Source organism: Candidatus Methylomirabilota bacterium, assembly GCA_003104975.1.
Lineage (GTDB): Bacteria > Methylomirabilota > Methylomirabilia > Methylomirabilales > Methylomirabilaceae > Methylomirabilis.
The window spans coordinates 1-115,343 of record PQAM01000008.1 but is presented as its reverse complement, the minus strand read 5'-3'; the positions used below and the strand labels follow the sequence as shown (position 1 = coordinate 115,343).

The 115,343-nt window shown below is 59.7% G+C and carries 111 protein-coding genes and 2 pseudogenes (1 of these 113 running past the window's edge); 64 read left to right on the top strand and 49 right to left on the bottom strand.

Translation table 11 applies throughout. From position 1 onward, the window contains the following. From C3F12_04210 to C3F12_04165, 10 genes and pseudogenes are all read left to right on the top strand, one after another. On the top strand, nucleotides 1-405 hold the 3' portion of the coding sequence (locus C3F12_04210; protein ID PWB47191.1) for a hypothetical protein. It extends 354 nt beyond the left edge of the window; the window shows 405 of its 759 coding nt (coding positions 355-759); the start codon falls outside the window, past its left edge; the stop codon is at nucleotides 403-405. 131 nt (nucleotides 406-536) lie between these two features. Then, the gene (locus C3F12_04205) at nucleotides 537-1,967 is read left to right on the top strand and encodes a site-specific DNA-methyltransferase (protein PWB47190.1); all 1,431 of its coding nucleotides are present in this window, start codon (nucleotides 537-539) and stop codon (nucleotides 1,965-1,967) included. Nucleotides 1,968-1,989: 22 nt separating this feature from the next. Continuing rightward, nucleotides 1,990-2,427: a hypothetical protein gene (locus C3F12_04200; GenBank protein ID PWB47189.1), complete on the top strand. Its 438-nt coding sequence runs from the start codon at nucleotides 1,990-1,992 to the stop codon at nucleotides 2,425-2,427. Between the two features lie 126 nt (nucleotides 2,428-2,553). Further along, the gene (locus tag C3F12_04195) at nucleotides 2,554-2,952 is read left to right on the top strand and encodes a hypothetical protein (protein ID PWB47188.1); all 399 of its coding nucleotides are present in this window, start codon (nucleotides 2,554-2,556) and stop codon (nucleotides 2,950-2,952) included. Nucleotides 2,953-3,006: 54 nt separating this feature from the next. Next, nucleotides 3,007-3,264 carry a DUF2442 domain-containing protein gene (locus C3F12_04190; GenBank protein ID PWB47187.1) on the top strand — a complete coding sequence of 86 codons (258 nt, stop codon included), beginning with the start codon at nucleotides 3,007-3,009 and terminating at the stop codon, nucleotides 3,262-3,264. A gap of 182 nt (nucleotides 3,265-3,446) precedes the next feature. Further along, nucleotides 3,447-3,635: pseudogene (locus C3F12_04185) on the top strand (hypothetical protein). A gap of 9 nt (nucleotides 3,636-3,644) precedes the next feature. Beyond that, on the top strand, nucleotides 3,645-3,863 hold the full coding sequence (locus tag C3F12_04180; GenBank protein ID PWB47186.1) for a hypothetical protein: 219 nt from the start codon (nucleotides 3,645-3,647) through the stop codon (nucleotides 3,861-3,863). 219 nt (nucleotides 3,864-4,082) lie between these two features. Next, nucleotides 4,083-4,349, top strand: coding sequence for a hypothetical protein (locus C3F12_04175; GenBank protein PWB47185.1), 267 nt, complete (start codon nucleotides 4,083-4,085; stop codon nucleotides 4,347-4,349). After that, nucleotides 4,339-4,638, top strand: coding sequence for a CopG family transcriptional regulator (locus C3F12_04170; GenBank protein PWB47184.1), 300 nt, complete (start codon nucleotides 4,339-4,341; stop codon nucleotides 4,636-4,638). Before C3F12_04175 ends, C3F12_04170 begins: the two co-directional genes overlap by 11 nt. 233 nt (nucleotides 4,639-4,871) lie before the next feature. Further along, nucleotides 4,872-5,327 carry a DUF2127 domain-containing protein gene (locus C3F12_04165; protein PWB47183.1) on the top strand — a complete coding sequence of 152 codons (456 nt, stop codon included), beginning with the start codon at nucleotides 4,872-4,874 and terminating at the stop codon, nucleotides 5,325-5,327. 129 nt (nucleotides 5,328-5,456) lie between these two features. Here the strand turns inward: C3F12_04165 and C3F12_04160 are convergent, their stop codons facing one another. The 21 genes from C3F12_04160 to C3F12_04060 form a co-directional block, all read right to left on the bottom strand. Next, on the bottom strand, nucleotides 5,457-6,050 hold the full coding sequence (locus C3F12_04160) for a hypothetical protein (GenBank protein PWB47182.1): 594 nt from the start codon (nucleotides 6,048-6,050) through the stop codon (nucleotides 5,457-5,459). Beyond that, nucleotides 5,993-6,958, bottom strand: a complete 966-nt coding sequence (locus C3F12_04155; protein ID PWB47181.1) for a hypothetical protein — start codon at nucleotides 6,956-6,958, stop codon at nucleotides 5,993-5,995. The genes C3F12_04160 and C3F12_04155 overlap by 58 nt, the downstream gene beginning before the upstream one ends. After that, the gene (locus C3F12_04150) at nucleotides 6,948-8,078 is read right to left on the bottom strand and encodes a fatty acid desaturase (GenBank protein ID PWB47180.1); all 1,131 of its coding nucleotides are present in this window, start codon (nucleotides 8,076-8,078) and stop codon (nucleotides 6,948-6,950) included. Before C3F12_04150 ends, C3F12_04155 begins: the two co-directional genes overlap by 11 nt. Nucleotides 8,079-8,085: 7 nt before the next feature. Next, on the bottom strand, nucleotides 8,086-9,132 hold the full coding sequence (locus C3F12_04145; GenBank protein ID PWB47179.1) for a hypothetical protein: 1,047 nt from the start codon (nucleotides 9,130-9,132) through the stop codon (nucleotides 8,086-8,088). A gap of 33 nt (nucleotides 9,133-9,165) precedes the next feature. Beyond that, entirely contained in the window at nucleotides 9,166-10,377 is a 1,212-nt protein-coding gene (locus C3F12_04140; GenBank protein ID PWB47178.1) for a CDP-alcohol phosphatidyltransferase, read from the bottom strand. Nucleotides 10,378-10,556: 179 nt separating this feature from the next. Continuing rightward, the gene (locus C3F12_04135) at nucleotides 10,557-12,314 is read right to left on the bottom strand and encodes an ABC transporter ATP-binding protein (protein ID PWB47177.1); all 1,758 of its coding nucleotides are present in this window, start codon (nucleotides 12,312-12,314) and stop codon (nucleotides 10,557-10,559) included. A gap of 280 nt (nucleotides 12,315-12,594) precedes the next feature. Next, a complete protein-coding gene (locus tag C3F12_04130) occupies nucleotides 12,595-13,764 on the bottom strand; it encodes a hypothetical protein (protein ID PWB47176.1) in 1,170 nt (389 codons plus the stop codon). 9 nt (nucleotides 13,765-13,773) lie between these two features. After that, nucleotides 13,774-15,099: a glycosyl transferase gene (locus tag C3F12_04125; protein PWB47175.1), complete on the bottom strand. Its 1,326-nt coding sequence runs from the start codon at nucleotides 15,097-15,099 to the stop codon at nucleotides 13,774-13,776. A gap of 197 nt (nucleotides 15,100-15,296) precedes the next feature. After that, nucleotides 15,297-16,466 carry a hypothetical protein gene (locus C3F12_04120; protein PWB47174.1) on the bottom strand — a complete coding sequence of 390 codons (1,170 nt, stop codon included), beginning with the start codon at nucleotides 16,464-16,466 and terminating at the stop codon, nucleotides 15,297-15,299. Further along, complete coding sequence (locus tag C3F12_04115; protein ID PWB47173.1) at nucleotides 16,415-17,053, bottom strand: hypothetical protein; 639 nt, start codon at nucleotides 17,051-17,053, stop codon at nucleotides 16,415-16,417. Before C3F12_04115 ends, C3F12_04120 begins: the two co-directional genes overlap by 52 nt. A gap of 53 nt (nucleotides 17,054-17,106) precedes the next feature. Then, a complete protein-coding gene (locus C3F12_04110; protein ID PWB47172.1) occupies nucleotides 17,107-18,465 on the bottom strand; it encodes a hypothetical protein in 1,359 nt (452 codons plus the stop codon). Nucleotides 18,466-18,477: 12 nt separating this feature from the next. After that, nucleotides 18,478-20,310, bottom strand: a complete 1,833-nt coding sequence (locus tag C3F12_04105; GenBank protein PWB47585.1) for a 1-deoxy-D-xylulose-5-phosphate synthase — start codon at nucleotides 20,308-20,310, stop codon at nucleotides 18,478-18,480. Between the two features lie 89 nt (nucleotides 20,311-20,399). After that, complete coding sequence (locus C3F12_04100) at nucleotides 20,400-21,176, bottom strand: acylneuraminate cytidylyltransferase (protein ID PWB47171.1); 777 nt, start codon at nucleotides 21,174-21,176, stop codon at nucleotides 20,400-20,402. A gap of 8 nt (nucleotides 21,177-21,184) precedes the next feature. Beyond that, nucleotides 21,185-22,657 carry an aldehyde dehydrogenase gene (locus C3F12_04095; GenBank protein ID PWB47170.1) on the bottom strand — a complete coding sequence of 491 codons (1,473 nt, stop codon included), beginning with the start codon at nucleotides 22,655-22,657 and terminating at the stop codon, nucleotides 21,185-21,187. A 16-nt stretch (nucleotides 22,658-22,673) separates the two neighbouring features. After that, nucleotides 22,674-23,489, bottom strand: coding sequence for a short-chain dehydrogenase (locus tag C3F12_04090; protein PWB47584.1), 816 nt, complete (start codon nucleotides 23,487-23,489; stop codon nucleotides 22,674-22,676). Next, nucleotides 23,489-24,031, bottom strand: coding sequence for a 3-deoxy-D-manno-octulosonate 8-phosphate phosphatase (locus tag C3F12_04085; GenBank protein PWB47583.1), 543 nt, complete (start codon nucleotides 24,029-24,031; stop codon nucleotides 23,489-23,491). The genes C3F12_04090 and C3F12_04085 overlap by 1 nt, the downstream gene beginning before the upstream one ends. Before the next feature lie 56 nt (nucleotides 24,032-24,087). Then, on the bottom strand, nucleotides 24,088-25,149 hold the full coding sequence (locus C3F12_04080) for an N-acetylneuraminate synthase (protein ID PWB47169.1): 1,062 nt from the start codon (nucleotides 25,147-25,149) through the stop codon (nucleotides 24,088-24,090). Between the two features lie 180 nt (nucleotides 25,150-25,329). Continuing rightward, entirely contained in the window at nucleotides 25,330-26,520 is a 1,191-nt protein-coding gene (locus tag C3F12_04075; GenBank protein ID PWB47168.1) for an 8-amino-7-oxononanoate synthase, read from the bottom strand. Continuing rightward, nucleotides 26,517-26,768, bottom strand: coding sequence for an acyl carrier protein (locus tag C3F12_04070; GenBank protein ID PWB47167.1), 252 nt, complete (start codon nucleotides 26,766-26,768; stop codon nucleotides 26,517-26,519). Before C3F12_04070 ends, C3F12_04075 begins: the two co-directional genes overlap by 4 nt. A 129-nt stretch (nucleotides 26,769-26,897) precedes the next feature. After that, nucleotides 26,898-27,836, bottom strand: coding sequence for a hypothetical protein (locus tag C3F12_04065; GenBank protein ID PWB47166.1), 939 nt, complete (start codon nucleotides 27,834-27,836; stop codon nucleotides 26,898-26,900). Further along, complete coding sequence (locus C3F12_04060; protein ID PWB47165.1) at nucleotides 27,815-29,641, bottom strand: fatty acyl-AMP ligase; 1,827 nt, start codon at nucleotides 29,639-29,641, stop codon at nucleotides 27,815-27,817. The genes C3F12_04065 and C3F12_04060 overlap by 22 nt, the downstream gene beginning before the upstream one ends. Before the next feature lie 488 nt (nucleotides 29,642-30,129). On the opposite strand from C3F12_04060, the gene C3F12_04055 reads away from it, so the two are divergent. Together C3F12_04055 and C3F12_04050 are read left to right on the top strand one after the other, a co-directional pair. Beyond that, nucleotides 30,130-31,332 carry an N-acetyltransferase gene (locus C3F12_04055; protein ID PWB47164.1) on the top strand — a complete coding sequence of 401 codons (1,203 nt, stop codon included), beginning with the start codon at nucleotides 30,130-30,132 and terminating at the stop codon, nucleotides 31,330-31,332. Next, entirely contained in the window at nucleotides 31,329-32,129 is an 801-nt protein-coding gene (locus C3F12_04050; protein PWB47163.1) for a MobA-like NTP transferase domain containing protein, read from the top strand. The genes C3F12_04055 and C3F12_04050 overlap by 4 nt, the downstream gene beginning before the upstream one ends. A gap of 27 nt (nucleotides 32,130-32,156) precedes the next feature. Here C3F12_04050 and C3F12_04045 read toward each other — a convergent pair whose 3' ends face one another. Beyond that, a complete protein-coding gene (locus tag C3F12_04045) occupies nucleotides 32,157-32,864 on the bottom strand; it encodes a nucleotidyltransferase (GenBank protein ID PWB47582.1) in 708 nt (235 codons plus the stop codon). Between the two features lie 158 nt (nucleotides 32,865-33,022). Between C3F12_04045 and lptF the strand changes: the two genes are divergently transcribed. From lptF to C3F12_04010, 7 genes and pseudogenes are all read left to right on the top strand, one after another. After that, complete coding sequence (lptF, locus tag C3F12_04040; protein PWB47162.1) at nucleotides 33,023-34,087, top strand: LPS export ABC transporter permease LptF; 1,065 nt, start codon at nucleotides 33,023-33,025, stop codon at nucleotides 34,085-34,087. After that, nucleotides 33,979-35,151, top strand: coding sequence for an LPS export ABC transporter permease LptG (lptG, locus tag C3F12_04035; GenBank protein ID PWB47161.1), 1,173 nt, complete (start codon nucleotides 33,979-33,981; stop codon nucleotides 35,149-35,151). Before lptF ends, lptG begins: the two co-directional genes overlap by 109 nt. A 384-nt stretch (nucleotides 35,152-35,535) precedes the next feature. Next, entirely contained in the window at nucleotides 35,536-36,258 is a 723-nt protein-coding gene (locus C3F12_04030) for a hypothetical protein (GenBank protein PWB47160.1), read from the top strand. Beyond that, entirely contained in the window at nucleotides 36,259-36,888 is a 630-nt protein-coding gene (locus tag C3F12_04025; GenBank protein ID PWB47159.1) for a hypothetical protein, read from the top strand. It abuts the gene before it with no gap. Between the two features lie 346 nt (nucleotides 36,889-37,234). Next, a pseudogene (locus C3F12_04020) lies at nucleotides 37,235-37,351 on the top strand (toxin HicA). 20 nt (nucleotides 37,352-37,371) lie between these two features. Then, on the top strand, nucleotides 37,372-37,566 hold the full coding sequence (locus C3F12_04015) for a hypothetical protein (GenBank protein ID PWB47158.1): 195 nt from the start codon (nucleotides 37,372-37,374) through the stop codon (nucleotides 37,564-37,566). Beyond that, on the top strand, nucleotides 37,557-37,721 hold the full coding sequence (locus tag C3F12_04010) for a hypothetical protein (GenBank protein PWB47581.1): 165 nt from the start codon (nucleotides 37,557-37,559) through the stop codon (nucleotides 37,719-37,721). Before C3F12_04015 ends, C3F12_04010 begins: the two co-directional genes overlap by 10 nt. A gap of 232 nt (nucleotides 37,722-37,953) precedes the next feature. Here the strand turns inward: C3F12_04010 and C3F12_04005 are convergent, their stop codons facing one another. Further along, nucleotides 37,954-39,036, bottom strand: coding sequence for a metallophosphoesterase (locus tag C3F12_04005; GenBank protein PWB47157.1), 1,083 nt, complete (start codon nucleotides 39,034-39,036; stop codon nucleotides 37,954-37,956). Nucleotides 39,037-39,144: 108 nt separating this feature from the next. Here C3F12_04005 and C3F12_04000 point away from each other — a divergent pair, with 108 nt between their 5' ends. Then, nucleotides 39,145-40,467 carry a sodium:proton antiporter gene (locus C3F12_04000; GenBank protein ID PWB47156.1) on the top strand — a complete coding sequence of 441 codons (1,323 nt, stop codon included), beginning with the start codon at nucleotides 39,145-39,147 and terminating at the stop codon, nucleotides 40,465-40,467. A gap of 11 nt (nucleotides 40,468-40,478) precedes the next feature. Here the strand turns inward: C3F12_04000 and pal are convergent, their stop codons facing one another. Then, nucleotides 40,479-41,048: a peptidoglycan-associated lipoprotein Pal gene (gene pal / locus C3F12_03995; protein PWB47155.1), complete on the bottom strand. Its 570-nt coding sequence runs from the start codon at nucleotides 41,046-41,048 to the stop codon at nucleotides 40,479-40,481. A 433-nt stretch (nucleotides 41,049-41,481) separates the two neighbouring features. On the opposite strand from pal, the gene C3F12_03990 reads away from it, so the two are divergent. The 3 genes from C3F12_03990 to C3F12_03980 all read left to right on the top strand — a co-directional run bounded on the left by C3F12_03990 (nucleotide 41,482) and on the right by C3F12_03980 (nucleotide 45,884). After that, nucleotides 41,482-42,159, top strand: a complete 678-nt coding sequence (locus tag C3F12_03990; GenBank protein PWB47154.1) for a lipoprotein-releasing system ATP-binding protein LolD — start codon at nucleotides 41,482-41,484, stop codon at nucleotides 42,157-42,159. A gap of 1 nt (nucleotide 42,160) precedes the next feature. Next, a complete protein-coding gene (locus tag C3F12_03985) occupies nucleotides 42,161-44,725 on the top strand; it encodes a hypothetical protein (protein ID PWB47153.1) in 2,565 nt (854 codons plus the stop codon). A gap of 82 nt (nucleotides 44,726-44,807) precedes the next feature. After that, the gene (locus C3F12_03980) at nucleotides 44,808-45,884 is read left to right on the top strand and encodes a carotenoid 1,2-hydratase (protein ID PWB47580.1); all 1,077 of its coding nucleotides are present in this window, start codon (nucleotides 44,808-44,810) and stop codon (nucleotides 45,882-45,884) included. 166 nt (nucleotides 45,885-46,050) lie between these two features. Here the strand turns inward: C3F12_03980 and C3F12_03975 are convergent, their stop codons facing one another. From C3F12_03975 to C3F12_03920, 12 genes are all read right to left on the bottom strand, one after another. Next, a complete protein-coding gene (locus C3F12_03975) occupies nucleotides 46,051-46,413 on the bottom strand; it encodes a DUF86 domain-containing protein (protein ID PWB47152.1) in 363 nt (120 codons plus the stop codon). After that, on the bottom strand, nucleotides 46,403-46,705 hold the full coding sequence (locus tag C3F12_03970; protein PWB47151.1) for a DNA polymerase subunit beta: 303 nt from the start codon (nucleotides 46,703-46,705) through the stop codon (nucleotides 46,403-46,405). The genes C3F12_03975 and C3F12_03970 overlap by 11 nt, the downstream gene beginning before the upstream one ends. Nucleotides 46,706-46,742: 37 nt before the next feature. Continuing rightward, nucleotides 46,743-47,651, bottom strand: a complete 909-nt coding sequence (locus C3F12_03965) for a hypothetical protein (GenBank protein ID PWB47150.1) — start codon at nucleotides 47,649-47,651, stop codon at nucleotides 46,743-46,745. 71 nt (nucleotides 47,652-47,722) lie between these two features. Further along, entirely contained in the window at nucleotides 47,723-49,846 is a 2,124-nt protein-coding gene (locus C3F12_03960; GenBank protein ID PWB47149.1) for a restriction endonuclease subunit M, read from the bottom strand. Next, nucleotides 49,843-52,503, bottom strand: a complete 2,661-nt coding sequence (locus tag C3F12_03955; protein PWB47148.1) for a restriction endonuclease subunit R — start codon at nucleotides 52,501-52,503, stop codon at nucleotides 49,843-49,845. Before C3F12_03955 ends, C3F12_03960 begins: the two co-directional genes overlap by 4 nt. A 161-nt stretch (nucleotides 52,504-52,664) precedes the next feature. Next, on the bottom strand, nucleotides 52,665-53,573 hold the full coding sequence (locus tag C3F12_03950) for a bile acid:sodium symporter (GenBank protein ID PWB47579.1): 909 nt from the start codon (nucleotides 53,571-53,573) through the stop codon (nucleotides 52,665-52,667). Nucleotides 53,574-53,587: 14 nt separating this feature from the next. Then, a complete protein-coding gene (locus tag C3F12_03945) occupies nucleotides 53,588-54,418 on the bottom strand; it encodes a TIGR02757 family protein (GenBank protein PWB47147.1) in 831 nt (276 codons plus the stop codon). 9 nt (nucleotides 54,419-54,427) lie between these two features. After that, the gene (locus C3F12_03940; protein PWB47146.1) at nucleotides 54,428-54,958 is read right to left on the bottom strand and encodes a hypothetical protein; all 531 of its coding nucleotides are present in this window, start codon (nucleotides 54,956-54,958) and stop codon (nucleotides 54,428-54,430) included. Nucleotides 54,959-55,461: 503 nt separating this feature from the next. Next, the gene (locus tag C3F12_03935; GenBank protein PWB47145.1) at nucleotides 55,462-55,866 is read right to left on the bottom strand and encodes a hypothetical protein; all 405 of its coding nucleotides are present in this window, start codon (nucleotides 55,864-55,866) and stop codon (nucleotides 55,462-55,464) included. Between the two features lie 12 nt (nucleotides 55,867-55,878). Then, on the bottom strand, nucleotides 55,879-56,106 hold the full coding sequence (locus C3F12_03930; protein ID PWB47144.1) for a hypothetical protein: 228 nt from the start codon (nucleotides 56,104-56,106) through the stop codon (nucleotides 55,879-55,881). A 178-nt stretch (nucleotides 56,107-56,284) separates the two neighbouring features. After that, entirely contained in the window at nucleotides 56,285-57,088 is an 804-nt protein-coding gene (locus tag C3F12_03925) for a hypothetical protein (GenBank protein PWB47143.1), read from the bottom strand. Nucleotides 57,089-57,121: 33 nt separating this feature from the next. Continuing rightward, a complete protein-coding gene (locus tag C3F12_03920) occupies nucleotides 57,122-60,427 on the bottom strand; it encodes a hypothetical protein (GenBank protein PWB47142.1) in 3,306 nt (1,101 codons plus the stop codon). Between the two features lie 122 nt (nucleotides 60,428-60,549). Between C3F12_03920 and C3F12_03915 the strand changes: the two genes are divergently transcribed. The 3 genes from C3F12_03915 (at nucleotide 60,550) to C3F12_03905 (ending at nucleotide 61,916) form a co-directional block, all read left to right on the top strand. Next, on the top strand, nucleotides 60,550-61,344 hold the full coding sequence (locus C3F12_03915) for an alpha/beta hydrolase (protein ID PWB47141.1): 795 nt from the start codon (nucleotides 60,550-60,552) through the stop codon (nucleotides 61,342-61,344). 85 nt (nucleotides 61,345-61,429) lie between these two features. Continuing rightward, a complete protein-coding gene (locus C3F12_03910; protein PWB47140.1) occupies nucleotides 61,430-61,624 on the top strand; it encodes a hypothetical protein in 195 nt (64 codons plus the stop codon). Beyond that, nucleotides 61,590-61,916, top strand: coding sequence for a hypothetical protein (locus C3F12_03905; protein ID PWB47139.1), 327 nt, complete (start codon nucleotides 61,590-61,592; stop codon nucleotides 61,914-61,916). Before C3F12_03910 ends, C3F12_03905 begins: the two co-directional genes overlap by 35 nt. Before the next feature lie 455 nt (nucleotides 61,917-62,371). Here C3F12_03905 and C3F12_03900 read toward each other — a convergent pair whose 3' ends face one another. Continuing rightward, nucleotides 62,372-63,472, bottom strand: a complete 1,101-nt coding sequence (locus C3F12_03900; protein PWB47138.1) for a hypothetical protein — start codon at nucleotides 63,470-63,472, stop codon at nucleotides 62,372-62,374. 301 nt (nucleotides 63,473-63,773) lie between these two features. Here C3F12_03900 and C3F12_03895 point away from each other — a divergent pair, with 301 nt between their 5' ends. From C3F12_03895 to C3F12_03825, 15 genes are all read left to right on the top strand, one after another. Further along, nucleotides 63,774-65,450 (top strand): hypothetical protein, encoded by a 1,677-nt coding sequence (locus tag C3F12_03895; GenBank protein ID PWB47137.1) that lies wholly within the window; start codon nucleotides 63,774-63,776, stop codon nucleotides 65,448-65,450. Between the two features lie 321 nt (nucleotides 65,451-65,771). After that, a complete protein-coding gene (locus C3F12_03890; GenBank protein PWB47136.1) occupies nucleotides 65,772-66,065 on the top strand; it encodes a type II toxin-antitoxin system Phd/YefM family antitoxin in 294 nt (97 codons plus the stop codon). After that, nucleotides 66,065-66,469: a PIN domain nuclease gene (locus C3F12_03885; protein PWB47135.1), complete on the top strand. Its 405-nt coding sequence runs from the start codon at nucleotides 66,065-66,067 to the stop codon at nucleotides 66,467-66,469. Before C3F12_03890 ends, C3F12_03885 begins: the two co-directional genes overlap by 1 nt. Before the next feature lie 150 nt (nucleotides 66,470-66,619). Then, nucleotides 66,620-67,090: a transcriptional repressor gene (locus C3F12_03880; GenBank protein PWB47134.1), complete on the top strand. Its 471-nt coding sequence runs from the start codon at nucleotides 66,620-66,622 to the stop codon at nucleotides 67,088-67,090. Between the two features lie 43 nt (nucleotides 67,091-67,133). Further along, the gene (locus C3F12_03875) at nucleotides 67,134-67,832 is read left to right on the top strand and encodes a hypothetical protein (protein PWB47133.1); all 699 of its coding nucleotides are present in this window, start codon (nucleotides 67,134-67,136) and stop codon (nucleotides 67,830-67,832) included. Between the two features lie 65 nt (nucleotides 67,833-67,897). Further along, nucleotides 67,898-68,929 (top strand): hypothetical protein, encoded by a 1,032-nt coding sequence (locus C3F12_03870; GenBank protein PWB47132.1) that lies wholly within the window; start codon nucleotides 67,898-67,900, stop codon nucleotides 68,927-68,929. Between the two features lie 38 nt (nucleotides 68,930-68,967). Then, the gene (locus C3F12_03865; GenBank protein PWB47131.1) at nucleotides 68,968-70,611 is read left to right on the top strand and encodes an iron ABC transporter permease; all 1,644 of its coding nucleotides are present in this window, start codon (nucleotides 68,968-68,970) and stop codon (nucleotides 70,609-70,611) included. Between the two features lie 9 nt (nucleotides 70,612-70,620). Further along, nucleotides 70,621-71,793 carry an ABC transporter ATP-binding protein gene (locus C3F12_03860; GenBank protein ID PWB47130.1) on the top strand — a complete coding sequence of 391 codons (1,173 nt, stop codon included), beginning with the start codon at nucleotides 70,621-70,623 and terminating at the stop codon, nucleotides 71,791-71,793. Nucleotides 71,794-72,016: 223 nt separating this feature from the next. Then, nucleotides 72,017-72,526, top strand: coding sequence for a hypothetical protein (locus tag C3F12_03855; GenBank protein PWB47129.1), 510 nt, complete (start codon nucleotides 72,017-72,019; stop codon nucleotides 72,524-72,526). Nucleotides 72,527-72,794: 268 nt separating this feature from the next. After that, nucleotides 72,795-73,955: a copper oxidase gene (locus C3F12_03850; GenBank protein ID PWB47128.1), complete on the top strand. Its 1,161-nt coding sequence runs from the start codon at nucleotides 72,795-72,797 to the stop codon at nucleotides 73,953-73,955. 18 nt (nucleotides 73,956-73,973) lie between these two features. Beyond that, a complete protein-coding gene (locus C3F12_03845) occupies nucleotides 73,974-75,080 on the top strand; it encodes a hypothetical protein (GenBank protein ID PWB47127.1) in 1,107 nt (368 codons plus the stop codon). 105 nt (nucleotides 75,081-75,185) lie between these two features. Next, nucleotides 75,186-76,625, top strand: coding sequence for a hypothetical protein (locus C3F12_03840; protein PWB47126.1), 1,440 nt, complete (start codon nucleotides 75,186-75,188; stop codon nucleotides 76,623-76,625). A gap of 113 nt (nucleotides 76,626-76,738) precedes the next feature. Beyond that, nucleotides 76,739-77,284 carry an FMN-binding protein gene (locus tag C3F12_03835; GenBank protein ID PWB47125.1) on the top strand — a complete coding sequence of 182 codons (546 nt, stop codon included), beginning with the start codon at nucleotides 76,739-76,741 and terminating at the stop codon, nucleotides 77,282-77,284. Further along, the gene (locus C3F12_03830) at nucleotides 77,284-77,796 is read left to right on the top strand and encodes a hypothetical protein (GenBank protein ID PWB47124.1); all 513 of its coding nucleotides are present in this window, start codon (nucleotides 77,284-77,286) and stop codon (nucleotides 77,794-77,796) included. Before C3F12_03835 ends, C3F12_03830 begins: the two co-directional genes overlap by 1 nt. A 62-nt stretch (nucleotides 77,797-77,858) precedes the next feature. Then, complete coding sequence (locus tag C3F12_03825; GenBank protein ID PWB47123.1) at nucleotides 77,859-78,221, top strand: hypothetical protein; 363 nt, start codon at nucleotides 77,859-77,861, stop codon at nucleotides 78,219-78,221. A 30-nt stretch (nucleotides 78,222-78,251) separates the two neighbouring features. Here the strand turns inward: C3F12_03825 and C3F12_03820 are convergent, their stop codons facing one another. Beyond that, the gene (locus C3F12_03820; protein PWB47122.1) at nucleotides 78,252-78,794 is read right to left on the bottom strand and encodes a bacterioferritin; all 543 of its coding nucleotides are present in this window, start codon (nucleotides 78,792-78,794) and stop codon (nucleotides 78,252-78,254) included. 36 nt (nucleotides 78,795-78,830) lie between these two features. On the opposite strand from C3F12_03820, the gene C3F12_03815 reads away from it, so the two are divergent. The 7 genes from C3F12_03815 (at nucleotide 78,831) to C3F12_03785 (ending at nucleotide 86,535) form a co-directional block, all read left to right on the top strand. Then, complete coding sequence (locus tag C3F12_03815) at nucleotides 78,831-79,202, top strand: hypothetical protein (GenBank protein PWB47121.1); 372 nt, start codon at nucleotides 78,831-78,833, stop codon at nucleotides 79,200-79,202. Nucleotides 79,203-79,228: 26 nt separating this feature from the next. After that, nucleotides 79,229-79,831, top strand: coding sequence for a MotA/TolQ/ExbB proton channel family protein (locus tag C3F12_03810; GenBank protein PWB47120.1), 603 nt, complete (start codon nucleotides 79,229-79,231; stop codon nucleotides 79,829-79,831). Next, on the top strand, nucleotides 79,828-80,241 hold the full coding sequence (locus C3F12_03805) for a biopolymer transporter ExbD (GenBank protein PWB47119.1): 414 nt from the start codon (nucleotides 79,828-79,830) through the stop codon (nucleotides 80,239-80,241). The genes C3F12_03810 and C3F12_03805 overlap by 4 nt, the downstream gene beginning before the upstream one ends. Further along, a complete protein-coding gene (locus C3F12_03800; protein ID PWB47118.1) occupies nucleotides 80,238-81,218 on the top strand; it encodes a hypothetical protein in 981 nt (326 codons plus the stop codon). Before C3F12_03805 ends, C3F12_03800 begins: the two co-directional genes overlap by 4 nt. 53 nt (nucleotides 81,219-81,271) lie before the next feature. Continuing rightward, nucleotides 81,272-81,460, top strand: coding sequence for a hemin uptake protein HemP (locus C3F12_03795; GenBank protein ID PWB47578.1), 189 nt, complete (start codon nucleotides 81,272-81,274; stop codon nucleotides 81,458-81,460). A gap of 263 nt (nucleotides 81,461-81,723) precedes the next feature. Continuing rightward, nucleotides 81,724-84,816: a hypothetical protein gene (locus tag C3F12_03790; GenBank protein PWB47117.1), complete on the top strand. Its 3,093-nt coding sequence runs from the start codon at nucleotides 81,724-81,726 to the stop codon at nucleotides 84,814-84,816. Between the two features lie 36 nt (nucleotides 84,817-84,852). Beyond that, nucleotides 84,853-86,535, top strand: coding sequence for a hypothetical protein (locus C3F12_03785; protein PWB47116.1), 1,683 nt, complete (start codon nucleotides 84,853-84,855; stop codon nucleotides 86,533-86,535). A 193-nt stretch (nucleotides 86,536-86,728) separates the two neighbouring features. Here C3F12_03785 and C3F12_03780 read toward each other — a convergent pair whose 3' ends face one another. From C3F12_03780 to C3F12_03765, 4 genes are all read right to left on the bottom strand, one after another. After that, nucleotides 86,729-87,673, bottom strand: coding sequence for a cation transporter (locus tag C3F12_03780; GenBank protein ID PWB47115.1), 945 nt, complete (start codon nucleotides 87,671-87,673; stop codon nucleotides 86,729-86,731). Nucleotide 87,674: 1 nt separating this feature from the next. Next, on the bottom strand, nucleotides 87,675-88,571 hold the full coding sequence (locus C3F12_03775) for a hypothetical protein (GenBank protein PWB47114.1): 897 nt from the start codon (nucleotides 88,569-88,571) through the stop codon (nucleotides 87,675-87,677). Between the two features lie 164 nt (nucleotides 88,572-88,735). After that, nucleotides 88,736-89,401, bottom strand: coding sequence for a hypothetical protein (locus tag C3F12_03770; GenBank protein ID PWB47113.1), 666 nt, complete (start codon nucleotides 89,399-89,401; stop codon nucleotides 88,736-88,738). Beyond that, complete coding sequence (locus C3F12_03765; GenBank protein ID PWB47112.1) at nucleotides 89,329-92,304, bottom strand: hypothetical protein; 2,976 nt, start codon at nucleotides 92,302-92,304, stop codon at nucleotides 89,329-89,331. Before C3F12_03765 ends, C3F12_03770 begins: the two co-directional genes overlap by 73 nt. Nucleotides 92,305-92,480: 176 nt before the next feature. On the opposite strand from C3F12_03765, the gene C3F12_03760 reads away from it, so the two are divergent. The 3 genes from C3F12_03760 to C3F12_03750 all read left to right on the top strand — a co-directional run bounded on the left by C3F12_03760 (nucleotide 92,481) and on the right by C3F12_03750 (nucleotide 93,906). Further along, nucleotides 92,481-92,807, top strand: coding sequence for a hypothetical protein (locus C3F12_03760; GenBank protein PWB47111.1), 327 nt, complete (start codon nucleotides 92,481-92,483; stop codon nucleotides 92,805-92,807). A 356-nt stretch (nucleotides 92,808-93,163) separates the two neighbouring features. After that, nucleotides 93,164-93,526, top strand: a complete 363-nt coding sequence (locus tag C3F12_03755) for a hypothetical protein (protein PWB47110.1) — start codon at nucleotides 93,164-93,166, stop codon at nucleotides 93,524-93,526. A gap of 89 nt (nucleotides 93,527-93,615) precedes the next feature. Continuing rightward, complete coding sequence (locus tag C3F12_03750) at nucleotides 93,616-93,906, top strand: hypothetical protein (GenBank protein PWB47109.1); 291 nt, start codon at nucleotides 93,616-93,618, stop codon at nucleotides 93,904-93,906. 126 nt (nucleotides 93,907-94,032) lie between these two features. Here the strand turns inward: C3F12_03750 and C3F12_03745 are convergent, their stop codons facing one another. Beyond that, on the bottom strand, nucleotides 94,033-94,290 hold the full coding sequence (locus C3F12_03745) for a hypothetical protein (GenBank protein ID PWB47108.1): 258 nt from the start codon (nucleotides 94,288-94,290) through the stop codon (nucleotides 94,033-94,035). Next, entirely contained in the window at nucleotides 94,287-94,658 is a 372-nt protein-coding gene (locus C3F12_03740; protein PWB47107.1) for a hypothetical protein, read from the bottom strand. Before C3F12_03740 ends, C3F12_03745 begins: the two co-directional genes overlap by 4 nt. Nucleotides 94,659-95,383: 725 nt before the next feature. On the opposite strand from C3F12_03740, the gene treY reads away from it, so the two are divergent. From treY to C3F12_03710, 6 genes are all read left to right on the top strand, one after another. Continuing rightward, nucleotides 95,384-98,512, top strand: coding sequence for a malto-oligosyltrehalose synthase (treY, locus tag C3F12_03735; protein PWB47106.1), 3,129 nt, complete (start codon nucleotides 95,384-95,386; stop codon nucleotides 98,510-98,512). A gap of 83 nt (nucleotides 98,513-98,595) precedes the next feature. Then, a complete protein-coding gene (locus C3F12_03730; GenBank protein ID PWB47105.1) occupies nucleotides 98,596-101,022 on the top strand; it encodes a glycoside hydrolase in 2,427 nt (808 codons plus the stop codon). A 106-nt stretch (nucleotides 101,023-101,128) separates the two neighbouring features. After that, entirely contained in the window at nucleotides 101,129-103,348 is a 2,220-nt protein-coding gene (locus C3F12_03725) for a 1,4-alpha-glucan branching enzyme (protein ID PWB47104.1), read from the top strand. Nucleotides 103,349-103,427: 79 nt separating this feature from the next. Beyond that, nucleotides 103,428-105,575 carry a hypothetical protein gene (locus tag C3F12_03720; GenBank protein ID PWB47103.1) on the top strand — a complete coding sequence of 716 codons (2,148 nt, stop codon included), beginning with the start codon at nucleotides 103,428-103,430 and terminating at the stop codon, nucleotides 105,573-105,575. After that, the gene (locus C3F12_03715; GenBank protein PWB47102.1) at nucleotides 105,542-106,474 is read left to right on the top strand and encodes a mechanosensitive ion channel family protein; all 933 of its coding nucleotides are present in this window, start codon (nucleotides 105,542-105,544) and stop codon (nucleotides 106,472-106,474) included. Before C3F12_03720 ends, C3F12_03715 begins: the two co-directional genes overlap by 34 nt. Before the next feature lie 100 nt (nucleotides 106,475-106,574). Next, nucleotides 106,575-107,192: a hypothetical protein gene (locus tag C3F12_03710; protein PWB47101.1), complete on the top strand. Its 618-nt coding sequence runs from the start codon at nucleotides 106,575-106,577 to the stop codon at nucleotides 107,190-107,192. A 134-nt stretch (nucleotides 107,193-107,326) separates the two neighbouring features. Here the strand turns inward: C3F12_03710 and higA are convergent, their stop codons facing one another. Beyond that, complete coding sequence (gene higA / locus C3F12_03705) at nucleotides 107,327-107,614, bottom strand: addiction module antidote protein, HigA family (protein ID PWB47100.1); 288 nt, start codon at nucleotides 107,612-107,614, stop codon at nucleotides 107,327-107,329. 9 nt (nucleotides 107,615-107,623) lie between these two features. Beyond that, on the bottom strand, nucleotides 107,624-107,905 hold the full coding sequence (locus C3F12_03700) for a peptidase (GenBank protein PWB47099.1): 282 nt from the start codon (nucleotides 107,903-107,905) through the stop codon (nucleotides 107,624-107,626). A 138-nt stretch (nucleotides 107,906-108,043) separates the two neighbouring features. Between C3F12_03700 and C3F12_03695 the strand changes: the two genes are divergently transcribed. Next, the gene (locus C3F12_03695; GenBank protein PWB47098.1) at nucleotides 108,044-108,586 is read left to right on the top strand and encodes an ATP:cob(I)alamin adenosyltransferase; all 543 of its coding nucleotides are present in this window, start codon (nucleotides 108,044-108,046) and stop codon (nucleotides 108,584-108,586) included. A 16-nt stretch (nucleotides 108,587-108,602) separates the two neighbouring features. Then, entirely contained in the window at nucleotides 108,603-109,133 is a 531-nt protein-coding gene (gene def, locus C3F12_03690) for a peptide deformylase (protein PWB47097.1), read from the top strand. Here the strand turns inward: def and C3F12_03685 are convergent. Then, nucleotides 109,118-109,564: an 8-oxo-dGTP diphosphatase MutT gene (locus tag C3F12_03685; protein ID PWB47096.1), complete on the bottom strand. Its 447-nt coding sequence runs from the start codon at nucleotides 109,562-109,564 to the stop codon at nucleotides 109,118-109,120. The genes def and C3F12_03685 overlap by 16 nt on opposite strands. Next, a complete protein-coding gene (locus tag C3F12_03680) occupies nucleotides 109,513-110,229 on the bottom strand; it encodes an adenine glycosylase (protein ID PWB47095.1) in 717 nt (238 codons plus the stop codon). The genes C3F12_03685 and C3F12_03680 overlap by 52 nt, the downstream gene beginning before the upstream one ends. Before the next feature lie 435 nt (nucleotides 110,230-110,664). Between C3F12_03680 and C3F12_03675 the strand changes: the two genes are divergently transcribed. The 5 genes from C3F12_03675 to C3F12_03655 all read left to right on the top strand — a co-directional run bounded on the left by C3F12_03675 (nucleotide 110,665) and on the right by C3F12_03655 (nucleotide 114,833). After that, nucleotides 110,665-112,134: a metalloprotease TldD gene (locus tag C3F12_03675; GenBank protein PWB47094.1), complete on the top strand. Its 1,470-nt coding sequence runs from the start codon at nucleotides 110,665-110,667 to the stop codon at nucleotides 112,132-112,134. Beyond that, nucleotides 112,134-113,477: a peptidase gene (locus tag C3F12_03670; protein PWB47093.1), complete on the top strand. Its 1,344-nt coding sequence runs from the start codon at nucleotides 112,134-112,136 to the stop codon at nucleotides 113,475-113,477. Before C3F12_03675 ends, C3F12_03670 begins: the two co-directional genes overlap by 1 nt. A gap of 243 nt (nucleotides 113,478-113,720) precedes the next feature. Continuing rightward, complete coding sequence (locus tag C3F12_03665) at nucleotides 113,721-114,272, top strand: Uma2 family endonuclease (protein PWB47092.1); 552 nt, start codon at nucleotides 113,721-113,723, stop codon at nucleotides 114,270-114,272. A gap of 64 nt (nucleotides 114,273-114,336) precedes the next feature. Further along, a complete protein-coding gene (locus C3F12_03660; GenBank protein ID PWB47091.1) occupies nucleotides 114,337-114,600 on the top strand; it encodes a hypothetical protein in 264 nt (87 codons plus the stop codon). A gap of 32 nt (nucleotides 114,601-114,632) precedes the next feature. Next, nucleotides 114,633-114,833: a DUF2283 domain-containing protein gene (locus C3F12_03655; GenBank protein ID PWB47090.1), complete on the top strand. Its 201-nt coding sequence runs from the start codon at nucleotides 114,633-114,635 to the stop codon at nucleotides 114,831-114,833. Nucleotides 114,834-114,979: 146 nt separating this feature from the next. Here C3F12_03655 and C3F12_03650 read toward each other — a convergent pair. Further along, the coding region (locus tag C3F12_03650) for a hypothetical protein (GenBank protein ID PWB47089.1) at nucleotides 114,980-115,343 on the bottom strand (364 nt) is incomplete at its 5' end.

Here is a 115,343-nt window from a genome sequence, read left to right as displayed (position 1 = left end):
ATCGGCATCTCCACCTTCGAACCCACATGCGGTTGGCCCCCTCCACGTCCGGCTGTTGGCGACTTCGTCCACATCACCGGGTACCCCGCTTTCCAGCGCCGCCAACCAGGCCCGGCTGCCTATGATTTCCGAAGTCTGGGCTTCCGTCTCAGCGTCAAGAGTATCGGCGAGCACCACCTGGCCTGTCAATTTGAACGCGAGTACTGGATGGTCACTGATGGCTTTGCGATTCCTCCGGTAGGCGTTGACCTGGGCGGCATGAGCGGAGGCCCGGTACTGCTTGAGCGTCCTCTAGCCTACCCGCTCATCGGTTTGGTGGCTGAGCATACGCCTGCGTATGAGATCATGCGTGTCAGCACACTCGGCCATGCGCCGGAGACGTTCGAGGGGCGAGATACCGTCTAACGAGGTGAAGAGCTTGACGAAGCCGGCGTAAGCACCTGAGTTTCTTAGGCGATCGCGGTGTTGTGCTGCTTCGGGGTAACGGACGCATGATCGCAAGAGGTAACTCCCGTATGGTACGCACAAGGAAACGGGTGGACCGGAAGGCTCCGGTGTCTGCATACCGGCAGGTTATTCCGACCGAGGGCAGGCTCTCGGAAGGGGCCGCCTCCTATGGACGTCCTCATGCCGGTCGGCAGCTTGGTTTTGATTTTGTTGAGAACGTCAGAACCGGAAATGGTTTTCGCGATCCGGCGTTTTCGGACAATAAGACACAGCCGCTCCATCGCTGGGTTCCGTGGATTGCCGGGTTTTCTGCGCAATTCGTTCAGGATTGCTTCGAGACTTTTCTGAAGGATCGCAGGAGGCGCGCGACCTCGCGCGTCCTCGATCCATTTGCCGGTGTCGGAACGACGCTGGTCCAGTCGCTCTTGAGTGGATTCGACTGCCTCGGTTTCGAAATCAATCCCTATGCCGCCCTCGCTTGTAAGGCCAAGCTGAATTCACCCAAGCTTGATCTGGAGAAGTTGGAGGCATACTGTCTGGAGTACCAGAAACTGGCCGCCGAAGCCGCCCAGCCGGGTGGCGTACAGAGGCCAGCCGAGTTCGAGACGCGCATCCCGTTCTTCAGCCCCTCCGTTGAGGCGCAAGTTCTCGCATTCCTCAACTTCGCCGAAGAGATTCCGGACCCGGATATTGCTGACCTGTTTCGTGTGGCCTTCGGCTCCGTGATGGTAAGCTTCTCCAATTACACGTATGAGCCAAGTCTGGGCTCCCGGCCAGGGGCCGGGAAGCCGCTCATTGAGAAAGCGGACGTCCACTCCACGATTCTGCGTAAGCTCTTCGATATGGTGTCCGACATTCGATGGATCAAGCCGCGGGTGGAAGCTCTTCCGAGTGCAAAGGGGCAGGTCTACAACCTCGATTTCCTGGAAACAGAAGATCTGTTACCGGCGTGTTCCGTGGATTTAATGGTCACCTCTCCCCCATATATGAATAACTATCACTATGTCCGCAACACGCGCCCTCAACTCTTCTGGCTCTCCTTGGTAGCTTCTCCGAAAGAATTACGGCGACTGGAGGAAGCCAACTTCGGAAAGTACTGGCAGACGGTCCGTTCCGCAAAGCCGTTGGATTTGCAATTCGATCACCCCGAGTTAGCTCGCACGCTTGCCAGACTTCGTCAGACCCGTACGGACAAGGGGCCGTACGGTGGGCCTGGGTGGGCCAACTATGTGACGGCCTACTTCAACGACTGCGACCGCTTCTGTCGCGTATTGAAACGAGCTTTGGCGCGACGCGGTATAGGAGTAGTTGTGATAGGGAATTCAATCATCCAGGGACACGAGATCAAGACGGACCTCGTTCTTGCGGATATCGCCCGTCACAATGGGTTCGAGCTGATGGGGGTACAGCAGATCCGCACGAAGCGCGTCGGCGCCAGCATCACGACCTCCGCTGTGAGGCGAGGCGAACGAAACCAGGCAACCCTCTACGAAAGTGCCGTCATTGTGAGAAAGAGGTAATTCCGGATGGCCACGTTCTGTCATGTGTGATAACCATACCTTCCACTTCGACATTGATCAAGCTTATGAAGACCAGTTGGGCACCGCACTGGAGGCCAGTCCGGAACACCCGCTGTCTGCACCCGAAGCTGGTCGTCAACCGGGCGTCTACGTGCTTTTCCGACGTGGGCTGCCCGTCTACGTCGGTCAGGCTCGAGAACTTCGATCCCGTCTGAGAGACCATTTGAAAAAGGTAGAAAATCGTGCGGGAATCACGCCTGACGAAGTCACCTGCCGGTTTCTCGCAATTGTAAGGATGTGGGAAGTGGCGCGCGCCGAAGATGTCCTGATCCGGCGCTACAACCCGGAGTGGAACGGCATCCCTGGGTTCAGCATGCACGTTCCCGGAAGAGGGCGTCCGGGTATGCCGGGGTATGTCAATGAGTGGGACCGGCGATTTCCCCCGCGACGGCCACGATAGGAGCGGGACTGCATGATTTAAAACTATCGCTTGGCGAGGCGATCCAGTGTCGGACCTGAACGGAAGGATGGTTCAGACGCATCTTCTTGAATTTGAAAAAGAAGGTCGCTGGCCTACACTGTACCTATGAACACGATCGCGTTGTCAGATAATGAGCGGGCCGCACTTTCGGAGTTGAAGAGAGAGCTCGAGGAACGGTTCGAGCTTCTCGATTTTCGTATATTCGGCTCAAAGGCGCGTGGGGAGGCGGCACCCGATTCCGACATCGATGTGATGATCGAGATTGAGGAGTACAATCCGATATCGGAGTCTGAGATCGATGACATTGTGTTCAAGATCAATCTCGAACATGACTGCCTGATCTCCGTCGTCATTTTCGGCAGGCGGGAAATTGAAGAGGGGCCACTTGGAGAATCGCCGCTGTACCGCGTCATTGAACGGGAGGCAGGTGTCTCACTGATATTGACACAGAGGGGTCGACGAAAAGAAGCGGGAGCTGATCCGGTACCGGCTGAGGCGGGCTGAGGAAAGCCTGGAAGAAGCGGCATTCCTCCTGGCAGGAGGGAAAGATGGAAAGATATGGATAAAGCGCACGACATTCAGCACGTATCCTTCTCCGGAACCATCATGTACCTGCGAGTCGACGGGAAGGATTATCAGATCGATGTCGCTGGTGAGTCAGAACGCTTGCGCACCGCGACGCAGCAGCAGAGGGAACACTTCGAGATCTCCCCGGCTGGTTACGGCATTCACTGGCCGGATGTGGATGAAGACCTGTCCATTGACGGGCTCATCGGTGTGAGGCATACACCGCCGTTCGTTACGACCGAAATATAGAAGGTAGTCCTGCAGGCTGGCTCAAGGAACGAAACCCGTCTCAAGAACCGTGGCGATTGCGCCGGAACGTGCGGCGGAATCGAAGCTCTCACTCGCTTGCAGCGTTCACAAGCTCAAACGGTATGATGAGATACAATCTCGAAATCAAGTGGCCCGTCATGGTAGGATTATAGCGTGTCGCTGTGAAGGTCAAAGAGCTCATTGCCCTGCTTGAGGCTGACGGGTAGTTTCAAGTTCGAACGAAAGGCAGCCACAGGCACTTTCATCACTCGACTAAGCCTGGAACTGTGACGGTCTCGGGAAAACCGAGCGTGGACGTTCCTCCCGGTACGCTCCATCATGCACTGAAACAAGCGGGGCTCAAGAAGTAAGGAGTCGCCATGCGTTATCTTGTGGTTGTTGAAAAAGGCCCTACATCATTCGGAGCATATGTACCCGACCTACCGGGTTGTATTGCGGCTGGCGAATCGAAGGACGAAGTATTAGTCCTGATTCGGGAAGCAATCGAATTTCATCTGGAAGGCTTGAAGGCCGACGGACAGCCTATCCCGCAACCCTCTTCATCCAGCGAGCTTATCGAAGTCGAAGCCGCCGCATGACATTTCGTTCAAGTAGACTGCCCATTGCAGTCCGGCAGGCTGGGTTGAGGAACGACACCCGACCCAGTGATCCTGGCGGGATCGTCGGAAGTCGCGGCGGATCGGTGGGAGAAAGCGGATTGGCGGGACCCGCTTCACTCATCCCGGCCTGCAACTCTGTCAGTTGCCTCCGTAACGAAATCTCTTGACGTGTATGCATATCGTACATATAGTTAGACCGTGCGCTTCCAATTCGATCCGACAAAGGCCGCGAGCAATCTCAAGAAACACAGGGTGTCCTTTGCCGATGCGGAAGGCGTCTTCTACGATCCTCTCGCCATCCATCGATTGGATCCCGATTCGGCGGATGAAGAGCGATTCGTCGCAGTCGGTATGGGGAGTGCGGGACACGTATTGGTTGTTGTGTATACGCTTCGCGGCGAGGACATTCGGCTCATTTCGGCTCGCCGTGCTACGCGACGTGAGGTAACGAACTATGAGGGCTGAGTACGACTTTTCAAAGGGTAAGCGAGGCGCGCTGATCGCTCCGAAGGGTAAGACACGCATCACGATTTATATCGACAACACGGTGCTCGATGAGTTCCGCGCTCGCGCGGAGCGCGCGGGTACCGGATATCAAACCATGATGAACGAGGCGCTCAAGGCCTTCCTGGGAAAGCGCGAGTCTCCCGTGACGGAAGCCGTATTGCGCCAAGTGATCCGAGAAGAACTGCCGAGGGTCTCGCGGCTCGCTGTGCGCTCACCTGGGGGCGCCAAGCAACGGCGCGTCGGTTAGCTCGGTAAGCTGGGTTGAGGAACGACACTCGGCTTAATGATCGTGGCGGTATGTCAGATCTGGAGATCATATGCGCTTCAAACCCAGCGACTACCTGTTGATGTTCATTCCGTTCATTGCCTTGATCGCCCTTCTTGTTGCCGGATTTGTCTATGCGATATTCATGAAATAGCCCCCACGCGCGTGTATCCGGTCCGTCTATCCCATGGCGAGACCCTTTCCGAACTGGAATCATGCAATCGTCGGGTACCCTCCGCACTGTCGCCCTTCTTGAAGCCGCCAAGGGCCTGCTCGTCCTTGTGGCCGGCATCGGCGTACTGTCGTTCGTTCATCATGATGCGCAATGGGTCGCCGAGCGGCTGGTAGGGCACCTCCATCTCAATCCTGCCAGCCGGTATCCGCGTATTTTTCTTGAGTTCGCAGCTCAGGCTACAGATTCGCGATTGCGGACTCTGGCTGCTTTGGCTGCAGGATATGCGTCAGTACGATTTGTGGAGGCGTACGGTTTATGGCTGGAAAGGCGCTGGGCGGAGTGGTTTGCTGCCGTGAGCGGCGGCATCTATATCCCGTTTGAGATTTACGAACTGTTGTATGGCGAGAGCTGGCTGTCCTTCGCGGCACTGCTGGGCAATATTATTGTTGTTGGGCTGATGATTCAGGCGTTATCCCGCAGGCGTCCACCCGGGTAACCCTGGGGGCAATACATCACCTGATCCGGCAACAGGGGCGCGAGTACGAGACGCAAAACAGGGGAAGCCCATATAAGGGGCCCATGGAGGGACGGACGATTGTCGGCTCCTGATGCGATCAGCCTGTGATTACGGCCGGTTCGAGCCTTGTTGTCCCGATACGATCGAATAATTGAGTTGGATGTCGATGCGTGTGGGGCCGTGTGAAACCTGAAATGCCGCCTGCGCATGGCTGGGTGGGCCTACAAGAAGCGTGGGATTGTTCGAGAAGCCGGCGCCTTCGGCGGGTATCCCGATCCAGTTCCTGTCAAGTTTCTTATTCCCGTTTTCATCGTGGTAGACGCTGGCGGCATAGGTACCGGCCGAAACGGCAATGCAGAATGCCACGGTTCCGCGTTTTGCGGCGAAGTGTTGTTTAAAAATCCTTTTGCCCTTCACGAGGAAATCGTCGGGGTTATCGCCGTACAGGACGAACATGATATTCCCGCGATCGCTCCTGACACCATGCACCCGAACATCGATGGCGGTCGACGCGCCGCGGTCGCATGGACCTTCGGTCGCTTGAATCTGGGCCTGCGCGCCCCCGCTCCACGACAGTACCAGCAGGCAAACGAACCAGAAACCAACGAAGAAGGACTTCACGTCGTCTCTTTGCTGACGGGCTGCTACCGAAACGCCCCGCGCCGGTAGAGCCTGCCAAGAATTAGCGCCGTCGCGAACCATGGGTAGCGCTCGTAATACGGCGGCATCTCGATCCGTATGCCGGAATGCCGTTCGATCTTCCACAGGATGTAGTCCCTGCCGCTCTTAAAGGTGAGCAACCCTTTCAACAGGCGTAACACGTTCAGGAATTTTCCGTGTATTGTCCGAATTCGCCAGACGAGGCCGGCGATGAAACGGTCGGCGAAGGGTATGGCCGCATGATATCTGGTCGTCCGGTCCTCTTCGACCGGACGGACATCAAACGGCGTGCAGCCCATGGCGATGCGGGTGACCTGCTCGTAGTACTCGCGTGAGGCGTCAACCAGTCGCGCGACGGCGTCCGTCCGTTCAGGCCGCAGTTCGGTGCCATAGGTCAGGCGCAGTCCCCGCTGCCACAGTTCGCGGGCATCGAACGACGACGGCAGCATCGGCAGGACGCGGTCGACGAATGTGACGACGGCCCGGGCTAAGGCCGGATAGATCCGCCGTGCATCGTGTTCATGTCGAGCATATACGACCCCGGTGGGTTGGGCAAACCGTGCCCAGAGATAGGAATGGAAACAGCGTGGCGAGACACCGCGCTCGAGGTCTTCACGTGAGATGACGATGTACTTCGCTCGGAGTGAGCGGCCGCCGTGCGAGGTCTCCAGGTAAAACACCGTGGGCGGCAGGACCCTATGCAGCCACTGTTGCCAGACGGTCCCCGGAAGAGCTCGGTAGTCGTCGACCACGACACACAGATCGACAAGCCCCTCATCCGTCCGGTTGCGGAAGCAGGAACCGTAGGCGAGTACCGCAGACGCGACCCCCTCATAACGCTTGATCAGCGCGTCGGCCAAGGCCTGCGTACCAGGCGTGACGGGTCGCCTGCTCTCTTGCTCGATGATGGAGGTCAGTTGCCTCCACGCTTCTTGCGGTTTATCGCGCATAGGTCGCGGTTTCCGGGTGTCGCCACTCTTCCACCGGATTGTGTCCGGTCTTGCCTGCCATTTTTGCGCTTCGCAGCAGTTCGCGGAGCGCCGCGCACAAACCGGAGAAGATCCCCTTCTTGTACGGGGAATCGTCCGGAAGGGCTGTCATCAATCGGCGGTGGGCCTCACCCATGGAGTGATAGGGCATCAACGGAAACAGGTGATGCAGGGCATGATACCGTAAACCGATAGGAAACAGGAGCAGCGTCAACAAGGAACGACCCTCGATGGTCAGAGAATCCTCAATCTGCTCCACGTACGTCATATTGCCGCCCGTGTTCATGAACCGGTGCGCCGCCAGGGTCCGAACCCAGTTCAGCGCAATCGTACAGATCGACAGGCCATAAATCAATCCGACCGTTGTCCAGGCGACAACTCCGGTGAGTATCAGCCCAATGACGATCATCAACCACAGCAGGCAGGCCAGGTCCAGTATTGCCCACAACCCCAGGGGTTCCGTTGAAGGAATGACGCGCCGATAGTACGGGTTGATCGTATATGAGGACCAGGATTCCAGGACCCATCGACGAGAAGGCGGATACAGAAACGACAGCGGTACCAGGATCAGGAAGCGGAAGGCGGCCAGGAGCGGTACAGCCGGAATCTGCGCAAGATAGAGCAGCGTTTCCCGAATCGGTGACGAACCCAGCGGCAGATACTCTCCCTCGGCCGGGGTGCCGAACTTACGGGGATGATGATGGTCAAGGTGACTGCGGTACAGGAGTGAATGAAGGAGAAACGGTATGCCGAACATTAGATTCCAGACGATATGAAATCCTACCATGGAGGGCTCTTCTCTGTGGACCAGTTCATGGATGAAGATGCCGACCCTGAACAACGCCAGTCCGGACAACAGACCAGCGCCGATCTGCATCCATGAGAACGCCGGCGCCGTCAGATAGATCGCGGCGAAGCCGTAGCCGATAGACAGCGTAATGAGAAAGTCGGCCCAGTAGAGCAGCGGCTTTGGCGTGAACAGATCCTGAACCAGCTTCTTAATCTCCCGGCGTGAAAAATCCGGGGTCTCGTACAGAGCGGCGGCCGACGATCTCGATCCCCCCACGGTCGTCGAGGACACCCTTTTTTCAGACACGTACAAAGTCAACCTCCCCTCCGTAACTCACTGTTAACGAATGCGGTGGCCGGTTTATAAGAATTTGTCCGTCAAGCGTACAGGCCGTCTTTAATTGCAGGACGGCTTCATGGATGTTCCGGCTTGTGTACCCGGACTCGGGTATCAGGCGCCGACTGGGTCTCCCCGACAGTAATGCCGGCGTCGCGCGCAGAAGACCCTGCGGCTGATCGGCCACCGCCGTATATTTAAGCGGGCCGTCTTCCCGTCCCCAGTACGGGCGTATGCCGGGATTCAGGCGCGCCAAGGTGGTAATGAACAGCGCAAGGTAGTCGCGCGTTTCGTATGGTTTGTCATCCAACCGAACAGTGATTGGAGTCGGCTCGACGACGCGGCGTCGAAGTGCAAGGCCCAACAGATACCGGCCTACAGTGACGGCAGTTCCCACGGCGCCGCGCATCAGTCTCGATTTGGCCCGCCGACGGGTCACATGTCGAACTCGGGTGACTTGCGCAATGCCGGCCGCGCTGAAGAACATCCCGAACCGCGGCGTGCTATCCGTCCCGCCGTCTACCCGCAGGACCGCCCGACGGACAAGTTGTGCGGTCGGTCCCCTCCCCTCCGCCCAGGCGAGCAGGCGCTCCAGTGCCTGTATCGGCTTACCCTCCATGCCGACATCGCCGGCGGTCATATTGGTGGTCCCACCGGCAATGAGCGCCAGGGACGGCAGTACCGTAAAGGGCCCGTTGTGCAACAGGGCGGTTAATGCGGCCTGGACGGTTCCGTCCCCTCCACAAATACCCACGACATCCACGTTCTGCGCAGCCATGGCCGCAAGAGCGGCGGCCACGCTCGCCGGACCGACAACGTATTGGCAGACCGCCGTCTCGTACGGCTCCAGAACGCGAAGGAGGCCGTGCAGTCCGTCGCGATTCCTTCCGCTCTTTGGATTGATCAGGATACCGACCCGCCGCGTACGCCGAACCGGCAGCAACTGGCCGGCGCAAGACGCACGGTCGGCTTCACTCATCACACTGGTCGGTGTTGTGGTATACAACATCGCGTAGACGTTACCCCCCTCATTCTCCGCTTGTTATCGCGGAGTGGCAACCTGATTGGTGAAGAGCCGTACGGCAAGGGAATGACCGCTGCCGCGTTCGGTCGCCTCGGCCAACCAGGATTGCAACGGTCCGTGTGTGCGCGCATACACAGCGACGCCGAGGCGCATCAGCAGCACAAGCGAAGACAATATGGTCCATACGGTCACAGCCACCAAGCCAAGATCCGGCCTGCCCGCTACCAGGCTTGCGGTAAGAAGGATCATATTCGGGTTGCGCCGGGCTGTCACCAGTCTGAAATACGAGTCAATGGGACGCCAGCAAAAGATTACAAACCCGCCAAGGCACTTCCTGAAGACGCCCTCAACCAGACGCCCGATAATGTAACCAATAAAGATCGCCCAGATCGCCAGTCGCAGACTCAGCCACGGAATGCCCGGTGTGAAAGCGTCCAATCCAAGACCCCATAGCAGGTACCAGAAGGGCGGGTGGATCAGGTCCAGAAGGTGATCGAGTAAGTGCCCGAATCTGGTGCTGGTGACGGTCACACGGGCAAGCTTTCCGTCAACCGTATCAAGAAAGGTCATCAACCATCCGGCGGCAAGTCCCCACCCGCAGAGACCTTTCATGAACAGGACGGCGGCCGCCAAGACCAATATCAAACTGATCGTTGTGACATGGTTGGGCCTTAACCCGGCGGCGACGCATAGACGCACGGCGCTTTTGGCGGGAGACGGCCACAGCCATTTGGTCACCAGATCGGTTACGCTCTTGTAGGAACTCGCAAACAAACGTTCTTCCAACGTCCGTTTCGTGTCGGGCTTGATCGGTTTCGCAAAAGGGGGCTCCGATTTACGTAACCGCGGATCAAACGAGGACAACTGATCCCCCAACTTCTCAATCCGAACGGAGGAGGGCAGCGTGGTGACGCTCCGCTCCAGAGCCAGGACCGCCCGTGTCTGTATTGCCAGGTTGGCCGGTACGTGAGCGGCGATGATCGCGCGTGAGGTCCCAACCGGCACCTCAAGCATGATATTGGATGACTTAGTCATGGCCTGGAGTATGCGGCTATCCACGAGATAATCTCCGCGGACGATCAGTACAGAGTCATCCGGTTTAAGGAGAGACAGATCGTCCATCATCACGCTTACGCCGACCGGTTTCAATACCCGCCGGTAGCGCTCGCGAGATGAAAGCCCCCAGAGTGTGACTGGAGTCTCTCCGAGTATGTGAGCGTAAATCGCCATGACGTAAAACGAGTATACTTCCGAGGATACGGGACGCCGCCCCGCTCTTACCCCGACACCGGATGAGACGGTCGGAGGGCTTGGAAAAAACATATATTTATACTATGCGCAGGGTAGGCTCGTCAAGCTCGACCGTATCCTCCCAGAGGATAGATTGCCGCCCCGTTCATCTGGGTTCGTCATCTATTAGCTTTTGATCGTTCTGCCGGTTCGCTCAGGGCAAAAACCGGCTCATGACCGTTCGTCACCAATGACGCCTCGCCGTCGTGTATCCGATAGACCCTATCGCCGCTTCCCACTACGGTCGCCTCATGTGAGATGGCGACAATAGTGAGCCGACCTCGAAGGTCTCGCAACGTTCGGCAAATGATCGCGGTATTCTCCTGATCGAGTGCGCTGGTTACCTCATCGAGGATTAAGAGCTTAGGCCGATGAGCCAATGCGCGGGCGATCGCGATGCGTTGTCGCTGGCCTCCTGATAGTGCGGTGCCGCGCTCCCCGACCGACGCGTAGATCCCTGAGGACTGCGCTGCAACAAAGTCCCAGGCGCCGGCGGCGCGCAGTGCCGCCTCGGCATCGGCCTCGCTCAATTCGGGATCGCCGAGCGTCACATTCCGCAACACGGTATCGTGCAGGAGAAACGGCTCTTGCGGGACGTACCCGATCATTCGCCGCCACTGCCTCAGGTCAACCTGGTCCAAGGAAAGATCGTCGATCCAGGTGCGACCCTCCTGCGGACGCAACAGACCTGTGAGCAGATCGGCAACCGTCGTCTTTCCGGCCCCCGACGGACCGATAATCACGGTAAATGACCCCACTGGAACGGTCAGCGACGCATTCCGGAGTACGTATTTGTTTCCGTAACTGAAGGTGACCTTCTCCAGGCGCAGCGACCGTTCCAGGTGGGGGGGGAGGCCGCCCGGTTCTGTTTCGCGATCGCGGCTTGCACCGTCGATCGCGGCTTGCAGCGACCAGAAGGCGCTTTCCAGGGTCCGCGCCTTCTGATACTGCCGCTGCATTCTGGCCAGGAAGGTCAGCATGCGCGCGAGCAGGATCACCATCACCATCACGACATTGAGGGGCATCTTCCACTGACTCAGGGTGACGTATAATCCGACCACGACGACGATCGCCAGGGTCAGGTCTTGGGAAGAGCTGAGAAGCTCGGTGCTCAGCACCTCTCGCTGAAACGCCCGATTCAGCCGCTTGGTGCTGGACTGAAGTGACGGGCCGATCAGCTCTTCCCGAGCCATTGCCTTCAGCGGCTTGATCGATTGGAGGCTATCGGTAAGGCCGGCGACCAGTGATTTCAAGAGCTTGGTCTGACGTGTTCCCGCCCGATGCGCCTTCCGGACCAGGTAGCTGAGCCCGTAGAGGATCAGTACTCCGGGAATAAGAAATGCAAAGGTCGCCTGACGGGCCACGACGAGGGCCACACCTGCATATACAACGGCTTCAATGAGTAAGGTAATGGCCTTGGCACCCTCGAAATACGCCATAGACGCCCGCATCGCCTCGGTTCCTACGGCGTTGGCGAGGCTCCCGATCGGTTGACGTACGTAATACTCCCACCGGGCAGCCAACAGGGTTCGCAAGAGGGTGAGCCGTAGATCGGTGGCCACGTGCGTCACAGTGTAGCCCACTTGGGTCTTGGCCAAGAGAGCAAATGCTGCCTTGACCGATATACAGAGGACGATGAGGATCAGCAGTGTGCCGACGGTTGGTTTCAGTCCTACGGCTGAGAGCGCCTGCGTCAGCATCTGCTGCGCTCCGAACAGATGGGAACCGGCCGCGGGCTGGTTGTCGGTCGCCATGCTGAGCACGGGGAGCAGCATGAGGAGTCCGACCCCCTCCGCAATGCTGGCAAACAGGAGGCAGATCAGCGTGATCGTGCTCCGTCGGGGATATTTCCGAATGATGGTAATCAAGAACCGCATAGCAACACGTAGCTGTCAGACGTACACGCGACTGACGCACAAGCCCTCGGGGCCGGCTTTGCAGCGCCGTCGTCGCGAGCGTATCATCGCCGTACCACCCGTCCGACGGTTGTTCCGCACCGGCTACCTTACCCAAAGAAGTGAATCACAAATACTACATTATAGCGTAATATCGGCAATTCTTGGCAATAATCCGGGGGGATAGTCATGAATGTGAGTCGCCGCATCAGCCGTATGTTGACGAGGCGCTAATGTCTGCTATGGGTCCGCAGCGGGTCGGTCAGACGGCAGCGAGGGTCTTGTGGGTCTGTGAATCGGTCACCAAAAACCTGGCAATAGCATCGGCGCCGCGCTCGGCCGCGGTGCTTCCGGACTCGTCATGGAAAGTATAGGCGAACCCTGCCAGTTGTACCGGCAGAAATTGCGGATGGGTTTCTGAAGCGGCCGCCAGCGCCGGGCCAAGATCGCGGGGCACGTCATCGATCACCTGTCCGAAGCGCCAATGGGCGTAGTGCGGATTGTCCTGCCACGCGACCTTATGGGCGTTCAGAAAGATACAAGGTCTCGGTTCGAGGAGAAACTCGTAGATCTGGCTGCTCACGTCTCCCAGATAGATGTCGGCGGCGTGCGTATAGGTCATATCCGATAAGGCCGGGCTGTCCGTATCGATGAGGATATTCGGGACTCCTTTGTATCGGGGGAACAGTGAGGCGTGGTGGCGCCAGCGGCGCTCAAACAACACCGCGTGCGGCGCGAATATCAGGTTGTAGTGCGGATTGGCCACAAAGAAGTCGAGGACCGCATGTCCCATTCTGGTCCACGAGGAGAGAGGCTGGTAAAAGTGCGGATTGTAGACGACCGTCGGATTGGGATTATCGAACAACCGCCGCCGTCCGCGACCCCAGGCGCGAATCACCTCGAACTTCGGGTATCCGGTTACGGCGTAACGCCCCGCTTTCAGACACCCGATCGCGGTCAACCGGTCGACGTTTTTCTGTCCGGGCAACAGCACGAAATCGAACAGCGCGACCTCCTCATCTCGTGTCCCTTCGCGGTCGCCGGCGCCATGCCGCGTGTGGATGAGCGTCAGATCCTTTAGCCCGTACACCGTGTGCAGTCGCCGACAATGTCGTTCCGGCGATACCAAGGCATCCAGACTACGGAAGAAGCCAAGATTGTCTCTAAGGATGCGGGTCTTGCGGCCGAATACAAACAAGGACACAAGCGGATCGATCAGCCGATACCACCAGGCCGGATAGAGTCGGAGGAGCATGCAGCGATGCCCCGGATAAAGTGCGCCGATCGACCTGGCCATCTCAACCTCGACCTCGGTCGAGGTGACAATGATGACCTCGAATTCCGGGTGCCGGCGCGAGAGCTCAAAGGCGTAGGGCGCCGCGTGCGGCATCTGATGCGGCGAATAGTGATTGAAGAGGAAACCGATACGCATGTCGACACCTTACGAGCGAAGGGCGCCGACGGGCGCTGCGGGCTGCGAACGTACCGATGTGGCGTTCCCGGTCGGTGAGCCCCCGACCTTGGGTCTCGCCGCCCCTTCTACAGGTTCGTGAGACCGAGGGGTTTCGGTCACACCAAGCAGTACCTCGAGATACCGTTCCGCCGCGTGATCAACGCGGTAGTGGCCCGCTCGCGCTCGCAACCGCTCGCGATCAGGCGGGCTATCCAATACCGACTTAATAGCCGCCGCCAAGGCCGCGGCATCACCGACAGGCACAAGGGGTCCATACACACCACCCTCCAGAATCTCCGCCGGGCCGGCGGGACAATCCGTACTCACCACCGGACAGCCGCAGGCCATGGCCTCGATAAGCGCGTTCGGTAATCCCTCCCAGGCAGATGAGAGCGCGAACACAGCACTATGCGCCATATAAGGATACGGATTGTCCAACCAACCCGGCAACGCAAGGTCGGAGGCTATTCCAAGTTGTTCGGCGAGGGCGGCAAGCCGTGTACGGGCCTTCCCTTCACCAAGGATCATCAGTCGGACCGGGCGCCTCGCACGCACCTTCGCAAAGGCATGAAGCAGTGTAGGAAAGTCTTTCGCAGTAGTCAGGCGTCCGACGCCGAGCACTACAAGCGGCTGGCCGGTCCGGAACCAGGGATGGTCGAGGGGAACTCGCGCCTGCTGCTCAAGCTCAGGCGTCACGACCGGGTTCGGGATAACAACGATCCGCTCACGAGGGATCCCGACGACACGCGACAAATCGTGCGCGATACCCTCCGAATTGGCGATGAACCCATCGGCCCATGGATACAACAGCCTGGCCAATATCGGTAACAGCGGTCGCGGCCACCTTTTGGTGTTCCACGCCGAGCGCGACAGATGATTGCTGACTCGCAGCACAAGACGGGTATGCGTACGCGCCAGGCAGCGCGCCCATACTGCGGCACGATGAACATGGCTGGCGGCGGCAAGCAGAACATCGGGACACTCATGGCGCAGATACCGGATCAACGAGGACACACTGGCTACGACCTGAAGGCGGCGATTGCTGCGGACCAGCGGAAGGCGAAGCAGTCGGGAGTCGAGCGCCACCAGTCGTACATGAGGCGAGACTGCCCGCCTCAGTGAGCCTTCGGATTGGATGACCACGAGGTGGACAACATGGCCCCGTGCGGCAAACGCGTTCGCGAGGGTTACCGTCTGTCGCGGGGCGCCGCCGCCCCGCAGGCTGGCTACGAAGAGCGCGATGACGGCCTTCGTAAACGGCCGAGCACCCGATCCCAAGACCTCACAAGGTCGCTCACTGGCATATCCCGCCATGGCAACACCAACCACCGTGAACCTTATGGTATGACGCACCACGTACGCATAAAGAACGCCGCAAGCGCGCCCTGTCGATTCTATTGCTACTACTAATATGATGCCAGCGGCCTCTCTAGGTCAATCCTCTGAAATCACTACGATTTTTGGTGAGGGAACGGAGCGGGATGGTCAGAATGGGACGACGGTATGGCCGATTATTCGCACGCCAAGCTGCGGGCAAAGCGAAGCCATACCCGCGCCTTCTTGGCCTTCTGGGCCCGACTCGATCGGGCGTGCGCGTCGTAATCGTCAGGCGTTTGCCATGCCACATATGTCGCTAACTTGGCCAGAGCGGCGAGGCGGATCTGAGCGGAGGGCAGCAGGCCCGTGTGCTTGTCGGTAACGCAAGACAGCCAATGTTCGATGGATGAACGTAATTGGGGACACTGTTGGATCAGCTTGATGAGATCGGCGGCTACAGGCTGGGTGTTGCAGCGTTCCCAGTCGAGTACGAAAAGGGTACGATCCTGACCCACCAAGAGATTACTTTTCGCCAGGTCACCGTGGCCGAGCACAACTGGAACGGTCAATTCTCCGAAGGCGAGCCACGTTGCGACCTCTTCCCGGAATCGTTGTACACCTGGATCGTTCTCGTCAAGGAGGCCGGCCACGACCGTAAAGATCTGTTGCCGGTTATACAGATTTGCAGCGTGTTGCTGCTCTATGCCACTTCGGCTGTAATAGGCAAAGAGGGCCGGCAACAGTCGTTCTGAGACCAGCGGCCAGTCTGAAGAGAGACCGAAGGGACGGCCTGTGATGGCCTCTTCCAAAATATAGGGCGGCTGCGTTTCCAGATCCGCGTGGATGATGCGTGGAACTCGCACGCCGGGGGCCCCGCCGAACTGTTCCCTGGCGATATTCGCGCGCTGGAGGTCTTGGCCGTCCAAAGGGCCGAGCGCGATCCACAGGGTCTTGGGATCCTGACCGCCGTAGAAGGCACGCAGGCGTGAGCGGAGGAACACCGCAACGGCGGGGCTACGGGACTCGATCCGCGGTGCGCTGAGCCACAGCCGCAGGCCGGAGAGGGTACTCTGCAACGGAATGATCGGCACGTCGAGGTCGACGCCGGAAAACCGCCGGCCAAACAGTCGGAGACGGTTAAGGAGCAGATCCTCACTGATGAGCCAGTCTCCCGATTGCCGAAAGCGCCGAGGAGTCCTGGATGCGGGAAGAAAATGGTCGAGGCAACCCTCGACCGCCTCGAGTACCTGCATCGCTTGCCGACTCCCATAGGCTTCGAGGCGTTGTCCTCGAGGCAGGCGCGCAAACTCGATCACCCGCGCTCCGCTATGAAGAGGAGGCGAAACGGCTCCTTTCCGATGCATGGCGTCTCGCCAAGGTAGCGTACTGTGTAACCCGCTGGGGCCACCCGACGGAGGGCCGTGACGTTGGTGTTGATGATAGAGTTTCGGTCCAGGTCTATGATGTCCGGGGCGCTCTCCTTGTATTTGGACCGGATGCTCGCCGGTTCGAAGAAGAGCTTGCTACGGGTATGGGTCAGCAGCGTCCGTATCATCTCCCAGGACACCTCAAGACCAAACAGTCTGGCCCAGTAGTGGTGGACCGACAGGCACAGCGTCACGTCAAACTCAGGCAGTCGAGCGATCTCGCGTGGACCGAGATTCATGATCATGAACCCCAAACCCGGAACGTCTTGGTGGAGTGCGCGCGCCTTTTTGACGACTCCGGCGTCGGTATCGATGCCGAGGGCGATCAGTCCCGCCTCGGCCGCCTTGCGTGTGAACACCCCAACGTTACACCCCAGGTCCAGCAGCGTGCCGTCCCCAGCAGAGATTTCACCGGAGATCATGGCCCATCGGTTGTCCATGCCACCGCGCCTCTTCTCCTGATAGGGAGGGTTGCCGCGCCACACTCGCGCGACGGTCTTCTTTACTCGCTTGATGAGAGGCATCTACTCACCTTATCTCGGCTGCCTTCAAAGGCTGCCGCTCCAGAGGGCAGGATTCATGCCGTCCGAACCTCGAAGATATCCTCATGCCGACACCTGACCTCTACCCGACGCGGAACCCCGGTAATCCTCCGCAATCGCTCCGCCTGCTCCTGAAGGGTTGAGGCATCCAGGTGTGGGAAACGCTGCCGTCGATAGTCCGCACTGTAGCGAGGGTCGCCGGCCCGCATTTGCTTTCGCTTTTTGATGGCCCGCCGCTCGGCTGCTATCATGCCGGACAGGCGGGACGGAAGGCGGCTCAGGCCCACATGGGGTGAGCGGCCGGACAGTAGTGTAAGCAGTCTGGCAGATGCCAGATCGCCGTCGAACCCATAGATAGCACGGTTCACGAGACGTCGGCGGGCGCCACCGGGATCGCGATCGGGAGCAGGGTCCCGGATGGCCGAAATCACCTCGCCTTCCGTACGACACTGTGTTCCCAACTCGTTGGGAAGCCGAAACTCGTAGCCCCGATCCTCGACAGGAAGAAAGGACACAATACGTGTGCCGAGCAGAAAACCTTCTACGGCTGTGGTGCAGCCGCTTTGGATAAGACAGTCGCAAGCAATCAGCCACGGCACCACATTGCCCTTACCGCACACCGAGACATTTGAATACCCATCGAGGAGCTTTCGCCAGAGGTCGTGGTTTTCTGACGGGTGAGGTCTCAGGATGATGCGGCGGTCTGGAAACGCGTGCGCGATCGCCGGGATCAACGCCTGGTAGGCCTCGAATGTTGCCTGCTTGTACTCGAAGCGGCCCTTGACATATTCCGCCGGCATCCCAACTGCCCCGTACCCCGGCACCCATTGCCCGTGGTCCAGATAGAGAAGGTTCCAGGTGTTGAGATAGCAGTTGACGGCGTTGAAGTTGGTGTTGACAAGGATAAAATCGTCGTGCTCTTGCCGCAGTTCGTCCACCTGGTCCTGAAAGAGCTCACGCATCTCAGGCCGCAGGAGGTCTGCTCGCGGATTGCCGAGGACGTGGACGGTCTCACGACGGCACTCCGGATGGCCGTAAAGGAGGTTGCGGTTCTCCTCCCCCCACGCTATCAGCAGGTCCACGAAGTTGAGGGCACCCCGGCCCACGCGCCGGGCATAATAGATCTCCGGCGGGAAGGTGACGACCGCCTCTTCATCCCATGCGATGACATAGTGCCCGATCCGCCGCATAATCTCCAGCATTTTGACGTCTCGCTGGATGAACGATTTGGCGATATAGACGCTCGGGGGGAAACGGCCGATCCGTTCGTGTATAGACCATTTCGATCCGATCACGCTCGTCCAGCCTTCCTGGGCGGCAAGGACCGCGACGAGCAGCTTGGCGTCCAGCTCGCGGACCTGGTTCTCGACCGGAATGATCAGGAGAGGCGTCATCTGCCAGCCCCACTATCGATGATCACTGCTCTTCAATATCCTCGCGGCGAGTGATTCTCCATCCAACCCATGATGTCTTAGCACCTCTGACGGTGTTCCCCACGCCGGGTATCCCTCGACGGCGAACTTCTGGAAGTGCCGCCCGGACATCAGGCCGGAAGCCGCCAGTGTATTGAGAAGCGTGTCGCCTAATCCCCCCACCGGCGCATGATCTTCCAGTACATAAATCGCGTGGCTTGTACCAATGGTGGTCAGCAGCCAGTCAGGGTCGACGCGGTTGATCCACGGCATATTGACCACCTTCACATCACACTTGCTCTTGCGCAAGATTTCGGCTGCCGATAATGCCTCGTGAAGCATCACCGGTCCATATGTGAACAAGACGGCGTCGCTTCCACCGACCAAGGTCACACCGCATCCACGCTCCAGCGCATAGTCCGCGGGCAATTCGATAGCGCGCGGCGAGGGGCCAATGATGAGTCTCAATACGCAGCTCTCCTCTGCCTCTTCGACGCAATACCGAACGGCCATGCGTGTTTCAAGAGCATTACAGGGCTGGAGGATCGTAAGATCTGGAAGGGCCCCACAAAGAGAGATGTCCCTGACGCTCTGGTGTGACTGTCCGGGCCCGGCCGGGATCAACCCGGCGTAGTGACAGACGTAGATGATCTTGGTCTGCTCGCACGCGTTATTATAGATCTGCTCGTTGGCCCGCGCCGCCAAAAATGCCCCAAAGGTATTGACCACGGGCAGCAGTCCCTGGAGCGCCAGCCCCCCCGCCATCGAGACCATATCCTGCTCGGCAATCCCGTTCTCGATAAAACGTTCAGGGTATCTGCGCTCAAAGGTACGGATACGACAGTCGGCGGCCAGATCGGCATCCAACACCACAAGATCCTCTCGCTCAGCAGCAATGTCGAGTAGTGCCTCGCCAAAGGCGTCAGCCACATATTCGCGGGACACGGTGCTTGACGCCTTCTGATCGAGCGGGACTTCTTCCAGGATCAACGGTGCTTGGCCCGATCGAGCGAGGCGTTCCTCGATGCGCGCAATAATCTCCGCGTAGGCCTTCATGAACGACTGATCGTCAGGAGCGCCAGAGTGCCAGCAGTACAGGCCGCCGCCCGCCTTCAAGGCGGCCGGATGCTCCATAAACGAGACCCCTCGGCCCTTGATGGTATCGGCAATCAGTATCGTTGGCCTGTCGGTGATCGCCCTGAATTCCGCAAAGGCCTTTTCCAGTTGTATGAAGTCGTGTCCGTCGCAACGGGCCACGCACCACCCAAACGCCCCCAACTTGGTTTCCAGATCGCCCAAGTCGCAGATGTTGCGGACGGGTTTGTCGGACTGGACTTTATTGTGGTCAATAACCACACTGATATTCGCAATCCGTTGATGAGCCGCCGTTTGCAGCGCCTCGAAGATCTGTCCTTCCTGCAGCTCACCGTCGCCCGTCATCACGAAGATGTGTCCCTGATCGCCTCGCAGACGTTTGGCGAACGCCATACCTTTTGCCTTAGAGATCCCCATCCCCAGCGAACCGGTGTTGGCTTCGATCCCAGGCGTGCTGACATCGGGATGTCCGCACGTCCCCGCCAATCGCCTCAGGTTAAGGAACTGATCTTTCGGAAGAAGACCCAGAGAGTAGAGGACCGCGTACTGGCCAGGTACGTCATGGCCCTTCGAAGAGAAATAGATGTCGCGGTCGCGATGATCGAACCCGAACGCCACCGTATTCATCTCTTCGTAGTACAACCATACCACAATGTCCATCGCGCTGAGACTGGAACCGAGATGGCCGGATCCGGCACGCTTGACCGATGCCAAGGTGTTTGCTCGACACATGTCGGCAATCAGCGCCAGCCGGTCATATTGATTGATCGATGCGGCGCGAACACGTTGGAACTCCTCGAAGGGGATGAGCGTAATCTTGATCAACTGTGATCCTTTGCGATGTACGGGGCATGGGGTACGTGGGGCAGATTCGCCTGACCACTCTGCACCAGCTCTTCCGCAATCCGCCAATCAATTGGTCGATTCACATCAAAGCCCTCGTAGCCCTGCGTAAAGAACGGCATCACCACATGTCCCGCAATTATACGTTCCTCCAACACGACCCGCGTCCACGCGATCTCGAGACTGGCATTCTGGACATACACCTCCGGTAACGATTGATATTGGCTGCTGTGCCACGGCTGGTCCGGTGGAGTGAGGGGCAATAGAGGCATCATCCGTTTCCCCCGAACGACCCACATTTTGCCCGGATGATTCACGCACTTTTCCACCGCCCGGAGCGAATCCACTCCCTTCTCTTTGAGGAACTCCTGCCACGCCCGTCGGATAGTCTCAGGGTGACGAAACGGGCTAGTCGGCCGCAAGATACTGAAGCAGTCGAATACTCGACCATCATGCCGGAGCCGCTGTAGCGTATATTCTACCCATTCGATATCCGGCGAAAGCTCGCCGGCGTACTGGGATGGTCGCAGACACGGTGTTTCAGCACCATAGTACCGCGCAATGTCGGCGTACTGTTCGGAATCCGTTGAGACCACAACCGCCGAAAAGATCGTACTGTGCAGTGCGGCCGTAATCGTATAGGCGATCAAAGGGTGTCCGGCAAACGGTCTGATATTCTTATGCGGGACCCGCTGGGAACCGGCCCGCGCCGGGATCAGCGCGACGATACTGGGCGTTTTAATTGACGACGACATCGATTCGACTACAATTGATGAGGATCGATGTTGATGTAGACATCTTTCAGTTCCGAATAGACGTCCAGCGCCTCGGTGCCGGGCTCACGCGAGCCGTTGCCCGACTGCTTGAAACCGCCGAACGGCATGTGAGGCTCGCTCCCATAGGTGCCGGCATTCACAACGGCGACGCCCGCCTGCACCTTTTGCGTAAACTGGAGCGCCCGATGCAGGTTGCGGGTATGGATGCAGGCCGTCAGCCCGTATCGCGAATCGTTCGCCACGGCTAAGGCCTCGGCGAAGTCTGCCACACGATACAGGCAGGTAATCGGGCCGAATAGCTCGATGGTCGAGATATCGTCGCGGGTCCCCGCGTTCTCGATGATCGTGGGCGCCATATAGAAGCCGTCGCGATGCGCAGGATCGGTCAGCCTGTACCCTCCGGTGAGAATGACTGCACCCTTCTGACGTGCGGCGTCGACCGTACCGATCATGCGGTTGAGCTGCTTCTCAGTAATGACCGGCCCGAAATCGTCATCGTCGCCCGGCCCAATCTTCAGTTGCTTCGTCCGGTTCACGAGCATGTCACGAAACTGTTCGTAGACTGCGTCAAAGATGATGATCCGGCTTCCCGACGCGCAACGCTGTCCGGCATTACTGAAGGCCGAACGTAACGCCCAGACGACGGCGTTCTCCATATCGGCATCGTCGCAGACGACGAACGGGTTCTTCCCCCCCAGTTCAAGCGAGACCTTCGCCAGCCGCTCGCCCGCAACCCGCTGAATGGAGCGCCCGACCGCCGTCGAGCCGGTGAAACTGATGACGCCGACGTCCGGATGTGCCACCAGCGGCGCGCCCGCCTCTTCTCCATATCCCTGGATGATGTTGAGTATCCCGGGCGGCAGCCCCGCCTCGCATGCGATCCGGCCGATCATCCAGGCGGTCGCCGGTGCGTCTTCCGCGGCCTTCACCACGGCGGCATTGCCGCAGACCAGGGCCGGAAAGATCTTCCAGGCCAGGTTGGCGATCGGGGTATTGGCCGGAACGATCAGACCTGCGACACCGATCGGCTGGCGGATCGTCATGGCAAACCGGTCAGGTATCCCGCTGCTGGTTGTGCGACCGTACAGCCGCTGCCCCTCACTGGCATAAAATAACCCGAGCGCGATCGCCCCACCGGTTTCGGCAGAGGCATCCTTGTAAGACTTGCCGGTCTCACATGCAACGATCCGGGCCAGCTCGACCTGACGGGCCTGCATGCCAAGGACGATTTTATGCAGGAGCATGCCCCGCTGCACAGGGGGGGTATCCGCCCACGCCGGGTGAGCCCGCTTGGCGGCGTTGACGGCTTCATGCACATCCTCTGTCCGCGACCGCGCCGCACGACACGCCGACGTCCCGTTAGCGGGGTTGACCTTGTCAAACCACTGGGCCGAGGCGGCCGGGCGCTGCTGTCCATCGATCCAGTTCTGGACCTCCGGTGGGAACAGCCTTTCCGTCATCTGTATCTCCTCTTGCTCACCAGGCTGTCCACCCGCCGTCAATCACGACATTCGCCCCGGTCATATACGACGAGGCGTCGGAGAGCAGAAAGACAATCGCCCCGTTGTATTCGTCTTCGCGCGCCAGTCGCCCCAGTGGAACGCGCGCGGAATAGTTTGCAAGAAACCGATCATCCTGGTTGTTGAAGACCCCACCCAGGGTCAGTATGTTGACCCGTACATTGCGATCTGCCCAATAGGTCGCCAGGTAGCGAGTCAGGTTGAACAGCCCAGATTTGGAGGCGGAATAGGACACCGGCTTGAAGAACGGCGTTCCGCCCGCACGGCGATATTCATAGATACGCTGATCAGGAGAGACCATCCCATAAATGGAGCTGACGTTGACGACCGAACCACGACCGGCTGCGGCAATCTGTCCTCCTACAACCTGGCAGCAGAGGAAGGCCCCCTTCAGACCGACCTCGATGACCGTGTCCCACGAACTTTCCGGGTAGCCCTCAAACGGCCCGTTTTCCTCTACCGGTGCGTGAGGCGGAGAATCAAGCGCCGCATTATTGATCAGCGCATGAGGTATGCCCCATTTCGCGTTCACTCGACTCAGGCCGGCCTCAATCGAACATCGCGATGTGATATCGGCCCGTACAAACATCAGGTTCTCGTCGTCGGACCGATCCCCGAACCGTTCGGTGATCCACTGTGGCTCGGTCCGGATATCAAAGATGGCGACCTTGGCTCCACGGTCTGCCAGCGCCAGGCTGAACTGCCGACCCAACTGCCCGAGCCCACCGGTCACGATTGCAATCTTGTCCTTCACACTGAACGGGTCGTGCATCATTCAGGGATCACTCCCGTTACCGGGGCCGTCAGCACCCGTTCGAAGAGATCACAGATCTCGCGCACCGCCCCGTAACCGCCACGTACACTGGTCTGATACCGCGCGTAGGGGATTACATCCGGATGGGCATCCTGGACGACAATAGGCAGGACGACACGCGTAAGGCACGGTAGATCGTTGATATCGTTACCGACAAAGGCCACCTGTGTCAACGACAGCCCCATATCCAGAACGTTAGATTCCAGCACGGCGCGCTTATCGTGACATCCTTGCACGCAACGAATCCCCAGTTTTCGGCTACGCGCCGAAACAACCGGATTGGTCTCGGTAGAGATGATCAGCGTCGCCACCCCAAGCCGTTCGAGTTTCTGCAACCCGATGCCGTCGCCACGGAAGCATCGCACCGCCTCGCGGCCATCCTCGAAGACATAGACCGTGTTATCGGTGAACACGCCGTCGAAATCGAAGACGACCAAACGGATCGCACGGATCAGCTCCTCAAGCGATCGGGCCTCGCGCGCGGGAGTGCTGGCTCTCAGAGCTGAATGCGGCGGCACTGAGCTAGATCGGGCCTCGCGCGCGGGAGTGCTGTCCATTATCGTCCGGTATCGGCCACGTCCTCAAACAGGATATTCTCATCCGCATTCAGATGGCGCAGGAGCGATCTCCCGATGAGATGCTCGAGTTCATAGGGTGGCAGACCGTCATTGGGCGATTTGATGGCAAGGTCCTCGCGTGTCAGGACGTGGCCGGCCGGTAAGTCGCGAGTTGCCACGAGTTTCTTACCCATCTTGAACAACGGTTTCTCTTCACTGGGGATCGGCCGCTTGTTCCCGTCGCCTAATGCGGCGCGTACCCGGTGCAGGTCTCGTACCAGTTTCTGCAGGCCGATCGGCTCCAGCGAAAAGGCGTGATCCGTGCCCTTCCAGGCGCGATTCAGGGTAAAGTGCTTCTCGATCACCTGCGCGCCCAGCACATTCGCTATGAGGGCCATAGCGATGCCGTTTTGATGATCCGAGAGGCCGATGATGACGTCCGGGAATCGCTCGCGGTAGGTGAGAATGACGCGCAGGTTCATCTCCTCGGGCTCGACAGGGTAACTCGCCGTCGATTGCAGGAGGCACAGTTGAGGATTGATGGGCATGATTGTGTCGTACGCGCGCTGCACATCCGCAAGGGTGCCGCCGCCGGTGCTGACGATCATCGGCTTACCGATCCTGGCCACATGGGCGAGGAGCGGTGTATTCTTCAGATCCCCGGATGCGATCTTAAAGGCCGGCATATCCAGTTCCGCCAGAAGGTCGGCGCTCACAAAGTCAAATACCGTCGCAAACATCGTCACCCGCAGATCGTTCGCGTAGCGTTTCAGTTCGAAATACTCCTCCCGCCCGAACTCCAACGCCTCACGATGGGCTCCATACGTTGGGCCGAAGCTGTGCTCGGTATTGTACGGCATGTTGTAGATCGCCGACGTGTAGAGCGAACGATTGTCGCGCTTCTGTAGCTTGACCGCGTTCACACCGCACTGTTTGGCGACGCGAAACATCTCCTTGGCCTTTTCCAGGTCGCCCTGGTGGTTGTGGCCGATCTCGGCGATCACGTAGCAATCGCCGCCATCGTGGATACGATCAGGCCCGATAGTCAGGCTTCGCGCCATAACGCAATTCCTCTCACGATACCACACCGGCTCTTCAGGTTGTGGTGGAGATAGAAGCGGCCTACCACTCGCCCTTGACGTCGCTGATCTGATAAGTGGTGGGTTCAACCGACATGCGTAAACGCCCCTTAAGGTTTACGGAAGAGCCGCAGCGTTGTTTCGCGATGATTCCGAGCGGCGCTACGGGGTCAGCCCGGTCTTTACGGACGCAAAGGCCCGGCAGATGTGATCGATCTGGTCCGGCGTATGTGCCGCGCTGACGCTGCATCGCAGCAGGCTCCCGCCGTCCGGGGCTGCCGGCGGCAAGATCATGTTGACATAGACGCCCTGATCGAGGAGCCCGTTCCAAAAGGCGATCGTCTCTTCCTTCTGACCGAACCTGGCTGCAATGATCGGACTGGGTTCGGGACCCAGCCTGAGCCCTAATCCCTTTAACTCATCGTATAACCGCCGCGCATTGGCCCAGAGCCGTACGCGGAGCCTCGGCTCGGTTCGAAGCTTATGCAGTGCGGCTCGTGTGGAGGCGACAACCGAGGGGCAAGGTGATGCGGTGAAGATATACGGGCGGCTGACATACCGGATCAGATCGACCTCTGGGTGATTCGAGACGCAGAATCCGCCGGTCGCACCCAGGCTTTTACTAAATGTTCCGACGATAAAATCGACGCTTTCTTCGACACCGGCCTCCTCAGACAACCCTCGGCCGCGCCTTCCTAATACTCCGAGCGAATGAGCCTCGTCGACCAGCAGGTAGGCGCCGTACTCCCGTTTGGCGGCTGCAATCTCCACGAGCGTCGCTCGGTCGCCGAGCATACTGTACAAACCCTCTACAATGATCAGCGTGTTGGTGCTGCGTTCCTTTAAACGCATGAGGCGCTTATCAAGATCGGCCACATCGTTGTGACGGAATCGAATGACCTCTGCTCCGCTCATCCGGCATCCGTCATAGATGCTTGCATGGCAGTCGGCGTCGATCAGGATCACATCACCAGGGCCGGTGAGCGCCGCAATGACGCCCAAGTTCGCCAGATAGCCGGTTGAAAAGACGTTGCACCACCGACGTTCGAAAAATTCCGCCAACTCCTGCTCTAACGCGAGATGCCCGTTGAAGCTGCCGTTCGCCATTCTGGATCCGGTCGTACCTGTCCCCTGCTCCTGGACTGCCTGGACCGCCGCTGCTATGCACTCGGGATCGAAGGTCAAGCCGAGGTAGTTATTCGTTCCTACCAAGATCGTGGGGCGGCCGTTGACGACGGCTTCGGTCGGCGACAGAATCCGTTCGATCGTCACCCGAAAGGGGTCCTGGCTGAGTTGTGTCAACGCCTCACGGGCGTCGGCGAGTTGTCGGAACTTGTCCAGAAGGGGGGTCACGGATGATGCTCCGTCAGTTGTTCAATCTGTCGGGCAAAATCCCGGATAGTCCGCACATCCGGGATGACATTTAACGGGATAGAGATGTCGAATCGTTCCTCCACCTCGAGCAGAACCTCCATGACCTTCATCGAATCCAGATCCAGATCGGCGACGAGGTCTGTCTCATCGGAAAGGGTCTGCCCATCCTGCGCAAACGGTTTCAAGATCTCATAGAGTTGTGGCAGTATCGTGTCGTAGTGGGCCATGTGGGAACCGGAAAGTTTTCAGTTTCTAGTTTTTAGTGGTTAGTGATCAGTTCCAATTGTCTGTCGGTCGGGCGATGCGATTTCTCATCTATTTATGCTCGCAACTCAAAACTAGAAACTAAAAACTCATCATTCGGTACCCTGAAGGCCGAGCGTCAACCGCAGCCCCTCTTCCAGATGTACCCGTGGCGTCCAGTCGATCACCCGGCGGAACGGGGCGTTGTCGCAGACCCAGTTCGGGTGCCTGAGTTCCCGCACCTTGGCCGGGGTCAACATTGGAGCGTATCTTAACACGGAAGCCGCCGTCTTGTTAAGTCCGGCTATCAGGTTCAATAGCGATTCCGGAATCTCGAAACGAATGACCCATTTTCCTCTGAGCCGTTCGAAGGTTTCGATCACCTCATGCCATGAGTAACCCTGCGGGTGCCCATCATCCAACTCGAATGCGCGCCTCTCACAGACCTTGCCGTCAAGCCATCTCATTGCGGCCTCCGTCAGATCGTCGACATAGATCAGCGAGAATCTGGCATCTATGCGGCCCGGTATGGGGGCGATCCCGTGCAGCATCAGGCGCAGCAGCGGTAGTAGCTCGCGGTCTCCCGGACCGTAGACCGCCGGGGGACGAAGTGCGGTCCATTGGAGCCGATCTCCCGCTGTCGCGAGGGCGATCTCTCCCATCCGTTTACTGGCTGCATAGGGAGACAACGCGGGTTCGCGGGCGGCCAGAGATGAGATGAGCAGAAACCGGGGTATGGGGTGGCGGCTGGCGGCGATCGCGGCTAGTCGAGAGACCGCCTCGACGTTGACTGGGTAAAAGTCGGCCTCGGTCATTCCTCGGAGGACGCCTGCACAATGGATGACAACGTCCGAATCGCCGACCAGGCCCTCAAGACAATCGCGATCCTCAAGCGTTCCCTGCACCCATTCCAGCGAGAAGGCAGCCAGATGTCTCGACGGGGTTGGCGAACGACGGAGCGCGCGTACCCGCCATCCTTCTGTTATCAGTCTTCGAGCCAGGGCACTTCCGATGAATCCAGTGGCTCCCGTCAGCGCGACGACGCCGCGCATGAGTCCGCTTGCTGGTCAGGCTGCGTCGGTCGGAGGAGACTCAATCCGTTTCGACCGTGAAAGAGACCGGCCAGGTCGTTCCGACCCAAGAACTCTTCCCGGGTCTTTGAGCGGGATAGCTTGCCGGAGGATGTACGAGGGAGGGTGCGGGGCGGAACCAATTCGACGAAACAGTCGAGCGCGAAATATTCGCGGATCAATCCTTGTAGTCGGCGGATGATGTCGGCCTGTTTTGCGGTATCCGTCTCGCGACAGTGAAGGACCATCACGGCCAACTCAGTCCGATCGGGCGCCTCTACGGAGAATGCGCACGCGTCTCCCGGTCTGACCTCCGGCAACTCCTCGGCGAGGTGCTCCAGATCCTGGGGCCAGATGTTTCGACCGTGGACGATGATGACATCCTTCTTGCGACCGATAATGACCAGGCTTCCGTCCACGAGATACCCCAGATCGCCTGTGTCGAGCCACCCGTCCGAGGATAAGACCTTTCGGGTCTTTTCGGGATCGCCGAAGTAACCGGACGTGACGTTGGCGCCCCGAATGAAAATGACGCCGGCGTGACGATCCGGCAGGACCTGGCCCTGTTCGTCCCGCACCTCGACCTCGACGCCGGAGAGTGGGATGCCGCAATTGACAAATCGACTGCTGTTCGTCTTGTCGGCGCCGGACGCTGCCTCACACTCATTCAGGGGAGATGCGACGCCGAATCTGGCTAATAGGGTCTGATCTACCTGATCGACGGTGATGCCCTTCTCGATCGGCGCAAAAGTGACGGCGAGGGAGGCCTCTGCCATGCCGTAACAGGCCACAAATGCGCTCGGTCTGAAGCCGCTCGGCGCCAGCGCCTCCGCAAATTCCCGCAGGACACCTGGCCGAATAGTTTCAGCGCCTACTCCGGCGGCCCGCCACGCGCTCAGGTCGAACCTGCCGCCCTCATCCCGCCGCAGCCGCCTCACGCACATCTCGTACCCGAAGGACGGACTGAATGAGATGGTGGCCTTCGTCTGTGTCATCAATGACAGCCATAATCGTGGTCGCATCGCAAACGACTGCGTTTTCAAATAATCGACGGAGACCTGGCAGACCATCGGCGCCAATACGAAACCCACCAGCCCCATATCGTGATAAAAAGGGAGCCAGGACACGGCACGGTCGCCGGGGCGGATCTGCAGGCCCTGCCGCAGAATCCCTTCCAGATTCGCAAGCACCGCCGTTTGGGTAATCATCACCCCGCGAGGAAACCGTGTACTGCCGGAGGTGTATTGAAGATAGGCCATCTCGGAAGGACGCAAAGGCTCCAACTCGTCCGGTGCTTCCGGCAGGCAATCAAAGGTTTCCGGTGTACCGACGTGCGTCAACGCCAGCCCGTCGGCGGCCTCGCTCAGGAAAGGAAAGAATTCCGGCGGCGCCATGGCGACGGACGGACGGCAATTGGCCAGCAGTGCGCGGAGTTGGGTGACATATCGTTTACGACCGCTGATCAACAGCGATGCCGACAACGGCACAGGCACCAGACCGGCGTACTGACATGCAAAAAAGAAACGCGGAAAATCCGGACCGGTATCCGCCACGATGGCAACCCGAGCGCCGCGCTCGAGATGCAGGCTCATGAGGCGCCGCGCCAACGACCGCGCCTGCTCTCGAAGGTCTGCATACGGCAGTACCGCATACAATTCCCCGCGGTCTCCGTAAAAGTTAAATCCGGTCTCTCCTCCGGCTGCGTAATCCAGCGCCTCGGCCAGCGTCGAGAAACCTGTAATCCGAAGCGGCAGGGTATTCTCAGTCGGCGTCGGTCCTGTTGTCATCCCCCCCACACCCCCTGTACGCAAAACGACGTTACCTGGTAACCCTAACCCCTCAGTGCCGGTCAGGCTCTTTACGCACCGCTCAAAAAAGAGCAGAACGACTTCATGTCACCGTAACCACTGCGAGCGGTAAGACCACAACCCGAGCGGCGCACGTAACGCGACAAGCGGCAGATCGCTGCCGCTGTAAGTCTCCCGGATAGAGCCGGTCATCGAGATGTGTTACAGACCGTCGTTGCGATACCCCTACCCGCCGATGTGGCGTACAGCAGCACGGCCGGTCGTGCCGTCTACCGGAGCGCGCATAAGATGATGTTGAACGCCGTCAGTAAACGTGCATAATAGTAAAATTCAGCGTCAGCCGTGATATCGACCGTTATCACACCGAAAAGGCGGACGGTATTATATACAAGACCCAAGGGGTTTTGTGCAACAAAAAAACGAAGGGGAGGCGCCGATTTGCCAAACGGGAATAGATCGACCCCCGCATGGGTGACATAGTGTCCGGTCGGAACTCCACCACGCTGCCCGGGGACATACCGCCTGCTGTGCATACAACGTCCGAAGCCGTACGCATTGTACCGGTACACGGATCGCGCGACCTGCGCCGGTTCATTCAGCTCCCGTCGTCGTTCTATGCCGACGATCCGGTCTGGGTCCCTCCCTTACTGATGGAGCGACGGGAGCACTTTTCCAGGCGTAATCCATATTTCGCGCACGCACGCTGCTGTTTCTGGCTCGCCTTCCGGGGGGCCAGGTCGGTCGGGCGAATCAGCGCCCAGATTGACGAATTATATGAGGAGCGGTATCGGGATGCCACCGGATTTTTCGGGTTATTGGAAGCCGAGGATGAGGCGGAGACCTTTCACGCATTGTTGGGCACGGCGGAAACCTGGTTGCGTGACCAGGGGATGTCGCGTGTCCGGGGTCCGTTCAATCTCTCGATCAATCAGGAGTGCGGCCTGCTTGTGGAGGGGTACGATACGCCTCCAATGATCATGATGGGCCATGCCCGCCCCTACTATGCCGACCGAATTATTGCAGAGGGATACCATGGCTCGAAGGATCTGTTGGCCTATCGTATCGCCACCGATTTCGTTCCACCTGCGCTCATGAGGGCCGCCGTCAGGAAGGCCGCCGACTGTGTTCGGATCCGTCCGTTACGCAGATCGTCGATGAACGAGGAGTTGCGGATTCTCAAAGAGATCTTCGAGGATGCCTGGTCGGACAATTGGGGTTTCATTCCCTTCACAAAAGAGGAGTTTCGACATCTGGGGCACAGCTTGCGCCTGTTGGTTGAGGACGAGTGTGTGCAGATCGCGGATGTCGATGGGGTCCCGGCCGGGATGATCGTTGCGCTACCGAATCTGAATGAGGCGATCCGCGATCTGGACGGACGGTTGGTGCCGTTCGGCTGGCTGAAACTCTTGTGGCGACTGAAGGTGCAGCGTCCGACAACAGCCCGTGTCGCGCTGATGGGTGTGCGCAAATGTTTTCAAAGAAGCGCGCTGGGGACCGCGCTGGCCTTCATGCTCGTTGATGCCGTACGCGGCTACGGCATCAGGCGCGGCATCCGAGAGGTCGAACTCTCCTGGATCCTGGAGGACAATATGCCGATGCGAAATATGCTCGCCGTGATCGGGGGCGCACCCTATAAGCGCTACCGGATCTATGAAAAGGCATTGCGGTGAGTATCGGGCAGCCGTTCACGGCGATTGTGCTTGCCGGCGATCGTGCGCCCGACGACCCGGTCGCACGTATGGCGGAGGTCTCGTGCAAGGCGCTGGTTCCCGTCAACGGGATTCCCATGGTTCTTCGCGTGCTGGGTGCGCTGGCCGACGCGCAGGCGATCGACCGGCGCATTCTGTGCGGACCTGAGTGGCGCACCGTAGAGGCGAATGATGAGCTTCGCCGCCTGGTCGGGTCCGGTGCGATCGGATGGCACGAGGCCCACGCGACGCCCAGCGTCAGCGCGTACACCGTGATACGGTCGTTGCCCGAGGATGCTCCGATTCTGCTGGTGACGGCGGACCACGCCCTGCTTCATGCCCAGGTCATCGATTATTTTTGCGCGGCAGCGCGGGCGAGTCGGGCGGATGTTGTCGTCGGGCTGGCCGCCTACGATCTGGTGGCACACGCCTATCCGACCATGCGGCGCACCGTGCTCAGATTCCGAGACGGCGGGGTCTGCGGATGCAACCTGTACGCATTTTCAACCGCGCGAGGACGCGCGCTGATACAGTTCTGGAGTCACGTGGAGGGGCTGCGCAAGAGGCCGGTCCGACTCATCTCGATGCTGGGCTGGGTGACAGTCGTGCGGTTTCTCTGCGGCCGGTTGTCGCTTCGTCAGGCGCTCGCTCGACTCTCGCAGCGCCTGAACCTCTCGATCGACGTCATTATGCTCCCATTCCCTGAGGCGGCGCTGGACGTCGATACGGTCAGCGATTGGGAGCTGGCACAGGCAATCGCCGGGGCAAAAAAATCATAAATACGGCGGATGATCGAGGGCCGCCCTTTACAAGCCAACATGTCTTTGCGCATTTTCCAGGTCGGCAAGACAGTCTATCTCAGCCCACTTGAGACCCTCGATGGGACAGGTCCAGACCAGGCCCGCTTGCGCCATTTCATCGATGACCGAGAGATACCAGCGCCTCAAAGCATCAGGGTGTCGGAGCGCGCGATTAATCGCATCGGCGAAGAGACCCGGTCCATCTCCGCGAAACAGTGTCATGCCGATCGATTCTCCATGTGACTGTTCCGGCCTCAGGGTCTTTCCGACCCTGAGCAATTTGCGTCCTTCCACCATGACCTTCATATCGTCGGCATCGTACGCCGGTTTGCGGTCGACAACAAGCGTGACCGGCATGGGCGGGGTCTCCAGGAGCGATTGAAAAATGGCCGGTTCGAACAGCGTGTCCCCGTTCAGGAGGACAAAGTCCTCCGTCATCAGGTGACGAGCCAGCCAGCAACTGGCCAGATTGTCGCTGACGGCAAAAAAGGGATTGTACAGGGTCGTCACCTGATCCGATCTGAAATGGCCGGATATGACCTGCTCTACCTTGTCGGCGCCGAAACCGACCACCACCGTCACCTGATCGATGCCGCACTTCATCAGGTGGGCGATCTGCCGCTCAATCAGAGAGTGGCCCCCGATCTGGAGCAGGCATTTCGGAACCTCTACTGTCAGCGGGAGCAGGCGTCGTCCCTGCCCAGCGCTCAATATGATGGCCCTCATCCATATCCTCCTACGAACCTACGTACGGATACCCCTGTCATGGCATTGACCGTGATATCAACAAAGAGCGGACTTGTGCGATCCGGCGATAGTACGATACCATATCACACCTTGCAACGGATAGGTGCGACATTTCATGGAGCCCCATGTTGATACTCGATCGGTATCTGACCCGCGAGATCGCCAAGCCTCTTATCATTTTCTGTGGCGGGCTGTTATTGCTGTTTGCCAACTTCACCGCCGTCCGGTATATGAATCGGGTCGCCGACGGCCTCATGCCCTTCCAGAGCGTTCTGCCGCTGGTCCTGGTCAGGGCTGCCGTCGCGCTGGAGATCCTGCTGCCGGTCGCATTGCACCTGTCGGTTGTCGTCACGCTGGGACGTCTGTACACCGATTCCGAGATGACCGCGCTCTTTGGCTCCGGTGTCAGTCCGTCGCGGATCATAAGGATCGTGTTTGTGGGATCGCTCGTCATCGCGGCGATCGTGGCCCTGCTGTCCATCTATGTGCGGCCATGGGCCAACGACAACCGCTATCGTCTGGAGCGCGAGGCGGCTGCAGATGTCGATCTGAACGATATGCAACCGGGTCACTTCTACGAAAACTCCTCCGGCACGGTCTTGTTTTTTCAGCAGCGCGGCCAGAGCAGCGGTCGCATGCAGAAGGTCTTCATCCAATCCCGCACGGACGATCTGATTCGGCTCGTCTGGGCTGAAGAGGCCCATTACCCTGAACGGGTGGAGCCGGGCGCCGCTCGCGTATTGGTCTGTTCTGAGGCGGTGAGCTACGAGATCTCTCGGACTCGGGCTGCGGTCAGGCAGGCCACCTCCGATCAGTTAGTCCTCGAGTGGGAGAAGGCGCAGACCCTCTCGGAGGAGTACCGGAGAAAGGCCGCCCCGACCTGGCAGTTGGCCGGTTCAACTTCGGTTAAGGACATTGCGGAGTTTCAGTGGCGGCTTTCGACCCCGGTGGCCGCGCTGCTGATGGGATTGTTGGGCTTCCCCCTCAGCCATGCCAGGGCCCGTCAGGGTAAGTATGCTAAGTTGTTCGTATCGGTTGTGAGCTACGCTACCTTTTATAACTTGAATATGATGGGAAAGACATGGGTAGAAAAGGGGGTGGTGGGCCCCATTCCGGGCGTCTGGTGGGTCCATCTTCTCCTTGGGGTCGTGGTGGCAGTCCTGTTGTGGGGACGGATGCGGAATCCATGAGTACGATCGATCGCCATATCTGGTTCAGGGTCATCAGGGGGTATGCGTTGGTGATGGCCGTCCTCTTATCGATCTTCAGCCTCATAGCGTTCGTCAACGAGCTGGACTCGGTAGGTCGCGGTACCTACACCTTGGGCGAGGCGTTTCTGAATGTCGTCCTGACGATACCGAGCCGGATGATCGAGCTGGCGCCGGCGACCGCCGTGTTGGGGAGCATCATCGGCCTGGGCGAGCTGGCAAGCAGCCACGAACTGATCGCTATGCAGGCGTTGGGCACCTCGCCGACGCGCATCGGTGTATCGGTCACCGCGACCGGCATTCTCCTCATGGCTGTGGTAGTGGGGATCCAGGAATGGGTGGCGCCGTCCACGGATCAACTCGCCTACATGCGCCGTATTCGGGCGATTACGAAGCCGGACGCCCTCCATACCAGGCAGGGTTTCTGGTCGCGCGACGGGCGACAATTCATCCGGGTGCATAAGGTGCTCCCCGGCCGTATCCTTTCCGATGTCGAGATCTATGAATTCGACGAGCGCGACCGGTTACGCCTGATGACGTGGGCGGGGCAGGCCGACCCAGAGGATTCGGACCGGTGGGTACTCAGGGACGTGGTGCAACGAACGATGGGCGAGGAGGGGGTCGTATCGAAACAGTTGGCCACGCTTCCCTGGGCCGGATCGCTCACGCCGGCGCAGGTGGACATACTGGTCCTCCCTACCGATGTACTCTCGCGTTCGACCCTCAGTCAGTATATCACCTTCCTGAAAAAGACCGGTCAGGACGTGGCGCGTCTGGAGATCCGGCTCTGGCAGCAGCTTACAATGCCCCTGTCGACCCTGATGATGGTGCTGGTAGCGATCCCCTTTGTCCTCGGTCCCCTTCGGAAGGCGACAGCCGGCAAGCGGATTCTGCACGGATCGCTGATCGGCGCGACCTATCATCTGGGCAGCCATTTTGTGGCCCATCTCGGGGCCATCTGGCATCTCAATGCCCCGCTGACCGTCCTAAGCCCGCTGGCCGTGCTGGGCGTGATGACGGTGTGGGTGTATCGACGCGTCCACTGAGCCCGTCATCGAGCTTAGTAGCTTTAGCGGCGCTGACTTACTCTAACAAAACATTACCTTGTCGGCCCATGTTCCGCTATCCGAACGAGAGGACGTTCCAGGAATCGGGCAGGCGCTGAGTCTTCAGGCTGGCCGATAGACTGAGCGCCGGAGCGTCGTTGCTAGCGGCCAGCAGCGGAATCGCACCGATGGCCATAATGGGATCAGACTGATCGGCTTTTGCCGTGATAACTCGTGTTAAAATGCCATTGACAAGTCCAAGAAATAGCAGCAATATCTTGTATCTGTTGAGAATTATTGGGGTACGCTATCTAGATCAGCGTGATCGAATTTAAGCCAAGCTACTTTTAGAACACTCCGTCCTATCTATGGAGCCAGCGGAATATGGGCGCTGTTTTCGCAAAGCTGTTGCCCTGGCATAGGCGCGCTAACCGTCTCATTCACATTGGACTGTACTCCGGATTCCTATTCATTCTCTTTGGTTGCGCGTCTGGTGCGACTGTTCACGAACATCCTGAATTTAAGAAGCGTATCGCAGCGGCTAAAACCACAATGCTGGCTCCTCCCGATGTGGTGGTTATTCGTGGCCCCTCTGAAAGCACCGGTACACATTTGCCGGAAGAGGCGGCGAAGTACGCTAAAAATCTGAGTAATTTGGTCGCTGCAGAGCTGTCCCACCGTGGATTCGAAGTAAAGCTTGAACCAGCCCAGGACCCTGCTGACAATAATCTGAATGATAACTTGGTTCGTACAACATCAATCGAGGCTCCAGAAGTCGCAGGGCTGGCAAAAAAAGTCGGGGCGAGTTGTATCATCTTCGCTAAACTCCGCGTGCTTAAGCGTTCTACCGGGGATATCTTGGCCGAAGGCGGACGAGCTCTTCTGATCGGCATGTTGACCGCTGGCTTGTTCGTACCCTATAAGGAACCGAGCGGTTGGGCCACACTGCAAGTGGAGCTTAGAGACGGAGTGACTGGTGAAGTGCTCTGGGGTAACCTAACCCACGAGACTAGCCTCTTCAGCCTTATTGAACCGGATTTTCTGGACAATCTGAATAAGATGGTAGCTGATCTGTTTAAACCGTTTCCGTTACAGGAGAGGCAGTAAATGACTCGTGTAAGCGAGAATACCAAGCGGGTGCTTGTATGGCTCGTTGCAATGGTGTGTTCTAGTTGCGCGCTGCAGCCCGCGATCCGCCCTGTGACTGATCCGACAATGCGATTTAGTGGAACCGGATATTCGGCACTACCGCCACAAGGAAAAGACTGGTACATCGTACACCACAGTCAAGATGCGGTTACCTTCAGCAAGGTCTCTCCTGAAAAGATGGAAAAGTATCATACCTTCGGTGCCGGGGTTATCGTAACGCCGTGGACAGCGAAGAACATTCATTCTCCAACGGAATTCCCGAAGGCTGTCGAAAAACTCTTTCTTGCCAATTTAACCCGAGGCCGCTTTCGCCTCATTAGTTTTAGGGTGGCGCCTTTCGGTTCCGGGGGAAGCTACTGTTCCCAATATGACAGCGTTTACGAGGAACGAGACAATCCAAAGGCACCTGGAGTTACCCTTGAAATGACAAATCACGGCTTTGTCTGTCTTGACTCATCTTCCAAATTCATGATCGATGTCGCTTATAGTGAGAGAAGCCCAAAGGGGAGTCGATCGTTTCTCGATGATGCTCTGAAACAGGAAGTTGAGGGATTTCTAAGAGATGTGGTAGTTACGCCGCTGCATTAGGATACATGCCTTCAGGGGGCGACTCCATTAATCAAGGCCCACCGCCGTAGGTTCGGTTAAGGAACGAAGCGTGAATTAATTACCTTGGTGGAATCACTGAAAGCCGTGATCAGTCGGCGAGAGTAAGCAGGTAGCTGGGATTCGTGTCACTCATCACGGTCTGCTGCCCCGTTATGAAGACGTAAAGATGGCTAAGTACGACGCGCTGCTCTCTCGGATTCTGCGGGGCGGCTGACTGCGATGCTCTGTGGTGCGGTGATCGTTTCGGCGCTCATGCTATGTGCTCCTCCCCGCCCTCTACTCTAATTGAAAGGGGGCAGGTGTCTCACTTATATTGACACAGAGGGCGGCGGAAATCTTGAACCTACAAGCCAGAGGACGCTACGCGAAACCGTATCAGGTTCGACAGGTGCGCGGGATGCTGGTAAAGTATCGTCTGGCTGGAGGTGAGTATGCGAAGTAAGAAGTAAGTGGAAGTACGAGATCATCATCTACTGGAGCGATGAGGATGAGGCCTACGTTGCTGAAGTGCCGGAGTTGCCGGGCTGTGCCGCTGATGGTGCCACTTACAAACAGGCCTTAGCGAACGTTGAGGTTATCATTGGCGAATGGATTGAGACCGCCCAGGAGCTCGGACGCACGGTCCCGAAACCTAAGGGACGGTTGATATATGCCTAACTCAGCGGCTGCAAGCGACGTCAGAAGAACCATCAGCCTCCAACTATAGTCCTCCGGAGGTCGTCGCCTATTTCAGGTCTACAGGCGAGGGCTGGCAGGCACGTATGGACAGGGTCCTTCGTCAGTATGCAGCGCGGCGAACCAGGGCCGCGTGAGTCGGTCAAGGTTGGGCTGTCCCATTGAAGTTTGCATAAGTAATGCAATACGAACCACATACCTATCCGTTCAGCCTGAGCCTGTCGAAGGCCTATCCGTTCATGGTTCGACGAGCTCACCACGAACGGAACGGAGGCGTCAATACCGTGCATTACCTATACAAGGATCAATAAGCATCAGTCTGCGGCCCATCTCGGGGCCATCTGGCATCTCAATGCCCCGCTGACCGTCCTAAGCCCGCTGGCCGTGCTGGGCGTGATGACGGTGTGGGTGTATCGACGCGTCCACTGAGCCCGTCGTTGCGCCCGGCACCCGTATCATCCACTGATCCCCCGTCACGAAACAACGATCTTCTCTGGAGTAGCGGCGTACCGTTGCACAGACCTCCCATCCGGAGGAGGACGGACGCACCCCGTAGACGTAATAGGCCGCACGCCGCTTGGCCTTGACTCTACGCGAGGAGGCGGAAGGGGCGCCCACGACAGGGATAGCGCCCGACCCGTTGGGCAGGTACCGCACGGACGAACGATGGGCATGTCCGTGCAACACCATCTCCGCGCCGTACCGGGCAAGCAGCCCCCTCAACGCGGCCCCGTCGGTGAGTCGTTTCCGCCAGCCGATCATGGCAGACAGAGGAGGATGGTGGATGAGGAGCATTCTGAACAGGCCCTGCCGGTGGGTCTGTTCGAGGACGTCGCCGAGTCTGTCTATCTGGGCGACCCCCAGACTTCCTGTCGCGAAAAAGGGGGCGGATGGACGTGCGGAGGTCGCGCCGATCAGTACGACCGGTCCTCGCTTACGTACACTGGGAAAGAGCGAACCGCCCGGCCCCTGTCGCGCATCGGTCTGCAGGCCGGGATCGGAGGCCATGTAGGGCGCCCACAGGGCGAGGGTATCCTGCCACGGGGTCCTGACGTAGGCGTCGTGGTTGCCCGGGACTACGGTGACATCGGTCGGTGAGCCAAGCATCTGCAGCCATTGTCCGGCTTGTCGACATTCACTGGGGAGGCCGAGATGGGTCAGGTCGCCCGTAATCACAATATGATCCGGCGCCAGCCCGCTCAGATCGTCGCAGAGGGCGGCCACGATCTCGGGTACGTACTCGTGACGGCGCTTCAGTCGCCAGGACAGATAACCCAGCGCACGCTTGTTAAGGAGATCGCGAATCTCGACGTCGACCGGTGACGTGAGATGGAGATCGGAGAGGTGGGCGACCGTGAAGACCTCGTTGTCCTGCTGAGACTGCTCAAACACCATACAAAAAGTATACCATAAGACCATCGCAGGGCGCAGCGGAAGCGCGTTGACTTTCACGCCAACTCTGGTATGGTGTCACCCGACCCGTCACAGCGATCGTGACGGCACCGGTACGCACAGCCATGCAGGGTTTCGCCATGACCGCGGCAGGAGGGTGGAACGCCATTGCATCATCAGTTTGGACTGGTCTGGGTAGCCCCATTCGCCCTGTTACTCCTGGCCATTGCGATCCTGCCGCTGCTGGTTCCCCACTGGTGGGAATCCAACCGCAATAAGGGGATCATCAGCGCCCTCTTCGCGTTCCCCGTCGTCGTGTACATCTTCTGGCTGGATCGTTCACGCCTCATCGAAACGGGGATTGAGTACGCAGCATTTATGGCTTTGCTGTTGGCCCTGTTTATCATCGCCGGCGGCATCTATCTGCGGGGGTCACTGCCCGGAACACCCGTGACCAACACCCTCGTTCTGGCGATGGGGGCGATCTTCTCAAATATTATCGGGACGACGGGCGCTTCGATGCTGCTGATTCGTCCGCTCATTCACGCGAACGAGCGGCGCCGGCATCAGGTCCATGTCGTCATCTTCTTCATTTTCATCGTCTCGAATATCGGCGGGATGCTGACCCCCCTCGGCGATCCGCCGCTCTTTCTCGGCTTTCTCCGAGGGGTGCCGTTCGAGTGGACGATCCGACTGCTGCCGCACTGGCTCACCATGATCACAACGCTGCTCGTGATCTTCTACGCATGGGATCGATGTCGATTTCGATCCGAGCGCACGACACGCGATGCGGCGACAAGGGCGGGGGTTGAGATAGGGAATAGGCTCCGTATTGAAGGGGGGGTGAACATCATACTCTTGCTGGGTGTGCTCACGGTCGCCTTTGTTATCGGGGGATTCGGCGCCCAGGTCGGTCTTCAGTCCGAGCATGCGCGCAAGGGGGGGCAGATAGTGGGAATGGGTATCCTTGCAGGCCTGTCCATGCTGCTGACACGCCGGGATACGCGCGCCGCCAACGGCTTTACCCTGTCCCCCATTGTGGAGGTGACCGTCATCTTCGCCGGGATCTTCGCGACGATGATCCCGGCGCTGGCGATTCTGGAATCACGCGGAGCCGAACTTGGGCTCACGCAGCCATGGCAGTTCTTTTGGGTAACGGGACTCCTGTCGAGCTTTCTCGATAACGCGCCGACCTATCTGACCTTTGCGTCGATGGCCAGCGGCCTGATGGGGACAGAATCGGCCCATCTTGACCGGCTTCTGCAGGCCGTTACCGATGACATGCGCGGCGAGACGCTCCTGACGGCGATCTCGGTCGGCGCCGTATCGATGGGGGCCAATACCTATATCGGCAACGGCCCGAACTTTATGGTCAAGGCGATCGCGGAGGAGGCCGGGGTGAAGATGCCCTCGTTCTTCGGGTACATCAAATACACCGTCGGCATCCTCCTGCCTCTCTTTCTCCTGGCGACCCTTGTCTTCTTCCGCTGATCGCGTTACCGCTATTCGTTGACGACAAAATGCGCCCGCCGGTTCCATTTCCACGCCGACTCATCGTGACCCGGAGCGAACGGGCGTTCTTTCCCGAAACTCACGATCTTGATGCGCTTGGCACCAATGCCCGCCGCCACCAGGTAATCCCCGGCCGCCTTGGCCCGTCGTTCCCCCAGGGCCAGATTATATTCCGCCGTCCCGCGTTCGTCACAGTGGCCTTCGATGGTGATCTGTGCGGTTGGATTGGCGTTGAACCACTGAAGGTTCTCGTGGAGACTGGTCATGGCGTCTCCGCTGATCGTCGATTTGTCGAAATCGAAGAAGATATCCCTGAGCGGTGACTCCTTCCCGGCCGTTGTCGGTTGTTGCGCGGATGGCGCCCCGGGCGCCGGCGGTTCCTGAATCGGTTGGGCAGGCTTCACCTTTTCCTCGGATTGAGCGGTGGGTGACGTCCCATCCATGCCGCCGAGATCCGCCCGTTTCGGGCAGCCGGTAAGCAGAAGTGTGACGGACACGAGCAATCCGATCGTCGAAATACTCTTGAGTCTCCACAATCTCTTCATCTGTCTCCCCCCCATCCGTACACGACGTTTCGAGGGACGGAGCGGCTCGCAGCGCCGGCCGCCTTACCCCTCATTCACGCTCCTAATACCCGATCGACGGCCTCCGATTCTCAGCCGGAACCGGAAACGATGACGATCGACATCTCATCGGACTCTTCCAAAACAGGGGTATCTATACCCCTCGCCTGCAGCCTTGTCAATCCCATTTCCGGCTTTTGTGCGGGACCCCGGACGATGAGCTATGCGTATTATTGCATCTGCAAATATTCTTATATCTATACTCTTTCGTCGTTCGTGTCAAGGACTCGACGTCAGATTTGCCTTCGCACTTTCCAAAGGCCTCACGATTTTGGGATACTAATTATAGAGAGGCCCTCCTGACCGTCGTCACCGTTCACGTACACGATTGAAGGGAGTACTTAATACCGATCAGGGTGAGGGACTAGAGGTGATCAGACTTCAGCGGGTATCAAAGACCTATTCGCTGGGTGCGGTTGAGGTACGGGCCCTGGATCGGGTGACGTTGACCATAGGGCCAGGGGAATTCGTCGCATTGGTGGGACCGAGCGGCTGCGGGAAGAGTACCCTTCTGAACCTGATGGCCGGGATTGATCGGCCGACCTCCGGCGAGGTGTGGCTGGACAGAGAGCGCCTGGATGATCTGCCAGACGATAGCCTCACGCGGCTTCGTCGAAGCCGGATCGGGATCGTCTATCAGTTCTTCAACCTGCTGCCGACGCTGACCGCCGGGGAAAACGTCGCTCTCCCCTTGCTGCTGGATGGCTTGCACCACGCCGAGATCGAAACGCGCGTCGAGCAGGGGCTGCGCCGGGTCGGTCTGACCCACCGCGCGGCGCACTGGCCTCATGAGCTGTCCGGCGGGGAACAGCAGCGGGTGGCGATCGCCCGGGCGATTGTCGCCGGGCCGCGTGTTGTCCTGGCCGACGAACCGACCGGAAACCTGGACTCGGTGGCGGGTGAGGCGATCCTGGATCTGCTTGATGAGTTGCATCGAGATCACGGACAGACGATTGTCCTGGCCACCCATAGTCAAGAGGCGATGCGGAGGGCCGGTCGGATCGTCTACCTTCGTGACGGACGACTGGCGGGACTCGAGGAATCCTGACGTGCATATCTGGTCGATCATACGACTCACCATCCTTCGCCATTTTTGGATAAGTCCAGTCAGGATGCTGGTGACCGTGACGGGCGTCGCCATCGGCATCGCCACCTTTACCGCAATCCAGGCAACCAACGAGAGTGTCCTGCGCTCGTTTACGCGGGCCATCGATCTGGTGGCCGGACGGACCACGATCGAGATCTCCGGCGGCGAACCGGGCATCGATGAACGGCTCCTGACGGCGGTGCAACGGATGGACGGGGTGTCGGCAGCCGCGCCGATTATGCACACGGTGGCGGCCGTTGCAGACTCGCCGGGCGAAGCGCTTCTCCTCATCGGGGTCGATCTGTTTGCCGAAGACCCGTTTCGGGAATACCGTCTGGCTGATGATGACCGTCCACCGACAATAGAGGAGTTGCTCAGTCCCGACGCCATTTTTGTCACGGCGACGTTCGCCGAAGCGCACGGACTGCAGAAGGGCGGACGCCTCACGCTTCTGGTCGGGCCGCGGCGACAGCGGTTCACCATCAGGGGACTGCTGGCCCCACATGGGCCGGCCCGCGCCTTTGACGGCAATATGGCGATCCTGGACATTGCCGCCGCCCAGGTGGCGTTCGGCAAGATCGGGCGACTTGATCGGATCGATGTGGTGACCGATGAACGGGTTTCGTTGGATGAGATCAGGGCGCGTCTGGCGACACGGCTTCCCCCGCATCTCAGCGTCCAACAACCGGATCGGCGAGGCCGCCAGGTGGAGAAGATGCTCCGGGCGTTTCGTCTCAACCTGACCGCCCTGAGCGCCATTGCGCTGCTGGTCAGTCTCTTTCTGGTCTACAATGCCGTCTCCCTTTCAGTCCTGGAGCGGCGGCGACAGATCGGGATCCTCCGTGCACTCGGACTCACGCGGGGCGCGGTGGCCGCGCTCTTTGCGACCGAAGGCATGGCGCTGGGACTCCTGGGCTCGCTGCTCGGCGTCGGCGGCGGGCTGCTGCTCGGCCGGGCGCTCCTTCAGACCGTCTCAACAACCGTGTCATCCCTCTATGCCTACCTCCGGGTAGAAGAGCTCGAGGTCGGTCCGGTCCTGCTGCTCACGGCGTTCGCGCTGGGAAGCGGCGGCGCGCTGCTGGCCTCCCTTGTGCCGGCCTGTGCGGCCGGCCGGATCGCGCCGAAGGACGCCATGCAGATCGGGTCCTTTGAAAAAACCTGGATACGCCATTCCCCGCTCGCCCTCCTGTGTGGTTTCGTACTGCTGACTGCCGCGTTCCTGCTGACTCGTCCCGGTCCGGTTGCCGGCGCGCCGCTTTTCGGCTATCTCTCCCTGGCCTGTCTTATCTTCGGGGTCGCGTGCTTTACCCCCCAACTCTTACGCCTGACCGGCGCAGGCATTCACGCCCTCTGCGGGGGAAGGCGGGCGCCCCTGCTCGTACTTGCGGCCGGCAACCTTTCGTCGCAGGTCGGCCGAGGTGCGGTGGCGGTCGCCGCCATGATGACCGCTATCGCCATGTTGGTTGGGCTGACCCTGATGATCGGCAGCTTCCGGCGGACGGTGGAGCTGTGGGTAGAACAGACGATCAGGGCGGACCTCATCGTATCGCCGGCTGCCCGCTTTATCAAGGGGAGCCAGGCCAGGCTTTCGGACAGTTTCATTGAGGGCGCGGCTCGGATTCCCGGCATCGCCGCCATTGACCCATTTATCGGCACACGGGTCGAACTATTGGGGCAAGAGGGTCTGTTCGCGGCGGGGGATTTCGAGGTACTCGCGCGTTACGGCAGACTGCTGTTCCGGAATGGGGAGTCGGCGACGATTCTTCGACGCGCAAAGGTTGAGGGAGGGATCATTATCTCGGAGAGCCTCGCGTTGTCCAGAGGGCTGACCGAGGGGGACCGGTTGCCTCTCGATCTCCCCTCAGGCCGGGTTCAGCTTCCGATTGCCGGGGTATTTTATGACTACTCAACCGACGGCGGCAAGGTGGTCATGGATCGAGATCTCTGGACCAGGGCGGGGGGCGAGAACGGAGCCGACATCCTGGCGATCTATCTTGAGCCACACGCCGACGAGGCCGCCGTGCGGCGACAGCTTCTGGCGCTGGCGGGGGAAAGCGGCGCGGTCGCGATCAACTCGAATCGAGCGCTGAAGGCCAGAGTCCTGGAGATCTTTGATAATACCTTTGCCGTGGCGCGCGCCCTGGAACTGATTGCGGTTCTGGTGGGCGTGCTCGGCGTCTTTAATGTGTTGTGGGCCTCGGTGTTGAGTCGTCGGCGGGAGATTGGTGTGCTGCGGTCGGTCGGGGCGACGAAGGCGCAGCTTGTGCGGATTATTCTGGGAGAAGCGGGACTCCTTGGCCTGTTGACCGAACTGCTCGGCTTGGCGGCCGGTATCGCGCTGTCGCTTATCCTGATTCACGTGATCAACAAGCAGTCGTTCGGCTGGACTATCCAGTTCCAGTTTTCCTGGTGGGTTGTGCTGAAGTCATCAATCATCGCACTCGGCACAGCCCTGCTGGCCGGCTATCTACCTGCGCGACAGGCGACGCGCCTGGACATCCCGGCGGCGGTCTCGTCTGAAGGGTAAGGCGCACAGGGTGAGGCGTGAGGGGTGAGGCGTGAGGAGAGTTCGTGAGAACACGGCCACGCGAGCGATCGTTGCGGTCGTGATGCTTTTCGACCTTTTCGTCGGGAGTGGCGCGATCGCCCGGCAAGCCTTCCGGCAGGCGCTTCCCGGCTATCGATTCGCCTTTCCGCGCGACCACGCCTCGCATCCCGATTACAAAACCGAGTGGTGGTACTATTCAGGCCATCTACAGACCGGCGACGGACAGCGGTTCGGTTATCAACTGACCTTCTTCCGGGTCGGCGTCGATCCGGCACTTCGGGGCGACAGCCGGTCCCGTTGGGCGGTCCGGGACCTGCACCTGGCTCACTTCGCCCTTTCGGACCTTACGCACCGCCGCTTTCACTATTGGGAGCGCCGAAGTCGCGGCGCCCTGGATTCGGCCGGCGCCTCAACAGGGGCGTTCAGAATCTGGAACGGCCCATGGGAGGCCAGTGGAGATGGAAAGATTCACCGCTTGACCGCAAGTGCAGAGGGGCATGCGATCGACCTCACCCTGACCCAGACAAAACCGCCCGCCATCCATGGTAGTGATGGCGTGAGTCAAAAAGCAGAAGGCCTGGGCCGCGCTTCCCACTACTACTCAGTTACCAAGATGGCCACTAAGGGCACGTTGACCTTTTCCGGAAAGCGGCAGGCCGTGACCGGCTCAACCTGGATGGATCACGAATTCGGGAGCAACCAGCTTACAGAATCGCAGATCGGGTGGGACTGGTTCGCGATCCAACTCGACGATGGCGCCGACCTGATGCTCTACCAGCTCCGACTGACGGATGGGCAACCAGACCCCCATTCCAGCGGCAGCCTGATCTATCCGGACGGGCGAGTCGAGCATCTGCCTCTGAACGCCTTTAAAATGACACCGCAAGAGGTCTGGCGGAGCCCGAAGAGTGGCGGCAAATACCCGATCCGGTGGCGGGTCCAGGTCCCCGGCCGACGCCTCGACCTGTCGGTGCAGGCCGCATTCCCTGATCAGGAGCTGGATACCCGCGGCAGCACCATGGTTACCTACTGGGAAGGGTCGGTCGCCATCTCGGGGACTGCGGGTGACCGGCCGATCGCCGGAGTCGGGTATCTCGAAATGACCGGCTACGCCGCCCCCTTCCGCCAGCCGCTGTGAAGGAAACCGGATGAGTTGTTCGTTGAGTCGGTCCTCGTACTTACTTGCGAAAGTTAGCACACATAAGCCGTCATGCCCGCGAAAGCGGGTATCCAGCAAAATCAATGGATTCCCGTTTGAGGACTGCGAGAATGACGTCACGGGTATTATCGCAATCAAGTATTGGTTATTCCTTCGGCTGCTCAGGAATTGGCGGGATCAATGGTGTCAAATCCTCAATCAGACGTGGGACGTGGTTGATAACAAGTTGCCACACGCGTTCGTGGTCGACATCGCCGTACTCGTGTACCATCACGTTTCTTTGAGCAATAATCTTCTGCCACGGGATCTCTGGGTGGGCGCTGCGGAAGGGACCGCTGATCCGTCGAGCCGCCTCGCCGATGATACTGATCTCACGCTCAACAGCCGCCTGAAGTTTTAAATCGACACGATACTGTTCATGCGTGACATCTCGAGCAAAACTCACGATCTTTTTCGCGGCCTCCAGCATATCCCAGAGGTAGGCGGGATCGCGGGTTTCACCCGACATAGACTACCTCCTTTGTCCTGAGGATCTCATAACGCCGGAACGGGTTGCGGAGACCTCTCTTTTCAGTCAGGTCAACCTTCCGACCCAATATCTGACCCAGCTCTTCTTGTATGTCCACCAGATCAAACAGGCTCCATTGGGCGTCTTCAGCAAATGTGACGAGGACATCCACGTCACTGTCAGGGCGGAAGTCGTCGCGAAGTACCGATCCGAATAAGGAAAGTTCGGTGATCTTCCACCGGCGGCAGAACTCAGCGATCTTGTCGCGATCGATCGGAATTTTGAGGTTCATGCGCAGGGCTCCTCGAAGACTTTACCAGGGTTCTCTATTACATCTTTGGCGATGGTTGATCGGATACCGCACAATCCGGCGTCGTTGCTAATTGCTGCGCCTTGTGATCTTGGTAACGCCTTTTTCGATCCTCTAGCAGTTCATCCCCCATCAAAAGTTCATTGATTTTCTGGGACGGAATCAGAATTGCGATGCCTGCATTAAGCGGCACTTTCGCTGTTCCTGGAAAATCTCCGGTGAACTTCACCTTTTTATCCAGATCATGGTGACCGTGTATCAATCCGAGAAGCTCAGGTCCTGCGCCACGGACCTTCAAACGATTTAGTTCCCGATCCGCTGGATAATATACAAAGACAGGACTGCCACTTTGTCCTCCCCAAGATTGCAATTCAAGAAGATAGGCATCCCCAAGAACAGGTTGACCGCTTTCTCCTGGATAGAGTTTGAGTGGAATTTGCTCATCTGGCATCAACGCAACGTGTCCAAATCTCACAATAGGTTGATTTCTCGTAACGCCGAAATACTTGCTGTACAAACCCACCGCGATGACATCATCGCCTACGCCGACCTTACGCTTTGCCACTATCTCTGTAGTGAGCAACATAGAACAAGGGAGTGGGAGCAAATCATAGTTTTTTTGTGGCAGGTTTACCGGAATTGCGGCAACATCCGTCGTAGGGTGGCAGAACCAACCACTGGCTTGAGTCTCTACGTCTTCAAATGCACCATCTTTCGTGTTCACGCGGACATAGAATCTGTCGTAAGGCCTCGCACTATCTATAACATGGCGTGCGGTAACCGCATAGATGAACGCACCCTCTTCAAATGGAACACACACAAAAAATACCGTGGCTTTCGGCGTCCTTTTTGCGATACGACTCTCTTGGTCGGTATCATCCACCAACACGAAGGCTACACATTTTTTGATTTGCTCGTCGATAAGCATTAGAGGTGATCCCCTTACCAGTAGAAACGAATATCATGCTGCGAGTGTAAGTGTAGGGCTCATACTAGCCCTTATTTCTTCATCGGCACCGTGACCAGCACCTCTTCGCCAAGCATGTCGATGACCTTGACGGCGACGGTCGTTTCGCCGTTCGGGGCAGGGATCCCGTACTTACCCGTCACAAGGTCGGTCTTTTTCTCCGGCACATCGGAAAGCGCCACATTGAAGACCTTGCCGTCGTAGGCTGGGTCGATCATCACGCAGTCCACCATCGCGCGCCAGTCATCGATCTTCGGTTTGAGAATCCCTGCCTGCTGTTCGAGCCGTTCAATGATCGTCGGGGAGATGAAGTCTTCGATCTCCACAACGATCTTGGGCGCGGCTAGCCGCGCCCCTACGCGCGTGATCTTGATCTTCGCGCGGGCCAGCTCGTGCCGGATGAACTTGCCGTACTTGGGATCGGTGCGAAGCTCAATGACGTCGATCTTGTTGACCTCGGGCTTGTGCAAGAATTCGTCTTTCTTCCGCTTACGAAGCCTGTTCCAGTCCTCGATCCAGGTCTTTGCGGCGAGTTCCATGCCTAAACAGACCAAGGTAACGGGTCGGTCTTCGTCGGGTCGGGCCTCCAGTTCGCGTTTGAGTTCCTCCAGATCGAGCGGCGTGAGGGGATGGCCGAAGGGAATGATCTTGACGAGGGATTTCCCCAGCGTACCGTCGAAGAAAGGGTCGGTTCTGGTGCGCTGGATGCCGATATGCTCGCAGGCCAGATTGACGGCCTCGTTGTGCTGGATCGCGAGATCGTAGTCGTTCACGCGCCAAACGGTAAACGCCATCTGCGCCGGCGACTTCTCACCCCCATCCCGGCCTTCCCCCGTCAAGGGGGACGAAGAACAATCCCCTCTCCCCTCGTGGGAGAGGGCGAGGGTGAGGGGGCTCTTCCGCCGCGTCTCGATCTGCTCGCCAATGATCGTCTGCAATCGCTTAGCCGTGATCTGGATCGCCCCCTTGTTGATGTCGCAGCCGATCCAGCGTCGGCCTAATTTCTGTGCCACAGCAGCCGTGGTCCCGGAGCCGATGAAGCAGTCAAGAACCAGATCACCGGTATTGGAAGACAATTCTATGATCCTCTCAATCAACTTGGGTGACTTCTCCGTAGGATAGTCAGTATGTGATTCAGTGTCCGGTACGTCGTACCACAGACTCTGAACGAGATCCCCGTCGTTTGGACGGACTTTGCGGCGCGGAATGTTGCCGGGCGCACTTTGTACCACCTCGCCCGCTTCGTATTTCCGCTGCATCTCCTCTTTAGTCCATTTCCAGGTTCTCAAGAAACTAAGAAATTCATAGGTGAGATTCGGACGGTCAACTTTGAAGTTCGTACAGTCTGCTAGAGCATACCGGCCCTGCTCATCTTCGTACGGGTAGCGCTCGAAGAGTACCCGCTCAGGGACTTCTTTGCGGAATTCATTCCATGTAAACTGATCGCCTTTTGAATAGTGGAAAAGCGTGTCGTGAATCGACCCAAGTGACCTCTTGACGTGGTGTTTGCCGCCACGCTGTTTCTCCCGAACGATCTCGTTGCGAAAGTGGTCGGCGCAGAAAACCTCGTCGAGGAGACATCGCAACAGGTAGCTTCTTGCTGCATCGCAGTGCAAGTAGATACTTCCATCCTCGGCCAGCAACTCCTTCAACAGCAACAACCGCTCATACATGAACTGGAGGTAGTTGTCGTTAGCCCAGATGTCGGTGTACTGGATCTGTTCGCCGATGGTATAGCTCTCGCCGTCGATCTTTGCCGTACCCTTGACGCCGCGCAGGGAAACCTTGCGGACGTAGTCGGCGCCGGAATCGAAAGGCGGGTCGATGTAGATCAGGTTCACCTTGCCGCGGAAGCCGTTGGCGAGCAGGTGCGCCAATACCTCTTTGTTGTCGCCATGGAAGAGGAGGCCGCCCTTCGGGTAAGTGGTGGGCCAGTCGCGCCAAATCGTTGAATCCTGTAGGGGCGCTGCTTGCTGCGCCCCGGGCCGGGCAAGCCCTGCCCCTACAGGGTCGAACGTTTCCACATGCTGAGCCGGGAAGGCCGTGACGTGCGACAGCGGTCGCTTGCCTACCCACGTGAGCATCGGCCGACCCTTGGCAGACGTGATCTTGACCTCCGTTTTCTTATCGCGGTCGATCGGGATTTTGGCGCTCATGCACAGGGCTCCTCGACGAACCTACGCACGATTCCCATCTCGTCGGCGGGAACGGTATCAGTGTCAGTGAAGATCATTTGATACTTCAGCCGGTCGGGATTCAGTGTTTCCCACTTTCGCAGTGCCATCGCCTTCCTGCCATTCTCGCCATCGACCGGATGCGCGCGGTCGTGCTCGCGCTTGATCTCCACGATGAAGACCCTGCCCGTTCCCGGTTGCCCGCCCCGTTTCGGTTTCTTTCGGACGATGAAATCGGGTGTGTAGCGATGCCACGTTCCCTTGTCGTCTTTGTACTCGATGAAGAAGTCGGTCTTGGCCGGATCGGTAAGCGCTCCGGTGAAATAGATATCCTCGACTTCAGAGGGATGCAGATTCATGTGCGCCAACACCTGCTCGAAGAAGCTTTTCTCAGGATTGGAGTCGAAATCGTACGGACTGTAGTGAAAGCCGAAATCGTGTCCGTTATTGCTCTTCATCGTTTCCCATGACAGCAGCAGGCGCTCGCGGTCTTTGGGGTAGATGATCTCGGCCGTATAGACCTCTATGCCGGAGCTGTCCGTATCCTTCGTGAAGCCATCGGGCTTCACCAGGGCCAGCGCAACTTCGACCCGTTCCTCGTGAACCTCGTAGAAGCGGGTCTGCTTTTCTAGCTGGCCGGCCAGGACCTCGATATGGACGGTCGGAATATCCGCCGTGCCATACAGCCGCCGAAGCTCATGGTAGATTTCCCATAGATCAAGTCTATACCGAGCCGCCAGGTCTACGGCGGCCGCATAGGGATCGGTTGCCTCCGGAGCCGCCTCCATCGTCACCGTGTCGCCCACTTGGCGCAATACGCTCAGCGTGGCTTGCTGGTCGGCCAGGGTATGGACGGTCTTCTTAAGCCGTCTATCGGCGCTGCGGGCGGGACGCTCAAGGCGCAACGGTTTGGCGACTTCCTCTTTCCTGACGACGGTGCGGACCCGTTGTGTGACGACGAGCGGCGGGAGATCGAGCTTGCGCAGGACGATGCGCGCGCTACGAGTCTCCTGCCCGGACCGGTTGAGGTCGGCGATGGTTTCCCCGTAGGTCTCTTGCAACTGCCGGTCGAGGACGCCGAAGTTGTCAGTAGAAAGATAGACGCGGGCCTTAGCGCTGTTGCCCGGAACCTGGCGCAGGCAGCGGGTAGCCGCCTGTAGGACAAAGTTATTGGAAGTCTTCAGCTTGCGAGCCAGCGCACACGCAAACAGACTGGGACAGTTCCACCCCTCGGTCCCTTTGTTCACCAGAAGGATGACCCGATGCGGGGCCATCGGATCATTCAGCCGGTTGAAGGCATCGATATCGGCCTGTTTAGTCATGGTCTCATCGGAGGTATTGACGAGACAGAGCGTCGGGCTCTGGCCCACCTTGACCAGCGCCTGGTCGACAATTGGCTTGAGTTCCTTGAGATCAGCGGTCTGGGGGAAGTAGAGGGCGAGCTTCGCGGGAGCGCCGTTCGGCAGATGCACATCGCCGTAGTCTCGAAAGAAATCCTCGATGACGTGGGCGACATACGTTTCGGCGTCGCCTGAGAAATCGTAAGCGTGGATATTGCCGGCCAGGTCCTTGAGGATACCGTCTTTGATACCGGCCGAAAGACCATACCAGATGACCACATCCCTTAATGGCTGCCGCTGGAAATAGGGGGTACCGGTCGTGTTGACTACACAGATCACGTTGGTGTTGGCAGCCAGATAATCAACTGTCTTGCGGACCTTTTTCAACTCGGTATCAAGCGACTGCCCATAGGTATGGTGGGCCTCGTCGGAAAAGACCGCCAGATGAGGGAGGCTGGCGATACCCTGGAGACGCAGGTTGGCGATTTCGGCGCGGGCCTCATCCTCCCGCCCAGCCGTGAACAGGTTGCCGATATCCGACTTCCGGATCGTCTCCTTCTGAATCCTGATCTTCTCGGTATTGGTCACGACAACATTGTAAAAGCTGCCTCGGATCACCGGCACGTCCTTCTCCCCGTCGCGTGTAAAGGTCAGCTTGACCGAGGCGGCAAACGGTTTGTGCAGGCGTGGCGGCAGGATTTTTTCGTACGGGATCTCGGCCAGTTCGCGTAAGGATTCGATGATTGTCTTACCTGGAGCAAAGACGAGGGCATTCTGCACAAAAGGGGCGTCAGGGTCGTGGCGGTATTCCAGCGCCATCGCGAACTCGGTCGCAATGATCGCGCCGATCAGAATGGTCTTTCCGGCCCCCATCGCCAAGGCAAGGATGTAGCTCGGGTAGTCAAGACTGAGCGTCTCGCGGAGCGATTCCAGCCGAAAATCGCGGACGAATCCGTCGTCCGTCTTGATCCGCGTCCAGAGGGCATTGATCCCCTCATCCAGGGCGAATTCTTTGATGCGAGGATTGTCAAGTCCAAGCGCATCGAGGAGTTCAGACTGCTTCTGGAAGAAGCGCCGGTATAGATCGCAAACGTGGGGAGTCCCTTCGACAAGCCGAAGATACCAGTAGGTCTCTAGCGCCTGAAGCTGTGGGCGGCGCAGGAAACGAAGGGTTTCGGTCTCGCCCTCGTATGCCCACTCAAGAATCTCGGCCAGCGCAGGATATGGCGGGACAGGATACCCGTCTCCTCGCCATTGGTCCACTCGCTGAGCAAGACGCTGGTGTAGGTGATTCCTCACTCCGAGCGTTCCCCCTCACCCTCGCCCTCTCCCCCAAATGGGGGCGAGGGGCAGTAATAAAAACGCCTCTGCCCCGAGTGCCTCACCCCATATCTCTGCTGAGGTCTACCTTATTCGTTGCCTGGAGTGCAAGCAAAAACTACGACGTATCGATGGGCCTATCACTGGCGGCTGGTTCGGGACCAGATACTGGCCAGGGCCGCGCCTGACAGGTTGTGCCAGATGCTGAAGAGGGCGCCGGGGAGCGCCGCGGCCGGCGAGAAGTATTTGACGGCCAGCGCCACGGCGAGCCCGGAATTTTGCATACCGACCTCAATGGCGATCGTTCGGCAGATGGTGGAATCGAGGCCGAGCGCTTTTGGCGCGAGATATCCGCCGGTCAGCCCCACAAGGTTGTGCAGGACCACGGCGATGATGACCGGGAGTGCCAGCGCAGAAAGCTGCGGCTGATTCAGTGCAACAATCGCCCCGATGATGAGGATGATGCCGGCGATTGATATGAGCGGGAACACCCGCTTGATCCCTCCGAGTCGATACCCCCAAAGGGTATTCACAACGACGCCGCACGCCACTGGCAACAGGATGATGTTGAGGATGCTAAGCAGCATATCGCCGGTCGGCACAGCCACCAACTGTCCGACGTACAACCAGGTGAGCAACGGCGTCATTACCACGGCCAGCATGGTTGAGAGGGAGGTCAAAGTGATGGAGAGCGCTACATCGCCCCTGGCCAGATAGGTAATCACGTTCGATGCGGTCCCACCCGGCGCCGCACCCACCAGCACAACCCCCACCGCCAGAGGTAGCGGCAGGGAGAGCAGCCGGGTCAACAGCCATCCGATCAGCGGCATCAAGAGAAACTGCAGCACCACGCCCAGGGCGACGATGGCGGGCCGCTTGAGGATGGCTGTGAAATCGCTCGGCATCAGCGTCACGCCCATGCCGAACATGACCACTCCCAACAACGGGACGATGGCCCATTTGAGCGGCATCAGCAACCCGGGATAGATGACGGCGACAGCCGAAATGAGGACCGCCCAGAGTGGGAAGAGTCCGGTTACGCGATCCATACCGATCGGCAGATCTAGCCCAGGTCGGGGATCGGCTGCCTCAGGACCCCGAGGCGGCACAGGGCAAAGTCGTATTTGACCGGGTCCTCGGGATCGAAGGCACGGAGTCGCCACGTAACCTCTTTGGCCATCCGCCAATTGGGCTGTGTGATCCTGGTCAGGCCAAGTTGTCGGGCGATCCGCGCGACATGCGTGTCGAGCGGCACGATCAGCTTGGCCGGCGAGACCTCCGTCCAGATGCCGAAATCGATCCCGTCCCCGCGGCGCACCATCCAGCGCAGGAACAGATTGAGGCGCTTACACGCGCTCCCCTGATGCGGCGAGGGGAAGAAAAAGCGGACACCGGCCTTCGACGGGAGTGCGCCGGAAGGATAGAACGGCGAGACGTCCAGCGACAGCATCCGGTCGACAAAGCTGGTCAGGGCCGGTCCGATGTCGTCGTGCGTGGGATCGTACCCCTTGAGAAAGAATGTCTGCAGTGATCCCGCCGTCGCGATGGCTTGATTGAGCAGATAGCACAGCAACGCCAGATCGATACCCGAATTGAAACGGTGGACGACGTGTTGCAGGCGCGCTGACTCCCGGTCGGGATCGAATCGTCGAACGAACCTGGCTGGGCTTTTGCCCATCGCATCGAGCGCTGCCGTGGCACTGCGGTGGATCTGCTTGACGTTACCATAGGCCAGGGAGGCCGTGACGAAGGCCGCGATTTCCCGATCTTCCGGACTGACATATCGGTGCGGAATACCGAGGGCGCTGGTCGAGAGGTATGCAGGCCGGCTGTAGCGGTGGTAGAGTTCCTCCAGGAGTTGCTTGAGTTGCGCGTGGGAGCGCATCATAGCCATGACGACGACCTACTCCTTGCCGTTCAGCTCCTTGGCCTGAAACCCGATGGCATACGGACAATGAATCGGCGCCCGCTCGATGACACCATTCGTCTTGTGGTATCCGGCAATTCGGATGTTGTACCCGTTGATGCTGCCCGACAGACCGCCGCGCCGCACGTAGCTCCACCGCTGCTGCCGCGCCGAATCGTTGATGGCGACCACTATAGCGATATGTCCATCCTTGAAGAAATCCCGATCCACCTTGCTCAGCGTGGTCGTCGCCCGAAAGGTGCCGTACATCGGATGCGAGTGGTAGTCGCCGACACACTCCCAGCGCGAGGTACTCCGGACGGCTCCCTCGACCCGCTGACTTCGCATCAGATCGACGTGTACCTCACGGAACTTCCGATTGGCCGTCTGGTACGGGACGACGAAATCGACGAGGATTCGGTCTTGTGTGGCCTGCCCGAGGAGGACGCCAAAGCACTCCTTTCGGTAGACCTCAATGGTCGAGACCAACAGTCCGACGAAGGCATTTTCACTCAGATAAAGGTCCATCACTCTCAACCATCATATCGAGACTGCGTAAGAAGGGTAGGTCCGGCTATCATCATGACAGGAAAGTCTTTTCTTGCGGTACCCCGAACGGTAAAAGGCTCTCGCTCTTGGTGGTATCCCGGAAGATCGTTCCCTGAAATGCGTTCGCGCAGAGAAGGAGCCGTCCGATGCCTCTTGGTGGAGACCGAAGGTCTGCTACGCCACGGCAACTTTAAGAACCGGCAGCCTCGCCGGATGCACAACAAAGATAGCCCGCCTCGTAGGACGAGGCAAGCCTAAAAAAACGGCAGCCCCGCCCGGTCAACTTCTGTCGCCTCACCGTTGGTTTTATCACCCCAAGCTCGCCAGACGCCTAATTAGTCCAATTATTTCACCATGTTATAGGTATCACTGTGTCCGTTGAAAAGCAAAGCGCCACTCTTAAAGAGATTGGCGCAGTTGGAGTAGCTCTCACTTCTCGGCATCGGTCGGGTCGCAGGCTTCTTTCGGTGGGCGGGCTATAGTCACGCGGCGAGAGCTTCGTTGAGCGACTGCGTCAGTTCTGGCGCGGCACGTCGAAGCGCGGCATCTTCCGTGACCAGCTTTACCCCCAGTTCCTGAGCCGCTACGAGGAAGCGGGCGTCATAGACTGACACCTTATAGGTCATTGCGACGGATAAGGCATGACGGTGGGTGACGATAGTCAATCCCGGGCTCAGCAAGGCTTCGGCCTCGTCGAACCGCGCAAGCGCTTCCCGTTCGCTGGTCAGCCCCACACGCACGTAGGTCGCCATCACGTTAGCAAATTCTATCAACGCGAAGGACTCGGTACACCAATCCGGATCCCTTTCCAGGAGCCGGCGCGCCGAATCCGTCCACTCATTCTCGACCCACAATGAGATCGCGATGTTGGTATCGATGAACACCATCGGCGACGACGCTCAGTCGCGCCCTTCGGCGATAGCGGTTTCAATGTCCTCAACGGTCGGACGGTAGCCACCGGCCAGCTTCAGCGGCGGAGACAGCTTTGGAGGCCGGCGGGGGGCCGCGAGCATGGATTCGATCAGGCTCACCACCTCCTTGGTGACGGAACGATGGTGGCGCTGTGCCTGCGCCTTCAACCGCGCGTGCAATTCTTCGGGAAAGTTCTTAATGACCAACGTGCTCATGGACTATCCCTCCAATGAGGTAGCATATTACTGCCATTAGTATAGCATAGAGCTTCTAACCAATGACGGCTATTGCTGAGGCTTATCGCTACATATAGTCGTGCCCTGATGTACAGGGATCATGTGGAAGGGGTTCGAGGAGCGACCAGGCTTCGGGATCGGGTATGAAGGATCGGGACTACACCGTCGTGTAGAGGCTGCAGAACTCCTCGTCCGTGAGTTGGTCGAGTTTGGAGAAGTCGATGTCGTTGGAGGCGCGGCCCGGGTACTTGGTGCCGATCTTAATCTCGAAAACCTCCTCAAACTTTTCGGTCTTGACCATGGTGACGGCATTCCAGGCATCCCGCGCGCAGGCTTGGGCGCACTTGTCGCAGCCGATACACTCATCGAACCGGATCTGGACCGGCGGCACAAAGGCATGGACGCTCCGGTCGTACCCATGCATCTTGACCTGCTCTGGCGTCAGGTGCGAGATGCAGTCCACTGGACAGACCGACTGGCATGGCGTCACCCACTCCCCCGGCTTGACCTCATGGCCGCTGCACCCGGAGCAGTTGGCCGGATCGACCAGCGCAATCCAGGCCGGCTTGGCCCGCTTCTGGCCGATCTTATCCGGGTATTGATCGGTATCGACCAGGCCGTCACCGTCTTTATCCTCCGGGCTGCGGTGCAGATCGATGGTCTTCTGCCGAATCTTCTCAACGAGCTGCGCCCGCTCCTCCGCGAGCGCCTTGTACGCTGCACGCTTCTCCTTCCAGGTATCGTACCCGTCAAGGCGCAGAAGCCACCTGTAGCCATTCTGCTTCCAGAACTCCGCCCGCTTCAGCCGGTTCGTCTCCAGTTGCGCCTCCAGCGCCGCCTTCTCCTTCTGGCGAGTCTCCAGCGTCCGCTGATAGCTGTCGGCGCGTCGCTGATCCCGTTTGTGCGGCGGGATATACCCCGGCAGCGCATGTTCAGATTTTGTCAGCAGTTCGGGCACCATTGTAAACTCCCCGTTTTCTCCGGACGCCTCAGGCTACCTGCTTAGCCGATCTACGTCAAGCGGATCGAGGCGCGCCACCGCCTGATAGATCGGGACGACGTCGTCGAGCGGAGGCCAAGGGAGCACGCCGAGCGAGTCCCCGACGTAGGCTGGGGTGCGCATGCCGTTCAGGACGCAGCTCACACCTTTGGTGCTGGTCAAGGCCCACAGTGCCTTCCTGGACAGACTTTCGCCTCGTTGCGCCTCGGGGAGGAGCGGATCAATGGCCGCCGAGATCGCGTCCGCGATGCGCCGGCTTGGGGTCGCCGCCAGGCGGATCATCCTGTTGCCGACAATGGCGTTGAGCGGCCGGTTGACCAGGACGCCGATCCCTGCCGCCGATGCGGCCTCGAGCACCGTCTGCCGGTTATCCGGCCCGTTATTGCGCACGAGCAGCCCCCCCGCCTCGAACAGGTTCATCGGAAGCTGGAGAATCCGGAAGTGGTGGGCCGGTCCGCCCGCTTCTTGCGCTGCGTGGAACATCCGAGTCAAGGAGGTCGCCTCGGGATCCGTGGCAGACGAGACGGCGGTGTTCGAGGAGACACCATACCATCGGATTGTGCCGGCGGCCACCTGGGTCTCAAGGAAGGCGAACGCCTCGCGCAACCGCCGGTAAAACTCGTCCCGAGCCGCCTGGAGATCGCTGCGTCTATGGTGCATGATATCGGCGAGAAAATACTCGGGGTTGTGCAGCAGGCAGACATCCAGGGTATCAAGCTGCAGCCGCGTCAGTGATCGCTCCAACTGATCGCGCAGGAACTCCGGATGGATGCAGTGCCAACAGCCGTCCATATATTTGACCATCTCGGGGAACGGCGTTCCCGCCGCTTCCCGCTGCTGAGCCAGCTCCAGATTCTGCCCTTGCACGTAGCCGATCTTGGAGACCACAATCACCTCCTCGCGGCGCAGTGTGCCGATCCGCGCCAGCTCGCCGAGCGCGGCCCCGACACACCGCTCGCTGCCGCCATCTGTGTAGTTCGCGGAGGTGTCGACCAAGTTACAGCCTCCGAGCAACGCCTTCTTCAGGGCCTCGTAGTGCTCGCGGGTCTCGTCGTCGATCCGGTATCCGCCGAAGCCCAGCCTACCGGCAATCAGGCCGGTCGAGCCGAGCATCGTAGAGCCCGCTGAGGCAAAGCGGGCGCCGTACGCACCCGTGCCGGCTTCAGTCGCGTGACCGGTCAGGATTGGTCCGACGACCGACCGGTGACCGCCTGCTGAGGGCTGTGCGGGCAGGGTGAGGGCGGCGATGACCTGAGCGGTGTCGGTGATCGGGGCCTGACAGGTGGAGTCCCGGCAGATGTAGAGCGTCGCGCGGCCATCCACCAATCCTTTCCCCTTCACCAGGGGGAAATCGGGTGACTCTCCGGCAGTCGGATCGTGGTATGCCATGATCCGATTAGGTACGTAGTGGCGCGCAATCTCCAGGCGCAGGGCCTCATATCCCGCCTCTCCCGGAGTGCCGATCAGGGTCAGCTCCACCGGCCCCTCCAGGAGGAGATCTGCGACCGCGAGACTCTTGGCAAAGGCGTGCGGATAGAGGGCGATCTGTTTGCCGTAGGCCGCAATGCCGCGCTCGGCCGCGCGGCGCAGGTCGTTGCGCGCAAGCTGGAACGAGAGGCGTGCCAGCGCCGAGGCTGCCACGGCATTACCGCTGGGGACGGCACCATCGGTCCCTTCCCGATGGCGCAGGATCAGCGACTCGTGATCGCGCGACGTGGTACAAAAGGCGCCGCTTGCCTCATCGACGAAATCGACCAGCAGGCGATCGGCCAGCCGGCCGGCCTCGCGGAGATAGCGAGTCTCGCTTCCTGCCTCGTACAGGTCGATCAGTCCCTCGCAGAGACACGCATAGTCCTCCAGGTAGGCGTTCAGATGCGCCACGCCGCTCCGGTAGGTCCGCAGTAGCCTGCCGTCCTGTCCGACCAGGGTCCTGAGCAGGAAGTCGGCCGCGCGAACGGCAGCGTCAAGGTACCGCCGCTCACTCAGGATACGGGATCCTTCGGCCATGGCGCTGATCATCAGCCCATTCCAGGCCGTCAGGATCTTGTCGTCCAGGCCGGGCGGCACGCGTTGTCGCCGGGCTCCATAGAGCCTACACCGCGCCCGGCCGAGTGCCGCGTGCAACCCCTCGACGCTCATCCCACATTTTGTGGCCACCTGCGCGGCTGTGCGCCGAACATTGGGAATCGACTTGCCCTCCCAGTTGCCGCTCTCTGTGATGTCATAGTAGGTGCAGAAGACACGCGCCTCTTCCCCATCCAGGACCGCTTCGATCTCGGCCGGCGTCCAGACGTAGAACTTCCCCTCCTCGCCCTCGGAATCGGCGTCCGTGGCGGAGAAAAATCCTCCCTCCGGGGCGGTCATCTCACGCAAGATATAATCAAGAGCGTCGGCTGCGATCCACCGATAGAACGGATCGCCGGTCACCTGAAACGCCTCCAGATAGGTCCTGGCCAGGAGCGCATTGTCGTAGAGCATCTTCTCAAAGTGGGGGACCAGCCAGCGCTCATCGGTCGAGTAGCGGTGAAATCCGCCGCCGATCTGGTCGTAGATCCCTCCCCGGGCCATCGCATCCAGCGTCGTCCGGACCATCTGCAGGACATGGGCATCGCCGGTGCGCCGATGATGGCGCAGCAAGAGCGATAGGGCGGTCGCGGCCGGGAACTTGGGCGCGGAGCCGAATCCGCCGAATGTGGGATCGAATGTTGAGGCGAAGTGGGCGACGGCGGCCGCAATCTCGGCCCATCCTACCGGCGCAGATAGGGATGGGCTGGTACTCTCGCGCAAGTAGGTGGTGATCTCGGCCGACTGAGTCCGAAGGTCATCGGGATGCTCACGCCAGGCCTGCGCAATCCGCGCAAGGATCGTCGGGAACCCGGCCCGCCCGAACCCGTCCCGCGGCGGGAAGTAGGTCCCCGCGAAGAACGGCTGCAGGTCCGGGGTCAGAAAGACCGTCATCGGCCACCCGCCCTGCCCCTGGTTCATGGCCACCGTAGCCGCCATATAGATGGCGTCGATGTCTGGTCGCTCCTCCCGATCGACCTTGACGCAGACGAAGTGCCGATTCATCAGCTCGGCGATCGCCTCGCTTTCGAACGACTCATGCGCCATCACGTGACACCAGTGACAGGCCGAGTATCCGATGCTGAGCAGGATCGGGCGATTCTCCTCCTTCGCCCGGCGAAGCGCCTCCTCCCCCCACGGGTACCAGTCCACCGGGTTATGCGCGTGCTGCAGCAGGTACGGGCTGGTCTCGCGGATCAGCCGATTGGTATGCCGGGGTTGCGTCTCCTGGCTCATGCTCGATCACCCCCCTCCACTATCTCCTGATTCGACCTTAACTGAGGGGCAACGGTGTGTCAAGCAGCACGCATACAGAGTGATTGACATACAGGACCTGCTTGCATACAATCGCCCCCATTATGCCAAAGGTACGGGTCGGGCAGATCGAGCTGTTCTATGAGGAAGAGGGCCAGGGTGACCCGGTCGTCTGGATCCACGGGCTTGGTATCGATCACCAGGTCTGGGCGCTCCAGATCTCGACATTTGCCCAGCATTTTCGATGCCTCGCGTTCGATAACCGCGATACCGGCGAAAGCGACCGCTCTCCGGACAGGTATACGATGAAGACGCTGGTCGATGATACCATCGGCCTGATGGATGCACTGGCCATCGACAAGGCCCATATCGTCGGCCTGTCCATGGGCGGAGCGATCGCCCAGGAGTTGGCGATCACCCATCCTGCCAGGGTCAACCGATTGGTCCTGGTCTCGACCTATACCTCGTCCGATCGGCGCGGAGCCGACGTACTCAACTCATTCGCGCTGATGCGGACCCGCTTCAGCCCCGAGGAGTACGCGCGGGCGACCATGCCGTGGGTCTTCTCCTATGACGAGTATCAGATTCCGGGCCTGGTCGATTTGGCCATTGCCCGCTTCGAGGATGACCCACACTTTCCGTCGGCAGATGTCTATACCCGGCAGGTCGAGGCGGCGCTCAGCCACTTCAGCGAAGATCGCCTGAGCCGGATCGCGACGCCGACCCTGATTGTCGCCGGCAACGAAGACCTCATGACCCCGATGCGGTTCACCAGGACGCTCCACGAACGGATCCCCGGCGCCAAGCTGGCCGTGATCCCCGGCGCCGGCCACGCCTTAATTCTCACCCGCGCCGGCGAGTTCAACCGCCTCACCCTCTCTTTCCTTCAGGAACCCTGAACGCGGCTGCGATACGATTCATCCTGATCTTCCCTTTGACGGGATCTTTGTGTTGGCCTATAATCCGGTCGAAGGAGGAACCTCGATGTCCAAGACGCTGAAGGCTCTGGAGCATGGCGGGCTCGTCCATCTGGAGCGCTTGGCCTCTATCCTGAGGGGACTGACTCCCCTAGAGCTCGAGACTCTGGAACTGCTCCTTGATCCCCAGGCGCGGGCAACCATTCGGCGCGCCCTGAAAGAGTTGGATCGGGGCGAGGGCATCCCTCTTGAGAAGTGGTGAGCCGTTTGCCATAGTCCTTGCCCCCTCTGCTCACCGACTTTACAAGAAATTCGATCCCGCCCTTCAGGAACAGATCAAAGCAGAAGCCCGGAAGGTTGCCCGATCGCCGTATACTGCTTCATCGCTCCATTCTCCCTTCCAAGATCTCCGTTCTCATCACTTCCACTTTCGCAAAGTGGAGTATCGGATTGCCTACCGTATCCGAGAGGATAAGCGACAGGTTGAGATTGTCCTGGTGAAGAGCCGGGAACGCTTCTACGAAGTCCTGGCGCGGCTCATCCGGCAACGCTAGTGCTTCGTTGTGAAAGTTAGCGCACATAATCCGTCATACCCGCGAAGCTTGTCCCCGCAGGCTTCAAGCGGGGAGCGGGTATCCAGTAAAATCAATGGATTCCCGCTTAAGGACTGCGGGAATGACGGTACGGGTATTATTGCAATTAAGCACTAAGCCTCACGCATTAAATAAATCTAACATCTCCACCCTCCCCTTAATCCCCTCCGCACCCAGGGGGTACCCGGGGAGGGGAGAATTCTTATAGTCCCCTCTCCCCTTGTGGGAGAGGGTGAGGGTGAGGGGTGTGTAAATTGACTTTCCGCGTTTGTATTAGTGTAGTAGTGCGCCGGCAATCCCTTTACAATCCGTTCGTGGTGAGCTTGTCGAACCCATGAACGGAACCTATTGCAATACTTCACCCTTCGACACGCTCAGGGTGAACGTGAATGTAAAGAAGCGTTAGATTCACTACGCTAGCGGGGACGGATGGCGGTGAGAGCACACATAGCGGCAGCCGTCCGATTCTCAGCACCCAGCTTCTGGTAGATCCGCTCCAGGTGTTTGCCGACTGTTTTGGGACTGACGCCCAGGATGGTGGCGATCTCAGCATCAGTCTTGCCGCGGGTCACCCAGAGCAATACTTCTGACTCTCGAGCTGTCAGCCCCAGGGAACCGAAGAAAGACGGCACGAGTACCGTCGGCTGCTCTTCGAGAACCAGCAAGTGATCTTCGGTACCGAACCTCACCAGTCTGACTACCAGACGCGCCGTCTCGCGCTCTACGATGAAGGGCATGGGCGGAATGGGCGACCCATCGGGCTCCGCAAGAGGCGCCGGCCCTTGTTGACGGCCTATCCATTCCTGCAGCTCAGGGGGAAGGTGTCCCTCATGTTCTGGAGCTGCTCCCCAATACGCCCTTAGGAGTTGTCGTGCTCGTAGGGTTATCTCGCGCACAGACCCGTCGCGTGCAAGGACAATAACCCCCTGCTCCAGCGTATCAAGAGCCTGCTTAGCACGGACTAACTCCTCCCGAAAGTGTGTGTGAGCCTGTATGCGCGCATAGGTCTGGACCAGATGGGGCCGCAGCAGGTTGAGAAGGAGTCGATCGCGCTCAGAAAAGGTTCGGCGATTCCGGTAAAAACCCACTCCGACCACGATGGTGGGTGCGGTGATTGAGACATGGCAGACCGCCGTAAGAACGTCTTCTACATGCCAACCCCGGTAAAGCTCATTGTACAAGCCCAGACGATGCAACTGGGATTGGCTCAGGAAGTCGGAAATCGTACGAGCCTGCCCTTCTCTTGTCTTTGCGTAATACATCAAAGTAGGGTGCTCGTGCATGTGCTGAGCCCAGATGGCGTCTGTTTCTGGGGGGTGGACCTCCTGGGGAACCACCCAGTTTCGTGAAATCCGTTGCGAGGGGATCATCTCGTTGTACGTGAGCATCTCGCAGGGGATCAAGCCTGGAGCCGCGGCAAGCAAATATCGAACGAAGGCCTCCTGGTCCGGTATAGCCGCCAGGCCTTCGAGGAATGTCAGCAGCTTCCGGAGTTGCGGTGAGGTGAGTCGCTTCATCTCCTCTTCCTAAGAGATAGGGAAGCAATACGGAATTTTCCGTATTGTCATTATACCGGCTGAATCTTACTGTCAAGCGTGAAATGCCAACGAGCGCTAGGTAAAACGATAGTTATCCGGCACCTTATGTGCCAAGGGACTGCAATTGGTGATTCGAGATCCCATATTGGTGCCCGACACATAAGGTCACCGGATATAAGGGTCGCGTATCAGGTGACCTTCACCAGCCCAGAGTGAACGTGCAGTCTCAGGATCAATGGAACGCCGCTGAATTCAATAAAACATCTAAGAGGAGGAGCCCATGAAAGGCACAGCATCACGTCTCCTGCGAATGCCCGCTGTTGGCCTAATTGAGTGGAAGGAACGGAGCAGAGAGAAGATAAAAATGAAGCGTCTGTTTATTATTGGGCCTGTTGCCTCAATGCTGAGTGTTCTCTTCCTGACAGTGAGTCCACTGCCCGCGGCGGCCATCGGCGATGTCTGGGAGCAAAAGGCGCCCAAACCGACGCCAACGGCCGGTGCGGTCGTCGGCGCCATCGGCGGCAACATCCATGCAATCGGCGGCAATATACCAAATCAAGAAGGTTCCCATACCCATGAGGTGTATGATACGGCGACCGACACGTGGAGCATGAGAGCACCGATACCGACTCCGCGAAGCGGGGCGACAGCAGGTGTCATCAACGGGCGGCTCTACATCGTAGGCGGCGTGAACGGGCCGAACAGCAATACCCCTGCTCTCGAGATCTATGATCCCAACATCGACGACTGGTCCTCAGGCGCGCCGCTTCCAGGCCCGCTCCGCAACTCCATGGCCGCCGGCGTGATCAGCGGCATCTTGTATGTAGCCGGCGGCGATTCAGGCGGCAACCCGCTCAATCTCGTCTACGCGTATGATCCAGTGCAGAACGTATGGACACAAAAGGCATCCCTGCTTCTAGCGCGGCGTACTGCCGGCTTTGCCGTGCTCGGTAACAGGCTATATGTCGTCGGAGGTCTGCAGGTTTGCTGTGCCTCAAAGGCCGAGGTTCAGGTTTACGACCCGGCATCCGATATCTGGAGCTTCGCCGCGCCGCTGCCGTCCGCACGCAATCAGATCGGCGTCGGGGTTATCGATGACAAGTTGTATGCCGTCTCCGGTATCAATGCTGTTGGGAACGATGTTGCGCCTGATGTCTGGGAGTACGACCCGCAGGCGGATAACTGGACCGTGCGAGCGTCCATTCCCACCCCTCGCGCCGGTCTCAACATCGGTACAACAACAACGGGGGGGAAGCTGTATGTGATTGCCGGATCAACAGCGAATGGATTCTCCGCTGCAACAGAGGTGTATGTGCCAATCACCGATACCGCCCCGCCAGACAACCAGCCTCCGGTCGCCGATGCCGGGCCCGATCAGACGGTTGAGTGCACAGCGCCAGGAGGCACTGCTGTGACACTCGACGGTACGGGATCGGAGGACCCGGATGGTGACCCGCTCACCTACCTCTGGACGAACTCCTTCGGCTCCGCTTCTGGAGCTACCCCGACTGTATTACTGCCGCTTGGCGACCATGAGGTGATGTTAACCGTCACGGATCCCTCGTCGGCGAGTGACGCGGATACGCTCAGCGTACAAGTCGTGGATACCGCTCCACCGGTTATCAGTAACGCCGCGGCAAGCCCGAGCGTACTCTGGCCACCGAACCACAGGATGGTACCGGTGACGGTATCGGTCTCTGCCTCCGACCTATGTGACTCCTCCTCCCATTGTAAGATCATCTCCGCCACCAGCAGCGAGCCGGACAACGGCATAGGTGACGGGACGACCGGCCCTGAAATTGTCATCACCGGCGATTTGACCGTACAACTGCGCGCCGAACGTTCCGGCGGGAGCAACGGGCGGGTATACACGCTGGAGATCCAGTGCACGGATGAATCCGGCAACAGCAGCAGCCAGGTAGTAACGGTCAATGTCCCGCACGGCCGTGGCAACTGATGCGCAGGCATTAAGACGCATTGACCCTCCCGCCAAGCGCGGCCGGTTCGTTCGAAGGGCTGGTAACCTTAGCCGGTTACCGGCCCTAAACCGGCGTCGGACGGGAATTGTCTTGCAGGCTTTTGTGCGCCCTGCCGGAACCGGAGGAGGGTGCAGCCAACAGCGCCCCAAGGATCGCAGGCCAGACTGCTCTTCACGCTCCAAGCGTCGGACTCAGTACTACGATCTACTTTGTTCGGGTTGGGGATTTTGCTTTACACTTATAAGATACCGAATTATGTTGTTGTTGTGTCATATTGTCATTATGGCGTGAGGTAGGTCATGGCCAAGACGGTCAGCGTTGCCGAGGCGAAACGGGACTTTTCGGACTTGATGAGCCGCGTCGCGCTCAAGGGCGAGCGGTTCGTTATCCAGCGGCGGGGAAAGGCTGTGGCCGCCCTCGTGGGCGTCACGGACCTGGAGACACTGCAAACGGTCGGCGCGCGCGAGGAAGGGAAGGGCCTACTGGCATCATTGGCTGCCTGGGAGGATTACCCCCAACTTGAGGCACTCATCGCTGATCTGTACCGGGCCAGAGAGCAGGCAAAGGATCGGAGGGTCAGGAAGCTGCCGTAGTGTACCTGTTTGACACGGACACCATCAGTAATCTTCTCACGAAACGGCCATCGCCCGCCCTGGTGCGGAGATTGGCCGGTGTTCCTCCTCAGTATCAATTCACCTCTGCGATCACGGTCGGTGAGCTGATGTACGGTGCCTATCGAAGCGCTCGCCCGGACTATTTTCTCCACAAACTGGATCATCTGGTCTGGCCGAACGTGACCATCCTCGCGTTTGACGCGGCCGCAGCGCGCGTCTACGGACAGCTCAGGGCAGAACTGGAGCGCAGGGGCACATCGGTATCGGAACCCGATCTTCGCATCGCGTCCATTGCCCTCGTTCGCCGGCTTACGGTCGTTACCGGCAACGTCCGTCATTTCTCTCGAATCGCCGACCTCCGAGTCGAGAACTGGCTTCAGTAGCGAGTACCGGGACCGACGCACTGTCGCGGGTGATACCTCGGGGTGACAACTATACCCCCGCAGGTACATTTTTTCCTTGACACGGCCCAGGCCAACGGGTAGTCTGTTGCCGCTTATCGATATTGATAATCGTTTTCACTTTCTATGACTATGCAGGATAAACTTCTCCAGTTTCAGCAATATCTTCATCGGGCCGGGCTGAAGGCGACCCGCCAGCGCGAGTTGATCGCACGGGCCTTCTTTGCCACCGCCGCGCACGTCAGTGCCGAGGGCCTCTACCGCCGAGTGGCGGGTCGGCATCCGCGGATCGGGCTCGTGACCGTCTATCGGACGCTGAAGCTGCTGAAGGGTGCCGGGCTCGCCCACGAGCGGCAGTTCGGCGATGGGCGCGCGCTGTTCGAACACGCCTCCAGCGAGCGCCACCACGACCACATCATCTGCACCGAGTGCGGCAAGATCACCGAGTTTGCAAACGTTGAAATCGAGGCGTTACAGGAACAGGTCGTTCGCAGGCTCGGGTTTCATATTCAGTACCATAAACTGGAGTTGTACGGTCTGTGTCGGGACTGTAGTGCACACGCCGGTCGAGCCCCAGGGATGCATGCGCTCGGGGGTGGCTAGGGCTCCCGGGAAGCGTACTCTTGTGCGATCCAATTGAAAATGAATGTCTTTGTCATGCTGTGGAGGTTGTGCCATGGCTTCGAAACTACAGATGTTGACCCCTGAACAGCGCCGCCACGCGCAGTCCGTCGTTCTCGACTCGCCCAGGATGCCGTACGGCCTGATCGCCCGTCTCCTTTTCAAGACGATGGACCTGGTGTATGGGCGTGAAAAGACGTTGAGCAAATTCAAGGTGCTGGAGCTGATCGCCCGCGTCCCGTATCAGTCGTGGGAAAACGTGGCCTATGTCGCCATCACCCACATGTACGCCGATCGCGAGTTTGCGCGCCGGGTCTTCGACCGGGTCAAAGAGGCCCGGGAGGCCCAGGACAATGAGATGTGGCATCTGCTCATCCTGGAGGAACTCACCCATGCCCGCGGCATCAACGAGAATTTTGTGCTGCATCGCGTTCTGCCCCAGGTGATCGCCTTCATCTACTACCAGACCTGCTGGTTGCTCTACGCCATCAAGCCGTCGTGGAGCTACCTGTTGAACGCCCAATTCGAGGACCATGCCGAGCATGAGTATATGGAGTTTGTCGCGGAAAACCCCGAACTCGAGTGGGAGGGTTTCAAAAGCCTCTTTGAGGAGGACTATGGCTCCTTTGAGAGCATGGCGGATCTATTGCGTCAAATCGCCTACGATGAGCGGATGCATAAGGAAGAGAGTCTGGAGGCGATCGCGACGGCGCGATTTCAGTAAACGGGGGGCGGTGCCATATGAGAACGGCCGCTTGGGTTGTGACACGCTTTGGAGGGTAAGGCGCAATGACACAAGTCGGAAAGTCGATATCCGTGTACAGGTTCGTGCGGTCGCTGCCCCGCTGGGTCCTTCTGTTCGCGGCATTGTTGCCGGCGTATGTCGACGCGTCCGCGTCAGCCGCCGAGTTGGTCGTCTACTCCGGCCGCAAGGAGAGCGCCATCAAACCGGTTGTGGAGCTCTTTGAGCGCGAGACCGGCATCAAGGTCGCGCTCAAGATCGGGAAGACCTCCGGCCTCGCAAACGCGATCCTGCAGGAGCGAGGGCGGCCGCAGGCCGATATCTTCATCGCCACCGAGGCGGGCGTCTGCGAGATTCTGGCGAGGCAAGAGGTCCTGGAGCCCTATGCATCGCCCGGCGCCCGGGCGATGCCGGCCGAGCACAAGAGCTCCCGTGGATTGTGGACCGGCATCTCCGGTCGCGCTCGGGTCATCATTTACAATAAGAATCTTGTCAAGGGCGGCGATATCCCGAACTCCATTCTGGATCTCGCCGACGCCAAATGGAAGGGGAAGATCGCCATAGCCGGAACACGCGAACGGACCACCCTTTCCTGGTTGAGCGCCCTGGTCCAGGTCATGGGCGAAGCGAAGGCCAAGGCCTATATCGACAGGCTGATGGCCAACGGTCTGAAGGTGCTCCCGGACAACTCCGATGTCTGGCGCGGCGTTGGGAGCGGAGAGTTTGCCGTGGGGTTGACCAACTCACCCAACTACCATTTGGCGGTCCAGGCCAACCTGCCGGTCGGGGTCGTCTATCCGGATCAGGGGCCGCGAGGGATGGGTATCCTGGTCAACCCGAATGCCGTGGCCATTGTGAAGGGCGCGAAAAATCTCGATCAGGCCAAGCGTTTCGTCGATTTTCTGTTGAGTAAACCGGCTCAGGATCTCCTGGTTCGCCACGCCTTCGAGATCCCGCTTTTGCCAGGCGTCGATCCCGGTGCGGTCAGACCCCTCTCGGGGTTCAAGGCGCTGCCGATCAACCAAGAGCGTCTGGCCGAACTTGAGGATCGCACCATGACCCTCTTCCCAGGTTTGTAAGGAATCGATGGGACCAGAGGTGAGGTAAAGAATCGCGCATGATCAACACCACCACCGGCGTACGACCTATAGAATCCGGAGGGCTGAGGGTATTACGGCGACCCCGAATCATGGATCCCGGACCGGCAGCCATTGCGGGAACGGCGTTGATCATCCTTCTGACGGTCTCTCCCCTGGCTACCCTCGCGACCTCGGTCCTGGCCGCCGGGGCGAACGCCCTTTCGATTGTCACCCAGGGCCCCGTCCTCTTGCTCATCGCGCGAACCGGGTTGCTCGCCGCCCTCGCGACGTTGTGGGCCATCATCCTTGGGCTGCCGCCGGCCTGGATCCTCACCCGTACGGACCTGCCCGGACGGCGCGTCCTTCTGGCGGTGGCGGTGCTGCCGTTGGCGATTCCTCCGTACATCGGCGCCCTGACCTACATCACCCTGCTCGGCCCGGTCGGCTGGGTGAATACGACGGCCCAAGCCTTGGGCGCCGGCGGACCGATTGCCAACATTTACGGCCTGTGGGGTGGGATCTTCGTGCTCGGCCTGTTCACCTATCCCTATATCCTGCTGATGGCCGGCAGCGCCTTGCAAGGCTCCGACCCGGCCCTGGAAGAGGCGGCGAGGGCTGTAGGTCTGGGGTCGATTGCCACCTTCCGTCGCGTCACGCTCCCCCTGCTGCGCCCCAGTCTGCTGGCCGGGGCGTTGCTGGTCTTCCTCTATGCCCTGTCGGACTTTGGCGCCGTTTCGTTGCTTCGGGTCGATACCTTTACTACCGAGATCTTCCATCAGCTTAATACCCGCTTCGACCAGCGGAACGCGGCTGTCCTCTCCGGTGTGCTGGTTCTTATTACGGCCGGTGTATTGATCGCCCAGCGGGCCACCCTGGGCCGCCGCAGCTATGTCCAGCGCCGAAGCGGCGTCAGGCCGCCCACCGTCTATCCGCTCGGACGGTGGAAGCTTCCGGCCCTCTGCTGCACCTACATCGTCCTCGGCGGCTCGGTGTTTCTGCCGGTGGCGCTGCTGCTCTATCAGACCGGCTCGCTGATGACCTTATTGCAGACGCTGGTCTCCGGCTACCATTTCCTGTGGAACAGTCTCTGGACGGCGACGGTGGCCGCGACCGCAGCATCGGGGCTTGGGCTCTTCGTCGCGTACCTCGCCCAGCGCCGACAGGGCCCGGTCGGGTTACTGCTGACGTCTGCAACCCAGCTCGGGTATGCCGTCCCCGGTACCGTGCTCGGACTAAGCCTGATCCTCCTTTACAATGCCTACCTGCCATGGGTCTATGGAACCGCCGCCATGGTGATCATCGGCTACCTCTTGCGGTTTCTGCCGCAGGCGGTCCAGGGCAGCACCGCCGCGCTGGTTCAGGTCGATGCACATCTGGAGGAGGCGGCCCGCAGTCTGGGTCGATCCGCCTGGCAGGCGCTTCGTGAGGTCACCCTCCCCCTGATCCGTCCCGGGATTGCGGCGGGGTGGATGCTGGTCTTCATCTCGTCGATGAAGGAGCTGGCGGCGACACTGCTGCTGCGCCCGGCCGGATTTGACACCCTGCCCGTCCGAATCTGGATTGCCTCGATTGAGGTCGATTATGCCGGGGCCGCCGCGACGTCACTGATACTGATCGCCATCACGGCGGTCCCGCTCTTCCTGATGACCAGACGGGATGCCACGTTATCACGGATCGAGTGAGTCGATGCGATGAAGCGACAGACAGAAAGGCGTATAGGAGAGAGCGCGGTGACGGCAACAAAGGTGATCGCGTGGGACCAGATCAGCCACCCCCGGAAGGCCAAGGCTGTGCCGGGCCCGGCGCCCCGCCCAACCGTCATCCGGGTTGAGCAGGTCAGCAAGCGTTTCGGGGGCGGCTCTGTGATGGCAGTCGACGGGGTCTCCTTTTCTATCGAGAAGGGGGCGATCCTGGCCCTGCTCGGACCCAGCGGCTGCGGCAAGACGACGACCCTCCGGCTGATCGCCGGGTTCGAGGCGCCCGACGGCGGGTGGATCGAGATCGGCGGTCGAACGGTCGCCCAGGACGGTCTCTTTTTGCCGCCGGAGCAGCGGGGTGTGGGCATGGTGTTCCAAAGCTATGCGCTCTTCCCGCACCTCACCGTCCTGGAGAACGTCGCATTTGGCCTGCGCCAGTGGAGTGGGGAGCGACAACAAAACCGGATCGCGGAGGCGCTCGATCTTGTTGGTCTCTCGAAGCTTGACGGGCGCTATCCCCACGAACTGTCCGGCGGGCAACAACAACGCGTTGCGCTGGCCCGCGCGCTGGCCCCCAGCCCGCAGGTCGTCTTGTTGGACGAGCCGTTCAGCAACCTGGATGCCGACATGCGGGCGCAGATGCGGGAAGATGTCCGCTCCATTCTCCGCCAGGCCGGAACTACGGCGATTTTCGTGACCCATGACCAGGAGGAGGCATTTGTCATCGCCGATCAGGTCGGGGTATTGAACCACGGCCGCCTGGAGCAGCTTGATCGTCCCGAGGCGATCTACCACACTCCGGCCAGCCGTTTTGTCGCCCGGTTTGTCGGCTCTGCCGATTTTATTCCCGGCCTTGTTCAAGGCGAGAGAATCACCACCGAGCTGGGTGTATTGCCGAACCAGCGAGGACTTGCAGGAGGACAGGCGGTAGAGGTAATGATCCGACCGGATGATATTGATCTGATCCCAGATCAGGCGAGCAAGGCGACCGTGCTTACCAGGCAGTTCCGTGGCGCCGACAACCTGTACTGTGTACGCCTGCCGTCCGGCCAGAAGATCCACAGCAGCCAGGATTCCACGAGGATCATTGAGCCGGGGACGTTAGTCGTCGTCAGGGCTAACCCTACGCATGTCGTCTGTTTCGACATCAATGGGGTAGCGCAGTGAATGAGGCGGGCTGATTACTGAAGGCTGAACGCTAAGAAGAAAAAGGCGACCCCACCGCTCCCTGCTTGCCGGCCGGCGCGGTGGAGCCGCCTGCTGCCTCGGAGGGCCATGTTGTCGATTGACCTATGCGGTCTTTTTGCTTCTGGCCTTCCCGGCTTTTTAATTCTAGCAACCTCCCCGGAGGAAGTCTAGTGCCGTTCCAAGGCGACAGCGAAGTGGAGGTATGGGCATGCCATTGAGGGAGATGAGCATTCAAGGGCTTCACCGATGCCGAAAGAGGTGCAAGACAGCTCTGGTCTTGGATTCCTCAGCCGGATGGAAACTGTGGATCGCCTTGACCCGCGAGGAGACGCACCGCATTGCGAGCGAACTTCGGATCGAAAGCAATCACCCTGCGTGTCGGTGTTATACGAATTCGCTCTATGCGCTGATCGAGGGTCTACTCTCACCCGGCGGCATCTGGATCACCTCGGTCATTCTGGACGCCGCGGGAGACGACATGGTTGTAGCAACCGTCAAGATGCGGGCCGGCGTCATCGACACGGCAGCCGCTTGTCACACCGCCGATGCGCTCGCCCTGGCCATTCGTCTTCGGGTGCCGATCTTTGCAACCGAGACACTGGCAAAGCTCGTTGAAGCGAAAAACGCTGGGCGCCGGCAGGATCCCCTGCCGGCAGATGCGGACACGGCCTCATGGCTGGACAGGATCAAGCCGGCGGACTTTATCCAATGAACCGTTATACATCAACGTTCTAGTGTCCTGAGTCGGAAGTTCGGTGAAGAAGTGGGCGCCCTATGTATCGTCATTCCCGCGAAAGCGGGAATCCAGACCTCCGGTATTTCCTGGATTCCGGCTCGTGCCCATCATACGGGCTTGGCCGGAATGACGGCCAGAAATATGTAACGAATTTCAGAAACCGGACACCAGACGCACTGGCGGTGATCGTGGCGTGTGCCACGACTTCGCCGCCCCAACCGGTTACAAGGTCAGGAGGAACATCATGAACGAATCGCGACGATCTGTTGTCTTCCGCCGGTCTGGCAGGAACCGGGAATTAAAGGTTCTCCTGCTGCTGCTCATTCCCGTCCTCACGATGCTGATCGGGTGTACATCCGCCATCGCCCAACACACCCGCACATACTTTATCGCCGCCGTCGATCTGGACTGGGACTATGCCCCGACCGGTATCAACCAGATCAGCGGGAATGCGTTTGGCGAAGGCGAGAATGTCTTCGTACAAAGCGGCAAAGAGCGGATCGGTAAGGTGTATCAGAAAGCCGCCTACCGCGAGTTTACGGATGGCACCTTCGCGACGATGAAGGCCGCCGATCCGCGATGGCAACACCTGGGCATCCTGGGTCCCGTTATCCGGGGGGAGGTGGGAGACACTATTCAGGTCACCTTTAAGAATATGACCAGCTTCCCCGCCAGCATGCACCCCCACGGCGTCTTTTACAGAAAGGATTCCGAGGGTACCCCATATAACGACGGCACCTCCGGATCTGACAAGGCTGATGACGCGGTCCCCCCCGGCGGCACCCACACCTATACCTGGGAGGTCCGGGAGCGGTCGGGCCCAGGCCCCATGGACGGCAGTTCTGTCCTCTGGATGTATCACTCCCACCCTGACGAGCCGAAGGACACGAATACCGGGCTGGTCGGACCGCTGATCGTTACGCGACAGGGAAGCGCGAACCCGGATGGCTCCCCCAAGGACGTAGACAGGGAATTCGTCACACTCTTCACCGTCTTTGATGAAAATGCCAGCCATTATTTGGAGCAGAACATTGAAAGATTCACCGGCAAGCCGCGTCGGGTGCTGAAGAAGCGACTGGAGGATGATGATTTTCGGGAGAGCAACCTCATGCACGCGGTCAACGGCTACCTCTATGGCAACCTGCCGGGGCTGACCATGGAGCAGGGCGAGCGGGTGCGCTGGTACCTGATCAGTATCGGGACTGAGGTTGACCTGCACACACCCCACTGGCATGGCCAGACGGTGTTGATGGCTGGAATGCGCACCGACATGGTGGAACTGCTGCCAGGGAGCATGAAGACGGTGGACATGGTGCCGGACGCTCCGGGAACGTGGCTGTATCACTGCCACGTCAACGACCACATCGATGCAGGCATGATGGCGCTGTTTACCGTCACCGAATAGCAAGGAGGATTTTACGACGTGGGTGGACGCGATCTGACGATTCTTGATGATTTCGGCCGCAGCCGACGGCGGTTCATCACGGCGATTGCGGGAAGCGCCGGAGGAATGCTCTTCGGGCTGGTCTGGCCCGGAACGGCGCGGAGTAACTCGACACAGCGTACCCTGGCCCTCGGCCGTCTGCTGATGGGTACGGTCGTGGAGATTGAGGCGAATCACCCTGACCTCTCAATCGCCAGGAACGCGATCGAGGCCAGCCTTCAGCGGATGGAGGACGTGGATCGCCTGATGAGCGTTTTTCAATCCGACAGCGAGATCGGCCTGGTGAATCGCGCAGCCGCCACGCGCGCGATCGCCGTCGGGCAGGAGACCTTCACCGTGCTGACGGAGGCTCAACAAATAGGGCGTATCAGCGGCGGTGCCCTTGATGTCACTGTCCACCCGTTGGTGCAGCTCTGGCAGCGCGCGGCTATGCGAGATCGGCTGCCGTCGTCGCAGGAGGTAGAGGCTGCGGTTGGACTGGTGAGCTATGACGGCCTTTCCCTCGACCCCCGTTACCGCCGTGTTCGATTGCAACGCGCCGGGATGGGAATCGATCTGGGGGGAATCGCAAAGGGGTATGCCGTAGACGTTGCGGCAGAAACATTCGCGCACAACGGTGTTCGCAGCGGGCTGATCGACGCGGGGGGGGACCTCCGAGCCGTCGGCCGCAATCGGGACGGGGCTATCTGGAGGGTCGGTTTGCGGCATCCTCTTGCGCCTTCGAGGTTGTTGCTCGCGGTGCTGGTCGAGGACGAGGGTGTGGCGACATCCGGGAATTATTTTCGGTATGTCACGATTGGGGGGCGGCAGTACGGACATCTGTTGCACCCTCAGAACGGACTCCCGGCGAATGCCGCCCTGAGCGCGACCGTCGTCGCCGGGAGCGCGATGCGCGCCGACGCGCTGGCGACCGCCGCGATGATCCACGGGACGGACGCAATGACCTTCATCCGCCGGCTGCGCGGGGTTGAAGGAATCGTGGTCAACCCGCTCGCCGGCCGTCCGGGGAAGGTCGCGGTGCGGATCACGCCGGGGCTTCGTGGCCGGGTGGAGCTTCTGGACGGCTCTGCGGAACTTGAAGGGTAACCTGCTCACATAGAAAGGAGATGTAGATGGCACTGTTGCGCTGGCTCGCCTGAACGATGATCTGCTGACCCACACATGTGACGAACCAGTCAAAAGGAGGGGGAGATGAGGTTGCTGCGATGTCTCACGGCCGCATTGATAGTCGGAATGGCTTCGCCTATCATAGCGGTCGCGGCGACACCACCATTAGAAGTGCTGGAGAAACAACTGAAGGAACTTCAGGCGCAAATCGAACTGCTCAAGCAGGACAAGCAGGAGCAGGACCGAAGGATGCGGGAAATCGAGGCGGCCGAGAAGGAGCGGGCCGCCAAAGAAGCTGAGGCACTACGAGAGCAGGCCAAGCGAGGAGAAGAACAGGAGCGGAAGACCAGCATCCTCGCCGAGGAGATGGAGGCGATCAAGAAGCGGTACATCCTGCCCGAGACGGCCGAGCTCAAGAGCGCCTACGGCCTGGGTCCGGCGGCATCGAAGGTCTATCAGACACAGCGAGGGCTCGCCATCGGCGGCTACGGAGAGGCCAGCGCCATCTTCTTCGTCAACGACAAGGACCAACCGGGCAAGCAGCGAAACTTCGGTGACCTGTTGCGCTTCGTGACCTATATCGGATATAAGTTTACCGACCGGATCGTCCTGAACTCAGAGATCGAGTTCGAACATGCGAAGGTTGGAGCCACGACGAGCTCAGGCAGCGGAGATGTCGAGGTCGAATTCGCCAACCTGGATTTCCTCTTCACGGACTGGCTCAACTTCAGGGCGGGGCTGCTCCTGATCCCGATGGGATTCCTGAATGAGATGCACGAGCCCCCAACCTTCTTTGGCAACATAAGGCCGGAGGTGGAGCAACGGATCATCCCGTCCACCTGGCGGGAGTTGGGGGCCGGGTTTCACGGCACGATTCTGCCGGGGCTGACGTACCGGACCTATGCCGTAAACAGCCTGAACGCCAAAGGCTTTAACACCGCCAACTTCCGAGGAGCCCGTCAGAGCGGAAACCGAGCCCTGTTCGAGGACGTAGCCTGGACCGGCCGCCTCGATTACAGCCCGATCCCGGGCGCTCTGGTAGGGGGCTCATTCTTCTGGGGTACCACCGGACAGGATCAGTTGTTTGCGGGGAAGAAGATCAATCCGAACTTCACACTCTTTGAGTTTCATGGTCAGTATCAGTACCGAGGGCTGCACCTTCGCGCGCTGTACGCGCAGGGTAACCTCAGCGACGCCGCCGTCTTGAGCGCCGATCTGAAGCGTTCCATCAGCCGGCGTCTGTTGGGAGGGTACATAGAGGCGGCCTATAACGTCCTGCCTCTGTTATGGCCTGAGACCACGATGTCGCTGACCCCGTTCATTCGGTTCGAGCGGCTGGATACCCAGGCCGATGTCCCCACCGGCGTGACCCGTGTCGCGTCGAACGATCTTCGGGTGATCGCCAGCGGTATTGACTTCAAGCCGATCCCCAATGTGGTGTTCAAGTTTGACTATCGCGCCTTCAATGCGGCGGCCGGGAAGGTAGCTGATGAGGTGAACGTCGGCCTCGGGTTCGCTTTTTAGCCGGCGCTGGAGCAGATGTTAAGGGGGTTCACGGGGGCCACGAGGCGGCAGAACAGCAAGCCTCTCGCAGCCCCCGTCACCCCCCTATCACAGGAACAAGAAGGATAAGGCAGATGCGTCTCTTGACCATCCTGGTACTCATCGCGCTGGTCTTCGCAGCACCAGATCACCTGCTCGCCAAGGTCTTTTACGCCAAGGACGAGGCCATCAAAGCGGCCTTCCCGGAGGCCGATGACATTGAGAATAAGACGTTTTTTTTGACGGAGGCTCAGCAGAAGCAGGTTGAGAGCCTCGCGCGCACGCGGCTTGATTCAAAACTTGTGACCATGTATATGGGAAAGCGGGGCGGAAAGCTGCTGGGTTACGCCGTGATCGATGCGCAGACCGTTCGCACCCTCCCCGAGGTCGTCATGGTTGTACTCTCCCCTGAAGGGCGGGTGGCATCGACGATCGTCCTGGCCTTCTATGAACCCCTGGAATACCTGCCGGAAGCACGCTGGCTCAAGCAGTTCGATCAGGCAAGGCTTACCCCGGATCTCCGGGTGGGAGGCAGGATCGCCGGGATCACCGGGGCGACCTTGACCGCTCGGGCCATGGCCGAGTCGGTCCGCAAGGTGCTGGCCCTCTACCAGGTGTTGATCGCAAAGGGAGAGCGGTAATGCGTTTCGTCGTCACAGGGGAGTGGACCCAGAACCGGCTCCTGCGCGCTATCATTCTGTGGTTTCTCGTCTACAGTGCGGGCCTGTGGCTCACCAACGCATTGTTCTTCTTTAACCAGATGGGGCTTAATTACGAGTCTGTCGTCGCCTATTACAGGGGATCGGAGGAGCAGTTCATGCCGCCTCGCAGCTACAAGGTCTTGCTCGAGATCAGCCATTTCCATCTTCTGGCCATGGGCATCTTCATCCTGACGCTGAGCCACCTCGTGCTGTTCGTGCCCTTCAGGCCTCTGATCAAGATCTGGCTGATACACCTGACCTTCCTGTCGGCGATTTCCAACGAGGCCGCGGGCTGGTTGATCCGGTTTGCGCATCCCTCTTTCGCCTACGTCAAGATCGGCGCGTTCCTTCTCCTTCAGACCACCATGGCAGCGCTGATCGTCTCCGTCCTCGGTGCGCTTTACATGAAGGTTCCCAACGCCTACCGGGACGATCTCCGAAAGGCAGAATGAGGGATGAATGTGAAAAATATTCTGGCGCTTTTTTGGGCACTAAATAGCAAGGAGGTGTTCGTATGCTTCAAGAGCATCAAATGGCAGTAGAGGAGAAAGACAGGAGGGTGGCGGTTCAGGAAAAGGAGTTCAATCTGGGCGGGCAGTTCAATGAGGACGGAACAACCCGACTCGAGATCGCCCTTCTGGCCTCTAAAGGCAAAACGAAACTGGAGCTTCGTCTCTTAGGCTATGGCGAAGGGATCGGCTGGTATATCCAGAAGCGTATACGGCTCGATCCGCTTCAGATCAGGGCTCTGAAAACAATTCTGGGGAGGGGCGCCGGGCGAGTGAAATCGTCTATCCCGACATTGAAAATGACATGCAAAATCAGCCAATACACACAAAGGAACCCTCAAGGATTGAGCCTCTCGCTCTGTCCCTGAGAGTTCCGATGAGGAAGCAGCGGCCTTGGATCAGGCGACCTGTTTGAGGCGCACCTCTTTGGTAGCGATGACCAATCGCTTCTGGGCCAGGAGCTTTTCGAAGCTCTCGATGTGTCCCTGCGTATCGTGACAGAGTTGCTCGATCATCACCCGGAGGGCGACATCGTCCTGTACCTCCTGCAGCAGCGCCTTCAGGGCCGTAAGGGCATCCCGTTCCGCCGCCAGGCCCTGCCTAAACATCTCGGCCACTTCGAGCGATTGGGTGATCAGCGCCGGTTCAATGGTGGGGACGCCGCCCAACGCCACGATCTTATCGCCGAGGCGCTCGGCATGCCCCATCTCATCTTTGGCCCGGTCCCTGAAGAAGTCGGCAAGGTATGCCCGCTCGAGGCCCTGGATCAGGACGCTGTCCTGGAGGTACTGAATCATGGCTGCATATTCGATGGCCAACACTCGATTGAGCCCTGCGATCACCCGCTGAACGTCCATGGCTTCCTCCTTTCCTCTGGGCCTTACAGGCTGAGAGAGTAAGGCGATAACGTTGCGGCGTAGAAAGCGCCCTGAATACTTCATAACTTAGACCCCATAGCGGAAGATGTCAACCTTGCTATGAGTAGGCAGATCGGTTCCGAGAGACTACCTCCAACTGTTCAGGTCTTACTGGGCAAAAGGCTCAGGGCCCTTCGATCAGCGCGCGGGCTTCGCCAGGACGCGGTAGAGGCGAAGAGTCTGAACTACAAATACCTTCAGCGCATCGAAGCGGGGCGATGTAATCCCACATTAAAGACACTTCAAAAGATCGCCTCCGCCCTAGACGTTCGAGTCGAAGACCTGTTCCAGTTCCCTCTGGGGTCGTCCGAACGGTGTTCAGAGGCCCAGGAGGTTATTGGCCTCGTGACAACCCTAGCTGCCAGTCGGGATAAGGCGGCTCTCAAGAAACTTCGGATCTTCATCAAGGAGATCCTGGGTCGGAAGGGCTAACTAAAGAGATCAAGGAGGGGAAAAAGGTGTCCGCGTTGGTTGCTGTGCTCATCAAAGGGGGGCCGGTGATGATCCCCCTGCTCTGCTGTTCCGTACTGTCCCTCGCTGTGATCATCGAGCGGGGGTGGTTCTGGTGGCAACGCCGCTCTTCCGCGGATGCCGATCGGACGCTGCAACTGGCGGCGAGGGCTCACTGGGAAGATGCGATCCGTCTTGGCGAGGCTTCTCCTTCCCCGATCGCGCGGGTCCTGGCAGCGGGGATCTGCCACAAAAACCCTTCCGCCACGCTGGCGATGGAGGCTGCTGTTCACAGGGAACTGGCCCGATTGCGGAGGCACCTGCCGATCCTCGATACCGTGATCACCCTCTCGCCGCTGCTGGGGCTGCTCGGCACCGTTACCGGCATGATCAGCGCTTTCGGGGTTATGGCGTCCAGTGGCATCAACCAACCCAACGCCATCACCGGCGGCGTCGCCGAGGCTCTCATTGCGACCGCCACGGGCCTCGGGATCGCCATCGCCACCCTCGTCCCCTATAACTACTTCTCCGCAAGAATCGAGCGAACCCTCGGCGAAATAGAGCACTACGGCTCTCGACTCGAGTTGATGTTGAAGGAAGATCGGTCGTGAAGCTTCTTCGCCACGCACCCCAGAAAGCGCGCATCGAAATCATCCCGATGATCGATACGGTCTTCTTCCTCCTGGTCTTTTTCATGATGGCGTCTCTTTCCATGGCCGTCTACCGGGGGATGCCCGTCAACCTCCCCACTGCCGCAAGCGGCCAGCACGCCCTGCAGGAGCACGCCTCGCTGACGGTGACCCAGGAGGGGCGACTCTATTTGAACAAGCAATCGATCTCGTTGGAGGCGCTCCCGGACGCTCTCAAAGCCCTTCTGGCCAACAATCCCAACCTGGCCATCATCCTCAATGCAGACGAGGGCGTCCCCCACGGGCGCGTCGTGGAGGCTATGGATGCGGCGCGCGGGGCGGGCGTCGGCCGTCTCGCCATCGCCGTGAAGCCTGCAGGAGCACAGAGATGACAATACGATCGAAACTCTTCACATATCCCTTAGTCACCTCGGTCCTGGTCCATATGGCAGGCCTCGCCTCTATCCCGCGCCTGATCGAGCTGAGCGACCGGTCGCTGCCGACGGAGCTTATTCCGATTGAGGTGATAACCACGGCTCCTTCGCTCCCGCTGCCTCCCCCCTCACCACAAAAAGAGATGGCCAGGCCGAAAGCGTCAGAGCACATCACGCCGCCGCGCCTGAAGGAGCGACCTGTAGCCGACACGGCTGAGTCTGCTTCGAAGCTCCCCTCGATTGAGGAGCCGGTAGCGGTCCCCTCGTTCCCGGTGCCCATGGACTATCCCCGTGAGGCGAAAGAGCTTCCTCCCGGACCCCTTCCCTCTGCCGAGACCAAGACGCCGGCCAAGCTGGAGCCCGGCCCCCTCCTTCCCCTGCCGGCCATCAATACGACGGGTCGTCAAGGCAACCTGCTCGGACCGACCTCCCCGGCCGAAAGGAACCCTGTGACGCCGGTTGAAGGCGGGGAAGCGGGGGCCGGAAGCCTATCGCCGAAGGGAGACGTTGTGGCCATGCCTGGAACCGGAAACGGCGGAGGTAGCGGAGGCGCGGGGAACAACGGTCTGGGCCTGGGCAGGACCGGCGGAGCAGAGAAGGTGACAGGGATCAACCCGGGAGCCGGCGGCGAGGGACCTGGAGGAGGGGCGGGAGGTCCAACCCGGCTCGCTCGGCCTCTGGGGGGCTATCAGATCAGGCCCCGGTATCCGGATTCGGCGCGGCGAGAGGGGATCGAGGGCGTAAGCCTCCTCAGGTTCGAAATCCGGGCCGATGGTACGGTCGATAAGGCCCTGATAGAGCGGTCCGCCGGGCACCGAGACCTGGACCGGGCAGCCCTGGAGGCGGTGAAGAAGTGGCGGTTTGAGCCCGCCCGACAGGGGAACCGGCCGGTCGCCGTGTGGGTGACGCTGCCGGTCCGGTTCATGTTGAGGTGACCGGGCATGCCAGCCAAGAGTTGTAGATGATCGATGCACAGAGTGATACGACCATGATGAAACAGGCGCCGTCCGCACACAGGACTGATCGCCTGGCGGCCTCGTCCCCGCCGGTGCATTGCCGACGGAAAATCGAGAGCGCGACGCTGTTCCAGCGCGATCGGGAGCTTGTGATCATTCACGAGGGACAGGAGTACGTCTTGCGTATCACGCGCAATGGGAAATTGATCCTCACGAAGTAAAACCTCGGGTTAACCAGCCAGCCACCACGGAGCCGACGTCCGACTCCTGGCAGCGAGCCACCTGATCCCCGGATGCATCCGGGAAGAAAGGAGACTCGTATGTGGGTCAAGCACGGATGTCGGGTCGCCGGCGCTCAATACCGGGAAACGTCGGTCCCCACATTCGATGAGACGTCAGGACGCGCGCCTCACCCCCCATGCCTGCAATGTTGTGGACAAGCCGAGCAACCTCAACGCATCTCGACCGGTGAGGTCATGTCCAGATGAGTTTCATCACGCTGAATCGGAAAGTCCACACGTGGGTCGGTGTCGTGCTGGCCGTGTTCGTCACCGTCATCGGTGTGACGGGGCTGGTCCTCGTACACAAGAAGGATCTTGCGTCGATCCTGAGGACGACCGAGGTGTCGGGCGCTCTCATCCCGAGCTGGTACGCACGAGAGATGGCGGAAAAGGCGAGAGAGATCAAGGCCGTAGCCGTTGGGACGAAGGAACTGACCGAGAGCGCCCTGCTCACCGGAACCAAGGCCGGGTTAATGATGCAACAGGAGAGCAGGTGGGCGCGAGCGGGAGGCGACCTCGATGGCGTGGAAGTTACCGCGTTGCTTGCAACCGACGAGAGGTGGCTGGCCGGAACGCGCTGGGGGCTTTTCCAGAGCCTGGACCGCGGGCGCACCTGGGCACCGATCAAGGACGGGCCGCTAGGTGGGGGCAAGAAGCTGGAAGTGCGAACCCTCCAATTATCGCTGTTGCATCCGCGGTCCGTCTGGATGGGAACGCAGAACGGCCTCTACCGCTCGCGCGATGGTGGGGCGCACTGGGAAGATGTCAGCGCCGTGCTCCCCATCGATGAGAAGTCCCGCCACGTCGTGGCCATTGCCTTTGCTCCCGGGCATCAGGAGACGGTACTCGTTGGCACGCACAACGGCCTCTATCGCTACAACCAGACATCGGGCGAAGTGAGTGAATTGGGCGGTAAGCAATTGGCGCTTCTGGCCACGGCCGCGATACCGCGAATGGCGCTGGATAAATATCTGACCGACCTCCATACAGGGAAGCTGTTCGCCGACCGGCTCTGGCTGCTCTATGACATCACGGCGATCGGCTTCGTTCTCTTCGTCGGCACGGGACTCTATCTGTGGATCTATCCGACGTTGGCAAGGCGGAGAAGGCTTCGGCTTCAACGGGGAAACGGTGGTCGTGGCTGCGCGGCGATCGCATTGTTTCTGGCAGTTCTCCACGGGGGGCCGGCGCTGGCTCAGCCAGCCGAGCTCGACACGCTCGAGCAGAGACAGAGCCTCCGCCTGCCGGAGGTGGTTGTCGATGAGACGGCAATCTCGGAAAGAAGGCGTCTGGTCGATCCGGTGCCACAGGCCGAAACCTCCCGTGAGGAGTTCACGATCCGGAACAACCGGCGGGCCGGCGACGTGCTTCAAAGGATGCCCGGTCTCTATCTTGAGGGTCCACCGGGAGAGCGAAACGACGTCCGCCTGCGTGGGCTCGACAAAGAATTCACGCGTATTCAGGTGGACGGGGTTCAGTTGCCCGGTGGCGGCGAGAAACGCGAATTTCAGGTCAACCGGATCCCCTCGTTCATGCTCGATCGCATTCGCATCATTCGGAATCCGACAGCGGAATTCGAGAGCGACGGACTTGCCGGACGCATCGATATCCACACCCGTCCGATCCCGGTGGAGCCGACGGTGGAGGGGCGTGTGGGTGCAGGCGGCCGAGGCGATCTGGACGGGGAGATCCTGAACGCCGCGCTCGGGTTCGGCTACCGCCCCAGCTCGTGGTTTGGAATTATGGGTGCCTTCGATTACCTCGACAACGCCTTCGAGCGCCCCAAGCAGAAGCTGTTCTCGACGGGCAAAACCGAGGTCGAAGACGACTCCGAGGATCAGGTCTCTAAAAATTTCAATCTGGACCTGGGGTTGTTCTACGGTCCGGGCGAGCTCCACCTGAAGCCGCTCCTCCTCGATCTCGACAAGGACAAGCAGAAGACCAAAATCGTACGGGATCCCAGCAAGGCCTCGACGAAGGAACAAGAGGAAGAGGTCTCCTCGGCACAGACTTGGGGGATCGGGCTGGGTCACCGGCATACCTTCGCGAGCGGCCTTACCTGGGAGACGCTGGTCGGCTATTACCTGACCGAAGAGGACAAAGATAAGGACAAGCTGGCCTTCAAGGAGAGCGCCGGCGTATTTGCCGTCGACAAGACCACCGTCGAGTCGGAACGGAAGGAGGACCGGACGTGGAACGTCTCCACGTCGGTCGCCGTGCCGTTCGTCATCGGCCTGCGACAGGAGCTGAAGTTCGGCGGCGCCTTTCGATCCCGGGACCGGTTTCGGGACAAGGATGCCCTGGAGATCGACAAGGCGGGCAAACGCAAGGATACGACCAAGCCGAAGGACAAATACGACCTTTTAGAGGACTACTTCGCCGCCTTTATCCAAGACACCGTGTGGCTGACCGACCGGATCAGCGTGCTCCCCGGCGTCCGGCTTGAGCATGTGAGCCTCGACTCCCGCGCCGGCGACGATACCCGCGGCAGCAGGAGCGTCACCGACACGAATCCGTCGGTCCACCTCCTCTACCGCTTCCGGGACGACCTGAGCCTCCGGGCGGCCGTCTCCCGAGCGGTCAATCGCCCCAAGTTCGACGAGCTGTCGCCATTCGAGCAGGACGATGGAAAAAAAATCACGGTCGGCAATCCCAACCTCGACCCCGCCAAATCGTGGAATTTCGACGCCGGCGGAGAGTTCGCCACTGCGCGGCTCTTTTTAGGCGTGAACCTGTTTTACAAGCGGATCTCTGACGTCATCGAGGAAGTGGATACAGGTATTGACAAGGAGGGCAAGGATGTCTTCCGGGTCCAGAACGTCGGTGACGGGTGGACCCGCGGCGCCGAGATCGAGCAGCGGCTCGACCTCAGCGTGACCGGCCTCGACGTTCTCGGAGGCTTCATGCTCTGGGCCAACCAGACGTTCCTGGAGTCGGCAGTGCGGGACAAGAGTGGGCGGAAGCGACGGTTCAAAGATCAGCCGCGCGTCATCGCGAACGCAGGGATGGATTATACCCTCGCCTCTTTGGGGACAACGGCATCCATCGCGTGGAACCACATCGGACGACGTAAGGAATTCAAGCCGGAGGGGGGCGTGAGGGCGATCAAACCCTCCTCTACCGTTGACGTGGCCGTCCATCAGCGCGTCTACAAAAATGTCGCTTTGTTCTTTGAGGCCGAGAACGTGACCGATGAGAAGCGAATCGAGCGAGAGAAGGCGGCCGACGGCACAACGAGCCGTAAGGTGGAAGAGGCCGGGCGCACGTTTCTGCTGGGGTTGGAGTGGAGATTCTAAATATCTGAACTGAGGAGAAGGAGGAGAAGGAGATACATGCATACGCTGACTCGGACCTTTACAGTGTGGATTGTGGTGGCGATAGCTATTGGACTCGAGTCCTCCGCCCTCGCTACCCTACCCTCACCAGGCTTTCTGGTGATCGCCCCTGATCGCGGGTATCTTGGCAACGAAGAGATCAAGACCGCGTGGGCCGAATTCGACAACTCGCACCTCACCCGCCTGGTCTTTATTTCCCTGTCCGAGGACTACCAGCGAGATGTCCGCGCGACACTGGAGGGCGCCGTTGCTGAGATGCAGCGCGAGGGAGCAACGGAGATCGTGCTGATTCCTTTTGTCGTCTCTGAAGCAGATCCCCACCTGAAAAAGGCCAGGGAGATCCTGGCGAGCGCCAAGATCCGGATTGCGCCGGTGTTTGGTGGAAGCTCGCCGGCTCAGCAGATCCTCGAAGACCGCGTCAGAACCCTCTCAAAGGAGCCGAGTAAAGAGCGGCTCGTCGTGATCGGTTTTGGGGCGACCTCGCCGGAGGAAGCTGACGCAATGACCCGCGAGCTGGAGCGCCTTGCGGCCGAGGTCAAGAAGACCCTTCACCTGGCTGATATGTCCATCGCGATCTTGTACGCCGGCCAGGCCCCCGATGCCGTCAGAGATCAGGGGAACGCGCTGGCCGAGACAACCATCGTGAGGGCGATCAAGAAGACCGACCTCCGCACGCTGGTGGTCCCCTTCCATCTGGGGTACAAGCACACCGGATCGATGCGGCTGAGCCAAAAGATCGAGTCGCTGCTGAGCGGCGGCGCCGGCGCCTACGATGGCCGGGAACTCCTCCCCGATCCTCTCGTGTTACGCTGGCTTCGCAAAACGGCCAGCCACTACCTCCCGCTTCGCAGGGAGGAGGTTGGCATTGTCGTCATGGCGCACGGCGCGGGTGAATACTACAATGCGCGGATTCTTTCTGCTGTTGAGCCGCTGCGACAGAGGTACAACATCGAGGTGGCCTTCGGGATGGCCGATGACGACACCCTCCAGGCGGCCATCGATAAGGTCGAGGCGCGGGGCGCCAGAAGGATCCACGTCCTCCGACTCTACGACCTCCCGCAGAGCTTCCAGGCGGAGACCGAGTTCGTTCTGGGCCTCAGAAGCACAATGGGCGCTGTGAGCCACAGTCACAACGAGAAGAGCGGGCCGTCCCGCATCAGGAGCGGGGCGATACTGTCCACGAGTGGCGGGTTCGGTGACCACCCCCTAATCGCCGTGATCCTCCTGCAGCGCACCCTCGAGGTGAGCCAGGCCCCGGATCGGGAGACGGTGATCCTCCTGGCCCACGGTTCCGGCGACGACGAGGATGAACGGTTCTGGATCGAGCAACTGGAGAAGCGGGCCGAGTTTATTCGAAAAAAGGCCCCCGCGAAGTTCAAGGCCATCAAGGTCGCCACCGTGCGCGAGGACTGGCCGGAGAAGAGCAAGCGCGCCGTGGCGGAGGTTCGGAAAACAATCGAACAAACGCAAAGAGAGGGCGGGCGGGTTCTTGTCATCTCGAACCGAATCGCCGGGGCCGGCCCATACCGGAAATTGCTCTCCGGCCTCGACTACACCCTAAACGACCAGGGTATCGCGTCGCATCCACACTTCACACGCTGGATCGAGGAACAGATCGAAAACTGGCTTGATGCCACCGGACTGCAGAACACACCCGTAGCGCGAGAGGGGAGCAATTGACAAGGCCTTAAGCGCTTTCCGAGTCATTGCGAGGCGGAGCCGAAGCAATCTCACAGTTCTTCAGAACAACGACAGTGAGATTGCCGCGCTCCCGTTGGTCGCTCGCAATGACCAGGCGGGACAGGCGTACATACCTAAGGGCGCGGCCGCAATCCGACGGGAGCAAGACAACCACAAGGCGAACTAATGGGCCTTAGCGCGGCTGAAGAGCGGTTGTAGGTCCCTTCGAATTGAGGGCGCAGGCCTGCTCGAGCGTGCAGGCGTCGGCCTCGATCTGAAATGTGGTGTGGGCGATACCGAAGCGTTCCTTCAGCATCTGGTTGATCCGGTCGAGCAGTCGATCGCCGTAGCTCCCCTGCAGATCAGCCACCTGCAGGTGGCAGCTCATGGCATAGACATGCGAGCTGAGGCTCCAGACGTGCAGGTCGTGCACATCCTTGACCTCCGGGAAGCTGCGCACGGCCCGCAACAGGCGATCCATCTGGACCCCGCGCGGGACGCCCTCCATTAACACATTCACGGTCTCCGCCACGATATCCCAGCAGCCGACCAGCACCAGCAGCCCGATCGCAACACTCAGGAGCGGGTCGATCAGGCCCCAGCCGCCGAACTGTATAATCCCACCGGCCACCACGACGCCTAACGACACGAATCCATCGCTCATCAGGTGCAGGAACGCGCTGCGGATGTTGAGATCGCGGGTCCCGCGCCGAAGCGACAGGGCGACCCCGACATTGATCAGGCACCCGATCCCGGCGACCGCCATCATGATCGGCGCCTCCGGCGCAATCGGCGACCCCAGCCGTTGAATCGCCGCATAGAACAGCCAGAGGGTGACCCCGATCAGCGCAAGCCCGTTAGCAAGGGCGGCCAGGATGCTGGCCCGGTGATAGCCGAAGGTCTTCCGTTCATTGGCGGGGCGCTCCACCTGTCGAAGCGCAATCCATGAGATGGCCAAGCCGATAACATCGCTGAAGTTATGCCAGGCATCGCCGATGAGGGCCAGGCTTTGTGCGGTCAGGCCTGCCACCAACTCGGCCCCGGCAAATAAGAGGTTCAGGACGATCCCGATCTGCAGACGCCGACCGACGGAAACTCCGTGATCGTGGGCCATGCCCGTATGCGCTCCCATTCCCATCTTACTGCCCCGCAGGGGGCCCGCCTTCTGTCGGTAAGACAAGATTCCGGATCACCAGGCCGGAGTCCGCCTTTAACGCAATCGGCCGCCCGTTCAGCGAGACGGCTACTCCCTTGATATTACCGATCGTCACGACAAATCTGTTGTTCGCCGACCACTGTAGGGTTTCGCCGGGACGCATCAATACCCCTTTCAAGGGCGCGCCGTCAGCGGACAGCGAAATCCAGGTCGTATCCTTGGCCTCGGCGCGCAGCGTATACCGCGCGGACTGGAGTTGCGGCTGCTGTATTTGTGGCGCTACGACCTGTTGTTGGGGTGTTATCGGTGCGATCGGCCGCTCCTGACCGGGGGAGGCGCCTTGAGGGCCGGATGGGACTGCCGTCGTAGCCTCAGGAGTCGGCGTGACCGTCTCCTGAGGCACCGGGGGCTCTGATTGGTGAGCGGGTGGGGGCGTCGGCGATGGACCTGAGAAGAGGGAGAGCCCGATGAAGATCAGGGGGATCACGACCACCGCAGGCAGCAGGTAGATCAGCAGGCGACGGGTATCGAGCTGAGCGCCTATTGACGATGATGGATGTGGCACCTCCCTCACACGGCTCGAAATCACCTGTGTCTTAAGCTGCGCCAAGAGTTGTTTCGAATCGAGACCGAGAAACGCGGCGTATTCCGTGAGAAAGCGGGTCAGATACAAGAAATCGGGGACCAGATGGAACTGCTCCTGCTCCAGCAGCCTGACAAAGGAGAGGGGGACCTTGCTGGCGTCGGCTGCCGCCTCGATTGTGAGGCCCTTTACCATCCTTGCTTCCTGTAAGAGCGGGCCAATCGTCTTCGGCGAATCACCCGCATCACCACTCATGTCACCCTCTACTCTGTGAGTCACGTCCTCGACATCGGTCATCGCCGCTCCCTCACTTCTATCCTCTCCCCCAGGTTGGGGAGAGGAGGTTTTTTAAATTCCCCTCGCCCCCCTTTCTGGGGGAGAGGGCGGGGGTGAGGGGGACGATTGTCCGCAGAATACCAGTACGCTAGCATACTGACACAGGAGAGGCAAGCGGACAGCGGTTATCGATACGCGCCATTGCCGTTCATAGTCGCAATCTGGGCCAGCGCCTCGGGCCATGACCCGACCCGGCGTACGGTATTGGGAACCGGACCCTGATTCCAGGGGCGGTCGAACAGCAGAACCGAGATGGCGGCCTCCGCGACAGCCAGGGCGACCGCCAGCTCATCTTCGATGAAGATGCCGAGTTCCAAACCCGATGCAACATCTGCCTTGTGGCGCTCGACCGGGTCGCACGTCCGGTGAACGACCGCCTCGAAGTGCGATCGCATGCCGACGCGCGCCAGCCAGTCCATCGTAATCCGTTCGTCTCGCGGCGTTCGGCCGGTGATGATGTACAGATCGTGGCCGTCGTCGGCTAATGTTTCCACCGCCTCTTTCGCATAAGGCAGGAGCGATCGTGACGAGAAAAAGCCGGCGGCGATCAGCTCCGAGAAGAAGTCGTCGGCCTCCTGCCTGGGGATCTGGGGAAACCGATCGGCAATCCGCCAGGCCGCATCAGCCGGCCCAACGTCGAAGCCGAAGCGCGCATTAAAGGCCTGTAGATAGTGCGGAAGCGAATCGGCCAGGACGTCGTCGAGATCGATGCCGATTCTCATCCCTGGCGCTCCCCGACCCACACGGTCGCGGGGCAGATGGTCCGGAAGGCGCAGAAGCTGCAGTCCCATTGACTGGGCGTCGCCGGGAAGAGCCCTCCCCTGATCCCGATCGCGGCCTCCCGCACCCGATCGGCCGCCTGCTGCAGATCCTTGTCCTTTTTGACCGCCTGCCCGATGACCACGCCGCCTGGGGTCAGGAAATGCAGATCTACCCGGTCCGGCACGCGGCCGACCGATTCCCGGTAGGCCAGCGCATACAGCGCAAGCTGTCGGCTTTCCCGCGCCTCTTTATCGGCCGTCTTCTGATCCCGGACCGCAGACGATTTGTAGTCGATAATCACGGTCTCCCCATCGCACTCATCCACCCGATCCAAAAAACCGGTCACGCTGTCATCCCCCACCTCGAATCGGAACCGTTTCTCGACGGCGGTCGGCGGCCGTCGCGTCTCGGCAAAGGCATGAAACCGGGCCAGGGCGTCCCGTCCCTCCTGCAGCCGCCGCTCTTCATGTTCCCGGGAGATGAACCCCTCATTGACCCAGTGGGCCTCGAACGTCGCAATCAGATGCTCAAGCGGCATCGTCTGTCCCTGCAAACGACGATTATTATACGCCTGAACGGCACGATGCAGGGCGGCGCCGTAGACGATCGTGTGCTCCCTGAGCACCGGAACCCGCAGCAGATGGACATATTTATATTTTAACGGACAGGTCAGGTAGTCGTCGATCTGATAGTGAGAGAGGGTCAGCGGCGTGTCGGCGCGGCCGATCGGATCAACGTCGATCTCGGGCGGCGGCGCGCCCCGACCGATGGCCGCTTCCGGTGTCCCGCGCCACGGGGATTCCTCTTCCTCTTTCGGCAGTGCCAGCGCCTCCGCCAGAAACCGGCTGCGCTTCCACTCCCGCTTCGTTCCGTAATCCCTGGCCCGTGTGAGGAACAGATGCCGTTTGGCCCTGGTCATCCCGACGTAGAACAGACGCCGCTCCTCCTGCAGGTGAAAGTCGCCGGTCGGCAGCGTCTCCTTGATCAACTCGTCGGGAAGCGGGATGGCGTCCTTACGGTCGATCGAGGGAAAGCGCTTGTCGACCAGCCCTGTGAGAAATACCGCCCCGAACTCGAGCCCCTTGGCCTTGTGGAGGGTCAGCACCGCGACCGCATCGTCCGCGGTTTCTCCCTCGGCGACGGGCGGGTCCTCGCCCGCCTCGATCAGCATCGTCAGGTACGGCACGAAACCGGCGACGCGATCCTGTGGCGCCACCTCGCCGAACCGTTGCACCAGTCCAAAGAATGCGGCCAGGTTACCGATCCGTTGGTGGTCCCGGGGAGCGTTCGACTGGAGTAGTCGCCTGCCGTAGCCCGGATGCTCCATCAGGAACTCGTACAGGATGCGACCGGTCATCTCGCGGATCGCTTTACCCACATAACGGTGCAGGTCGTCCAGCAGGGCGGCGGCGGCGGCGGCCCCCTCAGGTGAAACCCCGGACAGTTCCGGCAGCGCCTCCGGTTGCCGTATCAGATCGCGCAACACCTCGTAGAGACTCCGATGCTTCCGGTGGGCGTGGGCGTTGCAGAGGGTCAGATCCGCCGCCGGTAGCCCGTAGATATCGGAGCCGGCCAGATGAAAAAGGCTCAGGGAGTCGTAGGGGTCGACCAGCAGGCGGAGGAACGAGATCGCCAACCGTACCTCCTCCCGATCGTACAGCCCCCTGGCGCCGCTGAAGCGCCACGGGATCCCCTTCATGTTGAGCGACCGCAGGAACGGGTCGGCATCGCTGTTTCTTCGAACGAGGATGGCGATGTCGCGTGGTGTATACGCCTCAGCCTCGATTAACTCCTCGATCTTCCCGGCCACCCAGTCGGCCTCGTCCTGATAGGCCTGGAAGACCAGACTCTCAACGGTCGGGCCGTCGCCGTTGCACGCCTTCAGGCGCTTGTCGACGCCCTCCTGATACTCCAGGCGATCCGGATTGTTGTGCTGGATCAGCCGATACGCGGCATCGAGAATGCCGGGTGTCGAGCGGTAGTTCTCCGTCAGGACGACAGTCTTCGCGTCGAGAAACTCGCGACGGAAGCCGAGGATGTTGCTGATGGAGGCGCCCCGAAACTTGAAGATCGACTGGTCGTCATCCCCCACTACCGTCACATTCCGATGGGTAGCGGCCAGAAGCCTGACGATCTGAAACTGGGCGTAGTTGGTATCCTGGAACTCATCCACCAGGATATATCGAAACCGCTCCCGCAACTGTTGAAGTGTCAGTGGGTGCTCTCGAAGCAGGTTAAGCGTCCGCACCATCAGGTCGCCGAAATCGAGCTTCCCTTCTCGGGCCATCAGCGCCTGGTACCCTCGGTAGATCGCGGCGATCTCCAGCTCCCGCACAGCCTGTTCCGCCAGAGCGAGGTTGTCTGGCGTGGCTGCCGCCCGGCGTGCCAGCTCCTCTGCGCAGGCCGCGTACGCCTCGGGACCGACATCCTCATCCTTGGCCCGACTGAACAGTTTCAGCAGGGCCTGGACATGCCGCAGCGGGTTGCCGAGCGGCCGGAAATAGTTGAGGGGGAGTTCGAACAGATGCTCCTGAAAGAAGATCACCTGCTCCGGTTCCGTGAGCAGACGGAAGTCCGGGGTTAACCCGATCTCCAGTGTATGCTCCCGCAACACGCGATCGCCGAAGGCATGAAAGGTGGAGATCCAGGTGTCGGTGAAGCCGTAGGGGACCAGCAGGTCGACGCGCCGTTCCATCTCCGCCGCCGCCTTCTCGGTGAAGGTCAGGGCGAGGATCTGGTCTGGCCTGGCCCGCTTGCTGGTGATCAGGTGGGCGATGCGACGGGCGATGACGGTGGTCTTCCCTGTGCCGGCGCCCGCAATGACGAGCAACGGCCCCTCGCCGTGCGTGACCGCCGCCTGCTGGGCCTCGTTCAGGCCGTCCAGACCTGCCGTCCCTGCGCCCGAAGCCATAATTGTTGGTGGCTGTACCATCTGCTGTCAGTTCCTGAAGGCGATACAGAAGAACATACATGAAGAACGACGCAATATCAATACACTGCGCATGATAATGTACTGGTACAATTTCCTCAGTCTGACTCATTTTTTGCACACCTCTTGACGCGACCTTCCCTGCGACCTATGGTTGATACGAAGGGAGGTGAATGTCCATGTGGCGAAAAGCGGTGATCGCCCTTGGTGCAGTACTGTTAGTCCTTTCCTTGACTGGCGCGGCGTCTGCGCTACACATGATCACCGGTGAAGTGATTTCGGTAAACCCCTCCTGGCAGGAACTGACGATAAATGTTTCGGGGTTTCCGGTGACCTTCACTGCGATAGATCAGGCGACAATGGCTTTGGCTACCGTGAAGCCGGGTGACATGGTGACAGTCGCAACAGGCAGTTTCCTGAGTGATTTGTCACCTGCCAATTATCACGAGGGTCCTACCTGGATGATAACTGCTCAGTCCATCACGAAGTTGCCCGCCGGCAGTTAAGCCGATGCGAAACGGCCGGAAAAGGCGGCTCTCGCCATGAGAGCCGCCTTTTCTCCCCGTGGTGGTGCAATGTCAGGTCGCAAGACTCAATGCGCGTCTGTCGGCGGTGGAGACAGAGATTCAGGTTAACCGGAACTCTATCAGCCTTACAAGGTAACCGAATACCGACACGAGGTGAGATTGTATATGCTGATCTGTGAAGGGCGAATCGAGGGATCACGGGCAGACCCCGAACGTTACCTGGACAGGCTCTCAACAATCAGGACATTGATCAGAATACGCGATCAGTCTCCCGAGTGTGGCATGCACATTGCATTCTATTAAGCTAAGAAGTTATGGAGGGAGGTGAGCCTGACATGCCCAGGAAAGCGGTAGTGACCGCTACAGCCCTTATCGCCATCCTGTTGGCCCTTTCGAATACTAAGGTAGCCTCAGCCGGAGATAAGACGATCAGCGGAGAGGTGATTTCCGTAGAACCCTCTGCAAACACTTTAGTGATTCGCGTCCAAGGAAAGGAGATGGCCTTCAGTATCGAGCGGAAGGCCGGGAGGTTGATCAGTTATCTGTTTACCGGCTTTCTGCAGGAACAGGATCCGATTCCCGGCGACATGGAAACGGCCGGAAGGGCTCTTGCTGACCTTGCCCCAGGCGATAAGGTAACGGTGAGTTATACCGAGGCCGACGGGAAGCTTTACGCCCGGTCAGTAACCAAGAGCTAAGCTGACGCAACACATGCGGGCAAAAGCGACCGTTGGAACCTTTTACCTCCCTTCACGATTGTCTTGATATGAAAGGAGGTGAACCTTCTATGCGGAAAAAGGTGGCAGTTGCCCTTGTCGCCATCCTGGTAGCCCTCTTCATTCCCGGAGTGGCGTTTGCAACGCATGTGACCACTGGTGAGGTGATCTGGGCAAACCCCGCCATGAGGGCGCTGATGATAGATGCTCAAGGGCAGGAGATAACCTTCAGTGTAGCGGATAACGTTGTAGACGACCTGGTTGATCTCATGCCGGGCACTAGGGTAGCGGTCCGTTATACCCAAGCCGATGGGGACCAACCCCTATGCCACCACGTGTTCCTCTGGCCGGTTGGTGGATAACAACCGGCTACGCTGAGGCCGACGGGCTGCGTACCGCTCAGTCCGTGACAAAGAACTAAAATGTGCAGGCAGTTGAAGGGCGGCTCTCATGTATGAGAGCCGCCCTTCCTCCTTGGGAAACCTGTCCTACCGGGACTGTGATTTCTGCCCCCCACTCAGACTCCTGTTGATGTCTTCCCATAGGGCGCCGGCCGCGGCACCTGCGGCACCACCGACGGCCGCGCCGATGGCGGGACTCCCACCAACGATCGCGCCAAGCAGCGCTCCGCCTGCCGCGCCTGCCGCGCCACCGCTCACCGCGCGCTGTTCCCTCGCTGTCATGTTGGCGCACCCTACGGTGACTAGCAGTATCAAGCCCAGGGTTGATGCCAAGACTCGTCTCATTTCGTCATCCCTCCTTCAGGTACCACCGTCAATTTTGGCAGTACGGCCGTCTGAAAAATCGCGTCCACTACCGGCCGATGCATCTGGTCCGGGTGGTTCCGGTAATACCTGTCGACCAGGCCGACGACCTCGTCGATCGATTTCCCTTTCAGTCCGTTGACAAGAAACGGGATAAAACTCTTGGTGCCCGCCTGTGGGGAGCCGGCTTGGATGCGCTCAAACTCCACCAAGTTGCCGATGCCCCAGACAAACGCCACCTTTGCGTCCGATGACAAGGTTTGCCACAGTTGACCGGTCAGGAGTTGGGGTGCCGGTTCCGCTGATTCAAGGGTACGCCAGCCCGCGAATGCAACCAAGAGCAGTCCCACGGCAAATAGCCATATCGCTCTAGATCGTCTCATTTCATTCCCTCCTCGCCGCCTTTAAAAACATCAATCACTTTCATGACGATTCCCATGAACAACAGGTACTTGCGACTTGTCCTTATGCGGCGGTAATAAGGGCCGGGCCGAGCTCTTCGGCCCCTCACACCAAGAACGGGCATACCCGATGCCAACTAGATCCGTGGCGTGGTTATTCCGAGTGAAAGGCGAATTGACGGGCAGTTAGCGTTGAAAGTTGTTGCAGGAATGAAATCTTGACACGGCGAAAATATGTAAGAATTACGAGTCTTCGACCATCTTACACGGCCTTGCCCTCTGATCCGGAAGAGGCGTCTACCGCGGACGACTCGGCAGACGTTTGTCTTCGAGGGGTAAGCCGATTCCAATGGCTTCCGCCGCCCACGGTCCATGGAAGTTTTGCTTTCCCCAAGCCTTTAGAAAAAATGTGACAATGGGTTTGATGAACGCTAGATCGTAAGATGTCTATCGATCGGTTGAGGGCGGACGGCACTCGTTCCACGGCAAATCTTACATGCTTACTCATCTGTGGGCAGGGCGCGATCTCATTCAGGACTAAAAAAAGAGAGTCTGGAATCGATTGCGACGGCCCGCTTTCAGTGAACCGTGAGGACTTCCTCCTCCCAGAAAAAATCCCTGCTGTCCATATCAGCTATACTGTATAATGAAAAAAATTTTTACGGAGAAGGTCTATGGCCGATTCCGCCCTCGCTGATGAGCTCTTCGACCGCCTTCAAGGGACCCTTGCCGCCGGCAAAAGGGTTCCGTCAGCCACCTATCGCCTTCAATTGCAGTCGCGCTTCACCTTCGATGATGCCAGACAGTTGGTGCCCTATCTTTACGAATTAGGGGTCAGCGCCTGCTACGTCTCTCCGATCCTTCAGGCTGCATCCGACAGCTCGTACGGCTATGATATCGCAAACTACTGTGCGCTGAACCCGGACATTGGCTCGGAGGAGGCGTTCAATGCGTTTGTAGGTGAGCTGAAAAAGCACGAGATGGGCCTGATCCTCGATTGGGTGCCCAACCATATGGGAATTGCGGGTAATACCAATGCCTGGTGGCTGGATGTCCTGGAAAACGGTCCCAGCTCTCCGTGCGCGCGATTCTTTGACATCGACTGGACGCCGGTGAAGGCCGAGCTGAAGAATAAGATCTTGCTGCCCATCCTCGGTGATCAGTACGGCAAGGCCCTGGAGAATCAAGAGCTCCGTCTGGCCTTTGAGGATGGGGCGTTTGTTGTGTGGTATCACGACAGAAGGTTGCCGATAGATCCCTGCCGATATGCCCAGATCCTTCAGTATGGCCTGGATACGCTGGGCGAATCGCTGGAAGCAGAAAACGCCCACTTCCTGGAACTCCAAAGCATCATCACGGCGCTGGAGCATCTGCCCCCCACAACGGAGACCGACCCCGAAAAAGTGACCGAGCGGCAACGCGAAAAGGAGATCGTCAAAAAACGGCTTGCCAGGCTCGCCGATGAATGCGCGGAGGCGAGGCGATTTATTGAGGAGAATGTCCGAATCTTCAATGGAAAACAGGGAGATCCTGGCAGCTTTGACCTGTTGGATGCCCTCCTGGCTGCTCAAGTCTATCGTGTGGCCTTTTGGCGCGTGGCCGGCGAGGAGATCAACTACCGCCGATTCTTCGACGTGAATGACCTCACCGCCATCAGGATGGAAGACGCTGATGTGTTTCAGGCGACTCACAAACTGATCTTCCGGCTGATTGGTGGGGGCAAGGTCACCGGCCTTAGAATCGATCACCCAGACGGTCTGTACGAACCTGCTGAGTATTTCCGACGCTTGCAGCGCGGCGTATTTGTCGCGGCGTGCCGAAACTTTTTTGAGGCCGACCGGCAATACCGTGAAAGCGACTGGAAGGTGATCGAGGAACGACTGCTGAAGCGGTACGATGAGCAGACCTCACAGAACCCTCAACCGCCCTTCCGGCGCGCGTTTTATATCATTGCCGAGAAGATCCTGACGAAGGGGGAAAGGCTTCCGGAAGGTTGGGCCGTTGATGGAACCACCGGATACGACTTTCTGAACCATCTGAACGGTATCTTCGTGGACAGCGCAAACGGCAAGCGCCTCGAAGATATCTACAGCAGGTTTACGAATCTGAAGATCGATTTTCCGCATCTCGCCTACGATACCAAAAAGCTCATTATGCAGGCCGCGATGGCGAGCGAGATCAACGTGCTCGGACATCACCTGAACCGGATTTCCGAGAAGAACCGATGGTCCCGGGATTTCACGCTCTACAGCCTCACCGACGCGCTTCGCGAGATTATCGCCTGCTTCCCTGTTTATCGCACCTATATCGGTCCGAGTGACGCGAGCATTGCCGATGGCGATCGCATCGCGATCTATCGCGCCGTGGCAAAGGCGAAAAGGCGGAACCCCACAACCAATGTGTCGATATTCGACTTTGTTCGCGACATCCTCTGCCTGCGGTTCCCCGACTATTTGAAAACGCGAGAACAGCATGAGCAGAGGGAGTTCGTCATGAAATTTCAACAGTGTACGGGCGCGGTGATGGCCAAAGGCGTAGAAGACACCGCCTTCTATATCTACAATCGCCTGCTGTCCCTCAACGAAGTGGGGGGAGATCCCGAGGAGTTCGGGGTCTCGCCCACAACCTTCCACAAAGCAAATGCGCAGCGGCGGGAAGCGTGGCCTTACTCCCTGTTGGCGACGTCTACTCACGATACCAAGCGCAGCGAGGATGTCCGGGCCAGGCTCAATGTCCTGTCCGAGATCCCGGATGAGTGGAAGACCTGTCTTGGCCGATGGGGAAAGCTCAACAGAAAGAAGAAAGTTGTGGTGGATGACCAACCGGCGCCGGACCGCAACGACGAGTATCTGTTGTACCAGACGCTTCTCGGCGCATGGCCTCTCGTGCCGATGGACCGGACGGCTTACGGGGCATTTAAGGACCGGATCCGGTGCTATATGGAAAAAGCCATCAAAGAGGCAAAGGTCCACACGAGCTGGATTAATCCCAATAAGGCGTACGATGATGCGCTTCGGACCTTCGTCGACGCGATCCTGGACGACTCTCAACGTAATCCGTTCCTTGACGAGTTGAAGATGTTTCAGCAACGGGTGGCAACGTACGGAATCTATAACTCCCTCAGTCAGGTCCTCCTCAAGCTCACGGTGCCAGGGATTCCCGACATCTACCAGGGCAACGAGATCTGGGATTTCACTCTCGTCGATCCCGACAACCGCAGACCGGTCGATTACGGGCTCCGCCGACAGATGCTGAAAGCGCTGGAAGACCGGATCGCAGCGCCGGTTGGCGACCTCGCCGGACTGGCGCGAGAGTTGCTGAACGCGAAGGAGGACGGCCGGATCAAGCTCTTCATCACATACATGACGCTCCACTATCGCAAAGCACACCAGGGGTTGTTTCTCGAAGGGGGCTATCTCCCCCTTGACGGTCGCGGTAACAGACAAGAGCATCCGTGTGCCTTCGTACGACAACGCGGCGATCAGCGCATTGTCGTAGTGGCGCCAAGGTTCTTTTCACGACTTACCCCGACTTTAAAGATGGGGATCGTGGGCCGCGTGCCGCAGATGCTTGCGGCGACGTTCTTTTCGTGGCTCACGCAGGTCCCGGACGAGCCGCCTATCGGCGAAGAGGTGTGGCAAGACTCTTACGTTGTGCTTCCGGACGGGACGGCCGGTCAGCGTTATCGCAATATCTTTACCGGAGCGGTTGTGGCTGCCGTCGCAAGCGAGGGGATGATGGTGCTGCCGCTGAGCCAGGTATTCATGGATTTACCGGTAGCTCTCCTGGAGCTGTCCACATGAGTGAGTATCCGACGCAGCACGGAGACAACGCGCTCGCGCCCTGGTCAATGGCGTCCAGAGGCAGCCGGAGCTGCGAGGCCTAGATGGAGCAATACATCTGTATTCACGGCCATTTCTATCAGCCCCCGCGTGAGAACCCCTGGCTTGAGGCGATTGAGCTGCAGGACTCGGCCTATCCGTACCACGATTGGAATGAACGGATCACCCGCGAGTGCTACGCACCGAACGGGGCCTCCCGCATTTTGAGCGGTGAGGGTAGGATCAAGAGGATCGTCAATAACTACGCCAAGATCAGCTTCGACTTTGGCCCCACCCTTCTCGCCTGGTTGGAGGAGAAAGCGCCTCATGTCTATCGCGCGATTCTCGAGGCGGATCGAAAAAGTCAGAAGACCTTTTCTGGGCACGGCTCCGCCATCGCTCAGGCCCATGGTCACATCATCCTGCCGCTGGCCAACCGGCGCGACAAAGCCACCCAGGTCTACTGGGGCATGCGTGATTTCGAGCGGCGCTTCGGTCGGAAGCCGGAAGGAATATGGCTGCCGGAGACGGCGGTGGATCTCGAGACCCTTGACGTCCTGGCGACCTGCGGAATCCGGTTTACGATTCTCGCACCTCACCAGGCCGGCCGGATACGGCCGATCGGCCGCCGCGCCTGGCGGAGTGTCGGCGGCGGGCGCATCGATCCTACAATGGCCTATGAGTTGCGGCTGCCATCGCGCCGGGCACTAAACATCTTTTTTTTCGACGGCCCCATTTCGCATGCGGTCGCCTTCGAGCACCTGCTTACGAAAGGCGAAGACCTGGCCCACCGCCTCGCCGGCAGTTTTACCGATGCACGGACCTGGCCTCAGCTCGCTCACATCGCCACTGACGGCGAGACCTACGGTCACCATCATCGGTTTGGGGATATGGCGCTGGCCTATGCCCTTGACTACATTGAGGCCAACAATCTCGCACGCCTCACCAACTACGGCGAGTATCTGGACAGATATCCGCCCACTCACCAGGTTCAGATCGTGGAGCGTACCTCCTGGAGCTGTGCCCACGGGGTGGAACGGTGGCGGAGCGACTGCGGTTGCAATTCCGGGGGGCATCCGGGGTGGAACCAGGCCTGGAGAGCCCCGCTGCGGGAGGCCCTGGACTGGCTCAGGGATACGCTGGCTCCTCGCTATGAGGAAAAGGCGGGCCGGTTTGTGAAGGATCCGTGGGCGGCTCGCAACGACTACATCGAGGTGATTCTCGATCGCTCGCCCGAGAGTCTCGATCGGTTCCTGCACCGGCATGCCGATCGAGAGCTGAGCGAGGCCGAGCAGATCACCCTGCTCAAGCTCCTTGAACTCCAGCGGCATGCGATGCTCATGTACACGAGCTGCGGCTGGTTCTTCGACGAGCTTTCGGGGATCGAGACAGTGCAGGTCATTCAATACGCCGGGCGTGTCGTGCAGTTGGCTGAAGAGCTGCTTGGCGAATCGTATGAGGCCGCTTTCCTGGACAGGCTGCAGCGAGTAAAGAGTAACCTCCCTGAGCACCAAGACGGCCGTCATGTCTATCAGAAGTTCGTGAAGCCTGCAATGTTGGACCTTCACACGGTCGGTGCCCATTACGCGATGAGTTCTCTTTTTGAAGCGTACGGTGAGCCGGCCAAGGTGTACTGCTACACCGTTGATCGCGAGGAGTACCGGGTTGCTGAGGCCGGTGGGACAAAGCTGGCAGTAGGGCGGATAGGGGTTACCTGTGGGATCACACGGGAATCGGCGAGACTTAGCTTCGGGGTTCTGCACATGGGCGATCACAACCTGAGCTGCGGCATCCGGGCGTTTCGGGATCAGGAGGCCGATCGAATCATGGCGCAGGAGTTGACCGAGATGTTTGCCCGGGCGGACTTCCCGGAGGTTATTCGACTCCTGGACAGGCAGTTTGGAGCGTCCACCTACTCGCTCAAGTCGCTCTTTCGCGACGAGCAGCGAAAGGTGTTCAACCTCATCCTTGAATCAACCACGGCCGAGGCTGAGACCACCTATCGCCAACTCTACGAGCACCATGCCCCATTGATGCATTTCCTGAGTACGCTCAATGTTCCGTTGCCCAAGGTCTTTCATGCGGCTGCAGAGATCGTCTTGAACACCGATCTCCGCCGCGGCTTCCAGGAAGAGGTGTCGGACCGCGACCATATCCGCGCTCTATTACAGGACGCCAGGATATGGCGCGTTGAGCTTGACACCTCCGGCCTCGGGCACACGTTGAAACAGACGATTGACCGACTGGCCGGGGAGTTTCGAGTACAACCCGCCGGGATTCCGCTGCTGCAGCGGCTCGAGACGATGGTGAACCTGGCACGGGCGCTGCCGTTCGAGGTGGATCTATGGGAGGTCCAGAATATCTATTATGAACTGCTCCAGTGGGCCTATCCCGCACTGCGCGACAAACGCGACCGAGGAGACGCTGAGGCGCAGGAATGGGTGGACCATTTCGTCCCCCTTGGCGCGGCGCTTGGGATCGTGGTCGAATAGCGGAGCAGAGGGTAGGACGGGCTACGGCGATTGGACTGAAGCCATGGATGGTGTTATCTTTGAGGCGCTATGTTACCTTTTTCATCGTTGCCGTTGAGGATGTCTGATGCCTTCCACCCTACCGACTGAGGCGATCGAGGCGATTGTCCGGGGCAAGCATGGCAATCCGTTTGCCGTGCTGGGCCCGCATAAAGTGAACGGCGGAAACGGGTCAGCCATCGCGGTTCGCGCCTTCCTCCCGGAGGCCCGGGAAGCGGCGATCGTTCGCGCGAATGGCGCCATCGAGGACCGATCGATGGAGTTGATTCATCCTGACGGGCTCTTCGAGGTCGTCGTTCCGATGCGGGACGGCCTCTTGCCCTATCGACTGCGCGTGGTCGACCGGCGGGAGCGGATCTATGAGATCGAGGACCCCTACCGCTTTGCCTCGACCTTGAGCGACTACGACCTCTACCTGATCGGCGAGGGCAGCCATCTCGGGATCTATGAGAAGTTGGGCGCGCACGTCACAACCCTGGATGGCATCGCCGGGGTCGGTTTCGCAGTCTGGGCCCCGAATGCGAAGAGCGTAAGCGTCGTCGGCGACTTCAACGACTGGGATGGCCGCCGCCACCCGATGCGTAACCACCCCGGCAACGGCATATGGGATCTCTTTATCCCTGGGTTGACCGAGGGCGTGCTGTACAAATTCGAGATCAAGTCGCAATCGGGCGAGCCGCTTGCCCTGAAGGCCGATCCCTTCGCCTTTGCCTTTGAGCCGCCGCCCCGGACCGCTTCGCGCGTCGTCAATATCGATACGTACCGGTGGGGTGACGCGTCGTGGATCGAGGCGCGCACTCACCAGAACCCGATTGAGCGACCCATCGCCATCTACGAAATGCATCTGGGTTCCTGGATGCGGCCGCATGAGGAATGGAACGGGTTCCCCACGTACCGGGAGCTGGCGCATCGGCTTGCCGATTACGTGACCGAGATGGGGTACACCCACGTCGAACTGCTCCCGATCACGGAGCACCCGTTTTACGGCTCGTGGGGGTACCAAACCATCGGCTACTTTGCGCCAACTTGTCGGTATGGGACGCCTGCCGACTTCATGTACTTCGTGGATTACCTGCACCAGCGCGGGATCGGCGTGATCCTTGATTGGGTCCCATCCCATTTCCCCCGCGACCCGCACGGGTTGGTCTATTTCGACGGAACCTACCTGTATGGGCATGAAGATCCGCGCAAGGGCGAGCATCGCGACTGGGGCACGCTCGTTTTTAATTACGGCCGAAAGGAAGTGGACAACTTCCTGCTGGGCAATGCGCTCTTCTGGCTTGAACGTTATCACCTGGATGGTCTGCGGGTGGATGCGGTCGCCTCGATGCTCTATCTGGACTACTCCCGTAACCCTGGCGAGTGGGTCCCCAACATCTATGGCGGCAACGAGAATCTGGAAGCCGTCGCCTTCCTCAGGCGCTTCAATGAACTGGTCTACGAGCGCCATCCCGGCGTGATGACGATTGCCGAGGAATCGACCGCATGGCCCCAGGTCTCGCGCCCGACCTATATGGGCGGGCTCGGCTTCGGGTTCAAGTGGAACATGGGGTGGATGCACGACATGCTCGGGTACATGACGCTCGACCCGATTCATAGAAGCTATCACCATAACGACCTGACCTTCGGCCTGCTCTACGCCTTCAGCGAGAACTTTATCCTGCCCCTGTCCCATGACGAGGTGGTACATGGGAAAGGCTCACTGCTCGGAAAGATGTCGGGCGATATCTGGCAGAAGTTCGCCAACCTGCGCTGCTTCTATGTCTATATGTATGGGCAACCGGGGAAGAAGCTCCTGTTTATGGGAGGCGAGTTCGGCCAGTGGCGCGAGTGGGATCACGACCAGAGTCTGGACTGGCATCTGCTCGCGGAAGGGCCCCACCACAAAGGGCTGCAGAGGCTGGTTCAGGATCTGAACCGGCTGTACCGGTGCCAGCCGGCCCTCTATGAGGTCGATTTCGACCCGCGCGGATTCGAGTGGATCGACTGCCACGACTGGCAAGGAAGTGTCGTCTCGTTTCTCCGACGCGCCAGGAATCCGGACGACTTTGTCGTTGTGGTCTGCAATTATACGCCCGTACCCCGACACGACTATCGCATCGGTGTCCCGACCGGCGGCTATTATACGGAACTGCTCAACTCCGACGCAGAGATCTACGGCGGCAGCAACCTCGGGAATGGCGGCGGCATCGAGGCGGAACCGATCCCGGATCACGGACGGCCGTTCTCACTGCTGCTCACCCTTCCCCCCTTGGGCGCGTTAATCCTCAAACCCGCTACCGTGTAGGGCCTGACATAAAAAAGATGAGGCGCGAGATGCGTAGAGCGAGACACATCCCCCCTCGCCCCCCTTTACCAAAGGGGGGATGGGAAGATTGCTTACAGGGCGTCGGACGATGACGGACAGGCCTGCTGAGCCGCCGGGTAACGCCGTTCAGGATCGGCTCCGTTTTCTATTTGTCCTGCACAACCATCAGCCTCTCGGTAATTTTGATGAGGTGATTCAGGCGCTGACGGATAGGGCCTACCGACCATTACTGGAGGCAGTCCGCGCCAGACCGACACTCAAGCTCACCCTGCATGTAAGCGGTCCGCTGCTGTTGTGGCTGGAGCATCGAGCCCCGGACTATCTCGATCTCATCGGCGAACTGGTCCAGTGCGGCCGGCTGGAACTCTTGGCCGGAGGACTCTATGAGCCGATCCTGGCGGCGATTCCGCACGAGGACCGAATCGCCCAAATCACGCTGATGAGCGAGCGGCTTCGGTCCAGGTTCGGCGTTCGCCCGCGCGGCCTGTGGCTGACGGAGCGGATCTGGGAGAGCGCCATCATCCCGTCGCTGATCGATGCAGGGATCGCCTACGTCTTGATGGACGACCGGGCCTTTCTGACATCCGGATTTGCGCCTGAGCAACTACACGATTACTACCTGACCGAGGCGGAGGGTCAGTCGTTGGCGGTCTTTCCCATCGACAAAAGCCTCCGATACCTGATCCCGTTTCGCCCACCCGCCGAGATCGAGGCGTACCTGCGTTGGATCGTACAGATCGGCGGACGGTTGGCGATTGCTGCCGACGATGGCGAGAAGTTCGGCGGATGGCCCGGAACCGCGCAGTGGGTGTATACGGACGGGTGGCTGAAGGGGTTTTTGGATTTGCTGGAAGGTGCCGGTGATTGGCTTATCACACAGACGGCCGGCGAAGCGATGGAGGGGGTTCGCCCTGCCGGCCTCTGTTACCTGCCCACCTGTTCCTACGTTGAGATGGAAGAGTGGTCGCTGGGGCCGGACGGCGGGCGGCGATTTGAGGAGCTGAAAAACAGACTCGGCGCCGACGTCGATCGATTCATACCTCACCTTCGCGGCGGACATTGGAAGCATTTCCTGGTCCGGTACCCCGAGGCCAATCGAGCCCATAAGAAGGGTTTGGCGCTCAGCCGATTGCTGCCGGTAGGGAGGAGGGCCGCAAAGGCCCGACTTGATCTGTTGGCAGCCCAGTGTAACGATAGTTACTGGCACGGGATATTCGGCGGCCTGTACCTGCCCCACTTGCGACATGAGATTTGGCGGCACCTGGCGCGCGCCGAGGCGCTTATCCGCCGCCGCCACAAGCTCACGGTGGAGTTGTCAGATCTTGATAGCGATGGGGCGCCGGAGGTCTGGGTGTCCAGCAGCCGCTTCTCGGCCCAGATTCAGCCGCACCGGGGCGGTCGGTTGGTCGAATGGACCGATTTTGCCGGGGAACTCAATCTCCTCAATACCTTGACGCGCCGCCCGGAACTCTATCACGACGCCATTCGTCGCGCGGCTGCCCAACCCGAAGGAGCGCCGCGTCAGGGGATTCCAGGGATTCACGATCTGCAGCGGGCGGCGCCGGCCGATCTGGTGAGCGCTCTCTGCTACGATCAATGGGAACGCGCCGCATTTCTCGACCACTTTTTTGTCGACCCTGAGCCGCTGTCAGGCTGGGCCGGCGGCCGCCTCGACGAGCGGGGCGATTTTACTGAGGCCCTGTTGGACTATACGCCGACATCCAGCGGCGTCGTTCTGCAACGGTCTGGACGGGTTCGCACCGAGTCCGATCCGAACCATCCGATCCTCCTGCACAAGGAATATACCTTTACCGAGAATCGGGCCCTCATGGTCCTCTATCGAGTGCAGAATCAGGGGAGCAATCGCCTGGATGTTCGCTTCGGGGTCGAACTGAACCTCTTCCTGCCCAGCCTCGCCTTGGGCCACACGCATATGACGCTTGGCGACCGGCGCGTCTTGCTTGACCATCCGCTGGATGCGGACCAGGTCGAGCGTTTCACCGTGTCTACTCAAGGGCTGAGCCCGGCGCTCCACGTCGAGGTTGACCATCCCGCCAGGCTGTACAGCCATCTGGTGGCAACCGTCTCACAGTCGGAGGAGGATTATCAGCGGACCGTACAGGGGGCGGCCGCCATGCCGACCTGGGATCTCCGCCTTGAACCTGGCAACACATGGGAGGGGCGGATACAGGTGACGATCGAGTGATGAATGCTGCTACGTTCGACGAGTTCCTTCACTGGCTGCGGACCGGCGGCGTACGCCTGGGGATCATCATCACGGGGAGCCTGCTGCTGGTCTACCTCCTCAAGCTGATCTCGGATCGGGTCGTCCGGGCCGTCACGGAGGCCGGGCCTGTCCCCGCGCAAGCGGGGATCAGCGAACGGGAAAAGCGCGCGCTGACGCTGGCCGGCATCGTCAAGACCGTCGGGACGACGGCGATCGTTATTATCGCCGTGATGATGGGACTGCAAGAGCTGGGACTGGATATCACCCCCGTCATCGCCGGTGCGGGTGTGGTGGGGCTGGCCGTCGGCTTCGGCGCCCAGAGCCTGATCAAAGACGTCATCGCCGGCTTCTTCATCATCCTTGATGGGCAGTTTGCGGTGGGCGACGTCATCAAGACCGGCGAGATCAGCGGGACGGTCGAGCGGCTCAATCTGCGGGTGACGATCCTGCGGGATTTCAGCAACGGCGCGGTCCACTTCATCCCCAACAGCGAGCTCAAGGTGGTCTCGAACCTGACGAAGGAGTGGTCGCGGGTGGCCCTGGATATCGGCGTCGCCTACGAGGAGGATATCGACTGGGTCGTCGAGGTGTTACAGCGGACCGGACAGGAGCTGGCCAAGGACGAGCGGATGGGACCGCTGATCCTAGAGTCGCCGGAGGTCCTCGGCATCGAGTCGTTCGGCGAATCTCAGGTCGTCATCAAGGTGCTGGTCAAGACGCTCCCCCAGCGACAATGGGAGGTGGCTCGAGAGTTCCGACGGCGGATCAAGGCGGCCTTTGAAAAAGAGGGGATCGAGATGCCCTATCCCACGCGGGTTCACCTGACACGAATCGAGAGCCTGCCTGTGGAGGAGCAGGATATCACCTCTCAGCTATAAGCTGATAGCTGAACGCTGTCGTGAAACATCTTGACCTGCGGTTTCAACCGGCAGTAAGATAACAGGGCACTCAGGCGCTCCGGTGAAAGAGGAGACCAGGATGCAGGACGAGCCGGTCCCGACGACACTTGAGGCCCACCGTAAGGCCGTTGAGCTGGACCCCGAGAATGTCCAGGCACGTTATCGCCTTGCGCTGGAATATCTTCGCGCGCGGCAACCAAAAGAAGCGATCGCCGAGATGCAACGGGTGATCATCCTAGACCCCAAACACCTCGACGCCCATTTCCAGCTCAGCCTCTGGTATTATCGGCGGTGCATGTTTCACGCCGCCATCGAGGCCGCCAAGGGGGTCTTGGCGCTGGATCCCGCCAATCCATGGGCCTACTACCGTATGGCCAAGTCCTACTTCCATCTGGGCAAACTGGACTTGGCCATACAGAGTTTCCAGAAGGTACTGGACGCGGACCCTTCGCACATCATCGTTCATTACAATCTCGGCATCATCTACGAGCGGAAACGGCTGTGGCAGGACGCCATCCGGGAATTCTCGCGTGTGGTATCCGAGAATCCTGAAGACGCCTCCTCCCATTTCCATCTGGGCCTTGCCTACAAGCGGATGGGCATGCGCGATCTGGCTGTCGGCGAGTTCATGGCGGCCCTGGCCCTCGACGGCGAAGACAGCGCCTCGCTCGAACAACTCCACACCCTCCAAGACTAATCTCAGCATAACGTCGTAGGCTGGGTTAAGAGACGAAGCCCGACTCAACGGCCGAGTCGCACGGCAGCTAGCCTGTTAAGGGGCCTCGACGTGTAGGCTCAGTGGCAGCAAAGCAGTGGTTAGCCCGAAAGCGGTCAAGCGGCGGCGAGCTTTTTGACGCGGAGCGAGCGGCGTTTCGTCTCTGCCTTTGCCAGATCGTAGTGAATCTGCTGGCTGAGCCAGCTTTCCGCTGTGGTGTCAAAGGCGATTGACAGGCGGACGGCCATCTCCGGGCTGATGCCGGCGCGGCCGTTCAGAATGCTCGAGAGCGTCTTGCGGCTAACCCCGAGCGCCTTGGCAGCGTCGGTCACGGTGAGACCGAGGGGCTGAAAGCACAGTTCGCGGAGCACCTCACCCGGATGAGGCGGATTGTGCATCTTCATAGCAACACCTCAGTGATAATCCTCATAATCGACATTGACGACATCGGGACCTGAAAACGTAAACGTCACGCGCCAGTTCCCACTCACGCTCACCGCCCATGTGCCTTTTCGCCCGCCCTTCAGCGGGTGAAGGTCCAGTCCTGGCAGGCCCATATCGCGGGGCTCTCTCGCAACGTTCAAGCGACCGAGGATCAGGCGTAACCTCCGGGCATGCTCGGCTTGGATGCCGGCGGTCGTTCCATGGAGGAAGAAGCGCTCCAGGCCCTTATGCCTGAACCTCAGGATCGCCACGAGGGAAGCGTAACATGTAACGTCTCAGGTTGCAATATAGCGCAGCATAAAGAACCGTTTGGCCGTGTCTGTGGGTTGAACTATAATACCGCCTGATGTTCTCAAAAAGGGGCTTCCTGAGGGACGAGCGAGAGCGCCATGAAAATCTATACGCGAAAGGGTGACAAAGGCGAGACGGGATTGATTGGTGGGGTACGTGTGCCTAAGTCGGCCATGCGGGTCGAAGCGTGCGGAGAGGTGGACGAGTTGAACGCCGTCATAGGCTGGATCGGAACCAGGTTGACGGATGAGACGATTAGGCAAGAGCTCGCGCAGATTCAGCGCGACCTGTTTGCTGTCGGCGCGCAACTCGCCGATCCGACCGCCCACGTGGAGCAAAGGGCCGAAAAGGCGGGCCTCACCGAGGGACGGGTTCGAGAGCTGGAGGGGATCATCGACCGGTACGATGCGATGTTGCGCCCGCTGCGCGCCTTCATCTTGCCGGGCGGCTCGGAGGCCGGCGCGCTGCTGCACCTGGCCAGGGCCGTTTGTCGGCGGGCCGAGCGGCGGATGGTCGCATTGTCCTTAGATGAGCCGCTCTCGCCTATACTCATCCCATATATGAATCGGCTCTCCGACCTCTTCTTCACCCTGGCGAGGGCGGTTAACCGTAAGGCGGGGGTGGAAGAAATACCGTGGTAGAGAGGGAGGCGGCAGCATGGCGATCCTGAAGGTAGCGCGTCTGGGGCATCCGGTCTTACGTCAGGTAGCATCGGCCGTGAGGCCCGAGACGATCCGGGAGGCCGAGACCCAGCGCCTGATCGATGACATGATCGAGACGATGCGCGAATACGAGGGGGTCGGGATCGCGGCACCCCAGGTCCATGTCTCCAGGCAGATCGCCGTGATCGAGGCGACCGACAACCGCCGCTACCCCGACGCACCGGAGATCCCGCTGACCGTCCTGATCAATCTTGAGGTGGTCCCGATTGCGCCTGACCTGGAGGACGACTGGGAGGGCTGCCTTAGTGTGATTGATCTCCGCGGGCAGACGCCGCGCTACCAACAGGTGCGGGCGAAGGCGCTCGATCGGGAGGGGCGGCTGCTTGACTTTGTGGCGACCGGATTCCATGCGCGGGTGCTCCAGCACGAGCGCGACCACCTGCTGGGCAAGCTGTTTATCGACCGGATGAAGAGCCTCGAGACCTTTTCATATCTTTCTGAGTATGGCCGCTACTGGAAGCATTGAGCGACGATATGCCGGCCTGAGGCGATCTGGTGAACCAGCGGCAGGTCGGCCGGTGGGAACGGGTAGGCGCTGATCTCGGCCGGCGTGATCCAGCGACAGGCCGCGCATCCGAGGGGACGCGGCTCCCCAGCCAGGACGGTGCAGCGGTAAAAGCGGAGCCGGATGCGGCATTGAGCATCCTGGTGCTCGGCAGAGAAGAGCTGATCGTGGACCGCAACGGTCAGTCCCAGCTCCTCCAGAACCTCTCGTTTCAGGCAGGTCTCAAAGCTTTCACTTGACTCACGCTTGCCGCCGGGAAACTCCCATAGTCCGCCCAGATGGGCATCGTCCGGGCGTCGGGCGATGAGGATCTTCCCGTCCTTGACGATGAGACCGGCTGCTACATCGACGATCGGCGTGGCTTCCGACACGAGGTGTTGTCCTTGTCCCATGGATAGGAGCGGCAGAGCGGTTGCATGGGGCAGACCTCACAGTTGGGCTTACGGGCGGTGCAGAGGAGCGCACCGAAGTCCATCACGGCCTGATTGAAGTCGTACGCCTTACCCTTGGGGATCAGGGCCGCCGAGAGTTCCCAGAGGCGTTTGGGCGACTTGGAGCCGTTCCCGTTTCTCGGACCGAGGAAGACCCGCTGCAGCACCCGTTTGACGTTGGTATCGAGGATTGGGGCGTCCTGACGGAAGGCGAAGCTCATGACCGCGCCGGCGGTATAGCGGCCGATCCCCTTGAACGCCTGGAGCTCCTCCAGCGAGGCCGGGATCTTACCGTCGTGTCGGTGAACCGCCTGTTGCGCGATAGCGTGCAGGCGAACCGGCCGAATATTGTAGCCGAGCGGCCGCCACGTGGCCGCAACGTCGCTGACCGAGGCGCCGGCCAGTTCCTCAACCGTGGGATACTTGCGGAGGAACTCGTGGTACTTGGGGATGACCCGATCGACCTGGGTCTGTTGCAGCATCACCTCCGAGACCAGGATCTTATACGGGTCGGAGGTCTTCCGCCATGGCAGATCGCGCTGGTGACGCGCATACCAGCGCAGGAGCCGCCGCTGAAATCTTCGCCTGATGGCGGGATCCGGAACATGACGGTTGACGGGCGGCATCGGCTGTAGTGTAATAGGTCGCCAGGTTGATTTCAATAACATTCAGTCATCAGCGGTTAGCTTCAGCACGCTGACAGCTAGCACAGTGTATCTAAAAGTCCTGGGCCTGAAATTCATTGCATATTTGGGGACGTCATTCCGGCCAAGCCCGCATCGCGGGCGCGAGCCGGAATCCAGGAAATACCGGGGGTTCTGGATTCCCGCTTTCGCGGGAATGACGACACAGAGAGCGCCGACTTCTTCACCGAACTTCTGACTCAGGGCACTAACGCTTCTTTTCATATTCCGTTCGCCCTGAGCCTGTCGAAGGGTGCAGTATTTCAATAGGTTCCGTTCATGGGTTCGACAAGCTCACCATGAACGGATTATCAAGGTATTTCTGAGACCCTACGCTAACAGCTAATCATTCAGTATTGAAAAGAGAGTGAGGATCGGATGACGATACACCCGATAAAACCGGAGCGGTTTTTTCTGGAGAAGTTCGGATTGACCGAGCGGCACCTCGAGCAGGGGTTGGGCGCCGCCCTCGGGAGCCAGATCGACGACGCCGACCTGTACTTCGAGTATCGGGTCAGCGAGTCGCTGGCGCTCGAAGAGGGGATGATCAAGCAGGCGACGAAGAACATCAATCAGGGGGTCGGTGTCCGGGCCCTTGCGCAGGAGAAGACCGGCTATGCCTTTTCCGACGAGATCAGCGTGGAGAACCTGCAGCTCGCCGGCCTGCGGGCTAAAGCCATCGCCGAGCAGGCGGGCACAGGCACGCCCCCGCCGGTGAGGGTCGGCGGCGCGCCCCCCCATGATCTGTACCCGATCCGCGTTCAGCCGATAGAGATCCCGGCGGAGCGGAAGATCGATCTGCTCCAGCGCGTGGACGCCATCGCCAGAAAGGCGGACCCGCGAATCGTCCAGGTGATGACGTCGTTTACCTGCGAGTCGAAGATTGTCCTGATTGCCACCTCTACCGGTGTCATGGTCGGCGATATCCAGCCGCTTGCGCGCCTGAGCGTCACCTGCATCGCCCAGGATGGCGCCAATCGGCAGATCGGGGGTTGGGGCGGCGGCGGCCGGGCGGATTTCGAGTTCTTCCTGGAGGAGGATCGCTTCGAGCGCTATGCCCAGGAGGCCGCCCGTCTGGCCATTATGAATCTGAGCGCCGCCAACGCGCCGGCCGGGACGATGGACGTGGTGCTTGGTCCCGGGTGGCCCGGTATCCTGCTGCACGAGGCGATCGGCCACGGTCTGGAGGGGGACTTCAACCGGAAGAAGACCTCGGCCTTCAGCGATCGGATCGGGCAGCGGGTGGCCTCGGACCTGGTGACGGTGGTGGACGACGGGACGATTCCGGGACGCCGCGGGTCTCTGAATGTCGACGACGAGGGGACGCCGACCCAGCGGACCGTCCTGATCGAGCGCGGGATCCTGCGCGGCTATATGCAGGACCGGCTGAATGCTCGCCTGATGGGGATGGCGCCGACCGGCAACGGCCGGCGCGAGAGCTACGCCCACCAGCCGATTCCGCGTATGACCAATACCTTCATGCTGGCCGGCGACTCGACCCCGGAGGACATCATCAGCTCCGTGAGGCACGGGCTGTATGCCGTCACCTTCGGCGGCGGTCAGGTGGACATCACCAGCGGCAAGTTCGTCTTTTCGGCCAGCGAGGCGTATCTCATCGAGAATGGCAAGATCACAACGCCGGTCAAGGGCGCCACACTGATCGGCCACGGTCCAGAGGTCCTGACCCGGGTAACCATGGTTGGGAGTGATCTGAAGCTGGACGAGGGGGTCGGGACCTGCGGGAAGGATGGGCAGGGGGTCCCTGTGGGCGTAGGGTTGCCGACGATCAAGATCGAGGGGCTGACCGTGGGCGGGACCCTCGGCACGCCAAAGGGGGGACACGCATAATGATCAGCCAGCAGATCGCCGAAGAAGTCTTGCAGGAAGCCAAGCGAAAAGGCGCGACAGCGGCCGACCTGGTTTTGATCGAGAACGAGCTGGTCACGGCCCATATCAGGCTGCGGGAGACCGACACGCTCCGAAGTGCCAAAGAGGTCCGGCTTGGATTACGGGTGTTTTTCGACAAACGATCGGCCACCAGTTCCACGTCGGACCTGTCCAAGGAATCGCTTGCGAAATTGGTCGAGGATACGGCCGTTCTGGCCAAGGCGACCGCCCACGATGACTGTTCGGGTTTGCCTGCGGCAGAGGAGTGCGCCACAAGCGTCCCGGATCTGCATCTGTACGATCCTGAGGGCGAGACCCTTACTGTGAAGGACCAGCTTGAACGGTCTAAAGCAGCCGAGGAGGCGGCCCTGTCCTACGACAGCAGGATCACCAACTCCGAGGGGGCGGAGTTCAGCAGCAACCTCTATCGGATCATCTACGGCAGCAGCCAAGGTTTTATGGGCCAGTATCGCAGCTCGACCTTCGGTCTGGCGGTAGCACCCATCGCCTCGGCCGAGGACGGCATGCAGCGCGATCACTGGTATTCGCGCGCCAGACGCCTGAGCGCCCTGGAGTCGCCCGAAGCGATCGGTCGGCGTGCGGCCGAGCGAGCCCTCAAACGCCTCGGTGCGCGCAAGATCAAGACCCAGGAGGTCCCCGTGATCTTTGACTCGGAAACCGCCTCCAACCTGATGCGTCTGCTCTGCGGCGCGCTCAGCGGCTCGGCGCTCTACCGAGGGGCGTCGTTTCTGGTCGGCAAGCTGGGGGAACGGATCGCATCTGAGGCCGTTACGGTCTACGATGACGGGACCTTACCCGGTCACCTGGGCTCGAAACCATTCGATGGCGAGGGGCTGCCGACCCGCCGCAATATGATTGTCGAAGACGGTGTCCTGCGCAGCTACCTCCTTGACAGCTACTCCGCCCGCAAGCTGGGGATGAAGTCAACCGGCAACGCAAGCCGGGGCGCCGGCGATCTGCCGACGGCCTGGCCGACCAACTTTTATCTGCAGGCCGGGCCAAACGAGCCGTCCGAGATCATCCGTTCGGTGGACGCCGGGCTGTACGTCACCGAACTGATCGGCTTCGGCGTGAACCTGGTGACCGGCGACTACTCGCAGGGCGCGGTAGGGTTCTGGATCGAGAAGGGCGAGCTGGCCTATCCGGTGCATGAGATTACCATTGCGGGTAACCTGAAGGAGATGCTGTCGGGGATCGAGATGGTGGGGAGTGACTTGAGCTTCCGCCAGAGCGTCGTCGCCCCGACCCTGAAGATCGGCCGCATGACCGTCGCAGGGCATTGAGACCACCGTCTTGATTCGGGGCGTACTTCCCTCGACGTTGTCCGCGTCATTGCGAGGCGAAGCCGAAGCAATCTCACAGTCCTTCAGGACAACGACGGTGAGGTTGCCGCGCTCCCTCCGGTCGCTCGCAATGACAACGCCTTGGGGTGGAAGTTGTCATACGGACTTTCATGCCCGTGATCAGCGCGCTTGCCGTTGCTGCCGGATCCTGATAGGCTCGCAGTACGCAATGAGGATGAAGACATGACCGTCCACGTGAAGTTCACCTATGACGACTACCTGCTGTTTCCCGATGACGGCAGACGTCACGAACTGATCGATGGAGAACACTACATGACCCCATCGCCATCAGAAAGACACCAACGCATTTCGTTCAACATCACCCACCACATCGCTACACACCTCGACGAGCGCCCTCTGGGTCGACTTTACGCTGCCCCGTTCGACGTCGTGCTCTCCAAGACCGACGTTGTCCAGCCCGACCTTCTCTTCGTGTCGTCGGCCAGGTCGTCCATTCTCACCGCCCAAAATGTTCAAGGCGCCCCCGACCTCATCGTAGAAATCCTCTCTGAAACCACTCGAAAAACCGACGAAATCGTCAAGCGAAAGCTCTACGAACGCTTCGGCGTGCAAGAATACTGGATCGTCGACCCTGAGCTGGAGACCATCAAGGTCTACCGCACCACCGGCCAGGGCTACCAGCGGGTCGCCGAACTCAGCTGCGAGACGGGCGACACCCTCACCACGCCCCTCTTACCGGATTTGACACTGCCGCTCTCCAAGATCTTCGAATAGGGCAGCGGTTCTCTATAGCCTCTTCCCCTCCAGTGCCGGCTACCGACAATAGGACTAGAGCTACGTGAGACTCCTACACGATTATCAGGGAGTACCGATCAGATTAACAGATGAGCGCCTCAATCACATTCTGGAGCATCCCGAGATGGTCGGGCTTGAGGGCGTCATCGGCGAGACTTTGTCACAACCAGAAACGGTGCTTGGGTCAATCAGTGATCCGGACGCGCACCTCTATTATCGCTTGTACACCGCAACCCTTGTCGGAGAAAAGTATCTCTGTGTTGTGGTAAAATTCGGGCAAGAGGATGCGTTTGTAGTTACGGCCTAGTTGACTGACAAAATAAAGACGGGACTATTGCTGTGGTCAAAGACAAAGTGAAGATTTGGTACGACCCCGAGGCGGATTACCTGGAAGTGATTTTTGATCAGAAGCCCGGTTACTTTCGGGAGACCGGAAGCGACCAGGTGATGGAAAAGGTGGATGATCAGGGTAACATCCTCGGATTCTCGGTGCTCAAGGTGAGCGCTCTCAAGAAAGCCCCACTGGAAGTCGCCCTCTGACGTCCATCCCCCCGCTCCGCCTTCCAGTTCGTCGCGATGGACCCTCGCGCCCAGCCTCTTGAAGCCACAAGCGCGGAACATCTTGAGCCACTCCCAAAGCCACTTCACGAAATGGCTGCACTTTGTTTTCAGGTTTCGTTTGCCCCTTATAGGTCCTGGTATGAGCCGGGAGGCGCTCCTGGCTCGCTCGACCCCGGCGAGAGGAGCGACTGCAAGGCGGAAAGCCGTTGACGGACATCCTCCGAATACGGCTCTTTCTTTTTTGAGAGCCATTCGTAGATCGCAGTCGCGTCAATGGCCGCCTTGAGATCTTCGAGCATCCCCTGGGGACTGACCTGCCACAGCCCCTGACCCACCTTACGTCCGGCAACGCAGAAGTTAGCGTATAGGAACCGAGCCGTTCGCAGCAGTCTGTTCCAGTCCTCCACAGAACTTACCGCCTGCATCTCAGAGTGAAGCGGGAGAGAGTTGATAATCTCCTGGATAGTGTGACCTTCCCCCGGTTTCCTG

What these genes read in the sequence shown, in the direction of transcription:
- C3F12_04100 (PWB47171.1), bottom strand. Translation starts at nt 21,176, where the DNA reads ATGTCGTCGTCAATTAAAACGCCCAGTATCGTCGCGCTGATCCCGGCG.
- C3F12_03800 (PWB47118.1), top strand. Translation starts at nt 80,238, where the DNA reads ATGACAATACGATCGAAACTCTTCACATATCCCTTAGTCACCTCGGTC.
- C3F12_03775 (PWB47114.1), bottom strand. Translation starts at nt 88,571, where the DNA reads ATGACCGATGTCGAGGACGTGACTCACAGAGTAGAGGGTGACATGAGT.
- C3F12_04095 (PWB47170.1), bottom strand. Translation starts at nt 22,657, where the DNA reads ATGACGGAAAGGCTGTTCCCACCGGAGGTCCAGAACTGGATCGATGGA.
- C3F12_04140 (PWB47178.1), bottom strand. Translation starts at nt 10,377, where the DNA reads ATGGCGATTTACGCTCACATACTCGGAGAGACTCCAGTCACACTCTGG.
- C3F12_03780 (PWB47115.1), bottom strand. Translation starts at nt 87,673, where the DNA reads ATGGGAATGGGAGCGCATACGGGCATGGCCCACGATCACGGAGTTTCC.
- C3F12_03935 (PWB47145.1), bottom strand. Translation starts at nt 55,866, where the DNA reads ATGGTGTTCATCGATACCAACATCGCGATCTCATTGTGGGTCGAGAAT.
- C3F12_04115 (PWB47173.1), bottom strand. Translation starts at nt 17,053, where the DNA reads ATGCCTCTCATCAAGCGAGTAAAGAAGACCGTCGCGCGAGTGTGGCGC.
- C3F12_03930 (PWB47144.1), bottom strand. Translation starts at nt 56,106, where the DNA reads ATGAGCACGTTGGTCATTAAGAACTTTCCCGAAGAATTGCACGCGCGG.
- C3F12_03665 (PWB47092.1), top strand. Translation starts at nt 113,721, where the DNA reads ATGACCGTCCACGTGAAGTTCACCTATGACGACTACCTGCTGTTTCCC.
- C3F12_04170 (PWB47184.1), top strand. Translation starts at nt 4,339, where the DNA reads ATGAGGGCTGAGTACGACTTTTCAAAGGGTAAGCGAGGCGCGCTGATC.
- C3F12_03980 (PWB47580.1), top strand. Translation starts at nt 44,808, where the DNA reads ATGCTTTTCGACCTTTTCGTCGGGAGTGGCGCGATCGCCCGGCAAGCC.
- C3F12_04145 (PWB47179.1), bottom strand. Translation starts at nt 9,132, where the DNA reads ATGTTGTATACCACAACACCGACCAGTGTGATGAGTGAAGCCGACCGT.
- C3F12_04090 (PWB47584.1), bottom strand. Translation starts at nt 23,489, where the DNA reads ATGCACGACCCGTTCAGTGTGAAGGACAAGATTGCAATCGTGACCGGT.
- C3F12_03675 (PWB47094.1), top strand. Translation starts at nt 110,665, where the DNA reads ATGACGATACACCCGATAAAACCGGAGCGGTTTTTTCTGGAGAAGTTC.
- C3F12_03760 (PWB47111.1), top strand. Translation starts at nt 92,481, where the DNA reads ATGTGGCGAAAAGCGGTGATCGCCCTTGGTGCAGTACTGTTAGTCCTT.
- lptF (PWB47162.1), top strand. Translation starts at nt 33,023, where the DNA reads ATGTTGATACTCGATCGGTATCTGACCCGCGAGATCGCCAAGCCTCTT.
- def (PWB47097.1), top strand. Translation starts at nt 108,603, where the DNA reads ATGGCGATCCTGAAGGTAGCGCGTCTGGGGCATCCGGTCTTACGTCAG.
- C3F12_03870 (PWB47132.1), top strand. Translation starts at nt 67,898, where the DNA reads ATGACACAAGTCGGAAAGTCGATATCCGTGTACAGGTTCGTGCGGTCG.
- C3F12_03750 (PWB47109.1), top strand. Translation starts at nt 93,616, where the DNA reads ATGCGGAAAAAGGTGGCAGTTGCCCTTGTCGCCATCCTGGTAGCCCTC.
- C3F12_04060 (PWB47165.1), bottom strand. Translation starts at nt 29,641, where the DNA reads ATGACAACAGGACCGACGCCGACTGAGAATACCCTGCCGCTTCGGATT.
- C3F12_03910 (PWB47140.1), top strand. Translation starts at nt 61,430, where the DNA reads ATGTCCAAGACGCTGAAGGCTCTGGAGCATGGCGGGCTCGTCCATCTG.
- C3F12_03920 (PWB47142.1), bottom strand. Translation starts at nt 60,427, where the DNA reads ATGAGCCAGGAGACGCAACCCCGGCATACCAATCGGCTGATCCGCGAG.
- C3F12_04025 (PWB47159.1), top strand. Translation starts at nt 36,259, where the DNA reads ATGACTCGTGTAAGCGAGAATACCAAGCGGGTGCTTGTATGGCTCGTT.
- C3F12_03825 (PWB47123.1), top strand. Translation starts at nt 77,859, where the DNA reads ATGCTTCAAGAGCATCAAATGGCAGTAGAGGAGAAAGACAGGAGGGTG.
- C3F12_04195 (PWB47188.1), top strand. Translation starts at nt 2,554, where the DNA reads ATGAACACGATCGCGTTGTCAGATAATGAGCGGGCCGCACTTTCGGAG.
- C3F12_03835 (PWB47125.1), top strand. Translation starts at nt 76,739, where the DNA reads ATGCGTCTCTTGACCATCCTGGTACTCATCGCGCTGGTCTTCGCAGCA.
- C3F12_03765 (PWB47112.1), bottom strand. Translation starts at nt 92,304, where the DNA reads ATGGTACAGCCACCAACAATTATGGCTTCGGGCGCAGGGACGGCAGGT.
- C3F12_03790 (PWB47117.1), top strand. Translation starts at nt 81,724, where the DNA reads ATGAGTTTCATCACGCTGAATCGGAAAGTCCACACGTGGGTCGGTGTC.
- C3F12_04130 (PWB47176.1), bottom strand. Translation starts at nt 13,764, where the DNA reads ATGCGTATCGGTTTCCTCTTCAATCACTATTCGCCGCATCAGATGCCG.
- C3F12_03925 (PWB47143.1), bottom strand. Translation starts at nt 57,088, where the DNA reads ATGGTGCCCGAACTGCTGACAAAATCTGAACATGCGCTGCCGGGGTAT.
- C3F12_03940 (PWB47146.1), bottom strand. Translation starts at nt 54,958, where the DNA reads ATGGACCTTTATCTGAGTGAAAATGCCTTCGTCGGACTGTTGGTCTCG.
- C3F12_03875 (PWB47133.1), top strand. Translation starts at nt 67,134, where the DNA reads ATGTCTTTGTCATGCTGTGGAGGTTGTGCCATGGCTTCGAAACTACAG.
- C3F12_04070 (PWB47167.1), bottom strand. Translation starts at nt 26,768, where the DNA reads ATGGCCCACTACGACACGATACTGCCACAACTCTATGAGATCTTGAAA.
- C3F12_03970 (PWB47151.1), bottom strand. Translation starts at nt 46,705, where the DNA reads ATGAACCTCAAAATTCCGATCGATCGCGACAAGATCGCTGAGTTCTGC.
- C3F12_04155 (PWB47181.1), bottom strand. Translation starts at nt 6,958, where the DNA reads ATGCGCGATAAACCGCAAGAAGCGTGGAGGCAACTGACCTCCATCATC.
- C3F12_03715 (PWB47102.1), top strand. Translation starts at nt 105,542, where the DNA reads ATGGGAGGGGCGGATACAGGTGACGATCGAGTGATGAATGCTGCTACG.
- C3F12_04030 (PWB47160.1), top strand. Translation starts at nt 35,536, where the DNA reads ATGGGCGCTGTTTTCGCAAAGCTGTTGCCCTGGCATAGGCGCGCTAAC.
- C3F12_03975 (PWB47152.1), bottom strand. Translation starts at nt 46,413, where the DNA reads ATGTCGGGTGAAACCCGCGATCCCGCCTACCTCTGGGATATGCTGGAG.
- C3F12_03865 (PWB47131.1), top strand. Translation starts at nt 68,968, where the DNA reads ATGATCAACACCACCACCGGCGTACGACCTATAGAATCCGGAGGGCTG.
- pal (PWB47155.1), bottom strand. Translation starts at nt 41,048, where the DNA reads ATGGGGGGGAGACAGATGAAGAGATTGTGGAGACTCAAGAGTATTTCG.
- C3F12_03850 (PWB47128.1), top strand. Translation starts at nt 72,795, where the DNA reads ATGAACGAATCGCGACGATCTGTTGTCTTCCGCCGGTCTGGCAGGAAC.
- C3F12_03860 (PWB47130.1), top strand. Translation starts at nt 70,621, where the DNA reads ATGAAGCGACAGACAGAAAGGCGTATAGGAGAGAGCGCGGTGACGGCA.
- C3F12_03855 (PWB47129.1), top strand. Translation starts at nt 72,017, where the DNA reads ATGGGCATGCCATTGAGGGAGATGAGCATTCAAGGGCTTCACCGATGC.
- C3F12_03900 (PWB47138.1), bottom strand. Translation starts at nt 63,472, where the DNA reads ATGAAGCGACTCACCTCACCGCAACTCCGGAAGCTGCTGACATTCCTC.
- C3F12_04120 (PWB47174.1), bottom strand. Translation starts at nt 16,466, where the DNA reads ATGCATCGGAAAGGAGCCGTTTCGCCTCCTCTTCATAGCGGAGCGCGG.
- C3F12_04110 (PWB47172.1), bottom strand. Translation starts at nt 18,465, where the DNA reads ATGACGCCTCTCCTGATCATTCCGGTCGAGAACCAGGTCCGCGAGCTG.
- C3F12_03710 (PWB47101.1), top strand. Translation starts at nt 106,575, where the DNA reads ATGCAGGACGAGCCGGTCCCGACGACACTTGAGGCCCACCGTAAGGCC.
- C3F12_04165 (PWB47183.1), top strand. Translation starts at nt 4,872, where the DNA reads ATGCAATCGTCGGGTACCCTCCGCACTGTCGCCCTTCTTGAAGCCGCC.
- C3F12_03895 (PWB47137.1), top strand. Translation starts at nt 63,774, where the DNA reads ATGAAAGGCACAGCATCACGTCTCCTGCGAATGCCCGCTGTTGGCCTA.
- C3F12_04065 (PWB47166.1), bottom strand. Translation starts at nt 27,836, where the DNA reads ATGCGCGGCGTCGTCGCGCTGACGGGAGCCACTGGATTCATCGGAAGT.
- C3F12_04190 (PWB47187.1), top strand. Translation starts at nt 3,007, where the DNA reads ATGGATAAAGCGCACGACATTCAGCACGTATCCTTCTCCGGAACCATC.
- C3F12_03755 (PWB47110.1), top strand. Translation starts at nt 93,164, where the DNA reads ATGCCCAGGAAAGCGGTAGTGACCGCTACAGCCCTTATCGCCATCCTG.
- C3F12_04200 (PWB47189.1), top strand. Translation starts at nt 1,990, where the DNA reads ATGTGTGATAACCATACCTTCCACTTCGACATTGATCAAGCTTATGAA.
- C3F12_03745 (PWB47108.1), bottom strand. Translation starts at nt 94,290, where the DNA reads ATGAGACGAGTCTTGGCATCAACCCTGGGCTTGATACTGCTAGTCACC.
- C3F12_03680 (PWB47095.1), bottom strand. Translation starts at nt 110,229, where the DNA reads ATGCCGCCCGTCAACCGTCATGTTCCGGATCCCGCCATCAGGCGAAGA.
- C3F12_03880 (PWB47134.1), top strand. Translation starts at nt 66,620, where the DNA reads ATGCAGGATAAACTTCTCCAGTTTCAGCAATATCTTCATCGGGCCGGG.
- higA (PWB47100.1), bottom strand. Translation starts at nt 107,614, where the DNA reads ATGAAGATGCACAATCCGCCTCATCCGGGTGAGGTGCTCCGCGAACTG.
- C3F12_03685 (PWB47096.1), bottom strand. Translation starts at nt 109,564, where the DNA reads ATGGGACAAGGACAACACCTCGTGTCGGAAGCCACGCCGATCGTCGAT.
- C3F12_04105 (PWB47585.1), bottom strand. Translation starts at nt 20,310, where the DNA reads ATGTGTCGAGCAAACACCTTGGCATCGGTCAAGCGTGCCGGATCCGGC.
- C3F12_03830 (PWB47124.1), top strand. Translation starts at nt 77,284, where the DNA reads ATGCGTTTCGTCGTCACAGGGGAGTGGACCCAGAACCGGCTCCTGCGC.
- C3F12_03795 (PWB47578.1), top strand. Translation starts at nt 81,272, where the DNA reads ATGATGAAACAGGCGCCGTCCGCACACAGGACTGATCGCCTGGCGGCC.
- C3F12_03815 (PWB47121.1), top strand. Translation starts at nt 78,831, where the DNA reads ATGAGTAGGCAGATCGGTTCCGAGAGACTACCTCCAACTGTTCAGGTC.
- C3F12_03730 (PWB47105.1), top strand. Translation starts at nt 98,596, where the DNA reads ATGGAGCAATACATCTGTATTCACGGCCATTTCTATCAGCCCCCGCGT.
- C3F12_04125 (PWB47175.1), bottom strand. Translation starts at nt 15,099, where the DNA reads ATGGCGGGATATGCCAGTGAGCGACCTTGTGAGGTCTTGGGATCGGGT.
- lptG (PWB47161.1), top strand. Translation starts at nt 33,979, where the DNA reads ATGGGTAGAAAAGGGGGTGGTGGGCCCCATTCCGGGCGTCTGGTGGGT.
- C3F12_03770 (PWB47113.1), bottom strand. Translation starts at nt 89,401, where the DNA reads ATGGGACTGCAGCTTCTGCGCCTTCCGGACCATCTGCCCCGCGACCGT.
- C3F12_03670 (PWB47093.1), top strand. Translation starts at nt 112,134, where the DNA reads ATGATCAGCCAGCAGATCGCCGAAGAAGTCTTGCAGGAAGCCAAGCGA.
- C3F12_03725 (PWB47104.1), top strand. Translation starts at nt 101,129, where the DNA reads ATGCCTTCCACCCTACCGACTGAGGCGATCGAGGCGATTGTCCGGGGC.
- C3F12_03960 (PWB47149.1), bottom strand. Translation starts at nt 49,846, where the DNA reads ATGAGCGCCAAAATCCCGATCGACCGCGATAAGAAAACGGAGGTCAAG.
- C3F12_04160 (PWB47182.1), bottom strand. Translation starts at nt 6,050, where the DNA reads ATGGTTCGCGACGGCGCTAATTCTTGGCAGGCTCTACCGGCGCGGGGC.
- C3F12_03890 (PWB47136.1), top strand. Translation starts at nt 65,772, where the DNA reads ATGGCCAAGACGGTCAGCGTTGCCGAGGCGAAACGGGACTTTTCGGAC.
- treY (PWB47106.1), top strand. Translation starts at nt 95,384, where the DNA reads ATGGCCGATTCCGCCCTCGCTGATGAGCTCTTCGACCGCCTTCAAGGG.
- C3F12_04180 (PWB47186.1), top strand. Translation starts at nt 3,645, where the DNA reads ATGCGTTATCTTGTGGTTGTTGAAAAAGGCCCTACATCATTCGGAGCA.
- C3F12_03720 (PWB47103.1), top strand. Translation starts at nt 103,428, where the DNA reads ATGGGAAGATTGCTTACAGGGCGTCGGACGATGACGGACAGGCCTGCT.
- C3F12_04080 (PWB47169.1), bottom strand. Translation starts at nt 25,149, where the DNA reads ATGGCGCGAAGCCTGACTATCGGGCCTGATCGTATCCACGATGGCGGC.
- C3F12_03915 (PWB47141.1), top strand. Translation starts at nt 60,550, where the DNA reads ATGCCAAAGGTACGGGTCGGGCAGATCGAGCTGTTCTATGAGGAAGAG.
- C3F12_03820 (PWB47122.1), bottom strand. Translation starts at nt 78,794, where the DNA reads ATGAAGTATTCAGGGCGCTTTCTACGCCGCAACGTTATCGCCTTACTC.
- C3F12_04135 (PWB47177.1), bottom strand. Translation starts at nt 12,314, where the DNA reads ATGCGGTTCTTGATTACCATCATTCGGAAATATCCCCGACGGAGCACG.
- C3F12_03945 (PWB47147.1), bottom strand. Translation starts at nt 54,418, where the DNA reads ATGGCTATGATGCGCTCCCACGCGCAACTCAAGCAACTCCTGGAGGAA.
- C3F12_03785 (PWB47116.1), top strand. Translation starts at nt 84,853, where the DNA reads ATGCATACGCTGACTCGGACCTTTACAGTGTGGATTGTGGTGGCGATA.
- C3F12_03840 (PWB47126.1), top strand. Translation starts at nt 75,186, where the DNA reads ATGAGGTTGCTGCGATGTCTCACGGCCGCATTGATAGTCGGAATGGCT.
- C3F12_03950 (PWB47579.1), bottom strand. Translation starts at nt 53,573, where the DNA reads ATGGATCGCGTAACCGGACTCTTCCCACTCTGGGCGGTCCTCATTTCG.
- C3F12_04055 (PWB47164.1), top strand. Translation starts at nt 30,130, where the DNA reads ATGGGTGACATAGTGTCCGGTCGGAACTCCACCACGCTGCCCGGGGAC.
- C3F12_03695 (PWB47098.1), top strand. Translation starts at nt 108,044, where the DNA reads ATGAAAATCTATACGCGAAAGGGTGACAAAGGCGAGACGGGATTGATT.
- C3F12_03965 (PWB47150.1), bottom strand. Translation starts at nt 47,651, where the DNA reads ATGCTTATCGACGAGCAAATCAAAAAATGTGTAGCCTTCGTGTTGGTG.